The sequence below is a fragment of the Nonomuraea terrae genome (assembly GCF_044465245.1).
GTDB lineage: Bacteria > Actinomycetota > Actinomycetes > Streptosporangiales > Streptosporangiaceae > Nonomuraea > Nonomuraea terrae.
Genome location: NZ_JBITLL010000005.1, coordinates 557,152 through 654,583, shown reverse-complemented (window position 1 = coordinate 654,583; position 97,432 = coordinate 557,152). Strand labels below are relative to the sequence as shown.

The 97,432-nt window shown below is 72.5% G+C and carries 93 protein-coding genes, 1 pseudogene and 1 riboswitch (1 of these 95 cut by a window edge); of the genes and pseudogenes, 48 read left to right on the top strand and 46 right to left on the bottom strand.

Features of this window, described 5'->3' with window-relative positions; genetic code table 11:
* Window positions 1-132: 132 nt before the first annotated feature.
* The 5 genes from ACIBP6_RS26815 to ACIBP6_RS26795 form a co-directional block, all read right to left on the bottom strand.
* A complete protein-coding gene (locus ACIBP6_RS26815) occupies window positions 133-909 on the bottom strand; it encodes a sirohydrochlorin chelatase (RefSeq protein WP_132610926.1) in 777 nt (258 codons plus the stop codon).
* Window positions 891-1,619: a phosphoadenylyl-sulfate reductase gene (locus tag ACIBP6_RS26810; protein WP_132610924.1), complete on the bottom strand. Its 729-nt coding sequence runs from the start codon at window positions 1,617-1,619 to the stop codon at window positions 891-893. The genes ACIBP6_RS26815 and ACIBP6_RS26810 overlap by 19 nt, the downstream gene beginning before the upstream one ends.
* 166 nt (window positions 1,620-1,785) lie before the next feature.
* Window positions 1,786-3,474 (bottom strand): nitrite/sulfite reductase, encoded by a 1,689-nt coding sequence (locus ACIBP6_RS26805; RefSeq protein WP_397056400.1) that lies wholly within the window; start codon window positions 3,472-3,474, stop codon window positions 1,786-1,788.
* A gap of 110 nt (window positions 3,475-3,584) precedes the next feature.
* Entirely contained in the window at window positions 3,585-3,668 is an 84-nt protein-coding gene (locus ACIBP6_RS26800) for a putative leader peptide (protein WP_354532976.1), read from the bottom strand.
* A gap of 62 nt (window positions 3,669-3,730) precedes the next feature.
* A complete protein-coding gene (locus ACIBP6_RS26795) occupies window positions 3,731-3,856 on the bottom strand; it encodes a hypothetical protein (protein ID WP_397056398.1) in 126 nt (41 codons plus the stop codon).
* 89 nt (window positions 3,857-3,945) lie between these two features.
* Between ACIBP6_RS26795 and ACIBP6_RS26790 the strand changes: the two genes are divergently transcribed.
* From ACIBP6_RS26790 to ACIBP6_RS26775, 4 genes are all read left to right on the top strand, one after another.
* Window positions 3,946-4,341 carry a YccF domain-containing protein gene (locus ACIBP6_RS26790; RefSeq protein ID WP_397056396.1) on the top strand — a complete coding sequence of 132 codons (396 nt, stop codon included), beginning with the start codon at window positions 3,946-3,948 and terminating at the stop codon, window positions 4,339-4,341.
* Window positions 4,342-4,381: 40 nt separating this feature from the next.
* Window positions 4,382-5,314, top strand: a complete 933-nt coding sequence (locus tag ACIBP6_RS26785; RefSeq protein ID WP_397056395.1) for a YihY/virulence factor BrkB family protein — start codon at window positions 4,382-4,384, stop codon at window positions 5,312-5,314.
* Between the two features lie 34 nt (window positions 5,315-5,348).
* Window positions 5,349-6,731, top strand: a complete 1,383-nt coding sequence (locus ACIBP6_RS26780; protein ID WP_397056393.1) for a serine/threonine-protein kinase — start codon at window positions 5,349-5,351, stop codon at window positions 6,729-6,731.
* 38 nt (window positions 6,732-6,769) lie between these two features.
* A riboswitch (ZMP/ZTP riboswitch) is annotated at window positions 6,770-6,852 on the top strand.
* Between the two features lie 24 nt (window positions 6,853-6,876).
* Window positions 6,877-8,127 (top strand): serine hydroxymethyltransferase, encoded by a 1,251-nt coding sequence (locus tag ACIBP6_RS26775; RefSeq protein ID WP_397056392.1) that lies wholly within the window; start codon window positions 6,877-6,879, stop codon window positions 8,125-8,127.
* Window positions 8,128-8,337: 210 nt separating this feature from the next.
* Here ACIBP6_RS26775 and ACIBP6_RS26770 read toward each other — a convergent pair whose 3' ends face one another.
* The gene (locus ACIBP6_RS26770; protein WP_397056390.1) at window positions 8,338-9,069 is read right to left on the bottom strand and encodes an anti-sigma factor family protein; all 732 of its coding nucleotides are present in this window, start codon (window positions 9,067-9,069) and stop codon (window positions 8,338-8,340) included.
* Window positions 9,066-9,662 (bottom strand): sigma-70 family RNA polymerase sigma factor, encoded by a 597-nt coding sequence (locus tag ACIBP6_RS26765; RefSeq protein ID WP_449595144.1) that lies wholly within the window; start codon window positions 9,660-9,662, stop codon window positions 9,066-9,068. Before ACIBP6_RS26765 ends, ACIBP6_RS26770 begins: the two co-directional genes overlap by 4 nt.
* A gap of 250 nt (window positions 9,663-9,912) precedes the next feature.
* Here ACIBP6_RS26765 and rsgA point away from each other — a divergent pair, with 250 nt between their 5' ends.
* Entirely contained in the window at window positions 9,913-11,010 is a 1,098-nt protein-coding gene (rsgA, locus tag ACIBP6_RS26760; RefSeq protein WP_132610910.1) for a ribosome small subunit-dependent GTPase A, read from the top strand.
* A gap of 113 nt (window positions 11,011-11,123) precedes the next feature.
* Complete coding sequence (locus ACIBP6_RS26755) at window positions 11,124-11,750, top strand: phosphoribosyltransferase (RefSeq protein ID WP_397056387.1); 627 nt, start codon at window positions 11,124-11,126, stop codon at window positions 11,748-11,750.
* A 6-nt stretch (window positions 11,751-11,756) separates the two neighbouring features.
* Here the strand turns inward: ACIBP6_RS26755 and ACIBP6_RS26750 are convergent, their stop codons facing one another.
* Window positions 11,757-12,236 carry an ATP-binding protein gene (locus ACIBP6_RS26750; RefSeq protein WP_397056385.1) on the bottom strand — a complete coding sequence of 160 codons (480 nt, stop codon included), beginning with the start codon at window positions 12,234-12,236 and terminating at the stop codon, window positions 11,757-11,759.
* Between the two features lie 131 nt (window positions 12,237-12,367).
* Between ACIBP6_RS26750 and ACIBP6_RS26745 the strand changes: the two genes are divergently transcribed.
* Together ACIBP6_RS26745 and ACIBP6_RS26740 are read left to right on the top strand one after the other, a co-directional pair.
* Complete coding sequence (locus ACIBP6_RS26745; protein ID WP_397056383.1) at window positions 12,368-13,249, top strand: helix-turn-helix domain-containing protein; 882 nt, start codon at window positions 12,368-12,370, stop codon at window positions 13,247-13,249.
* Window positions 13,250-13,384: 135 nt separating this feature from the next.
* Window positions 13,385-13,618, top strand: a complete 234-nt coding sequence (locus ACIBP6_RS26740; protein ID WP_132610902.1) for a DUF397 domain-containing protein — start codon at window positions 13,385-13,387, stop codon at window positions 13,616-13,618.
* A gap of 87 nt (window positions 13,619-13,705) precedes the next feature.
* On the opposite strand, the gene ACIBP6_RS26735 is transcribed toward ACIBP6_RS26740, so the two are convergent.
* The 4 genes from ACIBP6_RS26735 to ACIBP6_RS26720 all read right to left on the bottom strand — a co-directional run bounded on the left by ACIBP6_RS26735 (window position 13,706) and on the right by ACIBP6_RS26720 (window position 16,687).
* Window positions 13,706-14,893 (bottom strand): esterase-like activity of phytase family protein, encoded by a 1,188-nt coding sequence (locus ACIBP6_RS26735; protein WP_397056381.1) that lies wholly within the window; start codon window positions 14,891-14,893, stop codon window positions 13,706-13,708.
* Between the two features lie 94 nt (window positions 14,894-14,987).
* Complete coding sequence (locus ACIBP6_RS26730) at window positions 14,988-15,452, bottom strand: hypothetical protein (RefSeq protein ID WP_397056379.1); 465 nt, start codon at window positions 15,450-15,452, stop codon at window positions 14,988-14,990.
* A gap of 45 nt (window positions 15,453-15,497) precedes the next feature.
* On the bottom strand, window positions 15,498-16,358 hold the full coding sequence (locus ACIBP6_RS26725) for a hypothetical protein (protein WP_397056377.1): 861 nt from the start codon (window positions 16,356-16,358) through the stop codon (window positions 15,498-15,500).
* Window positions 16,358-16,687, bottom strand: coding sequence for a hypothetical protein (locus tag ACIBP6_RS26720; protein WP_397056375.1), 330 nt, complete (start codon window positions 16,685-16,687; stop codon window positions 16,358-16,360). Before ACIBP6_RS26720 ends, ACIBP6_RS26725 begins: the two co-directional genes overlap by 1 nt.
* A 143-nt stretch (window positions 16,688-16,830) precedes the next feature.
* Here ACIBP6_RS26720 and ACIBP6_RS26715 point away from each other — a divergent pair, with 143 nt between their 5' ends.
* Both ACIBP6_RS26715 and ACIBP6_RS26710 read left to right on the top strand, forming a co-directional pair.
* Window positions 16,831-17,220 carry a YbaB/EbfC family nucleoid-associated protein gene (locus ACIBP6_RS26715; protein ID WP_397056373.1) on the top strand — a complete coding sequence of 130 codons (390 nt, stop codon included), beginning with the start codon at window positions 16,831-16,833 and terminating at the stop codon, window positions 17,218-17,220.
* 16 nt (window positions 17,221-17,236) lie between these two features.
* Entirely contained in the window at window positions 17,237-17,617 is a 381-nt protein-coding gene (locus tag ACIBP6_RS26710; RefSeq protein WP_397056371.1) for a YbaB/EbfC family nucleoid-associated protein, read from the top strand.
* A 416-nt stretch (window positions 17,618-18,033) separates the two neighbouring features.
* On the opposite strand, the gene ACIBP6_RS26705 is transcribed toward ACIBP6_RS26710, so the two are convergent.
* The 4 genes from ACIBP6_RS26705 to ACIBP6_RS26690 all read right to left on the bottom strand — a co-directional run bounded on the left by ACIBP6_RS26705 (window position 18,034) and on the right by ACIBP6_RS26690 (window position 21,420).
* Window positions 18,034-18,345 (bottom strand): WhiB family transcriptional regulator, encoded by a 312-nt coding sequence (locus ACIBP6_RS26705; protein ID WP_080036407.1) that lies wholly within the window; start codon window positions 18,343-18,345, stop codon window positions 18,034-18,036.
* A gap of 100 nt (window positions 18,346-18,445) precedes the next feature.
* On the bottom strand, window positions 18,446-19,306 hold the full coding sequence (locus ACIBP6_RS26700) for a sucrase ferredoxin (protein ID WP_397056369.1): 861 nt from the start codon (window positions 19,304-19,306) through the stop codon (window positions 18,446-18,448).
* A gap of 115 nt (window positions 19,307-19,421) precedes the next feature.
* Window positions 19,422-20,918, bottom strand: coding sequence for a glycerol-3-phosphate dehydrogenase/oxidase (locus ACIBP6_RS26695; protein WP_397056367.1), 1,497 nt, complete (start codon window positions 20,916-20,918; stop codon window positions 19,422-19,424).
* Window positions 20,911-21,420, bottom strand: a complete 510-nt coding sequence (locus tag ACIBP6_RS26690) for a TetR/AcrR family transcriptional regulator (protein WP_397056365.1) — start codon at window positions 21,418-21,420, stop codon at window positions 20,911-20,913. Before ACIBP6_RS26690 ends, ACIBP6_RS26695 begins: the two co-directional genes overlap by 8 nt.
* Window positions 21,421-21,451: 31 nt before the next feature.
* Here ACIBP6_RS26690 and ACIBP6_RS26685 point away from each other — a divergent pair, with 31 nt between their 5' ends.
* Complete coding sequence (locus tag ACIBP6_RS26685) at window positions 21,452-23,080, top strand: FAD-binding oxidoreductase (RefSeq protein ID WP_397057083.1); 1,629 nt, start codon at window positions 21,452-21,454, stop codon at window positions 23,078-23,080.
* Between the two features lie 119 nt (window positions 23,081-23,199).
* Here the strand turns inward: ACIBP6_RS26685 and ACIBP6_RS26680 are convergent, their stop codons facing one another.
* Window positions 23,200-23,613 (bottom strand): hypothetical protein, encoded by a 414-nt coding sequence (locus ACIBP6_RS26680; RefSeq protein WP_397056363.1) that lies wholly within the window; start codon window positions 23,611-23,613, stop codon window positions 23,200-23,202.
* A 174-nt stretch (window positions 23,614-23,787) separates the two neighbouring features.
* Here ACIBP6_RS26680 and ACIBP6_RS26675 point away from each other — a divergent pair, with 174 nt between their 5' ends.
* Entirely contained in the window at window positions 23,788-25,230 is a 1,443-nt protein-coding gene (locus ACIBP6_RS26675; RefSeq protein ID WP_397057082.1) for a metallophosphoesterase family protein, read from the top strand.
* 33 nt (window positions 25,231-25,263) lie between these two features.
* A complete protein-coding gene (locus tag ACIBP6_RS26670; protein WP_397056361.1) occupies window positions 25,264-26,832 on the top strand; it encodes a bifunctional 3'-5' exonuclease/DNA polymerase in 1,569 nt (522 codons plus the stop codon).
* Between the two features lie 16 nt (window positions 26,833-26,848).
* On the opposite strand, the gene ACIBP6_RS26665 is transcribed toward ACIBP6_RS26670, so the two are convergent.
* From ACIBP6_RS26665 to ACIBP6_RS26625, 9 genes are all read right to left on the bottom strand, one after another.
* Window positions 26,849-28,033, bottom strand: a complete 1,185-nt coding sequence (locus ACIBP6_RS26665) for an FAD-dependent monooxygenase (protein WP_397056359.1) — start codon at window positions 28,031-28,033, stop codon at window positions 26,849-26,851.
* A 99-nt stretch (window positions 28,034-28,132) separates the two neighbouring features.
* Complete coding sequence (locus tag ACIBP6_RS26660) at window positions 28,133-29,407, bottom strand: MFS transporter (RefSeq protein ID WP_397056357.1); 1,275 nt, start codon at window positions 29,405-29,407, stop codon at window positions 28,133-28,135.
* 87 nt (window positions 29,408-29,494) lie between these two features.
* Entirely contained in the window at window positions 29,495-30,310 is an 816-nt protein-coding gene (locus ACIBP6_RS26655) for an MOSC domain-containing protein (protein WP_397056355.1), read from the bottom strand.
* Window positions 30,307-31,500: a Cmx/CmrA family chloramphenicol efflux MFS transporter gene (locus ACIBP6_RS26650; protein WP_397056353.1), complete on the bottom strand. Its 1,194-nt coding sequence runs from the start codon at window positions 31,498-31,500 to the stop codon at window positions 30,307-30,309. The genes ACIBP6_RS26655 and ACIBP6_RS26650 overlap by 4 nt, the downstream gene beginning before the upstream one ends.
* A 56-nt stretch (window positions 31,501-31,556) precedes the next feature.
* Entirely contained in the window at window positions 31,557-32,129 is a 573-nt protein-coding gene (locus ACIBP6_RS26645; RefSeq protein ID WP_397056351.1) for a TetR/AcrR family transcriptional regulator, read from the bottom strand.
* A gap of 36 nt (window positions 32,130-32,165) precedes the next feature.
* The gene (locus ACIBP6_RS26640; RefSeq protein ID WP_397056350.1) at window positions 32,166-34,367 is read right to left on the bottom strand and encodes a serine/threonine-protein kinase; all 2,202 of its coding nucleotides are present in this window, start codon (window positions 34,365-34,367) and stop codon (window positions 32,166-32,168) included.
* Between the two features lie 157 nt (window positions 34,368-34,524).
* Complete coding sequence (locus tag ACIBP6_RS26635) at window positions 34,525-35,925, bottom strand: DUF1116 domain-containing protein (RefSeq protein WP_397056348.1); 1,401 nt, start codon at window positions 35,923-35,925, stop codon at window positions 34,525-34,527.
* On the bottom strand, window positions 35,922-37,271 hold the full coding sequence (locus ACIBP6_RS26630; RefSeq protein WP_397056346.1) for an FdrA family protein: 1,350 nt from the start codon (window positions 37,269-37,271) through the stop codon (window positions 35,922-35,924). Before ACIBP6_RS26630 ends, ACIBP6_RS26635 begins: the two co-directional genes overlap by 4 nt.
* Window positions 37,268-38,245, bottom strand: a complete 978-nt coding sequence (locus ACIBP6_RS26625; protein WP_397056344.1) for a DUF2877 domain-containing protein — start codon at window positions 38,243-38,245, stop codon at window positions 37,268-37,270. Before ACIBP6_RS26625 ends, ACIBP6_RS26630 begins: the two co-directional genes overlap by 4 nt.
* Window positions 38,246-38,375: 130 nt before the next feature.
* Here ACIBP6_RS26625 and ACIBP6_RS26620 point away from each other — a divergent pair, with 130 nt between their 5' ends.
* The 7 genes from ACIBP6_RS26620 to cutA all read left to right on the top strand — a co-directional run bounded on the left by ACIBP6_RS26620 (window position 38,376) and on the right by cutA (window position 46,912).
* Complete coding sequence (locus tag ACIBP6_RS26620; protein ID WP_397056342.1) at window positions 38,376-39,965, top strand: PucR family transcriptional regulator; 1,590 nt, start codon at window positions 38,376-38,378, stop codon at window positions 39,963-39,965.
* A 9-nt stretch (window positions 39,966-39,974) separates the two neighbouring features.
* Entirely contained in the window at window positions 39,975-40,178 is a 204-nt protein-coding gene (locus tag ACIBP6_RS26615) for an RNA-binding S4 domain-containing protein (RefSeq protein ID WP_111182793.1), read from the top strand.
* A gap of 101 nt (window positions 40,179-40,279) precedes the next feature.
* Complete coding sequence (locus ACIBP6_RS26610) at window positions 40,280-41,602, top strand: uracil-xanthine permease family protein (RefSeq protein WP_397056340.1); 1,323 nt, start codon at window positions 40,280-40,282, stop codon at window positions 41,600-41,602.
* A 140-nt stretch (window positions 41,603-41,742) separates the two neighbouring features.
* The gene (locus ACIBP6_RS26605; protein ID WP_397056338.1) at window positions 41,743-43,179 is read left to right on the top strand and encodes a uracil-xanthine permease family protein; all 1,437 of its coding nucleotides are present in this window, start codon (window positions 41,743-41,745) and stop codon (window positions 43,177-43,179) included.
* Window positions 43,176-44,039, top strand: a complete 864-nt coding sequence (locus ACIBP6_RS26600) for an FAD binding domain-containing protein (protein WP_397056336.1) — start codon at window positions 43,176-43,178, stop codon at window positions 44,037-44,039. The genes ACIBP6_RS26605 and ACIBP6_RS26600 overlap by 4 nt, the downstream gene beginning before the upstream one ends.
* The gene (locus ACIBP6_RS26595; protein ID WP_397056334.1) at window positions 44,029-44,508 is read left to right on the top strand and encodes a (2Fe-2S)-binding protein; all 480 of its coding nucleotides are present in this window, start codon (window positions 44,029-44,031) and stop codon (window positions 44,506-44,508) included. Before ACIBP6_RS26600 ends, ACIBP6_RS26595 begins: the two co-directional genes overlap by 11 nt.
* A gap of 43 nt (window positions 44,509-44,551) precedes the next feature.
* Window positions 44,552-46,912 (top strand): aerobic carbon-monoxide dehydrogenase large subunit, encoded by a 2,361-nt coding sequence (cutA, locus tag ACIBP6_RS26590; protein WP_397056332.1) that lies wholly within the window; start codon window positions 44,552-44,554, stop codon window positions 46,910-46,912.
* Between the two features lie 29 nt (window positions 46,913-46,941).
* Here the strand turns inward: cutA and ACIBP6_RS26585 are convergent, their stop codons facing one another.
* Window positions 46,942-47,544, bottom strand: a complete 603-nt coding sequence (locus tag ACIBP6_RS26585; protein WP_397056330.1) for a Dps family protein — start codon at window positions 47,542-47,544, stop codon at window positions 46,942-46,944.
* Between the two features lie 121 nt (window positions 47,545-47,665).
* Between ACIBP6_RS26585 and ACIBP6_RS26580 the strand changes: the two genes are divergently transcribed.
* Window positions 47,666-48,682, top strand: a complete 1,017-nt coding sequence (locus tag ACIBP6_RS26580) for a leucine-rich repeat domain-containing protein (RefSeq protein ID WP_397056328.1) — start codon at window positions 47,666-47,668, stop codon at window positions 48,680-48,682.
* Between the two features lie 121 nt (window positions 48,683-48,803).
* Window positions 48,804-49,229 (top strand): hypothetical protein, encoded by a 426-nt coding sequence (locus tag ACIBP6_RS26575; RefSeq protein WP_397056326.1) that lies wholly within the window; start codon window positions 48,804-48,806, stop codon window positions 49,227-49,229.
* 58 nt (window positions 49,230-49,287) lie between these two features.
* Here ACIBP6_RS26575 and ACIBP6_RS26570 read toward each other — a convergent pair whose 3' ends face one another.
* Complete coding sequence (locus tag ACIBP6_RS26570; RefSeq protein ID WP_397056324.1) at window positions 49,288-50,394, bottom strand: hypothetical protein; 1,107 nt, start codon at window positions 50,392-50,394, stop codon at window positions 49,288-49,290.
* Entirely contained in the window at window positions 50,387-50,995 is a 609-nt protein-coding gene (locus tag ACIBP6_RS26565; protein WP_397056322.1) for an RNA polymerase sigma factor, read from the bottom strand. The genes ACIBP6_RS26570 and ACIBP6_RS26565 overlap by 8 nt, the downstream gene beginning before the upstream one ends.
* A gap of 269 nt (window positions 50,996-51,264) precedes the next feature.
* On the opposite strand from ACIBP6_RS26565, the gene ACIBP6_RS26560 reads away from it, so the two are divergent.
* Window positions 51,265-51,627: a hypothetical protein gene (locus tag ACIBP6_RS26560; protein ID WP_397056320.1), complete on the top strand. Its 363-nt coding sequence runs from the start codon at window positions 51,265-51,267 to the stop codon at window positions 51,625-51,627.
* Between the two features lie 39 nt (window positions 51,628-51,666).
* On the opposite strand, the gene ACIBP6_RS26555 is transcribed toward ACIBP6_RS26560, so the two are convergent.
* Window positions 51,667-52,704 (bottom strand): LacI family DNA-binding transcriptional regulator, encoded by a 1,038-nt coding sequence (locus ACIBP6_RS26555; RefSeq protein WP_397056318.1) that lies wholly within the window; start codon window positions 52,702-52,704, stop codon window positions 51,667-51,669.
* A 102-nt stretch (window positions 52,705-52,806) separates the two neighbouring features.
* Here ACIBP6_RS26555 and ACIBP6_RS26550 point away from each other — a divergent pair, with 102 nt between their 5' ends.
* Genes ACIBP6_RS26550 through ACIBP6_RS26530 form a run of 5 tightly spaced genes read left to right on the top strand, consistent with a single transcriptional unit; the run spans window position 52,807 to window position 57,336 of the window.
* Window positions 52,807-54,036: an amino acid ABC transporter substrate-binding protein gene (locus tag ACIBP6_RS26550; RefSeq protein ID WP_397056316.1), complete on the top strand. Its 1,230-nt coding sequence runs from the start codon at window positions 52,807-52,809 to the stop codon at window positions 54,034-54,036.
* Entirely contained in the window at window positions 54,033-54,911 is an 879-nt protein-coding gene (locus ACIBP6_RS26545) for a branched-chain amino acid ABC transporter permease (RefSeq protein WP_223190327.1), read from the top strand. The genes ACIBP6_RS26550 and ACIBP6_RS26545 overlap by 4 nt, the downstream gene beginning before the upstream one ends.
* Window positions 54,895-55,884, top strand: a complete 990-nt coding sequence (locus ACIBP6_RS26540) for a branched-chain amino acid ABC transporter permease (RefSeq protein ID WP_397056314.1) — start codon at window positions 54,895-54,897, stop codon at window positions 55,882-55,884. The genes ACIBP6_RS26545 and ACIBP6_RS26540 overlap by 17 nt, the downstream gene beginning before the upstream one ends.
* Complete coding sequence (locus ACIBP6_RS26535; RefSeq protein WP_397056312.1) at window positions 55,881-56,612, top strand: ABC transporter ATP-binding protein; 732 nt, start codon at window positions 55,881-55,883, stop codon at window positions 56,610-56,612. Before ACIBP6_RS26540 ends, ACIBP6_RS26535 begins: the two co-directional genes overlap by 4 nt.
* The gene (locus ACIBP6_RS26530; protein WP_397056310.1) at window positions 56,605-57,336 is read left to right on the top strand and encodes an ABC transporter ATP-binding protein; all 732 of its coding nucleotides are present in this window, start codon (window positions 56,605-56,607) and stop codon (window positions 57,334-57,336) included. The genes ACIBP6_RS26535 and ACIBP6_RS26530 overlap by 8 nt, the downstream gene beginning before the upstream one ends.
* Here ACIBP6_RS26530 and cydB read toward each other — a convergent pair.
* From cydB to ACIBP6_RS26515, 3 genes are all read right to left on the bottom strand, one after another.
* Complete coding sequence (gene cydB, locus ACIBP6_RS26525) at window positions 57,321-58,199, bottom strand: cytochrome d ubiquinol oxidase subunit II (protein ID WP_397056308.1); 879 nt, start codon at window positions 58,197-58,199, stop codon at window positions 57,321-57,323. The two genes, ACIBP6_RS26530 and cydB, sit on opposite strands and share 16 nt — an antisense overlap.
* Window positions 58,200-58,209: 10 nt before the next feature.
* Entirely contained in the window at window positions 58,210-59,553 is a 1,344-nt protein-coding gene (locus tag ACIBP6_RS26520; RefSeq protein ID WP_397056306.1) for a cytochrome ubiquinol oxidase subunit I, read from the bottom strand.
* 410 nt (window positions 59,554-59,963) lie between these two features.
* The gene (locus ACIBP6_RS26515) at window positions 59,964-60,806 is read right to left on the bottom strand and encodes a polysaccharide deacetylase family protein (RefSeq protein ID WP_397056304.1); all 843 of its coding nucleotides are present in this window, start codon (window positions 60,804-60,806) and stop codon (window positions 59,964-59,966) included.
* 301 nt (window positions 60,807-61,107) lie between these two features.
* Here ACIBP6_RS26515 and ACIBP6_RS26510 point away from each other — a divergent pair, with 301 nt between their 5' ends.
* The 3 genes from ACIBP6_RS26510 to ACIBP6_RS26500 all read left to right on the top strand — a co-directional run bounded on the left by ACIBP6_RS26510 (window position 61,108) and on the right by ACIBP6_RS26500 (window position 63,551).
* Complete coding sequence (locus ACIBP6_RS26510; RefSeq protein WP_397056302.1) at window positions 61,108-61,797, top strand: carbon monoxide dehydrogenase subunit G; 690 nt, start codon at window positions 61,108-61,110, stop codon at window positions 61,795-61,797.
* A gap of 139 nt (window positions 61,798-61,936) precedes the next feature.
* Complete coding sequence (locus ACIBP6_RS26505) at window positions 61,937-62,833, top strand: hypothetical protein (protein WP_132615840.1); 897 nt, start codon at window positions 61,937-61,939, stop codon at window positions 62,831-62,833.
* 49 nt (window positions 62,834-62,882) lie between these two features.
* Window positions 62,883-63,551, top strand: coding sequence for a DsbA family protein (locus tag ACIBP6_RS26500; RefSeq protein ID WP_397056300.1), 669 nt, complete (start codon window positions 62,883-62,885; stop codon window positions 63,549-63,551).
* An 18-nt stretch (window positions 63,552-63,569) separates the two neighbouring features.
* Here ACIBP6_RS26500 and ACIBP6_RS26495 read toward each other — a convergent pair whose 3' ends face one another.
* The gene (locus ACIBP6_RS26495) at window positions 63,570-64,214 is read right to left on the bottom strand and encodes a thymidine kinase (RefSeq protein WP_397056298.1); all 645 of its coding nucleotides are present in this window, start codon (window positions 64,212-64,214) and stop codon (window positions 63,570-63,572) included.
* A gap of 123 nt (window positions 64,215-64,337) precedes the next feature.
* Between ACIBP6_RS26495 and ACIBP6_RS26490 the strand changes: the two genes are divergently transcribed.
* Genes ACIBP6_RS26490 through ACIBP6_RS26480 form a run of 3 tightly spaced genes read left to right on the top strand, consistent with a single transcriptional unit; the run spans window position 64,338 to window position 68,484 of the window.
* Window positions 64,338-64,676 carry a hypothetical protein gene (locus ACIBP6_RS26490; RefSeq protein ID WP_246075084.1) on the top strand — a complete coding sequence of 113 codons (339 nt, stop codon included), beginning with the start codon at window positions 64,338-64,340 and terminating at the stop codon, window positions 64,674-64,676.
* Between the two features lie 6 nt (window positions 64,677-64,682).
* Window positions 64,683-66,683 (top strand): hydantoinase/oxoprolinase family protein, encoded by a 2,001-nt coding sequence (locus ACIBP6_RS26485; protein WP_397056296.1) that lies wholly within the window; start codon window positions 64,683-64,685, stop codon window positions 66,681-66,683.
* Entirely contained in the window at window positions 66,676-68,484 is a 1,809-nt protein-coding gene (locus ACIBP6_RS26480) for a hydantoinase B/oxoprolinase family protein (protein ID WP_397056294.1), read from the top strand. Before ACIBP6_RS26485 ends, ACIBP6_RS26480 begins: the two co-directional genes overlap by 8 nt.
* A 7-nt stretch (window positions 68,485-68,491) precedes the next feature.
* Here ACIBP6_RS26480 and ACIBP6_RS26475 read toward each other — a convergent pair whose 3' ends face one another.
* A complete protein-coding gene (locus ACIBP6_RS26475) occupies window positions 68,492-69,355 on the bottom strand; it encodes an NAD(P)-dependent oxidoreductase (protein WP_397056293.1) in 864 nt (287 codons plus the stop codon).
* Window positions 69,356-69,541: 186 nt separating this feature from the next.
* On the opposite strand from ACIBP6_RS26475, the gene ACIBP6_RS26470 reads away from it, so the two are divergent.
* Entirely contained in the window at window positions 69,542-70,483 is a 942-nt protein-coding gene (locus ACIBP6_RS26470) for a metallophosphoesterase (RefSeq protein ID WP_397056292.1), read from the top strand.
* Window positions 70,484-70,524: 41 nt separating this feature from the next.
* Here the strand turns inward: ACIBP6_RS26470 and ACIBP6_RS26465 are convergent, their stop codons facing one another.
* A complete protein-coding gene (locus ACIBP6_RS26465) occupies window positions 70,525-72,471 on the bottom strand; it encodes a twin-arginine translocation signal domain-containing protein (RefSeq protein WP_397056291.1) in 1,947 nt (648 codons plus the stop codon).
* 119 nt (window positions 72,472-72,590) lie between these two features.
* Here ACIBP6_RS26465 and ACIBP6_RS26460 point away from each other — a divergent pair, with 119 nt between their 5' ends.
* From ACIBP6_RS26460 to ACIBP6_RS26440, 5 genes are all read left to right on the top strand, one after another.
* Window positions 72,591-74,552: a hypothetical protein gene (locus ACIBP6_RS26460; protein ID WP_397056289.1), complete on the top strand. Its 1,962-nt coding sequence runs from the start codon at window positions 72,591-72,593 to the stop codon at window positions 74,550-74,552.
* A gap of 441 nt (window positions 74,553-74,993) precedes the next feature.
* Window positions 74,994-75,947, top strand: a complete 954-nt coding sequence (locus ACIBP6_RS26455; protein ID WP_397056287.1) for a hydroxyacid dehydrogenase — start codon at window positions 74,994-74,996, stop codon at window positions 75,945-75,947.
* Between the two features lie 96 nt (window positions 75,948-76,043).
* The gene (locus tag ACIBP6_RS26450; protein ID WP_397056285.1) at window positions 76,044-78,005 is read left to right on the top strand and encodes a hypothetical protein; all 1,962 of its coding nucleotides are present in this window, start codon (window positions 76,044-76,046) and stop codon (window positions 78,003-78,005) included.
* Between the two features lie 65 nt (window positions 78,006-78,070).
* Window positions 78,071-80,071 (top strand): ligand-binding sensor domain-containing protein, encoded by a 2,001-nt coding sequence (locus ACIBP6_RS26445; RefSeq protein WP_397056283.1) that lies wholly within the window; start codon window positions 78,071-78,073, stop codon window positions 80,069-80,071.
* A 314-nt stretch (window positions 80,072-80,385) separates the two neighbouring features.
* A complete protein-coding gene (locus tag ACIBP6_RS26440; protein ID WP_397056281.1) occupies window positions 80,386-81,057 on the top strand; it encodes a histidine phosphatase family protein in 672 nt (223 codons plus the stop codon).
* Between the two features lie 2 nt (window positions 81,058-81,059).
* Here ACIBP6_RS26440 and ACIBP6_RS26435 read toward each other — a convergent pair whose 3' ends face one another.
* On the bottom strand, window positions 81,060-81,590 hold the full coding sequence (locus ACIBP6_RS26435) for a uridine kinase (RefSeq protein WP_397056279.1): 531 nt from the start codon (window positions 81,588-81,590) through the stop codon (window positions 81,060-81,062).
* 75 nt (window positions 81,591-81,665) lie between these two features.
* Between ACIBP6_RS26435 and ACIBP6_RS26430 the strand changes: the two genes are divergently transcribed.
* Both ACIBP6_RS26430 and ACIBP6_RS26425 read left to right on the top strand, forming a co-directional pair.
* Window positions 81,666-82,823 (top strand): CaiB/BaiF CoA transferase family protein, encoded by a 1,158-nt coding sequence (locus ACIBP6_RS26430; protein WP_397056277.1) that lies wholly within the window; start codon window positions 81,666-81,668, stop codon window positions 82,821-82,823.
* Window positions 82,824-82,938: 115 nt separating this feature from the next.
* A complete protein-coding gene (locus ACIBP6_RS26425; protein ID WP_132615041.1) occupies window positions 82,939-84,429 on the top strand; it encodes a carboxyl transferase domain-containing protein in 1,491 nt (496 codons plus the stop codon).
* On the opposite strand, the gene ACIBP6_RS26420 is transcribed toward ACIBP6_RS26425, so the two are convergent.
* The gene (locus tag ACIBP6_RS26420) at window positions 84,405-85,634 is read right to left on the bottom strand and encodes an MFS transporter (RefSeq protein ID WP_397056275.1); all 1,230 of its coding nucleotides are present in this window, start codon (window positions 85,632-85,634) and stop codon (window positions 84,405-84,407) included. The genes ACIBP6_RS26425 and ACIBP6_RS26420 overlap by 25 nt on opposite strands.
* Before the next feature lie 495 nt (window positions 85,635-86,129).
* Between ACIBP6_RS26420 and ACIBP6_RS26415 the strand changes: the two are divergent.
* The 5 genes and pseudogenes from ACIBP6_RS26415 to ACIBP6_RS26395 form a co-directional block, all read left to right on the top strand.
* Window positions 86,130-86,318, top strand: a pseudogene (locus ACIBP6_RS26415) (aldo/keto reductase); the annotation flags it as partial.
* Window positions 86,255-86,653 carry an aldo/keto reductase gene (locus ACIBP6_RS26410; RefSeq protein WP_397057081.1) on the top strand — a complete coding sequence of 133 codons (399 nt, stop codon included), beginning with the start codon at window positions 86,255-86,257 and terminating at the stop codon, window positions 86,651-86,653. The pseudogene ACIBP6_RS26415 and the gene ACIBP6_RS26410, both read left to right, overlap by 64 nt.
* 590 nt (window positions 86,654-87,243) lie before the next feature.
* Entirely contained in the window at window positions 87,244-87,675 is a 432-nt protein-coding gene (locus ACIBP6_RS26405; protein ID WP_397056273.1) for an FtsW/RodA/SpoVE family cell cycle protein, read from the top strand.
* 109 nt (window positions 87,676-87,784) lie between these two features.
* Window positions 87,785-88,282 carry an Hsp20/alpha crystallin family protein gene (locus ACIBP6_RS26400; protein WP_397056271.1) on the top strand — a complete coding sequence of 166 codons (498 nt, stop codon included), beginning with the start codon at window positions 87,785-87,787 and terminating at the stop codon, window positions 88,280-88,282.
* 2 nt (window positions 88,283-88,284) lie between these two features.
* Window positions 88,285-88,785, top strand: coding sequence for a general stress protein (locus ACIBP6_RS26395; RefSeq protein WP_397056269.1), 501 nt, complete (start codon window positions 88,285-88,287; stop codon window positions 88,783-88,785).
* A gap of 10 nt (window positions 88,786-88,795) precedes the next feature.
* Here ACIBP6_RS26395 and ACIBP6_RS26390 read toward each other — a convergent pair whose 3' ends face one another.
* The 5 genes from ACIBP6_RS26390 to ACIBP6_RS26370 are packed head-to-tail and all read right to left on the bottom strand — an operon-like array spanning window position 88,796 to window position 93,057.
* Window positions 88,796-89,191 (bottom strand): hypothetical protein, encoded by a 396-nt coding sequence (locus tag ACIBP6_RS26390; RefSeq protein WP_132615035.1) that lies wholly within the window; start codon window positions 89,189-89,191, stop codon window positions 88,796-88,798.
* Window positions 89,188-89,634: a hypothetical protein gene (locus ACIBP6_RS26385; RefSeq protein ID WP_397056267.1), complete on the bottom strand. Its 447-nt coding sequence runs from the start codon at window positions 89,632-89,634 to the stop codon at window positions 89,188-89,190. Before ACIBP6_RS26385 ends, ACIBP6_RS26390 begins: the two co-directional genes overlap by 4 nt.
* 30 nt (window positions 89,635-89,664) lie before the next feature.
* Complete coding sequence (locus tag ACIBP6_RS26380) at window positions 89,665-90,447, bottom strand: carbon-nitrogen hydrolase family protein (protein ID WP_397056265.1); 783 nt, start codon at window positions 90,445-90,447, stop codon at window positions 89,665-89,667.
* Entirely contained in the window at window positions 90,407-91,327 is a 921-nt protein-coding gene (locus ACIBP6_RS26375) for a DUF418 domain-containing protein (protein WP_397056264.1), read from the bottom strand. Before ACIBP6_RS26375 ends, ACIBP6_RS26380 begins: the two co-directional genes overlap by 41 nt.
* Window positions 91,324-93,057, bottom strand: coding sequence for an alpha/beta fold hydrolase (locus ACIBP6_RS26370; protein ID WP_397056262.1), 1,734 nt, complete (start codon window positions 93,055-93,057; stop codon window positions 91,324-91,326). Before ACIBP6_RS26370 ends, ACIBP6_RS26375 begins: the two co-directional genes overlap by 4 nt.
* Window positions 93,058-93,082: 25 nt before the next feature.
* On the opposite strand from ACIBP6_RS26370, the gene ACIBP6_RS26365 reads away from it, so the two are divergent.
* Window positions 93,083-94,249, top strand: a complete 1,167-nt coding sequence (locus ACIBP6_RS26365) for a pyridoxal phosphate-dependent aminotransferase (RefSeq protein ID WP_397056260.1) — start codon at window positions 93,083-93,085, stop codon at window positions 94,247-94,249.
* A gap of 145 nt (window positions 94,250-94,394) precedes the next feature.
* Here the strand turns inward: ACIBP6_RS26365 and ACIBP6_RS26360 are convergent, their stop codons facing one another.
* From ACIBP6_RS26360 to ACIBP6_RS26350, 3 genes are all read right to left on the bottom strand, one after another.
* The gene (locus ACIBP6_RS26360) at window positions 94,395-95,483 is read right to left on the bottom strand and encodes an aromatic acid exporter family protein (RefSeq protein WP_397056258.1); all 1,089 of its coding nucleotides are present in this window, start codon (window positions 95,481-95,483) and stop codon (window positions 94,395-94,397) included.
* A 53-nt stretch (window positions 95,484-95,536) separates the two neighbouring features.
* Window positions 95,537-96,568 (bottom strand): aromatic acid exporter family protein, encoded by a 1,032-nt coding sequence (locus ACIBP6_RS26355; protein WP_397056256.1) that lies wholly within the window; start codon window positions 96,566-96,568, stop codon window positions 95,537-95,539.
* A 209-nt stretch (window positions 96,569-96,777) separates the two neighbouring features.
* Window positions 96,778-97,432, bottom strand: partial view of an alpha/beta fold hydrolase gene (locus tag ACIBP6_RS26350; protein ID WP_397056255.1) — the 3' portion only. 11 nt of this gene lie beyond the right edge of the window; the window shows 655 of its 666 coding nt (coding positions 12-666); its start codon lies beyond the right edge, outside the window; the stop codon is at window positions 96,778-96,780.

Sequence of the window (97,432 nt, the reverse complement as noted above, 5' to 3'; positions counted from 1 at the left end):
CCGGACCACGGCTACTGACGGACCACGCGGACCACGGCTACTGACGGACCACGCGGACCACGGCTACTGACGGACCACGCGGACCACGGCTACTGAGGGACCACGCCGGCTGCCGGGCGGCGCCGCCGCTCCTCAGCCGGCCAGCGGCACCGGTTGCCGCCGGGCGGCCTCGTAGCGTTCCAGCACCACCCGCACCAGCTCGGGAGCCGGGCCGAGCACGTCGGACACCACCTCGGCGCCCGCCTCCAGCGCCTCGCGGCGCACCTTGTCGGCGAAGTAGCCCGGCGCCAGCAGGTACGGCGCCACGACGACGCGCGGCGCCCCGGCCCGCAGCAGCGCCGCCACGGCCTCGCCCGGAGCGGGCCCCGCGGCCGAGGCGTACGCGGGCGAGACCGTCCACCAGCCCGCCCGCCGCCACGACCGCGCCATCCCCGCGACGACCGCGTTGGCGCGCGCGTCGCTCGACCCCGCCGACACCAGCACCACCGCCGTGCCCGGGTCGCCCGCGGGGACGCCCGCCTCGGCCAGCCGCCGCTCCAGCGCGGACACCAGCAGCGGGTGCGGCCCCAGCGTGGCGCCGTAGCTGACGCGCAGCCGCGGCTCGCGCGCCCGAGCCTCGTTCAGCGCCGCCGGGAGGTCCACCCGGCTGTGGTACGCCTCGGTGAGCAACAACGGCAGCACCACGGCCTCCTCCAGGCCGTGCAGCGCCTGACCCAGCGAAGGCGCGCAGTGATCGAGATAGGCCACCCGCACGTCCAGCGGCACCTGGTCGAGCAGCGCGGCCACGGTGGCGGCGGCCCGCGGGTCGCGAGACCCGTGCGCCACCGCCACCAGTGGCACGCCGCCGGGGGCCGCCCCGCCTGCCAACGGGACGGGACCCCTGTCGGGGATCACAGGTGAATGCCGCATTCGACCTTCCCCAGGCCCGCCCAGCGCCCGCTGCGCGGATCCTCTCCCTCCGCGACCTGCCGCGTGCACGGCGCGCAGCCGATCGAGGGGTAGTTGTCGTAGTGCAACGGGTTGATCAGCACCCCGTTGTCGGCGATGTAGTTGTCGACGTCCTCCTGCGTCCAGGCGGCGATCGGGTTGACCTTCACCATCTGCCGCTTGGCGTCCCACTCCACGACCTTGGTGTCGGCCCGGCTCGGCGACTCGTCGCGGCGGATGCCGGAGATCCACGCGAGGTACGGCTCCAGCGCCCGGTTGAGCGGCTCGACCTTGCGCAGGTAGCAGCACAGGTCGGGGTTGCGGCCGAACAGCCGGGGGCCGAGGTCGCGATCCTGCTCCGCGACCGTGCGCGACGGCTTGATGTCGATCACGTTGACGTCGTACACCTGCCGCACGGCGTCGCGGGTGCCGATCGTCTCCACGAAGTGGTAGCCGGTGTCGATGAACAGGACGTCCACGCCGGGCTTGACCCGGCTCACCAGGTCGATGAGGAGCGCGTCGCTCATGGAGGAGGTCAGGCACAGCCGGTCGCCGAAGGTCGCCGCCGCCCAGCGGATGATCTCGCGAGCGGGGGCGCCCTCCAGGAACGTGGCGGCGGACTCGACGATCTCCCGCAGATCGAGCTCGCCGCCCTGCTCTCTCAGACCGGCCTCGATGTCGGCCAGCGTCATATCTTCACTCCGATTCCGAGAAACTTCAGCTTGAAGGCGCGAGCGCAGGCGCGGCAGTACCAGCCGCCGCCCGCCGCCGACCCGGCAGACGCGCTCAGTTCGCCCTCGTAGGGCTCCAGGTCCTCGTCGCCGCAGTAAGGGCAGTGGAAGGGAACCGCTCGTTCGGTCATTTCAGGTCCGCCTCGTCCGCTCGCTGCACCCAGTCGGCGAACGACTCGCCTTCCTTCTTCTGGCCGTCGTAGTTGGACACGACGCGCGCCACGTAGTCGGGCAGCGCCTTCGCGGTGGTCTTGAGCCCGCGCACCTTACGGCCGAACCCGGCGTTCGCGCCGAGCGAGCCGCCGAGGTGGATCTGGAAACCCTCGACCTGGTCGCCGTTCTCGTCGACGACGAGCTGGCCCTTGAGGCCGATGTCGGCCACCTGGATGCGCGCGCACGAGTTGGGGCAGCCGTTGACGTTGATGGTGAGCGGCTCGTCGAAGTCGGGCAGCCGCCGCTCCAGCTCGTCGATCAGGTCCGAGGCGGCGGCCTTCGTCTCGACGATGGCGAGCTTGCAGTATTCGATGCCGGTGCAGGCCATCGTCTGGCGGCGGAACGTGGACGGCTTGACCCGCAGGTCGGCGGCCTCCAGCTCGGCCACGATCGAGTCGACCCGCTCGGGCGCGACGTCGAGGATGACCATCTTCTGTTCGACCGTCGTACGCACCCGGCCCGACCCGTGGCGCTCGGCGATGTCGGCGATCGCGTGCAGCTTGTCACCGTCGAGCCGGCCCACCTTGGGGGCGAAGCCGACGTAGAAGTTGCCGTCCTTCTGCCGGTGGACGCCGACGTGGTCGCGCCGCCGGCCGCGCGGCAGCTCGGGCGCGGGCCCGTCGGGCAGCCGCTCCTTGAGGTACTCGGTCTCCAGCACCTCGCGGAACTTCTCTGGCCCCCAGTCGTTGACCAGGAACTTGATGCGGGCGCGGTGACGCAGCCGCCGGTAGCCGTAGTCGCGGAAGATCGCGACCACGCCCTCGTGCACGTCGGCCACCTGCTCCGGCCGGACGAACACGCCGAGGCGCTTGGCCAGCATCGGGTTGGTCGACAGCCCGCCGCCGACCCACACGTCGTAGCCGGCCTCGCCCTGCTCGTTGACCACGCCGACGAACGCCACGTCGTTGATCTCGTGCACCGTGCAGTGAGCCGGGCAGCCGCTGAGCGCCGACTTGAACTTGCGCGGCAGGTTGGAGTACGCCGGGTTGCCCACGACCCGGTCGTGGACCTCCTGGATCTGTTCGGTCGCGTCGAGCACCTCGTCGGCGTCGATCCCGGCGAGCGGACAGCCGAGGATCACGCGCGGGGTGTCACCGCACGCCTCGGTGGTGGACAGGCCCACCGCCTCCAGGCGCTCCCAGATGTCCGGCACCGACTCGATCTCGATCCAGTGCAACTGGATGTTCTGGCGGTCGGTCACGTCGGCGGTGCCGCGGCCGTAGTCGTTGGAGATGTCGGCGATCGCGCGCAGCTGGGCGAGGTCGAGCTGGCCGCCGTCGATGCGCACCCGCAGCATGAAGTAGCGGTCGTCGAGCTCCTCCGGCTCCAGGATCGCCGTCTTGCCGCCGTCGATCCCGGGCTTGCGCTGGGTGTACAGGCCGAACCAGCGCATGCGTCCGCGCAGGTCGGCGGGGTCGATCGAGTCGAAACCCTGCTTGGAGTAGATGTCAATGATGCGCTGGCGGACGTTGAGCCCGTCGTCGTTCTTCTTGTTCTCTTCGTTCTTGTTGAGCGGCTCGCGGTAACCGAGGGCCCACTGGCCTTCGCCGCGCGGGCGCTTGTGATGCCGGTTGGCAGGAGTGCGGCTGGCAGGGGTGATCATTGCGCGTCCTTCGGATCGTCGGCGCGCGCAACGTCCCGCCCGCCTCGTCATCGAGGGCAGGGCTGTGAAAAGAGGAGTGCGACGCGCTCAGCGGCAGACAGAAACTACGGTCAGCGGGCGTCGCAACAGATGGCAGAGCGGACACGCAGAAGGTCGACGTGGCGTCGACCGACGAGCATGGGGTCCGCTGGCATAGTTCGAGACTACTCTGGCTGTCCGAGATGTCCAAGACCGCGTCCAGAGTGTGGGACTTGTCTCATCCCTGGTGCGGCCAGCTCAGCTCCGACTCCTCCTGCTCCTGACCCGTCTTGTGCTGGCAGTCGCACCACGAGCCGCCGCGGCACTCCTCGTGGCGCTTGTCCTTGCAGCTCTCACAGATCACACTCCGCATTATCACTCCGGGTACAGGTCCGGGTGGAATCCGGGAGATACCCGAGGTGGCGCGGGCAAGATCGGTGACATGCTGGCGGCATGCGCACGATTCTGAACGTCATCTGGCTGGTCTTCGCCGGCGTCTGGCTGGCCATGGGCTACGCCCTGGCCGGGATCATCTGCTGCGTCCTGATCGTCACCATCCCGTTCGGCATCGCCTCGTTCAGGATCGCCGCGTACGCGCTGTGGCCGTTCGGCCGGACGGTGGAACGCGACCCGGACGCCGGCGTGTTCTCGCTCCTCGGCAACATCATCTGGTTCGTGGTCGCCGGCATCTGGCTGGCCATCGGGCACGTGGTGACCTCCATCCCGCTGTTCGTCTCGATCATCGGCATCCCGATGGGCATCGCGAACCTCAAGCTGATCCCCGTCTCCCTCCTCCCGCTGGGCGCCCGCATCGTGCCGGCCGACTCCAGGGTTGGACCAGGGACGTAAGCTGTCCCGAAGAGTCACTGCGAATTTCCGTTGGGTGCCCATGACGTCCACCGAAGCGCCATCCCGGCCCAAACGAGGCCTCGCCTCCCATGCCCGGGCCCGGTTGAGCTGGGTGCTCGACACCAAGTCGTGGGCCATCGTGCGCGCCGCTACCAACGCCGGCGTCGCCTACCGCGTGACCGGACTGGCGGGTGAGGCGGCGTTCTTCGCGCTGCTGTCGCTGCCGCCGTTCGTGCTGGGGCTCATCGGCGTGCTCGGCAAGCTCGGCACGTGGCTGGGGCCGGGCGTGGTCACGCAGGTCAAGACGTGGGTGATCGACCAGGCGGGCCTGCTGTTCACCGAGGACGCGATCGCCACGGTGGTCAATCCGCTCATCACCGACGTGCTCAGCGACGACGCCGGCAAGGTGTCGATCATCTCGCTGGGTTTCCTGCTGTCGCTGTGGTCGGGCTCGCGCGCCCTGTACGTCTACGTCGACCTCATCTCCGTCGCCTACGGGCTCGGCGAGGAACGCGGCATCATCCGCACCCGGCTGATGTCGTTCGGCCTCTACGTCGTGGGCCTCATCATCGGCATCATCGTCATGCCCATCCTGGTCATCGGCCCGACCCTGCTCAGGGACGCCCTGCCGGGGGAGTACGGCATCATGATCGACCTGCTCTACTGGCCGGTCGTGATCATCGGCTCGGTGCTGTTCCTCACCGTGCTCTACCACGTGAGCGTGCCGGTGCGCACCAAGTGGTACCGCGAGCTGCCGGGGGCCATCCTGGCGCTGTTCCTGTGGATCGTCTGCGCGGGCGTGCTGCGGGCCGTGCTGGCGGCCTGGTTCTCGCCCGTCTCCGTGTACGGCTCCCTGGCCACCCCCATCGCGCTGCTGCTCTGGCTCTACATCACCGCGCTGGCCGTGCTCATCGGCGCCATCCTGAACGCCGAGGTCGACCGGCTCTGGCCAGGCGAGAGCCGCACGAAATAGCCATGACGCGGGCGCGTCCGGAATAATCCCTGCGATGGACGTGCAGCGGGTCGGACCGTACACCCTCGTCAAAAAGCTGGGCGAAGGCGGCATGGGCTACGTCCACCTCGCCCACGACCCCGCCGGGCGGCCGGTGGCGCTCAAGACCATGCGCCCCGAGCTGGCCGCGCGCGAGGAGTTCAGGCGCAGGTTCGGCAAGGAGGCCGAGGCCGCGAGGAGGGTCGCGCGGTTCTGCACCGCACCCGTGCTCGACGCCGGTTTCGACAACGGCACCGCCTACATCGTCACCGAATACGTCGAGGGCCCCGACCTGTCGGCCGTCGTCGCGCAGACCCCGCTGGCCGGCTCCAATCTGGAGGCCCTGGCCGTCGGCGTGGCCACCGCGCTGGCCGCCATCCACCAGGCGGGCGTCGTCCACCGCGATCTCAAACCGTCGAACGTGCTGCTCAGCCCGGTCGGGCCGCGGGTCATCGACTTCGGCATCGCCCAGCTCGCCGAGACCGGCCAGGCGGTGATGACGGTCGCGCAGAGCATGGGCACGCCCGCGTACATGTCGCCGGAGCAGGCCAGGGGAGAGCAGGCGACCCCGGCGAGCGACATCTTCTCGTGGGGCTCGCTGGTCGCGTACGCGGGCATGGGCAGGCCGCCGTTCGGCACCGGCGGGGTCCACGAGGTCGTCTACCGGGTGATCAACCACGCGCCCATGCTCGACGGGCTGGACGAGCGCATCCGGCCGCTGGTGGAGCGGGCACTCGACAAGGACCCGCGGCGCCGGCCGACCGCCCAGCAGGTCATGGACCAGCTGCTGGGGCGCTCCCAGGTGCCGGTCGCGGCGGCGACGCAGGCCGTCTCGGAGAACTGGTCCCCGGTCATCACCGTTCCCCGGCGCGTCCCCGCGCCGGGACCCGCGCGGCGCAGTCCCTGGCTGCCGGTCGTCGTCGGCGTGCTGGCCGCCGTGCTCGGCGCCGGGGCCACGCTCGCCGCCGTACGCCCCTGGGAGGACCGGGGCGCCGAGCCGGGCACGGCCGCCACCACCAGCACGGTCGACGCCCTCGGCACCAGGTTCGAGGTGCGGATCGACTCCCTGGTGCGCCAGGGCGCCACCGCGCGCCTGCAGTGGACGGTCAAGAACGTCGGCACCGAGAACGCGCCCCTGTACAACAAGTTCGGCAACGGCGCCCTCGACAACACGGTCTCGCGGGTGAGCATCGTCCCGCCGGGCGTGGGCAACCCGCTCCACCCGGCCAGGAAGGGCGACGACTGCCAGTGCTCCAACGTGCCCACGGCGCCGTTCGACGGAGGCAACCAGCTGCAGTTCTGGGCCGTCTACGACGGGCTCCCCGAGGACGCCGAGCACGTCGACGTCAACCTCGGCCCGCTCGGCGTCATCAGGAACGTGGCCGTCTCGTCGGCCTGATCGCCGACCTGGGCTCCCGGCCTCATCCGCTATCGTCTACAGCGAGACGCGACTGGCGCATTGGGTGGGAACGACCACCGGGGAGCGGAGGGAGCGGAGGCCGTGCGCCTGGGTCTTCGCCATCGTCAATGGTGACAGGAGAGTCATGGGTTCTCTCGCGAGCGTCGACCCGCAGATCGCCGAGCTCATCAGGGCGGAAGAGCGTCGCCAGGCCGACACCGTCAAGCTGATCGCGTCCGAAAACTACGTGTCCAAGGCCGTGCTCGAGGCCACGGGCACCGTGCTGACCAACAAATACTCCGAGGGCTACGCCGGCAAGCGTTACTACGAGGGCCAGCAGGTCATCGACCAGATCGAGACCCTCGCCATCGAGCGGGCCAAGGCGGTGTTCGGCGTCAACCACGCCAACGTCCAGCCCTACTCCGGCTCGCCCGCCAACCTCGCCGTCTACATGGCGTTCCTGGAGCCCGGCGACACCGTGATGGGCATGGGCCTGCCGTTCGGCGGCCACCTCACCCACGGCTGGTCGGTCTCGGCCACCGGCAAGTGGTTCAACCCGGTCCGCTACGGCGTCCGCAAGGACACCGGCCGCATCGACCTCGACGAGGTCCGCGAGCTGGCGCTGGAGCACCGGCCGAAGCTGATCTTCTGCGGCGGCACCGCGATCCCGCGCACCATCGACTTCGAGGGCTTCGCCGCGATCGCCCGTGAGGTCGGCGCGGTGCTGGCCGCCGACATCGCCCACATCGCCGGCCTGGTCGCGGGCGGCGCCCACCCGTCCCCGGTGGGCCACGCCGACGTGATCTCCACGACCACCCACAAGACGCTGCGCGGCCCGCGCGGCGCGATGCTGATGGCCACCAGCGAGGAGCACGCCAAGGCGCTCAACAAGGCCGTCTTCCCCGGCCTGCAGGGCGGCCCGCACAACCACACCACCGCCGCCATCGCCGTCGCGCTGCACGAGGCCGCGCAGCCGTCGTTCCGCGCATACGCCCACCAGATCGTCGCCAACGCCAAGGCCCTGGCCGACGAGCTGGGCTCGCGCGGGTTCGACCTCGTCTCCGGCGGCACCGACAACCACCTGATCCTGCTCGACCTCACCCCGAAGGGCATCGGCGGCAAGCCGGCCGCCCAGGCGCTCGACCGCGCGGGGCTGGAGACCAACTACAACACGGTGCCGTTCGACACGCGCAAGCCGTTCGACCCGTCCGGCATCCGCATCGGCACGCCGTCGGTCACCTCGCGCGGCATGGGGGAGACCGAGATGCGGCAGATCGGCGCCTGGATCGACGAGGTCGTCACCGCCGTCGCCAAGGGCGACGCGGAGGCGGTCATCACCCGCGTCCACCACGAGGTCAGCGAGCTCACCGCGCAGTTCCCCGCTCCCGGCCTGTAAACAACCCGCGGGCCCGTCCGGGGATTTTCCTCCCGTCACGGCGGAGCCGGCTGGGCTCCACCCACCGCCCGTGGCCAGGGGCCTCCAGGGTGACGCCCGCTGACCCGCACACCCGGCCCGCCGTGACGGCGCCCCGCGGGCCATGACGGTGGTGGAGGGCGTCCCGCCGCACGGGCTCCCGGTGCGCGGCGGGACGCCGGTCCCGGGCGGTCACACGTCGACGGTCAGCAACCGCCTCCCTTCCGAGGTGACCACCTCGAAGCGGTCGACGTCCTCCAGCGGCGTGGCGCTGCCGCCGTGCATGTAGAGCGGATCCGGCGAACCCGGCACTCCGTACCCGGCTGGAGGTACGGACCACCCGGTCATCACCCGCCGCTCTCCCGACTTCGACACGGAGATCAGCTCGCACTCCAGCGGCCCGGTCACCCCGGACAGCTTCAGCGCCGCGTGCGTGCCCCACCCCTTCGACTCCACCACGAGCCCGCCGGTCACGCCGCCGGAGCCCTTGCCCGCGATGGGCCGCCCGTCGACGTAGAACTGCTCGGCCGGCCCCATGTGCTCGCCCATCTGCCCGCCGTGCCCGTGCGCGAGCGGCGGCTGAGCGCCCGCGCCGAGCTGCGTGCCGATCGTCAGCCCGCCGGCCACGAGCGTGACCGCCGCCGCCATCCCGATCATGAACGTGCCCCTGCGCGTGCGCCGGTCGGCGTCCTTCTTGTGCCGCAGCAGATCGAGCACGTCGCCTTCCGGCCCGCCCGGGCGGTCGAATGAGTCCTCGACGGGCCCGATCCCGTGCAGCACGCCGGCCACGCCGGCCAGCTCCGACAGCTCGCGGCGGCAGGCGGCGCAGCCGAGCAGATGGGCCTCGAAGGCCAGTCTGTCGTCGTCGTCCAGCAGGCCGAGCGCGTAGGCACCCACGTCCGTGTGCTCGACTCTCGAAGTCACGCCGTCACCCCCCTTTCCTCCAGTGCGATCCGCAACGCGCGTACGGCGTAGTAGACGCGCGACTTCACGGTGCCCACGGGGATGCCGAGCACCTGCGCGGCGTCGTTGACCGACCGGTCCCGCAGGATCGTCTCGTTGAGGATCTCGCGGTGCGCCGGCGACAGCGCCTTCAGCGCCTCCGACACCACCACCTGGTGCAGCAGCCCCTCCATCTCGTCGGGCACGGGAACGCTCGCCAGCGGCCCGTCGCCCGACTCCCTGGGCCGGGCGTCCTTGCGCCGCCGGTCGTCGATCACGATGCGCCGCGCCACCGTGGCGAGCCACGGCATCAGCGAGACCGCGTCGGTGTCGAGCCGCTCGGCGCTGCGCCAGGCCCGGATCATCGTCTCCTGCACCACGTCTTCCGCCCACTGCCGATCGCCCGCCGTCAACCGGATCACGAACGCCAGCAGCGGCCGGTGATACTCCCGGTAGAGCGCGGACACGACCACCTCGTCGTCGGGGCGCACGCGGCGGATCCGATGGCGCGGGCGCGGCGTGCCCGCCGGGGCGGCTCCCTCGGCCGAGGGCGGGGGATACGTACTGATCCGCATCGTGCCCCTTTCTCAGTCCGTCGGCAGGTGGTACGGCCGTCCGGGTGGGCGGGGTTCAACGGATCGCGCAAGACAAACCGATTGCGTCTGCGTCGGCGGGGTGCGTAGAGTCGCTCCCGGTAAGTGACACGAAACCGATCGAGGAGGTGAGGGCTATGCGGGTCCCCATGTGCTGCCTGCCGTCAGCCCACCTCCGGGCGTCCTTCTGAGCCGCCCGGCTCCATCCTTCTCGACCAAAGGTTTCACTCCGTTGTCTTACGATCTTTCTCTGCTCGGCTGGACCGATTCGCGTGCCGCCGAGCTGCCCGACGGCGCCGTTCCCGCGCGGGTGGCCCGCGTCGACCGCGGCGCCGCCGAGGTCATCGCCGCCGACGGCCAGCATCACGTCCGCTACGCCGCCCACGTCCGCCGTGCCGCGGCGGCCGATCCGGTCGCGCTGCCGTGCGTCGGCGACTGGGCGGCCCTGCGGTATCTGTCCGAGGGCCGCTACGAGCTCGACGCGGTGCTGCCGCGGACGTCCGCGTTCGTCCGGGGCGGCGTCAGCCGCGACTCGGTCGGGGGCCTGTCAGGCGACGGCCAGGGCCAGGTGCTCGCGGCCAACGTCGACGTCGTCTTCGTGGCCGAGCCGTCCATGCACGCCACCGACTTCGCCGACCTGGCCCGCATCGAGCGCCTGGTCGCGCTCGCCTGGGAGTCCGGCGGCACGCCGGTGGTGCTCGTCACCAAGTCCGACCTGTTCGAGCACGGCCTCGACGGGCTGCTCGACGACGTGCGCACGGCCGCGCCCGGCGTCGACGTGCACGCCGTCTCCTCGCTGCGCGGCGACGGGGTGGAGCTGGCCGCCTCCTACCTCGGCGGGTCGCGTACGGCCGTCATCCTCGGCCCGTCCGGCGCAGGCAAGTCCACCCTCGTCAACGCGCTGGCCGGCGCGGAAGTCATGGAGACCCAGCGGGTGCGCGCCGCCGACGGGCGCGGCCGGCACACCACCGTCCACCGTGAGCTGATCCCGCTCGCCCGGGGCGGGCTGGTCATCGACACGCCGGGCATCCGCCGGATCGGCCTCTACGACATGGCCGTCGGCGTCGACCGCGTCTTCTCCGACATCGAGTCGCTGGCCGGACACTGCCGCTTCGGCGACTGCGGTCACACCAGCGAGCCCGGATGCGCGGTGCTGGCCGCGCTGGAAAGCGGCGAGCTGCCCGAACGACGGCTGGAAAGCTGGCGCAAGCTGCAGCGGGAGGCCCTGTGGATGGCGTCCCGCACGGACGCCCGCCTGCGCAAGGAACAACAGAACAAGTGGAAGGTCATCCACAAGGAGATGCGCCGCACCGGCCGCAACCGCCCCTGACGCGGCGGGCGCGATCCCCCGACCGGCCGGGGCTTGCGGGCAGGCCCCGGCCGGCGGGTGCGTTCACGTGCGCGGAGAGGCGAGGAGGCGGCGCGTCGGGGTAGGCGGAGGGCATGGACCTCTTCGCAGACCGGGTCGAGGCGGGTGAGCTGCTCGCCGAGCGGTTGCTGGACGCGCACGATCCCGTGATCCTCGCGCTGCCCCGCGGCGGCGTCGAGGTGGCCGTGCCGATCGCGCGCCGGCTGGACACCGTCCTCGACGTGCTCGTGACCAGGAAGATCGGCTATCCGCCCGCGCCCGAGCTGGGCGTCGGGGCGATCGCCGAGGGCGGTGAGCCGGTGTTCGACATGGGGCTGCTGCACCGCCTGGGCCTCACCCCGGAGTCGGTGGCCGAGGTGGTGGAGCAGGAGCGGCGGGAGCTGGCCCGGCGGGTGCGGGTCTACCGCGGCGACCGCCCGCTGCCCGCACTCGACGGGCGGGAGGTGATCGTGGTGGACGACGGGCTGGCCACCGGCGGCACCGCGCGGGCCGCGCTCCGGGCCGTGGCCACGGCCAAGCCCGCCAAGGTGACGCTGGCCGTGCCGGTCGGGGCTCGTGAGACCGTGCGTTCGCTGCAGGAGGAGGCCGACGAGGTGGTGGTGCTGAGGACGCCCGTCGACTTCCGGGCGGTCGGCCAGTGGTACGTCCACTTCGACCAGCTCACCGACGCCGACGTCCTCCACCTGCTCGGCAAGGAATGACGGGCGTCAGGTGGCGGCGATGACGGCCCAGACCAGCTTGCAGGGGCCGCCAGGGGTGAGCCAGCCCCAGGCGGAGCAGAGGGCGTCCACCAGGCGTAAGCCGCGGCCGTACTCGGAGTAGACGTCGGGCGCGGTCGTCACCGGGATCGTCCTGCTGTGGTCGGAGACCACGCACACCAGCTCGTCGCCGTGCCGCAGCAGCAGCCGCAGTGCCCGGGCCCCGCCGCCGTGCCGCATCGCGTTGGTGACCAGCTCGGAGACCACCAGCTGCGTGTCGAAGGTCAGCCCCGCGGCGCCCCAGGCGCCGAGCGTCCGGTCGACGAAGTGCCGCGCGGTCGCCACGCAGGCCGGCTCGAGCGCCGTACGCGGATCGAACGGGAACACGGCGTCACGCTCGGCGGCCTGACCTTCCACCAGGACGGAGGCGAGCCATCCTGGTGGCCGGGAGCCGCAGGCGGCATGCGGCCGGGCGTCGAAAGTCGTCATTCTGGCCCCCGAGGCGCGTTCTGATGATCCAGTGCCCATCTTTACGGGGTGTGGTTATTGATGCAAGACTTTTCGTAGTTTACTAACGTGAATTGCATCTGCACGTGCAGGCCCCCATGAGGAGCGGTTGAGTGAGCGCAGAGAGCGCGGAAGGAAGGCTGCTCAGCTACGCGCCGGGAAGCCCGACGGTGCTGCGGATCCTGCTCGGCACCCAGCTGCGCAGGCTGCGCACGGAGAAGGGTATCTCCCGCGAGGACGCGGGGTACTCGATTCGCGCCTCCCACGCGAAGATCAGCCGGCTGGAGCTCGGCCAGGTCAGCTTCAAGCAGCGCGACGTGGCCGACCTGCTGACCCTGTACGGCGTCACCGACCCGGCCGAGCGCGAGCCGCTGCTCAACCTCGCCAAGCAGGCCAACGCCCCCGGCTGGTGGCATCGCTACGGCGACCTGCTGCCGTCCTGGTTCGAGGTCTACATCGGCCTGGAGGGCGCCGCGTCGGGCATCCGCACGTTCGAGAACCAGTTCGTGCCGGGCCTGCTGCAGACCCCCGCGTACGCCAGGGCGGTCATCGAGCTGGCGCACGGCAATGCCGGGCGCGACGAGATCGAGCGCCGGGTGGTGCTGCGCACGACCCGGCAGCAACGGCTGGAGGACGGGCTCACCCTGTGGGCGGTGATCGACGAGGCCGTGCTGCGCCGGACGCTGGGCGGCCCCGGGACGATGCGCGAGCAGGTCGCCCATCTGCTGGACGTCACGGCCGAGCGCAACATCACCGTGCAGATCATGACGTTCGAGCGCGGCGGCCACGCGGCGGCCGGCGGGCCGTTCAGCATCCTGCGCTTCCCCGAGCCCGAGCTGCCCGACGTCGTCTACATGGAGCAGCTGACCAGCGCCCTCTACCTGGACAAGCCCGCCGACTCCGACCACTACATGGAGGTCATGGACCGGCTGAGCATCCAGGCGGAGGAGCCCCGGGCGAGCCGGCGTTTCCTGGAGCGCATGCTCTCCCTGTGAGCGGCCGATACTCCCTGTGATCCACTCCATAGCGGATTTTTGGTTGTCCGCTATATGGAGCTCTTCATGCTGCCGTATTGTCAGCTCGCAAACGCGGATGCACGTGCATCCGTAAGATCGCGAGGAGCTGCCCCCATGCAAGAGTTCCGGAACGGGACGCCCGCCGGCCGCCTTCCCGTCGTCTGGCGCAAGAGCAAGAGGAGCAACCCCAACGGCAACTGCGTCGAGGTCGCGTGCCTGCCCAACGGGGAGATCGCCATGCGCAACTCACGCTTCCCCGAAGGCCCCGCGCTCGTCTACACGCAGGCGGAGATCACCGCGTTCATGCTCGGGGCCAAGGACGGGGAGTTCGACGACCTCATCGTCTGAGCCCTTTTCGGGCGGGGCGCGAGCGGGTTTCGGTCAGGGGCCACGCGGTGTCCGGCGACCTCGCCGAGGTCGCCGGATCCTGAGCGATCAGCGGTAGACGCGGGGGTCGGCCTGGAGGCCGCGCGTCAGCCGTACGGTGATGAACTCGTTGTCGTCCGGCCTGCCGGGCGTGCGTCCGCTGGAGAACGGGAAGTTGTTGTCGTCCAGCACGCCGAGCGTGCGGTCGTCGAGGATGACGACGTCCTCGATCGTCTGGAACGGGAAGCGGAACGTGCCCGGCGCGCCGCCGAGACCACGCGGGTCGGCGAGGTCGAGCAGGTCGGCGACCAGCGTCTTGTCGAGCGCGCCGTCGCGGTCCCTGTCGCGCAGGTCGGCCAGGTAGACGCGCTTGAACCGGGCCTCGTCGCCCTGCAGGTTGTCGCGCTCGATGACCAGGAAACGGTGCTCGTCGACCGCGATCGCGTCGCCGATGGCGTGGGAGGGGTCCTCCAGCCGGTACGTCCAGCGCCGCCCGGTGTAGGCGCCCTTGCGCAGGTCGAACTCGTTCATGCGCAGCGTGCCGGCCGGGTCGCCGGTCACCGTGCCCTCAAGCAGCGGGTAGAGACGGCGGCCGTCCACCGACCTGGCCATGCCCTCGAAGCCCTTGCTGCCGGCCAGGTTCGGCGTGCCGCCGTTCAGCGCCGGGTTCTCCGGGGCCATGACGCCGGGCAGCGCGATCGGGGCCTCCATCAGCCGGCCCTTGCGGTCGAAGTGCAGCAGGAAAGGGCCGAACTCGTCGCCGATCCAGTACGTGCCGTCCACCAGCCGCACGATCGACTCGACGTCGAAGTCCGCGCCGGTCAGCGTGCGGTCCTGCCGGGTGAGCGGGAACGGCACGAACCCGCGCGGGTCGGTCAGGTGGAACCCGCCGAGCACCTTGACCGACTTTCCGGCGAAGTCCGGCTTGATCCGGTGCACGCGCAGCAGGAAGTCGGCGCTGTTGCCCTGGTTGCCGTAGCCGTTGTCGGACAGGACGTCGAACGTGCCGTCGTGGCGGCGCGCGATGCCGCTGAAGCCCTGCACCGGCTGGCCGGGGAACGGCGGGGTGACGCCGTTGACGGGCTCCGTGCCGAGCAGCGATCCCGACGGCTCGCTGCCCGGGACGAAGGTCAGCGCGGGAAGGGAGGCGAACCCGGTCAGGGTGGCCCGCCCTAAGGGCGGGGAATCAGCGGTGGCGGGGGCGGCCAGGCCGAGGGCCATCGCGCCCGCGCACATGAGGATGGCGATGCGTCTCATGGCGCGCGACACTAGGGCGGCCGGGCCGACGGCGTCCCCACCGCGGGGAAACGGCCGATGACGGCTCGGTGTCGAACCCTGCCTCAGCCCGGCGTCAGGTGTCGTCGCCGGCCGGGCCGCACGACCACGACTGGTCGACCAGGGTGAGCAGGTGGCCGCCGTACTGGGCCGGGTCCCAGCCGTCCCGCATGAACAGCTGGGCGACGACGTCGGACGGCGCTCCCAGGACGTCCTCAGCGGCGGCCTCGCCGAGCAGGCGTGTCAGGGCCGCGACGTCGTTGACGCGGATCCGGTAGTGCGCCTCCACGTCGACGGTGGCGCCGTCGGCCGCGCCGACGGTCTCCTCCTCGTCCTCGCGATCCTCCTCCAGGTCGCTGAACGGGTTGCCCCAGCCGGTGCTGTCGGCGCACAGCTCGGCGTATCCGAGCGCGGCCGACCGCAGGCGGTTGAGGGCCTCGGCCACGCGCGGGTAGTCGTCGGGCGACTCCTCCAGGACGCGCGCGTGCTCCACGATGGCCGCACCCAGCTCAGCGGCCTTCGCCGACAGTTCGTTCGCCACAGTCGTCAGTCTTCCTCGCTCGTCATCGGGTTCCGCGGCCGCGGTCTAGTCTTTCTTCTTCTTCCACGGATAGTGCCTGGTGTGGCTGATCTCGCCGTGTTTGTTGATGTAGTCCACGTGCACGTGGTCATCGCTGGAGCACGGCCCGCGGAACCGGCTGCGCCCGCCGTCCTTGGCGTCCTTCTTGGCCGCCTCGACGGCTTCGTCCGGGGTGTCGAAGTGCCGGGTTCCCGAGTTCGTCTTGCCGGGGGAGTTCTTGCGGAAGAGGCCCATCTGGGCGATGGACATGCCGCGAGGGCCGCCGTCCGCGGCTCCGCCCGGCCCGCGTCCCATGGGGCCGCGTCCCGTGCCGAGGCGCGGCAGGTCGTCGAGGACGTTGCGGAACTTGCCGGTGGAGCCGGCGGCGAGCGCGGGCCGCAGCACGCGGCCGACGCCCTCGGCCCCTTCGCGCTGGACGCCGGTGACGAGGATGCGCCCGCGGATCAGCTCGCGCAGCGCCAGCGCCCCCGCGGTGGGGCCGCCGACGAGCATGGCTCGCGCGATCATGGCGGACGTCCAGACCGCGCCGCCGGCGACCGCGTACTTCACGGCGGTGGTGAGCCAGGCCGCGTTGTCGAGCAGCGCGGGGACGTACCGGACAGCGGAGGCGGCCTGGCCGAGCAGCTGGCCGACGCCGCCGGGATCGCCCCACAGGCCGGCCAGCTCAGTGGCCGCCACGCCGTGGTACGCCGCCCCGGTGGTGGCGCCGACCGCGGCCTGCGCGCCCGCGCCGGAGGCTCCCGCGCCCGCGAGCACGGTGGCCCAGGCGTCGCGGTCGGCCAGGATCTCGTCCACGCTGACGTTGGGCCAGGGGACGCCCATCAGCTCCAGGACGGCGTCGACCTCGGGCGGAACGGTGACGTCCATCAGAGCGGGAGCTCACGGTACAGCTTCGCCGACTGCTCCTGGGCGAGCGCCTCGGCCTCGGCGATGCGGCCGCGGGCGATGTCGAGGCCGTCACCGGTCTGCCCCATCACGCCGGAGATGCCCAGCAGGGCCTCGGCGGCGTACACGCCACACTGGCTGTACTCGGCGTGGAAGGCGGCGAACAGGCCGGTGTCGTCGCCCCACGACCCGCATCCGTAGCCGCGTTCCCTCAGTCGCTGCAGGGCGGCGGTGTAGTCCTCGCCGTGAATCCGCAGTGACGCCGCGTTCCGGGCGACCTGCCCATGAGCGATCTCCATCCCCGAACTCATGGCGTGTCACCTTAGCGGACCGATCAGCTGAGATTGGCAGATATATGGAGATCAGTGACCTATGTCGCTTATGTAACTCCGGCCCCGTCGTCTCGGTAAACTGGCTGACCTTGCCAGCAGCCAGCAGCGCGGAGTCCGGAACGATGCCGACACCTTCACCGCACGACGACGTCGAGCAGGCGGAGCTGTACCTCAGACGGGGACGGGACGTGATGCGCCGTCTCCAGGAGGCCGGCGCCCGCATCGGGGCGGTCGCCGGGACGGCCGAGAGCGCCGACGGCCTGGTACGCGCCACCGCCGACGGACGCGGCGGCATCACTGGGCTGCGCCTGAACCCGCGTGCCATGCGGCTCGGCGCGGGCGCGCTGAGCAGGCAGGTCACGGAAGTGCTCCAGGCGGCCCAGCGGGACGCCGAGACGCAGACCAAGCAGATCGTGGACGGCGCCCTGGCCGACACGGCCGACCTGCCGCCGCCACCGGGTGAGGACTTCATCCGCGAGCGGGTCGACCAGATCGCCCGCAATCTTCGCTGAACCGGAGGTGACGAGATTGTTCGGCCCTCGCAGGAACCCCGCCGACATCAGCCCGGAGGAGCTCGCCCGCGACGCCGAGCAGGCCGAGCGCATCCGCGCCTGGAGCGAGCATGCGCAGGCCGCGCTCGACGAGGTCACCGGCACGGGGGAGGCCGCAGGCGGCCAGGTCACGGCCACGGTGGCGGCCGACGGCAAGGTGCTTGAGGTCGTCATCGGCGAGCGCGCGATGCGGCTCGGCAGCCTGGAGCTGGCCGAGGAGATCCTGGCCGCGCTCCGGCTCGCCGGGCTGGACGCGGCGCGCAGGACAGAGGAGCTGATCCGCGAGAGCCTGCCGGGCTTCGACCCGGCCGAGGCGCTCGCCGCGTTCGAACGCCTCGCCGCCACGCCCTGGAGGTAGGGCGCGCCGGGTTCGCCCGGCGCTTCCGGAACGGGCAGGGTTCGCCCGGCGTTTCCGGAACGCGTCGGGTTCGACGGGTGCTTCTGGAACGCGTCGGGTTCGACGGGTGCTTCTGGAACGCGTCGGGTTCGACGGGTGCTTCTGGAACGCGTCGGGTTCGACGGGTGCTTCCGGAACGCGTCGGGTTCGACGGGTGCTTCTGGAACGTGTCGGGTTCGACGGGGCTCTGAAAGCGACAGGCAGGCGTGCGGAAACGACAACGGCCACCCCGTGAGGTGGGGTGGCCGTTTCGCTGAGAGCCTGATCAGGCAGTTGCGCCGACCGGGTTCGCCAGAGCCTGGACATGGCGGGCCAGGATCCGGTTCATCGGGACAACTGCGTGATCACGCGATGCATGGTGATAGCTGCCGGGTGTGTCAGGCGGCGGAGATGCCGGCGCTGGCCGCGCGGCGCATACGACGGCGACGCTCGCTGGCGCGCTCGTCCTCGTTGAGACCGCCCCACGTGCCGTACTTCTCGGGCCGGGACAGCGCGTAGTCAAGGCACTCGTTGCGGACGGGGCACTGGGCGCAGATCGCCTTGGCCTTCCGCTCACGTACGTCACGCTCGGGCTGCCGCTCCCCATCGGGGCCGAAGAAGAGCACGAGGTCCTCACCCCGGCACGCGGCATCATCCTGCCAACCCCAGCTGGGGCGCGGGCGGGCGAGCTGCCGACGTACCTGAGACATGAGAAAACCACCTTCGTGAGAGGTATTTCGGTGTTTGAGCCGCATTGGACGCTTTTGGCGTCACTGTTCCAACGCAAGGTCGGGCCGTGATGTTCCCTGGTCAGGTGAGAGCGGGCGTGGCGTACTGCACAGGCGCGAGCCTGTCCAGCGAAACCAGCCGGTAAGTCGTGATCGTCTCGGCGCAAGCCGTACCACACGGCGGTGTGAACGCCGATGGCTCAACCACAACTTGGAACCGGACGTCGCCGCAGCGCACGATGGCTTCGGTGACGTCGCCGTCCGACCTCGAGGATTCCACGGCCACTGCTCCGACGGAACGCTCTCCCGAATGGGCTCGGGCGAAGTGCTCCGCGGCTTGCGATGGCTCAGGGATGCCTGCGCGTCCCCGGTAACGGTCGAGGATGACCTCGCCCGACCGGTACGCGTTGGCCGCTGTCAGTGCAGCAGCCTGAGACATGCTGCCGTAGAAAATTCCGTGTGGCAAGCACACGAGGTTGGCGGCGTAGCGATCGCCGCCGACGTGTGACGTTTCCCACACTCTGTCCGGCAGGTTTTCGGCCAGGAACCGAGCGAGGGGTAGTCCAATGCGGGCGCAGCACGCATTGCGCTTGGCGTGCGTGCAGACCAGAAATACCGGCTCGTCTTCCAGTATGCAGGACTCCGGGACCACTCCCGACACCAGCGCGTCGAGGTCAAGATCGTCTGGACCTGCGACGACGCCACGCGCCAACCAGGGGTTCTCGCCCGCCGCGTAGGCCACTAGCACATGGAGACCCTGATCCCGCGGACGGGTGCGCCTTCCCGGGCGGCGGATCAGCTGCGGTCTGATGCCGCGGTCGAGCGCCCGCTGGACGAGCTCGGAGATCGGTCCGGGAAGCGCGAGGCTCTCCAGGTGCGACGGCCACGGCCCTGGGTACTCGATGAGCAGCCACAGCCTGGCCCCCACGGTGGCGCTGGCCATCGTGGGCACCGCGCCGGTGTGGCAGCCTGCCGGATGGTCGCAGCCCCTCGCCAACGCTCCTACCCCTTCCCCCGAATTTGAGCTTAGGTAAGACTAACCTAACGGGTGCGGGGGCTCAGAGGCGGGGTGTTCGGTCCAGTACGTCCCGTGTCGCGGCGAGCGCACGCTCTCTGTCCTGCTTGACCAGCCCGATCCTGGTCCGCCGGTCCAGCAGGTCGTCCGTGTCGAGGGCGCCCTCGTGCAGCACCGACCAGAGCAGGTCGCCCTCCGTCAGGCCGAGCCCGACCTCCTCGGGGTACGCCTTGACGAGCTCGTACGCGGCCCCGGCCTCGGAGCCGTACCGCTCGGTCAGGCGGCCCGGCACGCCCGGCGGCCGCGGGCCCGCGCCGGTGAGCGGGATCCTCCGCGTGCGGCACCGCCCGGCCCGGAGGTCCGCCAGCGCGACCGCCCGGTCCACCGCGTCCTCGGCCATGCGCCGATATGTCGTGAGCTTTCCTCCGACGACGGTGACGACACCGTCGCCGGGCAGGACGGCGTGCCGGCGGGACAGGTCGGCCGTCCGCCCGTCGGCCGCCAGAAGGGGCCTGAGGCCCGCGTACGCGCCCGCGACCGCCTCTGGGGTCACCCGAGTCTCAAGGACCCCGTTCAGCACCTCCAGGAGCGTTCTGACGTCCTCGTCGGGAACCTCCGGGACGTCGGGCGCCGGCCCGTCCACCGGCTCGTCCGTCAGCCCGATGTGGATGCGCCCGTCGCGTTGCGGGAGCACCAGGGCGAACCGGTTGACCTCTCCAGGAATCGGCACGTGCAGGCCCGCGATCAGGCCAGGCAACGTGCCGGGCGCGAGGACCAGGTGGGTGCCCCGGGACGGCCGCAGCCGTACCTGGGGGTCGAGGGCGTCCGCCCACACGCCGGCGGCGTTGATCACGACCCTGGCGCGGACGGTGAACTCCTCGCCGGTCAGCTCGTCGCGCACGTCCGCGCCCCGGCCCGTCAGCCGCAGGGCGCGGCAGCGGGTCAGCACGTACGCGCCGTGCGCGGCGGCGGTGCGCGCGATCGCCACCACCAGGCGGGCGTCGTCGAGCAGCCGGCCGTCCCACGACAGCAGCGCGCCGCGCAGCCCGTCCCGCTTGAGCACGGGCGCCAGCGTGTGCGCGCGGGCGGCGCTCAGCAGCGTCGGGCCCGGGAGCAGGCGGCGCGGCGTGCGGGCGGCCGCGCGCAGCCCGTCGCCGAGCCGGTAGCCGGCCATCACCAGCGCCGCCTGCCTCCGTGAGACGGCCGGGGTCAGCGGCAGCGCGTACGGGTGCGCCCCGGCCAGGTGCGGCGCCGTGCGGCGCAGCAGGATCCCGCGCTCGACCGCGCTCTCGTACGCGACGCCGACCTGTCCCTTGGCGAGGTAGCGCAGGCCGCCGTGGACCAGCTTCGAGCTCCACCGCGAGGTGCCGAAGGCGAGGTCGTGCGCGTCGACGGCGGCCACCCGCAGGCCTCGTGAGGCGGCGTCCAGGGCCGCGCCCGCGCCGGTCGCGCCCAGGCCGACCACCAGCACGTCGAGGCGTTCCTCGGCGACCCGGCGCAGCTCGCGGGTGCGTCGGGCGGCGTTCAGCGAGCTATCCAAGGTAGGCCTCCAGGAGGGCGGTGAGCTCGGCGTCGAGCTCGTCCATGGTGACGGGGTCCAGCATGGTGGGCGCCGACAGCAGGAACGACTGGGCGACCAGCAGCACCGCCCTGGCCTTGCGCGCGTCGCCGACGGCGCCCCCGAGCAGGTCGAGCATCGCCTCGTGGGCGGCCCCGCGGCGTTCCAGCAGGTACGGCAGCAGCAGCTCGGGATCGGCTTCCACGATCTTGCGCCACAACGGGTGGGCGCGCAGCTCGCGCACGCCCGTCACGACCGCGCGCACCGGGTCGGACATGTCCAGCCCGGCCACCACGCGTACCCATTCCCTGGTCATCGCGTCGGCGACCAGCGAGCGCACGTCGGGCCAGCGGCGGTAGAGCGTCATCCGCGACACCCCGGCGCGGCGGGCCACGTCGGTGAGCGTCGTCCTGCGCACGCCGTAGGCGAGCACGCAGTCGCGGGCCGCGTCCAGGACACCCTCATTGTGACGAATCGACGCCATATGTCACAGTGTAAGGGTGACTGGAGAACCCATGCTGTGGTCCGGCTGGGGCGACCCCGCCCAGGCCCGCGAGCTGCCCGAACCGGTGCGCGGGCTGCTGCGCGACCTGCTCGGCGTGCGCGCCCCGCAGACCCCCGCCGCCACCTTGGAGTCGGTACGGCTCCCGCCGGTCGCACTCGCCGAGCCGCTGCTGCAGGCGCTCACCGAGGTCGTCGGCGCGGAGCACGTGCTGACCGGGCACGAGGACCGCGTCCGCCGCACGCGCGGCAAGTCCACCCCCGACCTGCTGCGCATGCGCGCGGGGGACGGCTCGGACGCGCCCGACGCGGTGGTGCTGGCCGGCTCGCACGACGAGGTCGCCGAGCTGCTGCGGCTGTGCTCGCGGGAGCGGATCGCGGTGGTGCCGTTCGGCGGCGGCACCTCGGTCGTCGGCGGGCTCGCCGCCGCCGGGGACGGGTTCGCGGGCGTCGTCGCGCTCGACCTGCGCCGGCTCGACCGGCTGCGGTCGGTGGACGCCGGGTCGAGGGTGGCCGAGTTCGAGCCGGGCGTGCGCGCGCCCGACGCCGAGCGGCTGCTCGCCGCACACGGCCTCACCCTCGGGCACTTCCCGCAGTCCTTCGAGTACGCCACGCTCGGCGGCTTCGCGGCGGCCCGCTCCAGCGGGCAGGCCTCGGCCGGGTACGGGCGCTTCGACGACATGGTCGTCGGCCTCACCCTGGCCGCTCCGGCCGGCACCCTGGAGCTCGGCCGCGCCCCCAAGTCGGCGGCCGGGCCCGACCTGCGCCAGCTCGTCCTCGGCTCGGAGGGCGCGTTCGGGGTGATCACGTCGCTGCGGCTGCGCGTTCGGCGGGCGCCCGCCGAACGGCGGTACGAAGGGTGGCGGTTCGCGTCGTTCGCGGAGGGGACGGCGGCCATGCGGGCGCTCGCCCAGGACGGCCCGCTCCCCGCGGTGCTCAGACTCTCGGACGAGACCGAAACCCTGATCGGCCTGTCCAGGCCGGACACGATCGGCTCCACCGGCTCCACCGGCTCGAACGAGCCCGCCGGTTCTGCCGGCTCCGCGGGCTCCGGCGGGCCGGGCGTCTCCGGCGGGTGCCTGCTGATCGCCGGGTACGAGGGGGAGCGGGTGGGGGCCCGGCACGCCGCCGCCTCCACCGTGCTGGCACGGATGGGCGGGCAGCCGCTGGGCGCGGAGCCGGGGGAGTCGTGGAAGCACGGGCGCTTCTCGGCGCCGTACCTGCGGGACTCGCTGCTCGCCGCCGGAGCCACCGTCGAGACGCTGGAGACGGCCGGCTTCTGGTCGAACCTGCCCCGGCTCTACGACGCCGTCCGCCTGGCGCTGCTCGGCGCGCTCGGCTCGCCGCTCGTCATGTGCCACGTCTCGCACGTGTACGATACCGGCGCCTCGCTCTACTTCACCGTCGTCACCCCACAGGACGAAGACCCCGTCGCCCAATGGGCGCGGGCCAAGGCGGCGGTCAACACGGCGATCGTGGAGGCGGGCGGCACGATCACGCACCACCACGGCGTCGGCCGCGACCACCGCGACGCCTACGCCACCGAGATCGGCCCCCTGGGCACGGCCGTCCTGCGCGCCGTGAAGGCGGAGCTCGACCCCGCCGGCATCCTCAACCCCGGCGCCCTCATCCCCCGGGACTGACCACCCGCGGCCGTGGCGCCCGCGAGATCAGGCTCGCCGGTAGGCCGGGCGGGGCGAGCACGCCGGGCGTGTGGTGCGCGAGGTCGTGCCGGGGGACGCCGCCTGATGATGACGGCGGGTCAGTCGGACCGGGCGAGGGACTCCGCTTCGGCGAGCGTGGCGGCGGCTTCCGTGTGGCGGTTGAGGGCGTCGAGTGCTTCGGCCAGGCAGCCCAGGGCCGTCACCAGGGGGGCGCCGCCGATCGAGCGGGTGAGTGCCACGGCCTCCTGCGCCAGGGGGAGCGCCTCCGTGGCCCGGCCGCGGCCGAGCAGGAGCTTGGCGCTGGTGCGCAGGCAGCGGGCCAGCAGGGCCGTGTGCTCGGCGGGCGACGTCCTGACCAGCGCCCGGCTCCGCGCCACCGCCTCGCTCGCGCTCTTGACCGCCGACGAACCACCCCATCGCGGCCGGTTCATCGCGAACGCCAGCAATCCCTCGATGGCGTCCACGTCAGAGGTGCCCTTGCGCGTCGCGTCGTCCGAGCCTTTACGGATCATGGGAGCCTCCTTCGGCGGCCCAACCGCTTGCTTGGGGGCATGAGGCTACACCATGAAACACCTTCTGTGTTCTCGGCGGTACGGAGCGTTCAAGGTGCGTGAAAGGTAGATCACGGTAAAGATGTGGTCATGGTGGAAGTCGCGGCTGAACGGGGAAAGCAGCTTTCGTCCAGGGTGTCGGAGGAAGGGGCGGGATGGACCTGTGCCCAGGTCGGTACGTTCGCCCAGCTCAGACCGGACAAACAGGGCTTCTCGTGGCTCAATCTGCGCACGCTCTGGCGGTCGAGGAACGAGGTGCTCGCGGGCCTGTTCGGAGATCCTTCCGGTGAGGTGCGGGCACGATGGGTGGAGTCCCAGGAAGCCCGCGGGATAGATCCGGAATTTCGCATCAAGCCACCCGTCGAGGGAAATTTCAGTTTCCTCTTGCTGGGTGACACCGGCGAAGGAGACGCGTCCCAGTACGCCGTCGTCCCCGGAATGCTGAGAATGGGCGAACAAACGGCGTTCGCCATCATCGCGAGCGACGTCGTCTATCCGACGGGATCGGGCAACGAGTACGGCGACAAGTTCTTCCGTCCGTACAAGGACTATGACGCCCCGGTTTACGCCATCCCCGGCAACCACGACTGGTACGACGGGCTCGGCGGGTTCATGCGGGTCTTCTGCGACGCGCCGCCGCTGAAGCCCAAGCCCGACCGGGGGCTGCGCGGGCTGCTGTGGCGCAGGCCGGAGACGATCGACGAGGCCCGGCTGGCCGAGGCGCGCTCGATGCGCGGCAAGCCCACCCAGCAGGCGACGCAGCCGGGGCCGTACTGGGTGATCGAGAGTGACGACCTGCTGGTCGTGGGGGTCGACACCGGCATCAGGAACGTCATCGACCGGGACCAGACGGCCTGGCTGCGGCGGATCTCGCAGGACCCCAGGCCCAAGGTCCTGGTGACCGGGAAGCCCATCTACACCGCCAACGCCTACAAACCGTCCCCGCTGGAAGAAGGCGGCACGATCGACGACATCGTGCGCGACCCGGCGCACCGGTACGTCGCGGCCATCGGCGGCGACGTGCACAACTACCAGCGCTATCCGGTCAAGGTCGGCGACCGGGTCATCCAGTACATCGTGACCGGCGGCGGCGGGGCGTTCATGCACGCGACGCACACCATCCGCCGCGTGGACGTCGGCGGGGTGCACGAGGACGACTTCCGCTGCTACCCGCTGCGCGGCGACTCGCTGTCGTTCTACAGCCAGCTGTACGCGAAACGGCTGCGGATGAAGTGGCTCTACCTGACCCCCGCCGAGGCGGCCTGCATCATGTCCGAGCAGATCAGGAACGAGCCGGTGCGCACCCCGGAGGGCCCGGTCACGATCACCCGGCGGATGCGGTGGGCGGCACGGCTGCTGGGGGCCTGGCCGTGGCCGCTGCGGCTGCCGGTGGACCGGGTGTTCCACCGCTACCTGTCGGAGCTGTCCGACTGGGACACACCGCCGTTCTTCAAGCAGTTCCTGCACGCCACGGTCACCCCGCGGGAGCTGACCCTGCGGTGCTTCGCCGCCACCGGCTGCCTGGCGCAGGAGCTCGAACCGCCGCTGGAGGACGAGGTCCGCATCAGCCTCGCCTGAGTTTCTGTCGGTGGCGTTTGACACCCTGGACACGTGTACGTCGTGGTCGCGGGTGAGACGGTGCTGCCGGTCGGAGGCACGCCCCGGCGTCCCGCCGATCTCGCCGAGGCCGTGCGTGAGCTGGAGGCCACCGAGCGGCCGCGGTGGGTGTGGGCCGACACGCGGGAGACGTACACACCGTTGCTCGAGCGGGGGGTGCGGGTCGCGCGCTGCCACGACGTCGCGCTGACCGAGGGCCTGCTGCTCGCCTTCGAGGGCCGTCACGGCGAGTCCCGCTCGGTCAGGGCCGCGCATGCCCGGCTGCGCGGGCTGCCGGTGCCGGAGGAGCAGCCGAGCGCGCCCGGCACGCTGTTCGCGCCCGAGCCGCCGGCCGCGGAGGCGGTCGCCGAGGTGCTGGCCGACCAGCTCGGGCGCGTCGCGGCGCTGCCCGAGCCGGGCCGGTTCCGGCTGCTGGTGGCGGCCGAGTCGGCCGGCGCGCTGGTGGCGGCCGAGATGTCCCACGAGGGCATGCCGTGGCGCAAGGACGTGCACGACGCGCTGCTGACCGAGCTGCTCGGGCCGCGTCCGGTCCACGGCATGCGGCCGGCCAAGCTGCAGGCGCTGGCCGACGAGGTGGCGGCGGCCTTCGGCCACGCCGTCAACCCCGACTCCGTGCAGCAGCTGGTCAAGGCGTTCAAGGGTGCGGGGGTGGCGCTGAAGACGACCCGGTCGTGGGAGCTCAAGCGCGTCGACCACCCGGCGGTGACGCCGCTGCTCGCCTACAAGGAGCTGGCGCGGCTGTTCAGCGCCCATGGGTGGGTGTGGGCCGACCAGTGGGTGCGCGGCGGGCGGTTCCGTCCCGAATACGTGGTGGGCGGCGTGGTCTCCGGCCGGTGGGCCACCAACGGGGGCGGGGCGCTGCAGATCCCCAAGGTGATGCGGCGGGTGGTGATGGCCGACGACGGCTGGGCCCTGGTCGTCGCCGACGCGGCCCAGCTGGAGCCGCGGGTGCTGGCCGCGATGGCCGGCGACCAGGGCCTGGCCGGAGCGGCCGGCGAGATCGACCTGTACGCGGCGCTGGCGCAGTCGTTCGGGGGCGAGCGGGCCAACGCCAAGATCGCGATGCTGTCCGCCATGTACGGCGGCACCAGCGGCGACGCCTCCAAGCTGCTGGCCGTGATGCGGCAGCGCTTCCCGAAGGCGTACCAGTTCGTGGAGGACGCCGCCAAGGCGGGGGAGGAGGGGCGGCTCGTCCGGTCGTGGCTGGGACGCACGTGCCCGCCGCCGTCGCAACGCTGGCGCGACCTGGTGTCGGGGCCCGAGGGCGGTCGGGCGGCCCGCGACCGCGGGCGCTTCACCCGCAACTTCGTCGTGCAGGGCACGGCCGCCGAGTGGGCGCTGGCGCTGCTGGCGGTGCTGCGCGGGCTGCTGCCGGAGCCGGCCCGGCTGGTGTTCTTCCAGCACGACGAGGTGATGGTGCACTGCCCGCTGGAGCAGGCGGAAGAGGTGATCGCCGCCGTGTCGCAGGCAGCCGCCGAGGCCAGCCGCCTGCTCTTCGGCGCCACCCCCGTCCGCTTCCCGATGGAAGCCGTCGCCGTCGGCTCCTACTCCGACGCCAAATGACCGCTGCTTCAGCGGGTTACGCGTAGCGGGGAAGGTCGATCTTCTCGGCGGGGTGCGGGAACAGCGCGCTCGCCTGTCGCGCGGCCTTCCGCACGGCCGGGCTCGTGGCCAGTCTCGTCGCCGCCCGCAGGGAACGCACGCCGAGTCGTGATCGCGGATGGGCGATCCGGGGAAAGCCCGGTACGAGCTTCTGCGCGCTGTGCGCGTAGGGGCGCATCAGGGCCTCGTAACGAGCGAACGCGGCGCGGTGGCCGGCGGCGGCGAGCAGCTCGCCGGCCAGGACGTAGGCGCCGGTGAGGGCGAGGGTGGTGCCCATGCCGCTGAGAGGGGACGCGCAGTAGGCGGCGTCGCCGACCACCGCGACGCGTCCCTTGCTCCACGACGGGAGCCGGATCTGGCCGACCGCTTCGAAGTAGAAGGGCGAGGCGTCGATCGCGTCGAGGACGCGTGGCGTCTCCCATCCGGCGTCCTGGAAGACGCGGCGCAGCAGACGCTCCTGCTCCGCGGCAGGCAGGTTCGCCGGTCCGGGAGTGTCGCTCAGGAAGGACAGGGTCGCGCGGATCGTGCCGTGGTTGTCGGGCCGCAGCGTGACCGCGCGGCCCCCGCCGGGGTGGTACCAGCGCCACCGGTCGGTGTCCGCGGCGATGCGCGGGACGGTGGTGTAGACGAGGCACAGGCCGAGATACCGCGGTACGGCGTCCGGGAACATCAGGCGGCGGGTGCGGGAGGTCATGCCTTCGGCGACGACCACGAGGTCGAAGCTCTCCCGGGCCCCGCTGCTGAAGTCGACGTCCACATGGCTGGAACGTTCCACGAGCCCGGCGATCTCGTCCCCGAACACGTAACGCGCGCTGTGCGCCGTCCGCCGGTACAGCAGCCGCGCCAGGTCGCCGCGCAGGATCTCCACCTCGGCGGTCATCCCGCCCGAGTCGTCCTGTCCCTTGGGCAGGTAGGCCACGCACCTGCCGTCGTCGTCCACGATCTCGGTGCCCGTTTCGCCTGTGCCCGCGGCCTTCACCTCCTCCTCCAGGCCCATGCGGCGGATGACGTGCCGGCCGGCGCCGCGGATGTCGATGTTCTGGCCGGTGTCGCGCAGGCCGTCGAAGCGCTCGACGACCGTGACCTCCCAGCCGCCCCGAGCCAGCCAGTAGGCCAGCGCCGGACCCGCGACACTCGCCCCCGTGACGAGAACCCCCGGCATGATCGCTCACTTCCGCCCCGTGCGTGACGACATGTCATCGACGCCTGCCCAGGAACGCCGTGGCCTACCGCGGGGAGGGGCCGGGCTGAGCGAGGGGACTCATCCCGCGGGAGTGGGGCGGGGGCGGGTGAGGGCCAGCCAGAGGCCGGCGGCGCCGACCATGACGCCGACGACTAGACCGAGCGTGGGGTAGCCGAGGCCGCCCACGATGGCGCCGGCGACCACCGTTCCCGTGGCGCCGCAGACGTTCATCAGGAGGTCGGACAGGCCCTGGACGGCGGGGCGGCGGTCGAGCGCGACCGACTCCGTGACCAGCGCCGAGCCGGCGACCAGGCCGCACGACCAGCCCAGCCCGAGCAGCACCAGCGCCGCCGTCACCTGCCACACCCGGTGCCCCGCCGTGCCGGCCAGGGCGGCGGAGGCGAGCAGCAGCACCGTGCCGAGCAGCAGCACGGGCACCTTGCCCGCCTTGTCGGCCAGCCAGCCGACGACCGGCGACAGCACGTACATGCCGGCGATGTGCAGGCTGATCACGAGGCCGATGACGTCGAGGTTCGAGCCGTCGTGGTGGAGCTTGACCGGGGTCATCGACATGACCGACACCATCGCCGTGTGGCTGACCGCGATCATGACGAGCGCGCGGCGGGCCGTCGGGGTGGTGCGCAGGACCTGCCAGGCGGTACGGATCGTCCGGTTGCGCCCGGGCCCGGCGGGCTGGGAGCCGTTCTGGGATCGGGCGAGCGTGAGCGGGTCGGGCCGCAGCAGGAACAGCACCACGGCCAGCGCCAGGGCGAAGGCCAGCGCCGCGAACGCGAACGGCCCCGCCGTCTGGACCATGCCCAGCCGCATGCCGATCTGGTCGGCGGGCTTGGCCAGGTTCGGGCCGGCCACCGAGCCGATCGTCGTGGCCCACACGACCAGCGACAGGTGCCGGGCCGACCGGTCGCGGGGCGACAGGTCGGTGGCGGCGTAGCGGGCGGCCAGGCTGCCCGCGCTGCCGCCGCCCACCAGCACGAGCCCGGCCAGCAGCAGCGGCCAGGAGCCCAGGGTGATCGCGAGCACCGAGATGGCGCAGCCGGTCAGCGCCGCCCCGTACGCCAGTGACAGCCCGGCGCGCCGCCCGCCGCTGCCGGACGCCTTGGCGGTCGGCAGGGCCAGTAACGCCGCGCCCAGCACGGTCGCCGTGCCCGCGAAGCCGCTGATCACCGTGGAGCCCGACAGCCGGTCCACCACGACGGAGCTGAGGGCGAGCCCGACGGCCACGCCCACGCCTCCCACGATCTGCGCCGCGGACAGCACCGCCAGCGTGCGCCGCTGGACGGCACGGATCCGGTCAGGGGACGAGACCGCGGTCTTCTCGGGGGCACTGGTCACGGGTGAAGTTTCCCATAGCCCCCAACATCACCCCAAAGGGGATTGTGGGCCTTTTTTAATGCAGAAATCCTGTCTTTTCGCGACATTTCAGAGAACTACGACCGGATCCCCCTGCGTGATCCGCCCGGGCCCGTCCGGGATCAGATTGATCCCGAACCATACCTTCCCATCCCATTTCCGGTGACGGGAGAGCGTGCGGATGGGCTCCTTGCCCTTGGTGTACGTCGCCGTGTCGACCGTGGTCAGCACGCACCGGTCGCACCCCTTGGTCACCCGGAAGACCACCTCGCCGATGCGCACGCGCTTCCACTCGTCCTCGGCGAACGGCTCCGCCGCCCCCTCGACCACCACGTTCGGCCGGAACCGGCGCATCGGCAACGGCTCGGGCGGCTCCTCGCCGCGTTCGAGGGCCGTCTCGGCGATCCAGTCGCGCAGCCGGTCGAGGGAGGCGGTCGAGGTGAGCAGCAGCGGATAGGCGTCGGCGAGGCTCACCCGGTCGTCCGGCCGTCCGTACGCCGGGTCGACCGGGCGGCGCGTCGGGTCGTCCAGCCACTGCAGCCTGACCGGCCGGCCGGCCAGCGCCGACAGCCACGCGGCGGCCTCGTCGCCGCAGTCGGTGAGCCGCACCGGGTCGCCCCAGACGTCCACCGTCGAGTGGGCCGTGCCGGGCACCACTCGCAGGGGCTCGGCGTGCGGGCCGGTGAGCGTGAGCATCTCCCCGTCGAGCACCGGGACGCAGGCCAGCAGGCGCGGCTCCTCCCGCGCGGTGAGGATCTCGCCGCCCGCGTCGGTGATGAGGTGGCGCCGGTCACCTGCCAGCCCCCACGGCTGGACCTCGGCCTCCGGCACGTCGTGCCCGGCCGCCGACTTGACGGGATAGAGGGAGATGCTCGCCAGCTTCATAGCGTCGAAGGTATCTCACGGATTTCCGGAACGGCCGGACTCGTCCTGCTGTGCAGGAGCGCCGCCAGCGACACCGCCGCCAGGGCGGTGACACCGAGCGCGGCGCCGATCCAGGCCACCGACGGGTAGCCGAGGCCCGCGTCGATGGCCAGGCCGCCCAGCCAGGGGCCGGCGGTGATGCCGACGTTGAAGGACGAGACGTTCACCGCGGCGGCCAGCGTGGGGGCGTCGTGGGCGAGGGAGAGGGGGCGGGCGTTCAGCGCGGGGTTGGTGCCGAAACCGAAGGCGCCGAGCAGGAACACCAGCGGTACGGCGAGCACGGCGAGGTGCGCCGAGGCCCCCAGCGCGGCCGAGGTCAGCACGAGCCCGGCCACCCCGGCGACCATGACGGCGAACGGCCGGGCGTCGGCGATCCGGCCGCCGAAGGTGATGCCGATCAGCGCCCCCACCCCGTACAGCGCGAGGACGGCCGGCACCCAGGCGGCGTCCAGGCCGGTCACCTCGGCCAGCAGCGGGCTCAGGTAGCTGAAGGAGGCCAGCAGCGCGCTCGTGGTCAGCGCGGTGGTGCCGTACGCGAGCCAGAGCGGCGGCCGGGCCATGGCGCGCAGCTGGGCCGGCACGCTCGGCGCGGCCGCGGCCCCCGGCCGGCCGCCGGGGACGGTGGCCAGCACGCCCACGCCGGCCAGCACCGAAAGCCCGGCGACCAGCCAGAACGCCGCTCGCCAGCCGAGGTGCTGGCCGATGACGGTGCCCCCGGACAGGCCGATCACCGAGGCGACGGTCAGCCCGCCGGCCAGCACGCTCATCGCCTTGGCCCGGGAGTTCGCCGGCACCAGCCCGACCGCGGTGCCGGCCGCCACCGCCCAGAAGCCGGCGTAGACGAACGCGCCCGCGACGCGGGTGGCGAACAACACGGCGTAGCTGGAGGTGAGCGCGCCCGCGACGTGCGTCAGCGCGAACAGTCCCAGGAACACCGTCAGCACCGTACGACGCGGCATCCGCAGCGTGGCGACGGCCAGCACCGGCGCCCCCACCAGCATGCCGATCGCGAACGCCGAGATCAGCAGCCCCGCGTCCGGCACCGACACCCCGAGATCGGCGGCCATCTCGGGCAGCAGCCCGGCCGGCATGAGCTCGGAGGTGCCCTGGGCGAAGATCGCAAGACCCAGGATGTAGACCGCCAACGGCATGGCGGACCCCTTTCACAGTTTTGGATAGATCAGTACAAAATCAGGGCACGAAAAAATCAGAAGACGCCCAGCGTGATGTTCGCGATCGACTCGAGGGCGGACCGGTCGGCGCCGCCGCGCGCGCTCACGCGCAGGCCGCCGACGGCGGCGCTGACGAAGCGCGCCAGCGCGAGCGGGTCCTTGTCGGGGCCGAGCTCGCCCCGGGCGCGGGCGCGCTCCAGAGCCGCCCGCATGATCTCGACCCGCCGCTCGCCGTCGCGCCGCACCAGCTCGGCGATCTCGCTGTCGCGCGGGCCCAGCTCGACCGCCGTGTTGACGACCAGGCAGCCGGGCGGGTCGGCGGGGTCGGAGTCGACCGCCCACCACAACACCGTGCGCACCTTCTCGCGGATCGGCAGGTCGCCCTCCATCACCTCGGCGAGGCGGGCGTTGCGCTGCTCGGTGTAGCGGCGCAACGACTTGAGGAACAGCTCGCGCTTGCCGACGAAGGTGTTGTAGATGCTGCTGCGCCCGAGCCCGGTGGCCGCGCACAGGTCCTGCGTCGAGGTGGCCTCGTAGCCCGCGTTCCAGAACGCGCGCATGGCCGCCTCGAGCGCATGGTCCTCTTCGAACGTCCGCGGTCGCGCCATACCGTCACGCTACCGTTTTGGAACGATCGGTGCAATTCAGTCGATCCGCTGGAAGGTGTCGAGGAACACCTTGCGCGTCTCCGCCTGGTCGTCCCACTTCAGCTCCGGCAGGTCGAACGTGATCGTGAACGCGGCGTCGTCCATGGTGGCGTACCTGACGAGCGCGTGCATGGGGACGCCGCTGGCGGTGGTGTAGGTGTACTCCCAGTCGGCGGCCTTGTTGCCCCGGTAGTCGACGCCCTGGAGCTGCACCTGGATGTAGCCCTCCAGACCGCCCTCGGCCTCCTTCTTGGTCAGCGCCGTCACGCCGCCGTCGGACTGCGGCGTGGCCTTCTCGACCATGATCCGCATGCCGGAGTCCTTCGGCCCGTCGAACGTCGTCACGTCGCCGGACTCCGCCGGCGTCCAGTCGTCCGGCAGCGCCGCGGCGAACCCTGGCCCGGTGTGCTCCTTGTAGCCCTCGGGCACCGCGGACGGCTCCGTCTGAGCCGTGGCGGTCTCGGAGGTCGTGCCGGAGGTGAGGTTCGCGCCCGGGGCGGCTTCCTCCGAGCCGCCGACCAGGACGAAGATCACGACGCCGGCGGTGACGGCCAACGCGGCCAGCGCGCTGACGATCATGATGGGCTTGGGCCGCCCCTCGCGAGCCCAGAAGCCGTCGTCCTCGTCCGCCCGGCGCCGGCTCCTGCCCGTGCGCGGCGCGGCGTCCGGTAGCGAGGTCAGCCGGCTGCCGGCCGTCGCCTGCGAGTCGCGCGGGTTGCGCGAGTCGCGGGACAGGTCGCGGGACTGCTCGCGCAGGGCGTCGGGCGTGGCCAGCGGCCACGGGGTCGCGCCCGAGGTACGGCTGTCGGAGGTCAGCGGGAGGATGGGCTGGGGCCGCGGGCCGGAGCCGTCGAGGTCGTCGTCTAGGTCGCGCGCGGTCGGCGCGCCCAGTGGCGGCTGCGGGCCCGACGAGCTGACCAGCGAGTCGTACACCCGGGGCGGCTGCCCCGAGCGGTGCCCGCCGGACGTGCTCCCCGGCGGCTCGGACGGCAACCGATAGCCGCCGGACGTGCTTCCCGGCCGGTCGGACGGCATCGGGTAGCCGCCGGACGTGCTTCCCGGCCGGTCGGACGGCATCGGATAACCGCCCGACGTGCTTTCAGACCGGTCGGACGGCATCGGGAAGCCGCCCGACGCGTTCCCCGGCCGCTGTGCCGGCATCGTGTACGAGCCCGAGTCGTACGGCACCCGCACCGGTCCCGACGGCGTCTCCACGATCCGCGAGGGCATCGGCCCCGACGGGGTCTCCAGCGGCGGCAGCAGCCCGGCGGGCGTCGGGTCGGAGCGGCTGGGCAGCGTCTCGGGCGTGCGCGGCCGGGCCGAGCCGTGCGCGCGCAGCACGTCCTCCAGCATCTTGACGGTCTGCTCGGACGTCAGCCGCTCGGCCGGGTTCTTGCGCAGCAGCCCTTCGATGACCGGAAGTAACGCGCCGGCCCGCTGCGGCCTGATCGGATCCTGGGTGACCACCGCGCCGAGCACCGCCACCGGGTCCGGCCCCTCGTACGGCGGCCGCCCCTCGACGGCGGCGTACAGCGTGGCCCCGAACGACCACAGGTCGGCCGCCTGCGTGATCTGCTGCCCGGACAGCCGCTCCGGCGGGATGTACGCGGGCGACCCCATGAGCAGGCCGGTCTGCGTGATGTTCACGTCGCCCTCTATGGCCGCGATGCCGAAGTCGGTCAGCACCACCCGGTCGGCCGTCAGCAGCACGTTGCCGGGCTTGACGTCGCGGTGCAGGATGCCGGCCGCGTGCGCGTGCCGCAGCGCGTCGATCACCCGGATGCCGATCTCGGCGGCCTGCACCACCGGCAGCGGCCCGCTCTGGCGCACGGCCTGCTCCAGCGACCAGGCGCGGACCAGCTCCATCACGATCCACGGGCGGCCGTCCTCCTCGACCACGTCGTGGACGGTCACGATGCCCGGGTGCTGCAGCCGCGCGGCCGAGCGCGCCTCGCGCAGCATCCGCCGGTGCGCCACCTGCATGCCCGCGTGGTCGAGCCCGTACGGGAGCATCAGCTCCTTCACCGCCACGTCACGGTCGAGCAGCACGTCGTGCGCCTGCCAGACCATCCCCATGCCGCCCCGGCCGACGGGCGACATCAGCCGGTAACGCCTGCCTACCAGGCGTCCCTGGCCCTGCGGCGCGCCCCCGCCGCCGCCCTCGGGGCCGGTCCCGCTGAGCAAGCGGTCGGCTGCCATGTATCCGCCCCCATCTACCTCATCCGTCACGTGCGTCTACGCGCTACTTGCAGATTATGAGGTTCGTTACGATATCGGCGGTGAATCGGTAAGGGAAGCTGGAGTCCGCTTTCTACCGGCTTGACCTGGTGTTATCAGCCTATTCAGAATTGATCGCTTACTGATCACTTACTGATTGCGCCAATGTGAGCAATGCGCTCGTGAACGCCTCGACCGGCGGCTTGACCAGGCCCGCTCCGACCTGGCCCGTCCCAGCCACGCGTCCCGCGATGCCGGTGTTGACCACGGGAAGCAGGCCCGTCCTGGCGACCAGAGCGACGTCGATCCCGACCGGCGTGCCGCGAAATCCCAGGCCCGGAATCTGGTAGGCGGGGTGCTCGGCGAGCGTGATCTCGTACATGGATCGGGTGGCCCGCGCCGCGTCGGCCACCTCGCCGCCGACGAACCGCACGATCGCCGGCGCCGCCGCCATCGCGAAGCCGCCGAGACCCGACGTCTCGGTGATCGTGGAGTCGCCGATGTCGGGGTTGGCGTCGGCGGGACCGTACGAGCCGAGGTAGAGCCCGTCGGGCACGCCCGCGGGGCCGGTGAACCAGCGACCGCCGAGACCCGACACCTGCACGCCGAAGTCGGTGCCGTTGCGCGCCATGGCGACGACCAGTGACGAGCCGGGCTCGTCGCGGGCGGCGTCCGCGCTGACCTTGGCCGCGGCCATGCCGGCGTTGAGGAAGAAGTGGTCGTTGCCGTCGATGAAGCGCAGCACCGAGGCCGCGTGCTCGGAGGCGGTCTCCACCAGCGCGGGCGCCAGCACCCGCAGCAGCAGCGAGGTGGCCGCGCGGTTGCGGTTGTGCAGCTCGTCGCCCATCTGCAGGGCCTGCGCCATCAGCGCCCGCAGGTCGATCGGGCCCGTGCGCTCCAGCGCCGCCGCCAGGGCCGGGCCGAGCACCTCGTCCATCCAGCGCAGCCGCTCCAGTACCTGCGGCCCGTACGCGCCGTACCGCAGGACCTTGCCCAGGCCCTCGTTCAAGGAGCAGTACGCGGTGCCGCCGTGCTCGGCGTCGTTCACCTCGAACAGCCACATCGACGGGCTCACCACACCCGCCATCGGGCCGACCGCGGCGTGCTCGTGACAGGGAGCCAGCTCGACCGCGCCCGCGGCCAGCCGGTCGCCGGCCTCGCGCTCGTCGCCTGCCAGGCCCTCCAGCAGCATCGCGCCGACCAGCGCGCCGCGCATCGGCCCGGAGGCGCGCTCCCAGGTGATGGGCGGGCCCGCGTGCAGGAACGTCCCCGCCGGCAGCACCTCCGAGGCCCGGCGGACGCCCGCCAGGTGCGGGCGGGCCGACAGGAGCCGGCCCACCGCCCGTTCGTTGGCCGCCTGGCGGCGCGGGTCGGCGAGCACCGTGGCCAGGGCCTCGGCGGTGCCGGGCAGCGGCGGCCGCCAGTCGACCGGCGTCGTGCGGACGGCCTGCGCGCGCAGCGCCTCGTCCAGCAGGCCCGCCCCCACGGTGATCACGTGCGGCGGCGCGTCGAGCAGAGCGGTCCGGGGGCGTGGCGTCACAGCAGGCTCCTGGCGTGGCGGGCGGCCTGGGCGTTGGAGGTGAAGACCGCCGCGCCCGCCTCGCGGAAGGCGGCGGCCTGGCGGTGCAGGTCCTGCGGGTCGCCGTCGGTGCCGATCAGGGCGACGACGACGGTCGCCGGCGTGCGGGCGACGGCGTGGGCCAGCGAGGCGGCCGGGTCGGGGTCGGCGCCGTGGCCGAGGACGACGTCCATGAGCACCACGTCGGTCTCCGCGGCCCCGGCCAGCGCCTCCACGCGCAACGTCGGGTCGATCATCGGGTGCGCGCGTCCGCGGGTGTAGGCGTCGTCGCCGTAGTCCACGATGTCGCGGGAGCCGGTGATCAGGGCGGCCTCGGTGGCGAGCGTGCCGCCGGAGTACACGCCCGTGATCCGCTCGGCGGACGGGCGCGCGCGGTGCCAGGCGGGCCAGGACGGCCACTCAGGGACCGACCTGCCCAGCAGCCGCAGCGCCTGCTCGGCCGCCTCGGTCAGGTCGGGCCCGCCCTCGCGCAGCATCGCCGGCACGACCGGCGTGCGCAGCGGCAGCTCGCGCACCGCCCGCGCCACCTCGGGGGCGGGCGGCTTGGAGACGAGCACGATCAGCTCCGTGGCGGGGTCGTCGTCCAGCATGCGCAGCGCCCGCATCGTGGACAGGCCGCCGACCTCGGCCGACAGGTCACGCCCGCCCACGCCGAGCACATGGCTGACGCCGACGCCCGCCCGGTCGAGCAGGCACGTCACCTGCTGGGCGCCGGTGCCGGAGGCGGCGACCACGCCGGCGGGGCCGGGGGTGAGCACGTTCGCGAAGCCCAGGCCGGCTCCCGCGATGACGGCGGTGCCGCAGTCGGGGCCCATGACGAGCACGTCCCTGGTCTCGGCCAGCTCCTTCAGCTGCCGTTCCCGTTCCACGGGGACGCCGTCGCTGAAGATCATCACCGGCAGTCCGGCCTCGACGGCGTCGTACGCCTCCAGGAACGCGTACTCGCCGGGGGTCGAGACGAGCACGAGGCCGGCGTCGACCGCGGCGACGGCCGAGCGGGTGGTGAGCGGAGGCTGCTCCTGCGCTTCGGCCTGCGGCCGGTGGACGGTGGCGAGCCGGCGTTCGGCCTCCTCGACGGCGGCGCCGGGGTCGTGCGCGCGCACCGCGACGAGCAGGTCGCCGGGCCCGGCCTCCGGGACGGTGAAGCCCAGCTCGCGCAGGATGGTGACGTTGAGCTCGGTGGCCATCGCGACCATGGCCGCCTCCACGCCGGGCAGGTCGGACAGGGCGCGGCTGAGCCGCATGAGCGCGACCGAGTCGTGGTACGCCCCCCGCCGCACCACCACGGCCGCCGGGGTGTCGCTCATGGCGTCCCTCCCGATGCCGTCGCCGGGGCACCGCTCATGCTGGTCCTCTCAGGCGATTCCCGGCCGACCGTCGCGTTCGGCTCGCGTGATTCCCGGCCGATCGTCGCGTTCGGCCCGGGCGGCTGCGTGCCGCTCAGGGCGAGGATCGCCGTGACGCCGATGGCGATGCCCTGGGCCAGGTCCGAGCCGGAGGTGTGGCCGAGCCGGTGCAGGCGGCGCAGCGCCGGCCGCAGGGCCTGCCGGCCGGCGAGGCCGCGCAGCACCGCGGTCACCTCCGGGCTGGCCGCGCCGTGCGCCGCGCAGTGCAGCAGCGTGGCCGAGATCGGCGTCGTACGGGTGCGCGCGTCGTACGTGACGGTCGCCGCGAGCCACCCCGCCAGCCGCACCGCTCGCTCCGCGCCCGTCGCCGTGCCCAGGTGCCGCAGGGTCACGAGCAGCCCGGCCAGCACGTCGTCGCCGCTCGGCGTCAGCCCGGGCCCGAGGCCGACGAGCTGCTCGGCCGCCGTCACCGCGCCCAGCAGCCAGCCGTCCGCGCAACTGCTCGCGAGCATCCCGACCGTGCCGTTCCCGGCCAGCCCCGGGTTCGGCGGGCCGTCCAGCAGGGCGGCGGCGCCGGCGAGAGCGGCCGCGTCGAGCGGCCCCAGCGGCGGCGCGGGGTCCCACCAGCGGCGTACGCCGAGGGTCAGCGGCCCCAGCTCGATCACCCGGTCGCCCACCGAGGCGTCGTCGCCCACTGTGACGGGCGGCAGGTGCGCGCCCAGCAGCACGGAGTTGGGCAGCCGGACGGCCTCGCCCGTGATGACGGCGATCACCGAGGGCTCCAGGTCGGTCCTGACCTCCAGGTACACCCCTTGCGGGAAGACCGCGAGCACGCGGGCCGGACGGCGCTGCGCCTCCAGGACGGGTCGTACCGCCACGCTGGCCGCGCCCGTGACGCGGACGCGGGCACGCCGCGCATGAGTACCGACGGTCAACGGACCTCCCCAACCGACCTTGGACCTGACCGTAGAACGGTCCGCGAACCCTCCGTACGGAGAAATTTGCCAACAGTCAGCGGGAAGGTTGGCTCTTCCTGACAGACGGCTTCGGCGTCACAATCAGCCCATGGAGCCCCCCATCCGCCTCTCCAGCACCGGCACGATCATCCACGGCGTGTCCGTCGGAGAGGTGCTCGGCGTGTCGTCGCTCGCGCACGCCCGGCTGATCGCGGGGGAGGGCGGGCTGGGCCGCATCGTGCAGCGGCTCAACGTGATGGAGGTGCCCGACATCCTCGCCTGGGTCAAGCCGCACGAGCTGCTGCTCACCACCGGCTACCCGCTGCGCAACACGCCCCAGTCGCTCGGCCGGCTGGTCGCCGACCTCGACGAGCGCGGGCTCGCCGCCCTGGCGATCAAACTCGGCCGGTACGTGGACGAGCTGCCCGCCGAGATGGTGGCGCAGGCCGACCGGCTCGGGTTCCCGCTCATCCTGCTGCCCAACGACGTCGGCTTCGACGACATCCTCAACCAGGTGCTGACCGACATACTCAACCGCCAGGCCGCCGTGCTGGCCAGGGCCGAGGAGGCGCACCGGGCGCTGGTGCACGTGGTGCTGGCCGGGGGCGGGCTGGACGAGGTCGCCGCCGAGGTGGCGCAGCTGCTCGACGTGTCGGTGGCGGCCGTGGACGGCTCGGGCCGCGTGCTGGCGAGCGCCGGGCCGGCCGAGCACGTCGCCGTCCTGCGCGAGTCGCTCTCCCGCGAGGGCCCGCCGCCGAGGCGGGGGCGGGTGTTCGCGTCGGTGCCCGTGCTGGCCGGAGGACACCACCACGGCCGGATCGTGGCCTACAGCCCGTCGGGGGCGATCGGCGACGGCGACGTCGGCATCCTGGAGCGCGCCGCCACCGTCGCCGCGCTCGTCGTCACCCGCCAGGAGGCGGTCAACGCCGTCGAGAGCAAGTACCGCGCCGACTTCCTGCGCGACGCGCTCACCGGCCGGGCCGGCACGGCCGAGCGGGTCACCGCGCGGGCGGGCGCGTTCGGGTGGGACCTGGCACGGCCGGTGACCGTGCTGGTGGCCGAGCTCGACCCCGTCGGCGACGAGCGCAGCGCCCAGGACCGGCTGGTGGCGTGCTGGACGGCCGCGATCAGGCGGCACGACCCGCGCGGCGCGGTGGCCGGGTTCTCGCACGAGGTGGTGGCCGTGGTGGACGCGGGCGTCGACGGCGCCCGCCTGGCGAAGGACGCGGCCGCCGCCTTCGCCGACGTGCCGCCCGCCACGTTCTCCACCGGCGCCTCGCGGCCCTGCCCGGGGGCGGAGACGCTGCCGGAGGCGTACGCGCAGGCGCTCAAGGCGGCCAGGGTCGGCCGCCAGCTGCACGGCGCCGGCGCGGTGGCCCACTTCGACCAGCTCGGCGTCTACCGGCTGCTGTCGCTGGTCAGCGACACCGACGAGCTGCACGCGTTCGTCCGCGAGACGCTCGGGCCGCTGGCCGGCGACGACGACGCCGACCACGCCGACCTGCGCCGCACGCTGCAGGTGCTGCTGGAGACCAACCTCAACGTGGCCGAGACGGCCCGCCGCCTGCACTTCCACTACAACACCCTGCGCTACCGCATCGGCAAGCTGGAGCGCATGCTCGGCTCCTTCACCGAGGACCACCACCTGAGGCTCAACCTGACCCTGGCCCTGCACGTGCTGCGCATGCGGGGCATCTAGGGTGGGCGTGTGGACTTCGAACTCAGCTCCGACTACATCCCGCTGTGCGACCTGCTGAAATACTGCGGCGTCACCGAGACCGGCGGCATGGCCAAGCAACTCGTCGCCGCGGGCATGGTGCTGGTCGACGGCGAGGTCGAGCTGCGCAAGACGGCGAAGATCAGGGCCGGCCAGGTCGTCAGCGGAGAGGGTTTCTCCATCAGCGTCCGATGATCCCCCCGCGCACGGAGCATCCCGCGCGAGGCTCTATTGTGCTCTGCGACATGTGAAGGGGCACGACCTCGCTGGTCAGGCGGGGAGGCAGAGGTGTGGGCGTGGCGTTGGGATGGAAGCTGCACGGCGACGGGAAGCACCTGACGCCCGGTGAGGTGGTCAAGCCGGACGAGCGGCTGAGCTGGCCCCGCATGGTCGGCATCGGCGCCCAGCACGTCATCGCGATGTTCGGCGCGACGTTCGTCTTCCCGCTCGTCATGGGGCTCGACGCCAACCTCGCCGTGATGATGTCCGGCGTCGCGACGATCCTCTTCCTGCTCATCGTGAAGGGCAAGGTGCCCAGCTACGTGGGCTCCAGCGCCTCGTTCGTGGGGGCCGTGGCCGCGATCAGGGCGGCCGGGGGCGGCGACGCGACCGTCACCGGGGCGCTGCTCGCCGTCGGCGTCGTGCTGGCGCTGTGCGGGTACGCCATCCACCGGCTCGGCGTCGGCATCCTGCACAAGGTCTTCCCGCCCGTGGTCACCGGCGGCGTGGTGATGCTCATCGGGTTCGGCATGGCGTACGTCGCGGCCGACGTCTACTGGCCGAAGGACCCGTGGGTGGCGCTGCTGACGATGGCGGCCACGTTCGTGTTCATCGGGCTGTTCCGCGGCTTCCTCGGCCGCATCGGCGTGCTGCTCGGGCTCGTCTCCGGCTTCCTGCTGTCGTGGGTGTGGGACCTGGTCGGCGGCCCGATCACGGCGCCCGACGACAGCGGCCGGATCACCGAGCACTTCCGCGTCGACCTGCAGACCGTGGCGCAGGCCGACTGGATCGGCCTGCCGTCCTTCCACGGCCCCGTCTTCGAGGCCTCGGCCATCGTGCTCGTGCTGCCCGTGGTGATCGCGCTCATCGCCGAGAACGTCGGCCACGTCAAGGCCGTCGGCGAGATGACCGGCAACGACGTCGACGCCTACATGGGCCGGGCGGTGATGGCCGACGGCGTCGGCACCGTCGTCGCCACCTCCGTCGGCGGCCCGGCCACCACCACGTACGCCGAGAACATCGGCGTCATGGCGGCCACCAAGGTCTACTCCACGGCCGCGTACTACATCGCGGCGGTGATCGCGATCCTGTTCGGGCTCTGCCCCAAGTTCGGCGCGCTCGTCGCGGCCACCCCCGACGGCGTGCTCGGCGGCGTGACGACCATCCTGTACGGCATGATCGGCCTGCTCGGCGCCCGCATCTGGATCGAGAACCGGGTGGACATGGCGCAACCGGTCAACCTGGTGCCCATCGGCGCCGGCATCATCTGCGCCGTCGGGCCGGTCGCGTTCCCCATCACCGGCACGTTCTCGCTCAGCGGCATCGCGCTCGGCACGATCGTCCTGCTGGCCGGATACCACCTGCTGCGCGCCGCCCGCAGGGAGACGCCCGCGCCGTAGCCGCCCTCACACGGGGCCGATCCTCGTGTGCGCGAGGTTCTCTTTGACCGGCGGGTCAGATTTGGCAGATCATGCCCGTGTGGGCGCGTGCCGCCGGGCCTAATGTGCCCGCAACGGAACGTGCCGCCGAGAGGGCTCTCATGGTTGCAGGATGGACCAAGCACGGTGACGGCAAGCACCTGGCTCCCGATGAGGTGGTCAGGCCCGACGAGCGGCTGAGCTGGCCCCGCATGGTGGGCTTCGGCGCGCAGCACGTGATCGCGATGTTCGGCGCGACGTTCGTCTTCCCCCTGGTGATGGGGCTCGACCCGAACGTCGCCGTGATGATGTCCGGCGTCGCGACGATCCTGTTCCTGCTCATCGTGAAGGGGAAGGTGCCCAGCTACCTGGGCACCAGCGCCTCTTTCGTCGGCGGCGTGTTCGCCATCAGGGCGGCGGCGGGCGGCGACACCGCGGGCGCGGACGCCATCGTGACGGGCGCGATCCTGGTCGCCGGGTTCGTGCTGGCGCTGGCCGGCCTCGCCATCCACTTCCTCGGCGTGCAGATCATCCACCGCATCTTCCCGCCCGTCGTCACGGGCGCGGTCGTGATGCTCATCGGGTTCGGGCTGGCGTACGTGGTGGCGGACGTCTACTGGGGGCAGGACCAGTGGGTCGCGCTCGTCACGATGCTCGTCACGTTCGTGGTGATCGTGCTGTTCAAGGGGTTCGTCGGGCGGATCGGCGTGCTCGTCGGGCTGGTCGCCGGGTTCGTCCTGTCGTGGGTGCTGGACCGGACGGCCGGGCCGATCACCTCCGTGCTGCCCGGGGCCAACCTGCGCGACGCGGCCGGCAACCCCTGCCCGGCCGAGGGAACGTACTGCGTGGCGACGCCGTTCCCGCACGAGCGGGTGAGCTTCGACTCCGTGGCCTCCGCGCCCTGGTTCGGGTTGCCGGACTTCCACGCGCCCGACTTCCGCACCTCCGCCGTGCTGCTGGTGCTGCCCGCGGTGATCGCGCTCATCGCCGAGAACATCGGCCACGTCAAGGCCGTGGGGGAGATGACCGGCGCCGACGTGGACCCGTACGTCGGCCGCGCCGTCATCGCCGACGGCGCCGCCACCATGGTCACCAGCGCGGTCGGCGGCTCGCCCACCACCACGTACGCCGAGAACATCGGCGTCATGGCGGCCACCAAGGTCTACTCCACGGCCGCGTACTACATCGCGGCGGTGATCGCGATCCTGTTCGGGCTCTGCCCCAAGTTCGGCGCGCTGGTCGCGGCCACGCCCGGCGGCGTGCTCGGCGGCGTCACCGTGATCCTGTACGGCATGATCGGCTTGCTCGGCGCCAAGATCTGGATCGAGAACAGAGTGAACTTCGCCGATCCGGTGAACATGGTTCCTATCGGAGCGGGCATCATCCTCGCCATCGGACCTGTGACGCACTTCGTCGGCGGCGACTTCCCGCTGGAGGGCATCGCGCTCGGCACCGTCGTGGTGCTGGGCGGATACCACCTGCTGCGCGCCATCGCCGGGCGCACCCCCGAACCGGCCCGGAGCAGTGCCGAGACCAGTGCCGGGAGCAGTGCCGGGTGAAGCCGCCGCCGTTCGACTACCACGCGCCCCGCGACCTCGGCGAGGCGCTGCGGACGCTCGCGGAGGTGCGCGGGAAGGTGCTGGCCGGCGGGCAGAGCCTCATCCCCATGCTCAACATGCGCCTGGCCGCGCCCGACCACCTCGTGGACATCAACCGGGTGGCCGGGCTGGACAGGTTGGAGCGCTCCGGCGACGGCGTCCTCGTCGGCGCGACCGTCCGGCACGCGGACGCCGAGCGCGCCGAGGTCCATCCGCTGCTCACCCGGGCGCTCAAGCTGGTAGCCCACCCGGTGATCCGCAACCGCGGCACCGTCGTGGGCAGCCTCGTGCACGCCGACCCGGCCGCCGAGCTGCCCGCCGTGCTCGCCGTCCTGGACGGCCGCGTACGGCTGGCCCGCTGGGACGGCGGCGTCCGCGTCCGCGAGGTGCGCGCCCGCGACTTCTTCACCGGCCCCATGGAGTCGGCGGCCGAGCCGGGCGAGCTGGCCGTCTCGGCGTTCTTCCCCGCGCTGCCGCCGGGCGGCGGCGGCGCCTTCCACGAGGTCGCGCGCCGGCACGGCGACTACGCGCTGGCCGGGGTCTGCGCCGTGGTCACCGTGGACGGCGGGCTGGTGGCCACCGCGCGGGCCGCCTGCGTCGGCGTCGGGCCCGTGCCCGTCGTGGTGGACGTGGGCGAGGCGTGCGCGGGCCGCCCGCCCGAGGACGCCGACTGGGCCGGCGCGGCGGCGCTCGTCCGCGACGCGGCCGAGCCCGAGGACGACATCCATGCCTCCGCCGCCTACCGCCGTCACCTGGTGGGCGTGCTGGCCGAGCGGGCGCTGCGCGACGCGGCGCGGGAAGGGGCGGCTCGTGGAGCATGAGATCACCCTGATCGTGAACGGCGCCGCCCGGCGCGTCCGCGTGCCCGCGCGGCGGCTGCTGTCCGACTGCCTGCGGCACGACCTCGGCCTCACCGGCACCCACGTGGGCTGCGAGCACGGCGTCTGCGGCTGCTGCACGGTGCTGCTGGAGGGGCGGCCCGTGCGCTCGTGCCTGACGTTCGCGGTCACCGTGGACGGCGCCGAGATCACCACCGTGGAGGGCCTCGCGCCGGGGGACGGCCGGCTGTCGCCGGTGCAGCGCGCCTTCGCCGAGTGCCACGGGCTGCAGTGCGGCTTCTGCACGCCGGGCTTCCTGTGCACGGTGACCGCCCTGCTGGCGGAGAATCCGGCGCCGACGGAGGAGGAGGTGCTGGAGGGCATCTCGGGCAACCTGTGCCGCTGCACCGGCTACCAGAACATCGTCAAGGCCGTCCACCGCGCCGCCGAACTGCTGGCGGAGGAAGAATGAGGACAAGGCGGCCGTCCGGGGAGTCCGTGCGGTGGGAGGCGGCATGACGACGCGGTTGTTCGGGGAGCCGGTGCAGCGGCGGGAGGATCTGCGGTTGCTCACCGGACAGGGGCGCTACCTCGACGACCTCGGCCGCGACGCGCTGGCGGCGGCGTTCGTGCGCTCGCCGCACGCCCACGCCCGCATCCGCGACATCGACGTCGCGCCCGCCCTCGACGTCGAGGGCCTCGTCGCGATCTACACCTGGGAGGACCTGCCCGAGCGGGTCGGCAGGCCGCTGCCCCTGCTCATCCCGCACCCCGCCCTCACCCACGGCCGCACCGCCCATCCGCTCGCCCGCGACGTCGTCCGGCACGTCGGCGAGCCGGTCGTCATGGTCGTCGCCGCCGACCGGTACGCCGCCGAGGACGCCTGCGCGCTCATCGAGGTCGAGTACGAGTCGCTCAAACCGGTCGTCGGCCTGGAGGAGGCCGTCCAGGGCGCCAACCTCGTGCACCACGACGTGCCCGGCAACATCGGCGCCCACCTCGTCCAGGAGGTGCCCGCGGCCGACGGGCGCGGCGCCAGGGAGGCCATCGAGACCGCTCCCCACACGCTCGCCTTCCGGCTCGACATCGAGCGCAGCGCCAGCATGCCGCTGGAGGGCCGCGGCGTGTACGCCCGCTGGGACGGCCGTGACCTGCGCGTCTACTCCAGCACCCAGACCTCCACCAGCGTTCGCATGGCCGTGGCCGCCGCGCTCGACCTGCCGCTGCCGCAGGTCGAGGTGATCGCCCCCGACGTGGGCGGCGGCTTCGGCGTCAAGATCGTGCACCCGTGGCCGGAGGAGATCCTCGTGCCCTGGGCCGCCATGAGGCTCGGCCGCGAGGTCAAGTGGGCCGAGGACCGCAGGGAGCACTTCATCTCCTCCGCCCACGAGCGCGGCCAGGTGCAGTACGTGCGCGCCGGGTTCGACGACGACGGGCGGCTGCTGGGGCTGGAGGTGACGATCCTGCACGACCACGGCGCCTACACGCCGTACGGGATCATCGTGCCGATCGTCACCTCGACGCAGCTGCTGGGGCCGTACAAGGTGGGGGCCTACCGGGTCGAGTTCAGCTCCGTCTACACCAACACCGTGCAGGTCACGCCCTACCGCGGGGCCGGACGGCCGCAGGGCGTGTTCTGCATGGAGCGCACCATGGACAAGATCGCCCGCCACCTCGGGAAAGACCGCACCGAGGTGCGCGCGGCCAACTTCATCGGGCCGGAGGAGTTCCCGTACGACCAGGGGATGACGTTCCAGGACGGGCGGCCGCTGATCTACGACAGCGGCGACTACCCGGAGATGCTCCGCATGGTCAAGGAGCTCATCGGCTGGGACTCCTTCGAGCGGGCGCCCGGCCGCGGCATCGGGATCGGCTGCTACGTCGAGGGCACCGGGGTGGGCCCGTACGAGGGCGGCCACGTGCAGATCACCTCCGACGGGCGGGTGCACGTCTCCACCGGGCTCACCTCGCAGGGGCAGGGTCACGAGACCGTGTTCGCCCAGATCGCCGCGACCGAGCTCGGCGTGCCCATCGAGCGCGTCAGCGTCGTCACCGGCGACACCCGCAGGTTCGGCTACGCGGTGGGCACGTTCGCCTCACGGGCGGCCGTCGTCAGCGGCAACGCCATCGCGCTGGCCTGCCGGAAGGTCCGCGAGAAGGCGCTGCGCATCGCGGCCGACGCGCTGGAGGCCGACCCCGCCGACCTGGAGATCGCCGACGGGGTGGTGCACGTGGCCGGGACGCCGCGGGCGTCGATCCCGCTGTCCACGGTGGCGGTGCTGGCCAACCCGCTGCGCTACGCCTTCGACGAGGAGGCGGCCCGCGCCACGCAGTTCTCCGGCACGGCCGCGCCCGACCGCCCGCCCGTCGCCGAGGGCGAGGAGCCGGGGCTGGAGGGGCGCGACTACTACTCGCCGGTCCGCTCCACGTTCGCCGCCGGCATGCACGCCGCCGTCGTCGAGACCGACCCCGACACCGCCGAGATCAGGATCGTCCGGTACGCCGTCGTGCACGACTGCGGCAAGCTGATCAACCCCATGATCGTCGAAGGCCAGATCCACGGCGGGGTCGCGCAGGGCGTCGGCGGCGCACTCTACGAGCGCATGGTCTACGACCAGCACGGCCAGCTCGTCAACGCCTCGTTCATGGACTTCCTCATGCCGTACGCCACCGAGGTGCCCCGCGTCGAGACCGCCCACCTGGAGACGCCGTCGCCGCTCAACCCCCTCGGCATCAAGGGGGCGGGGGAGGCCGGCGTCATCCCCGTCTCGGCGGTCATCGCCTCGGCCGTCGAGGACGCCGAGGGCATCCCGATCGACCGGATGCCGATCTCGCCGTCCGACCTCTTCCACCTGCGGGCCGGACGGCGGCGCTGACCCCCGATCATGAGCCGGTCATGAGCCGGTCAGGAGTCGTGCGGCTCGACCAGCGGGGTGTCGACCAGATGCTCGATCAGGAACCAGCTCTGCAGCTCGTTGGTCCGGATGACGCTGGAGACCAGCAGGTCGTTGGTGCCGTCGTCACCCATCTCCGCCGTTCGGGCGGCCGCGTCGTGGGCGGCGATGAGGATGGTCTCGTGCGACTCGATCAGCCGCGAGAGCATCGCCGGCACCTCCTCGACGCCGTTCGGCGGACGCGGGATCACGGTGACCTCGGCCACGTGCCGGGGGTCGCCGATCGCGACGCCGCCGAGGGTCGCGACGCGCTCGGCCAGCATGTCGATCAGCTCCAGCTGCTCGCCGGCGTGCTTGTCGAGCAGCAGGTGGAGCTGGTAGAACGTCGGGCCGCGCATCATCCAGTGGTGCTTCTTGTAGTGGTTGTAGAGAATCTGGGTGTCGGCCAGGATCTGGTTGAGCCGCTGGCAGGAGTACTCCCGGGCGTCCCGTGAGAGACCGAGCGGGAACATCCGCACGGTGCCGAACTCCTGGATCTCCACGCCGTTCAGGTGCAGCCACGGCTGGCTGCCGGTCTTGGACCGGGGTGCCTTGGTGGAACGTTTGAATGCCACGCCCGTCTCCTTGGGACAGGTGAAACAGAAACATTCTGAAACCTCCCCGGTGGCACGCCAATTAGCGCCCTAAATCTGGACAAAAGGGCGTCAATCCCTCGCGTGTGCGATGATCGTCGCCATGCGCGCCCCCGGTGGCGGCCTGACCGCCTTCCCCGACGTCCCCGCCGGCACCCGGCTCATCGACCTGGCCTGGAACGACCTCGCCGAGGTGCCCGCCCGGGTGGCCGGGCTCACCGCGCTGGAGGAGCTGCGGCTCGACGGCAACCGCCTGCGGTCGCTGCCCGACCTGTCCGGGCTGACCGCGCTGCGCGCGCTCCACCTCGACGGCAACGCGCTGACGTCGTTCCCGAGCTGCCCGCCGCAGCTGGAGACGCTCTTCCTGTACGGCAACCGCGTCGCCGCCCTGCCCGACCGGCTCCCCGCGACGCTGCGGCACCTCGCGGCGGGCGCGAACGGCCTGACCGGGGTGCCCGCCTCGTTGTGGCGGCTGACCGGCCTCGAATCGCTCAACCTCGCCGAGAACGCCCTCACCGAGATCCCCGCCGCCGTCGGCGGGCTCACCCGGCTGCGCATGCTCGACCTCGGCCACAACCGGCTCACCGGGATCCCGCCGGAGCTCGGCGACCTGCCGCTCACCGACTACCTCTACCTGAGCGACAACGCGTTCACGCGGGTGCCCGACGCAATCGGGCGGCTGGACCGGCTCGCGTACCTCAACCTCACCCACAACCGCCTCGAGCGCCTGCCCGCCGCGCTCGGCGCCATGAGCGGGCTGGTGGAGCTGCGGCTCTACGACAACCGGCTGGAAGAGCTGCCCGAGACGATCGGCGGCCTGGCCCGGCTGCGCGAGCTGCACCTGCAGCGCAACCGGCTCACCCGGCTCCCCGACTCGATCGCCGGGCTGGGCGAGCTGCGCGTGCTCGACCTGCGCGGCAACCTGCTGCGCGCGCTGCCGGACGCGCTGCCGCCCCGGCTCACCCACCTCGACCTGCGCCAGAACCGGCTGCGCGAGCTGCCCGAGAGCCTGGCCGACCTGCCTGAGCTGGAGAAGCTCGACCTGCGGTGGAACAAGCTCGACGGCGATCCGGAGGTGCTCGGCCGGCTTCGCGCGCGCGGGTGCGTCGTCCTGCGCTGACCTCGCCGCGGACGCGAACCGTGGTGGTCGTCCGACCATCGACCCGCCCCTCGGCCACACCCGTTGGTAGTGAGGGACATGACGGATGAACCGGGCGCGATGGGGCTGCGTATCTTCGCGTATGACGACATTTCCGCGTGTGGTGGCGTTCACGCTGCTGGCCGGGCTCGTCGCCGGCTGTTCCTCCGGGGCAGGCTGGGGCGACTACGTCGCGGCGGGAGACAGCCGGCCGGTCGGCGCCGCTCCCATGACCGTCGAGCAGATCTCGGCCAAGGTCGGATGCGCGCCGAAGATGCAGGTCGACGCCGACGACATCCGTACGGCCTACTGCAAGACCGGCGCCGGGCAGTTCTTCGTCAACACGTTCAAGACCGAGGCGCTCAAGGACCAGTGGATGGACCAGGCGCCGGAGTACAACCCGCACCTGGTGGGGCCGCGCTGGACGGTGCTCGGGCCGCTCAAGGTGCTGGAGGCCCTGAAGGGGCCGCTCAACGGCGACCTGCACCTGACCGACCACCGCGTCTCGCAGACCCCGGCCCCGGGCTGACCGACCGCCATTCCACCGCCCACCGGCCGAGGCCGGGCGGCACCGTGCGGAAGGACGATCAGTCGTGGTGTGGTTCCGCGCTGGTCCAGCCCGCCGTGTAGACGTCGGTCTCCTCCAGGAGGGTGCCCGGCCCCAGCCCGCGGAAAGACCCCTCCTTGAGGATCATCCTTGAGCCGACGAGCCGGTAGGTCCCCGGCTCGAGGATGATCGTGTACTCGAAGGCGGCGCCGCCGTCCCGCATCGCGTCGTCCACGGCGACCGCGATCCCGCCACGGCCGTCGGAGGTCGTCACGCCCTTCTGGGTCCGTACAACGGGCAGGTCGGCGAGCAGACGGAACGTCGCGGCCCTCACCTCGGCGGAGGCCGCCTCGACCAGCAGGAAGGAGAAAACCCGCCGCGACTTCTCCGCCGCGCTCCACCCCTCGGCGCCCGGAGGGAAGAGCAGTTCTCGGAACCGGCTGGGATCCGCGGCCGTCGGCTCCTCGTCCTGCCGTTCGGCGGCCTTCGCCGCGTCCACCTCGCACCCTTCGGGGTCCCGCTGCTGGGCACAGATCCGGCTGACCATCCGCTCGGTGTCCTCCGGGGTGGTCCTCTGCTCCTTCCAGCCGGTGTCGGCGGGGCCGCCCGTGGCCACGTACCGGCCGTCGCGGTAGGTGAAGGACGTCGGCGAGCCCGCCCGTTCCCACGCCTGCCTGTCCTGCTGCGTCAGCGGGCGCGCGGGGAGCGCTCGCTGGAAGACCACGTGGGTGCCTTCCTTCGAGCGGGGGCTCCAGGCGTCCGTCTCGTGCGGGACGAGGATCGTGTACGGCTCGGCCCCCTCGACCAGGCCCGTGCGCGCCTCCACGGCGTGGCTCCGCCAGAAGCGTCCCTCCGGTTCCGCCTCCGTCCGCTCGGCCGCGGCGAGGAGGATCGTCCTGGCCGAGAGCTCCCCGCCGGGAGCCGGTGCAGCGGGCGGGCGGCCGACGCCGGTGGCCGTCAGGGTGACCGCGGCCGCCGCGGCGACGGCTCCGAGCGTCACGGCCCAGCCGCGCCACCGGGGACGGGCACGGACGGGGCCCGCGCCGTCGTCTGCCTCCAGCGCGAGCATCGCGCGGATGCCGTGCTGCAGCCGCGCGTCGGGCGTGATCTCGCCGTAGGCCTCACGCACCATCTTCAGGTCATCCACGGCCAGGGGTCCTTTCTGGGCTGCCGGGCTCCGCGTCGTGCATGGGGTTGGTGTCGCCGAGGGCCTCGCGCACCTTCTTCCTGGCGCGGTTCAGCCGGGATCCCACCGTCCCGTACGGGATGCCGAGTGCGGCGGCGACCTCCTCGTGGCTCAACTCCGCCAGCGCCACGAGCAGCAGCACGTCACGGTCGCCGTCGTTGAGCGAGGTGATCGCTTCGGCGATGGCCGGCTGCAGCCCCTGGGCCGTGACGCTGGTGACGACCCGGTTCTCCGGTCCCTCGACGGCGAGGTCGGGCGACTGACGGCCCATCGCCCGAAGGGCGCGCATCTCGGCACGGCGCTGCATGCTGATCAGGTTGGTCGCGATGCGGTACAGCCAGGTCCTGACGCCGCCGCGGGCGGCGTCGTAGCGCGACCTGTTACGGAACGCGGTGAGGAAGGTGTCGGCGACGACGTCCTCGGCGGCGCTCAGCCCCAAGCGGCTCGCCACGTAGCGGTGGATCTCGGCGAAGTGCGCGTCGAATATCGCGGCGAAGCGTTCGGGTTCGGCGGAGGAGAGCCGCAGCTCGGTGGATTCGTCCCTGCAGTGGGGGGCCGTCACGCAGGGGGCCTGGTCATCGGTCGCCTCTCGACGAGGTGGGCTATGTCAGTGTGTATAGTCCGATCTCCCGCGTCGCTTTCACGGCCTCCGGCGGGAAGCCCGCCCTCGAAGAGGCGGCCAGGTTCTCCAGATCGCGTAGAGCGGTCCGGGAAGTCGGCGATCTCGGCCGGCCCTGGCCGGTCAGCTGCGGGGCGGCTGGGGCAGCGCGGTCGTTCATGCTGGATTTCCGCGCGGTGAACCGCGGGCGGTGGCGGTGCGTACCTTCGCGCATGACGACATTTCCGCGCCTGGCCGCGTTCGTGCTGCTGGCCGGGCTGGCCGCCGGATGCGCGTCCGGGGCTTCCCCGGACGGGGCCGCGCCCACCGTCGAGCAACTGTCCGCCAGGGTCGGCTGCGCGCCGCGGATGCAGGTCGACGCCGGCGAGTTCCGTACGGCCTCCTGCAAGACCCCGGACGGCGAGTTCTCCGTCACGACCTTCACCAGCCGGGCCCGCCGGGACGCCTGGCTGGCCGCCGTCCCCGACGACAGCCCGCACCTGGCCGGTGACCTGTGGACCGTCATGTCCAGGCCCGAGGTGCTGCGGCTGCTGGAGGAGCGGCTCGGCGGCGACCTGCGCGCGGCCGGCCGCTGACCGTCGAACTCGTTTTCGGCGCTTTCGAACGGCGGCTCGTCAGCGCGGCGGGGCCGTCGAGGCCCTGACCACCAGCTCGTGCCGGGTGCGCCGGCGGCGCGGGCGTGCGGCCGGCGGCCGGAGCACCAGCTCCAGGGCCTGCCGGCCCATGGCCACCATGGGCAGCCGGATCGTGGTGAGCGCCGGGTAGACGTCACGCGCCACCGGCACGTCGTCGAACCCGGCCACCGAGATCTCCTCCGGCACCCGCCGCCCGGCGTTGAGCAGCCACGACAACGCCCCCACCGCCATCGGGTCGTTCAGCGCCACCACCGCCGTCAGCCCGGGATGGGCCCGCAGCAGCCGCGCGGCCGCCGCCGCGCCGCCCTCGCGGGTGAAGTCGCCGGGCGCCACCGGCACCGCCCGCCAGTCGAGCCCGGCCTCGCCGTACGCCGCGCGCAGCCCCGCCAGGCGGTCCTCGACCGTGGTGAGGTTGGCCGGCCCGCCGAGCACGCCCAGGCGGCGGTGGCCGAGCCCGAGCAGGTGACGCATGAGGGTGGCCGCGCCCGCGGCGTTGTCGGGCAGCACGGCGTCGACCGGCAGATGGTGACGGCCGATCACCGCGACCCGGCCGCCCGCCGCGGTGAACGAGCGCACCTCGGCCGCGATGTCCCCCTCCGTGCCCGCCTCGACGTAGCCGGAGCCGGCCAGCACGATCGAGGTCACCCGGTGCGCGCGCAGCGCCCGGATGCGGGCCAGCTCGGCGCGCGGGTCGCGTTCGGTCTGGCTGATCAGCGCCAGGTAGCCGCGGCTGTCGGTCTCGCGCAGCACACCGCGCGCGATCTCCCCGAAGTAGGGGTCGCCGACGTCGTGGACGACCAGCCCGACCATCGACGCCTGCCCGCCGGCCAGCGCCCGCGCGTGGCTGTTGGGGACGTAGCCCACCCGGGTGGCGACGGCCTGGACATGCGCCGCGACCTCGGCGCTCACGCCGGTGCTGCCGGTCAGCGCCCGCGAGGCCGTGGCCAGCGAGACCCCGGCGGCCTTGGCCACGTCGATCAGGCGCGGCGGGGACGGCGGGGAAGGTCGCTCTGCCATGCGGTGCGCACCCCCTTGTCCGGGGCTGAATCCCGTGTAATCGTAACCGAAAGCGCTTCCGAAAGCGCTTTCGCTCCGCCTCTTTCGACGGGGGTCCCCTCGATGGCACGAGTTCACCAGGTCCTGGCGATCATCTCCCTCTGCGCTCTGGGGCTGACCGCCTGCGCGAAGACCGACGAACCCGGCGCGGCGCAGTCGCCGGGACAGCAGCAGGGGGCGGTGCGCGTCGGCATCTCGCTCCCGCTCACGGGCGACTTCTCCGAGCCCGGCAAGGGCATCCAGGAGGGCTACCAGGTCTGGGCCGACCGGGTGAACGCCAAGGGCGGCCTGCTCGGCAGAAAGGTCGAGCTGCTCTTCCGCGACGACGCCTCCGACCCCAACCGGGTCAGCTCCGACTACGAGTCGCTCATCACGCAGGACAAGGTGGACCTGGTCTTCGGGCCGTTCTCCTCGCGGCTGGTGATCCCCGCGGCGAAGGTCGCCGAGTCGTACGACATGGTGTTCGTGGAGCCCGCCGGGGCCGCCGCGGAGGTCTTCGAGCAGGGGTTCACCCGGCTCTTCTACGCCGCGCCCGCCATCGCCGACGACCACTACAACTACCTGGCCGACTACCTCGTCAAGCTGCCCGCCGACCAGCGGCCGAAGACGGCGGCGTACGCGAGCCTGGACGACCCGTTCGCCCAGGGCACCGCGTACGGGCTGCGCGACAGGCTGGCCGCGGCCGGCATCGAGACCGTCGTGGACGAGGTGTACCCGCCCGAGACCACCGACTTCGCCCCCATCGCCGCCAAGATCGCCGCCGCGAACCCCGACCTGGTCGTGGGCGGCACCCAGTTCGAGGACGCCGTCGGCCTGGTGCGCGCGCTGCAGGAGCTGAAGGTGCAGCCCAAGCTCGCGGCCTTCTCGACCGGGCCGACGCTGCCGGAGTTTCCCGAGGCGGTGACGGGCGCGGCCGAGCACATCGTCTCGCCGGTCGGCTGGTCGGCCACCGCCGACCTCCCCGGCAACCAGGAGATGGTGGCGCGCTACAAGGAGATGTTCGGCGGCGAGCCCAACGAGGACGCGGCCAACGGCTACACCGTCGGCCAGATCATCGAGGCCGCCGTGGCCGCGGTCAAGTGCGCCGACCCGAGCAAGGCGTGCCAGGACAAGCTGACCCAGCACATCAGGCAGGCCACCTTCCAGACCGTCGTCGGGCCGCTGTCGTTCGACGACCAGGGCAGGCCGGAGCAGGCGCACATGATCCAGCAGTACGTCAACGGCAAGATCGAGATCGTCCTGCCCGAGCAGGCCAAGACCGCCGACCTCGTCTACCCGAAGCAGGCCTGGTGAACCTGATCCTGCAGGGGCTGGCCCTGGGCGTGCTGACCGGCGGGCTGTACGCCCTGCTCGCCTCGGGCCTGTCGCTGTACTTCGGCGTGATGCGGGTGGTCATGGTGGCCCACCCGGCGTTCCTGTTCCTGGCGGCGTACCTGACCTACACCGTGCACACGGCGTTCGGCGTGGACCCGTTCCTGGCGTTGCCGGTGACCGTGCCGGTGTTCTTCGCGCTGGGCGTGGCCGTGCAGCGGCTGCTCGTGGCCCGGCTCGCCCCCGACAACCTGGCCATGATGTCGGTGCTGCTCACCTTCGGCATCGCGCTGACCATCGAGGGGCTGCTCGGCACGTTCTACACCGGCTCCTACCGGTCGATCAGCATGGAGTACGCCACCCGGTCGCTCACCGTCGGCGGCGTGAGCCTGCCGTACGACCGGATCATCGCCTTCGCGGTGGCCGCGCTCACCCTGGGCGTGCTGTTCGCGGTGCTGGTCAAGAGCCGGTTCGGGCGGGCGTTGCGGGCCACGATCCAGCACCCGGAGGCGGCCCGGCTGGTCGGCATCCCGACCGGGCGCGTCGCCGGGTACGGCTTCGGCGTGGGCCTGGCCACCGCCGCCGTGGGCGGCACCGTGCTGGCGCTGATCACGCCGTTCTTCCCGGCCTCGCACTGGGTGTGGATCGGCAAGCTCATGGCGATCATCGTGGTCGGCGGGCTCGGCAGCGTGGTCGGCGCGGCGCTGGCGGCCGTGCTGCTCGGCGTGGTCGAGGGCCTCGTGCTGGTGACCGTCGACGCCACCTGGGCGACGATGATGTTCTACGTCTTCCTCTTCCTGACCCTGCTCGCGCGCCCCCAGGGGTTCTTCGGAGGCCGCCTTGCGCATCGCTTCTAGAGGGATCCCGCTGCTGCTCGCCGCGCTGGCGATCGCCTACCCGTGGCTGGTGCCCAACTACTACCTCGTGTACGCCGGCGCGCTGACCGTCATGTACGCCGCCATGGCCACCTCCTGGAACCTGCTCGGCGGCTTCACCGGCTATGTCTCGCTCGGCCACTCGGCGTTCTTCGGCCTGGGCGCGTACGGCACCGGGCTGCTCGTCACCCGCCTCGACGTGCCGTGGGTCGTGGCCCTCGTGGTCTCCGCCGTGCTGGTGACGGCGTTCGCGGCCGGGGTCGGCGTGGCGGCGGTCCGGGTGCGCGGCGCGTCGTTCGTGATCGTGTCGATCGCGCTGGTGTCGATGATGAACCTCGTCGTGCAGGGCTGGCGCTCGCTGACCGGCGGCTCCACCGGGCTCCAGGTGCCCTCGCCGTTCCCCGATCTGCACCGGGGCCAGACGCACATGGTGTTCTTCTACCTGTTCCTCGCCCTGCTCGCGCTCGCCCTGCTGGTGTGGTGGTACGTCTCCCGTTCCCGCTTCGGCGCGGGCCTGCGCGCCATCCGCGAGGACGAGGACAAGGCCGAGTCGCTGGGCGTGCCCACCGGGGCGTACAAGGTGACGGCGTTCTCCCTGTCGGCGTTGTTCGTGGCGCTGGCCGGCGGGCTGTACGCGCTCTGGTTCGGCAGCCTCGACCCGATCTTCGTCTTCTCCATCCTCATCGGCTCGTCCATGGTGCTCATGAGCCTGCTCGGCGGCGTGCGGCACCTGTTCGGGCCGCTGCTCGGCGCGCTCATCGTGGCCCCCGCGGGCGAGTACTTCCTCATCGCGCTCGGCGAGACGCAGATCCACCTCACCGCCACAGGGCTCGTGCTCGTGCTCGTCGTGTTGTTCATGCCGGACGGCATCCTCGCCCGGCTCACCCGCCGCCGTGCGGGGCCGTCGATCCACGACCAGAGCGCCGACCAGCGCCTGCAGGAGGTGACCCCGTGACGTCGCTGCGCACGGAGGGGCTGACGAAGGCGTTCGGCGGCGTGCGCGCCGTCGACGGCGTCACCGTCGAGCTGCGGGACGGCCTGATCAACGGTCTCATCGGGCCGAACGGCTCCGGCAAGACCACGTTCTTCAACATCGTCACCGGCATGATCCGAGCGGACACCGGGCGGGTCCTCTACCGCGACCGCGACATCACCCGGCACGCGCCGCACCGCGTCGCGCACGCCGGCATCGGCCGCACCTTCCAGCTCTGCCGGGTCTTCCCGCGGCTGACCGTGCTGGAGAACATGCTCGTCGCCGTCCGCCGCACCCGGCTGCGCGAGCTGCTGGCCGGCCTGCGCGACAAGGGCGAGGTCGAGCGGGCCCGCCACTGGCTGCGCCGCATGGGCATCGAGCACCTGGAGGACGCCGAGGCCCGAGACCTGTCGTACGGGCAGCAGAAGCTGCTGGAGCTGGCCGCCGTGCTCATGGCCGAGCCGGACCTGATCCTGCTCGACGAGCCGGCCGGCGGCGTCAACCCGGCGCTGATCGACCGGATCGCCGGCCTCGTCCGCGACCTCAACGCGGAGGGCCGCACGTTCCTCGTGGTGGAGCACAACATGGACCTCGTCATGGGCATGTGCGACCACGTGATCGTCTTCGACCGCGGGGCGCCCATCGCGGAGGGCCCGCCGTCCGTCGTGCGGGAGGATCCGCGGGTGCTGGAGGCGTATCTCGGTGTCTGAGCCCGTACTCGTCCTGGAAGACGTCGTCGCCGGGTACGGCAGGGCCGCGCCCGTGTTGCGCGGACTGTCGGTCACCGTGCGCGCCGGCGAGGTCGTCTGCCTGGTCGGCCCGAACGGCGCCGGCAAGTCCACCGTCCTCAAGGTCGCCAGCGGCCTGCTCGCGCCCCGCTCCGGCCGGGTGCTGCTGGCCGGGCGCGACGTGACCGGCCTTTCGCCGCAGAAGCTGCTCGGCCTCGGCCTCTCCCACGTGCTGCAGGGCCACAGCGTCTTCCGCGAGATGACGGTCGCCGAGAACGTCCGGCTCGGCGGCTACACCGTCCGCGACCAGGCCAGGCTCGACGCGCGGATCGCGGCCGTCAAGGAGTTGTTCCCCGTCGTCGCCGAGCGCTGGGGGAGCATGGCCGGGCTGCTGTCGGGCGGGCAGCAGAAGCAGGTCGAGTTCGCCCGCGCGCTCATGCTGGAGCCGGCGGTGGTGCTGCTCGACGAGCCCTCGATGGGGCTCGACCCGCGCAACACCCAGGTCGTCTTCGACCAGATCGACCTGATGCGCCGGGCCGGGGTCGCGGTGCTGCTGGTGGAGCAGAACGCGCGCAGGGCCCTGGAGACGGCCGACGTCGGCTGCGTGCTCGACCTCGGCCGCGTGCACATCTCCGGCCCCGCCCGCGAGCTGGCGGCCGATCCCCGTCTCGGCCGCCTCTACCTCGGCGGTCAGCCGGCCACCTGAACCCGCTTCCTGAACACCCAGTACGTCCACCCCTGGTAGACCAGCACGAACGGCAGCGTGATCAGCCCGATCCAGCTCAGCATCGTCAGCGTGTACTCCCCGGAGGCGGCCTCGGCCAGCGTCAGCCCCGGCAGCGGGCGCACCCGCAGCTCCATGAAGACCGCCACCGTGGCCAGCACGATCGCGCCCGCGGTGGCCGCGAACGCCCAGCCCTCCCGCCGCCGCCAGGTCAGCGCCGTCGCCGCCGCCAGCGCCGCCATGGCGGCCAGCGCCGGGAACGTGCCGAGGCCCGACAGGGCGGCCACCGCGATCGGGATGCTCACCCCGGCCGCCGCCAGGGCGGCGACGCGGGCGCGGCGGCGCACCGGGCCGGTGGTCTTCAGCGTCAGGAAGACGGCGCCGTGCAGCGCGCACACCGCGAGCGTGAACGCGCCGCCCAGCAGGGCCGCGGGCGCGCCGCCGAAGAGCAGGCCGGCGAAGACCGCGCCCCACAGGAACGCGGGCAGCGCGCTGCCCACCACGATGCCGAGGTCGCACCAGAGCGGACTGGCGACCTTGCCGCGCCACTCCAGCCCGACGCCGCGCATGATCAGCCCGGCCAGGATCAGCGTCACCGGCAGGTAGAACCCGCTGAACATGCCCGCGTACCAGGCCGGGAACGCGGCGAACATGGCGCCGACCGCGGTGATCAACCACACCTCGTTGCCGTCCCACACCGGGCCGATGGTCTGCAGGCTCGCGCGCTGCTCGGCCGGCGTCCTGCTCACGACGGGCGCCAGCATGCCGACGCCGAAGTCGAAGCCCTCCAGCACGAAGTAGCCGGTCCAGAGGAAGGCGATGATGACGAACCACAACTCGATCATGGGGTGCTCCTCAGTACATCAGCGACGGCTCGCGCCGCTCGGCCGCCGGTGCGGGCCGGCGTTCCTCGACGCCGCCGCGTACGTGCCTGGCCAGCAGCACGACCTCGGCGACGGCGAGCGCGCCGTACAGCAGCGTGAAGAGCGTCAGCGACGTCGCCACCTCGCCCAGCGAGACGCCCGGCGAGACGCTGGCGGCCGTCAGCAGCTCCCCGGTGACCGTCCACGGCTGGCGGCCGATCTCGCTGAGCAGCCAGCCGGCGATGACCGCCACCAGCGGCAGCGGCAGCGCCAGCAGCAGCGCCCGCGACAACCACGCCGGGAACGGCCGTCTGCGGCGGGTCAGCCACAGGCCGAGCACCGACAGGCCCACCGTGGCCAGCCCGAACACGATCATCACCCGGAACGACCAGAAGACGACGGTGGGGTCGGGGCGGTAGTCGCCGGGGCCGAACTGCCGCTCGAAGCGGGCCTGCAGGTCCTCGGTGCCCTGGACGGTGGCGCCGGGGTCGTGGGCGGACAGCAGGCTCAGCAGCTTGGGGATCTCGATCCCCGGGACCACGGTGAAGGCCGCGCCCTGGGTGTCGTGCTCCAGGCCCTCGGCTGCGGCCAGCTTCATGGGCTGCTGTTCGTGCAGCAGCCGGGCCGAGCTGTCGCCGGTGCCCGCGACGACCGCCCCCGCGATGGCCGTCATCACCAGCGCCGCCCGCGCCGCGCTGCGCCACATCTCGGCGCGCGTGCGCAGCAGCCAGTAGCCGCACACCGCCAGCACGAAACCGCCCGCCACCACGAACGCGGACCCCACCACGTGAGGCACCTGGGCCAGCGCCGTGGAGTTGGTCAGCACCGCCCACAGGTCGGTCATCCTGGCCTTGCCGTCCACGACCTCGTAGCCCACCGGGTGCTTCATCCAGGCGTTGGCCGCGAGGATGAAGTAGGCCGACAGGTTGGAGCCGATGGCCGCCGCCCAGATGGTCGCCAGGTGGACCTTCTTCGGCAGCCGGTCCCATCCGAAGATCCACAGGCCGAGGAACGTCGACTCCATGAAGAACGCCAGCAGCGCCTCCATGGCGAGCGGGGCGCCGAAGACGTCGCCGACGAAGGTGGAGTACTCACTCCAGTTCATCCCGAACTGGAACTCCTGCACGATGCCGGTGACCACGCCCATGGCGAAGTTGATCAGGAAGAGCTTCCCGAAGAACTTCGTGAGCTTGAGGTAGTGCTCCTTGCCCGTCCGGTGCCAGGCCGTCTGCAGGCCGGCCACGAAGACGCCGAGCCCGATGGTCAAGGGCACGAACAGAAAGTGGTAGACGGTGGTCACCCCGAACTGCCACCGCGCTAGGTCAAGTGCGTCCATTGCCTCGCCGATTCCCTGGAGCTCTACACGCCGTAGTACTTCTACTCATAGTAGTACTACGTCGTGTAGAGCAACGCTATGCGACCTTGGTCACAGGTGCGGTGGCGAGGATGCCGTGCGGGCCCCGCCCGGCGCGTCCACCGCCGGGCTGATGCCCCTACTCCGCGGGGCGGATGCGTCTGGCGGGGTCGGCTGCGTTCGGCGTGTGGGCGGCGGTGTCGTGGTCGGGTGTGGTGGCCCAGCCGGCGAGGAGGCGGAGCTTGTCCACGGAGTCACTTGCGGGCGCGGCGGCGTAGGCGACCGGGGTGCGGCCGTCGGTGGTCAGCTCCAGGGATGCGTAGGTGAGGTGGAGGACACCGGCGACGGGTGGTGAATGGGTTCGAAGCCCTCCTGTGACGCCGTTCTCGGCGTCAACCGCCGTCCGCTCGTTTTCCTGCCTCGAGGTACGCCCGCAGGTCGCCGAGCGCGAAGCCACGGCGCTTGATCTTCTTCACCAGGATGCGGAAGTCGCCGGCCAGGTCGGGGCGGAAGTGCAGGAGCAGGATGTCGCCTGGGCGCAGCTTCTTGTCGGGCACCTGGTAGGCGATCTTGCCGCCGGGCTGGACGGAGGCCGTCCAGAGCAGCACGGTTTCCAGGCCGCAGCTCTTGGCGGCCCTCAGGGTGTCGGTGTTGTAGCTGCCGAACGGCGGCCGGAACAGCGTGGGCCGCCTGCCCAGCTCCTTCCCGATCAGCCGGGAGCCGCCGCAGATCTCCCGGCGCTGCGCGGCGTAACCGAGGGTGCGCAGGTCGGGGTGGGTGAGGGTGTGGTTCTCCACGGGCGCGCCCGCGTCGCGGAGCTGCCGGAAATATCCCCACTCGCCCGCTCCGACGTACCGGGCCGTGCCGCCGGCCTGGTCGGGGGTGCCGCGGGCCTCGACGGCGTCGCGCATGGCGAAGGCGGTGATGGGGATGCGCTCGTCGCGTACCTGCTGGACGAACCCCGGGTCCTGCTCCCAGCCGTCGTCGATGGTCAGGAAGACGACCTTGCGCTTGGTGGGGATCGAGCTGACCACCGGCGGCAGGCCGCCGCTCCCGGCGATCCTCCCCACCTCGCCCGCCTGCGGCTTCACCCCGGGCGGCCCCTGGGGCGTTCGCACGGGCTCCGGTGACCGCCGCCCCTGGGGCTGGGTGGAGCCGACGGCCGGGGGAGCACCCGCGTCCCCACCGCTCCCGCCGGGCGCGCACGCCACGGCGGCCGCCAGCACGCCGACCATGACGACCGCCCTGATCGCCCTCCGCCCGCGGCCTCGCTGCCCCTTCGCCGCTCGTGGGGTGGGAAGGCGCGGGTCCGACGCGGTGGCCTCACCGAGGGTGGACGCGCACGGCGTCGGCGTGGGGGGAACGTGCGGGCGCCTGGTGGGACTGTGGACGGGTGGGGTGGCGCCTGGTGCGGAGGTGTTTGTGGGTAGGCGCCCGATCATGGGGCACCATGATGCCAGTTGTGATCCACGACGTCGGACGGCTCCGGGACGGATTGCCCTTCTGGAGGCGGTCTCACGTGCCTACAGTGGCCTCATGGATCTGGCGGGCAGTGCCGTGATCGGCGCTTCGAGGGACCTGGTGTGGGCGGCGCTGCGTGACCCGGCGGTGCTGGTGCACACCATTCCGGGCTGCGAGCGGCTGGAGGAGACGGGGCCGGACACGTACCGGATGACGATCAACGCGGGGGTGGGCTCGCTCAGGGGCGTCTACCAGGGAGAGGTGGCGCTGGCCGACCCGCTGGAGCCGGAGAGCTTCACGCTCAAGGCGCGCGGCCAGGGCGCGCCCGGCACCGTGGACGCCACCGTACGCGTGCGGCTGAGCGGGGCCGACGGCGGCACCCGGGTCGACTACGACGCCGAGGCCGTGGTCGGCGGCATGATCGGCGGCGTCGGGCAGCGCATGCTGACCTCGGTCGCCAAGCGCACGGCGGGGGAGTTCTTCGCCGCGGTCGAGGAGCACCTGCGCGCCCCGGCCGAAGCGGCCCTGCCCTCCGGCCTGGGGTTGCCCGCCGAGACCGCCGTCCCGGCCGAGCCGGCCGGTCTCGCGGGCGAGGCGGCGGACCGCGCGGGCGAGGTGCGCGGGGCGGTCTACGAACGTCCTGCCCCCCGGCACACCGAGACGCGCCCGTGGGTGATGCTGGCGTCGTTCGGCATGGGGGCGGGTGTGGCCCTCACCGGGGTCGCGATCGGCTGGCTGTTCGGCCGGACCTCCCGCCGGCACTGACGGGTGTCCCAGCGGGCCGCTCACTGGCCGGTCCCGGTGCGTGGCCCGGCGGGCCGTCCGAGCGGGGCATCCCGGTGCAGGTCAGCATGGGGACGTCCGGCCTCTCGCGGAAGAGGATCTCCGGGCGTAGCGTGGCGGTATGCGGCAGGCACACGCTGAAGACGCACGAACCGAAGCCAGGCGAGTCGTTCGCGACCTGCTGGGCGAGGAGCAGCCGACGGCAGGGGCGCTGGTCGCCGACGTACGCCCCGTGCTGGGCGCCGAGCGCACCGCACGCGCGCTCGAGCTCGCCCTCGGCGCCCAGCTCACCAGGCGCTCCGCCGAGCTGGCCGCCATCGCCGCGCTCCTCGTCGGCACCCGCGAGCTGGGCGAGGAGTGGTGGACGCGGTCCCGGGGCGGCAAGCTGCCCCCGCCCGACGAGGTGCTGAGCACCGCCGTCGCGATCGAGCCGTGGACCGACCTGACCGCGCTCGAGATGCTCGCCGCCTGGATCTCCGACGACGCCGCCGACCGCATGTGGGGCCGGGCGGTCGCCGAGGTCGACCTGAACTCCTGGCAGGCGGAAGACCGCTTCGGCCTGCCGCCGGGCGTGCGGCCCGGGCAGCGGCTCGTCGTCCACTTCGACGCGGGCGGACGCCTCGACGCGGTCGTCACCCGGCGCCCCGGCGACGAGCTGGGCTCCAACCTCGACTTCCAGTCGCTGCGCTACTCCCGGCCCGCCGAGGCGCAGTGGAGCTGGGGCGTGGCGGCCGGGCTCGGCCCGCACCGGCTGCCGGGCGAGAGCCCCGACCCGTACACGCGCGAGGTCCCGTCCGAGGCGGCCGGCATCCTGCGCGGCTGGGCGCTGCGCCACGGCGCGACCCGGGAGCAGCTCGGGGAGCGGTGGGACACGGTCGGCGACGTGGTGGCCGCCATCGAGCGGGTCGACTGGATGTGGCGCAGCGGCGAGTGGTTCGGCTGGTGGCGAGGGGCGTCCGCGCTGGTGGACGACTCGGCGTACCTGCCGTACCGGCTGGAGGAGCTCGCCTCCGGCTGACCTCGCCCGCGCCGGAATCAGGGCGATCGGCGCGGGGTTGTGGTCGTACATGAAGGTGGAGATCTTTTCTGATGTCGTGTGCCCGTGGTGCTACATCGGGCACACGCGGTTCGCCAGGGCCGCCGAGCGGTTCCGGGCCAAGGGCGGGACGATCGAGGTGACGATGCGGCCGTTCCAGCTCGACCCGAGCACCCCCGAGGAGGCCGAGCCGATCATGCCGGCGATGGAGCGCAAGTTCGGCGCGAACGCCCGGCAGATGATCGACCGGGTCGTCGGCGTGGCCCAGGCCGACGGGCTGGAGATGGACTACGCCAGCGCCCTCAGCGCCAACACCCTGGAGGCGCACCGCCTCATCGAGGTCGCCACCCGGCAGGGCCTCGGCAAGGAGATGGCCGAGCGGCTGTTCCGCGCCTACTTCGCCGAGGGCCGCAACGTCGCCGACCGAGGGGCGCTGGCCGAACTGGCCGCCGAGGTGGGCGTCCAGGACACCGGGGAGGGCGCGGAGGCCGTGGCCGAGCAGATCGGCCGGGCCCGCGCCCTCGGGATCACCGGGGTGCCGCTGTTCCTGTTCGAGGGCAAGTACGCCGTGTCGGGCGCGCAGCCGGAGGACGCCTTCGCCGCGGCCATCGACGAGGTGGCCGAGCGCACCGGCCAGACGCCGATCGTCCAGCTCGCGGCCCCCGCCGACGGCTGCGACGACGGCTCCTGCGCCGTCTGAGGCGGCGGGGGAGCGGGCTCAGCTCGCGGCCGGCGTGCCTTCGCCGAGCTCGCCGGAGCGGTGGTGACGGCGGCAGAGCACCTGGTAGCGCACGGGCGCCTCGCCGGTGTCGCCGATCACGACCTGCTCACCGGTACGCACCAGCACGCCCCCCACCACCCGGGCGTTGAGCTGCCCAGGACGCCCGCACCAGCACAGCACCTCGACCTGCAGCCGGCACACCTCGTCGGCCAGCTCGAACAGCCGCTGCGCCGCCGGGAACATCACCGAACGGAAGTCGGAGGCCAGGCCGAAGGCGTAGACGTCCACACCGTGCTCGTCCACCAGGTCGGCGAGCTGCTCGATCTGCTCGATGCTGTAGAAGCACGCCTCGTCGCAGATCAGGTAGTCCACCCGCCCGTACGAAGTCACCAGCCGGACGAGGTCGAGGGAGTCCTCCACCTCGATGGCGTCGCGCCCGAGCCCGATGCGGCTGGTGACCTTCGGCCCGCCGGAGCGGTCGTGTTTGGTCAGCACCAGTCCGCGCCTGCCTTGTCGCGCGTGGTTGTAGTTCATCTGAAGCGCCAGGGTGGACTTCCCGCAGTCCATGGGGCCGAAGTAGAACTTCAGTACGGCATCCCTGGCGCCAGAGGGTACGGCAGACAAGGCAGACAGTTCGGTCACGGGCCGTCAGCTTAGTGGCTTGGCTTGTTACCTGGCCTCGTGGGACATTTCTCCCCTGAGTTACAGGAGGGACATTCTGTGGTCACCGACAAACCCCCGGCGCCCCCGCCGACGCTCGAGGCGATGATGAGACCGGACGAGCTGACGGCCGCCCAAGCCGACGCGACGCGGTGGCGATACGGTTTCCTCGTCGTCGTGGCGGGCATCGTCGCGGTCCTGGTCGCGTTCGGCGCGGCCGTGTTCGCCAGCGGTGAGTTCGCCGCGTTGTTCGCCGGTGTGGCCGGAGTCGTCGGCACCATCATCGGGGCCTACTTCGGCGTGCAGGCGGGACAGAGCGGGAAGGCGAGGGTGGAGGCGGAGCTGGCCAGGTCGCAGGAGATGGTGGTGCGGCTGGCGGCGTACGTCGGCACCGACAACGCGCCCCGGGTCATCGACGAAGTGCTCGGCCGGCGCCGGAGCTGAGGAGCCATGCGTAGCGTCCGTATCGGAGTGGACACCGGAGGCACGTTCACCGACGTCGTGGCGGTGGACGAGGAGACCGGTGAGATCCTCACCACGAAGACCCCCTCGACCCCCGCGGACCCGGCCGACGGGTTCCTCGCGGGCATCGACAAGCTGGGCCGGCTCGACGTCGGCTCCATCGTGCACGGCACCACGGTGGCCACCAACCGGCTGCTGGAGGACCGGATCGGCGACCTCGGGTTCATCACGACCGAAGGTTTCGAGTCCATCCTGGAGATCGCCAGGCAGAGCGTGCCCGACGGCTACGGCAACTCCTATTTCTGGGTCAAGCCGCCCAGGATCGTCCCGGTGCACCTGGTGAAGACCGTCGGCGGGCGGCTCGACCACCGGGGCAACGAGGTGCGCCCGTTCAACGAGGAGCAGGCGGTCGAGGTCGCCCGCTGGTTCCGCGCCAAGGGCATCACCGCGATCGGCGTCTGCTTCCTGCACTCCTACGCCAACCCCGCCCACGAGCACCGCATGCGCGAGGTGCTCTGGCGCGAGCACCCCGAGGCGGTCATCTCGCTGTCGAGCGACGTGCTGCGCGAATACCGCGAGTACGAGCGCTCGGTCACCACCCTCGTCGACGCCGCCGTCAAGCCGGTCATGCGCGGCTACCTCGCGAGCCTGTCCCACAGGCTCGGCAGGCCGTTCTCGGTGATGAAGTCCAACGGCGGCATCCTGTCGGCCCGCGAGGTCGTCAACCAGCCGATCACCACGGTCCTGTCCGGCCCGGCGGCCGGGGCGCTCGGCGCGGCGCTCATCGCCTCCACGGCCGGCCACAAGTCCGTGATCACCCTCGACGGCGGCGGCACCTCCACCGACGTGGCCGTGGTGGCCGACGGCGAGCCCTCCGTCACCACCGAGGGCAGCGTCGGCCGCTACCCGTGCAAGATCCCGATGATCGACATCGTCACCGTCGGCGCGGGCGGCGGCTCGGTCGCGTGGATCTCGCCGGAGGGCACGCTCAAGGTCGGCCCCAGATCCGCCGGCGCCGACCCGGGCCCCCTCTGCTACGGCAGGGGCGGCACCGAGGTGACGGTCACCGACGCCCACGTCTTCCTCGGCCGTATCCCGCCGCACCTGCTCGGCGGTGAGATCCCGCTGGACGCCGACGCCGCGCGCACCGGCATCCAGGGCCTCGCCGACAAGCTCGGCCTGACTCCCGAGCGCACGGCGACCGGCATCCTGGAGATCAGCGCGTTCAACCAGAGCAACGCGATCCGGCAGCTCACCGTCCAGCGCGGGCTCGACGTGCGCGACTTCCCGCTGGTGACGTTCGGCGGGTCCGGGCCGCTGCTGGCGTGCCGGCTGATCGACATCCTCGGCCTGCCGTCCGTGCTCGTGCCGCGCGACCCGGGCAACGTCTCGGCGTTCGGGCTGCTCACGGTGGACGTCAAGAACGACTACGTCCGTACGTACGTCACCCGCGACCTGTCGCCGGGTACGGCCGCCGAGATCTTCCACGACCTGGAGCATCAGGCGGGCGAGACGCTCCAGCGCGAGGGCTTCGACGACCCCGTCTACCAGCGCAGCGCCGACCTGCGCTACTACGGCCAGGCGTACGAGGTGCGGGTGCCCGCCCCGGCCGGTGAGATCGACGAGGAGTGGCGGGCCGAGGTGGTGGCCCGCTTCCACGACGCCCACGAGAAGCTCTACGGCTACGCCTACCGCGACGATCCCCGCCACGCCGTCGAGTGGGTCAACCTGCGCGTGTCCGGCATCGGGCCCATCAACCGCCCCGCCATCCGCCGCCTGGACAAGCCGGGCGCGGGCGCCACGTCGGTCCGGCCCGTCCACTTCGACGAGACCCGCGACACCCCGATCCACCAGCGCGCCGCGCTCGGCCCGGGGGCCACGGTCAGGGGCCCTGCGGTGATCGAGGAGTACGGCTCCACGATCCCGATCCACCCCGGCTTCATCGCGAAGGTCGACGAATACGGAAATGTGGAGATAGCTCGTGACTGATCCCATCCTGGTGGAGATCGTGGAGGGGACGCTGGCCTCCGTCGAGATGGAGGTCGAGACGGCCATCGCGCGTACGGCCCGCTCACCGATGATCCGCGACGCGCACGACTTCCGCGCGGGCATCCACGACGTACGGCTGCGCAAGCTCACCGGCCGCTCCTACAGCGCGCTCGTCCAGCCGGTCGTGCGCGACTTCCCGATCGAGACGATGAAGCCCGGCGACGTCTACTTCCACAACGACGTCTACCTGTCGGAGGGCGGCATCGGCCACCTGCCCGACCTGTGCGTCACCGTGCCGGTCTTCCACGACGGCGAGGTGGTGGCGTTCGTGCAGGCGTTCGGCCACCACGACGACATCGGCGGGTCGGTGCCCGGGTCCATGCCGTCGCACGCGCGGTCGGTGTTCGAGGAGGGCCTGATGGTCCCGCCGATCAAGCTGTGGGACCAGGGCGTGCCCAACGAGACCGCGCTGCGCATCATGACGCGCAACTCCCGCATGCCCGACTCCCTCGCCGGCGACCTCGACGCGGAGTGCTCGGCCTGCCTGATGGGCGCGCGCCGCCTGGCCGAGCTGTTCGAGCGCTACGGCCGCCAGGACGTCGAGGAGTGCTTCGACGCGATCATCGACAAGACGACCGAGACGTTCCGCAGGGAGCTGCTGGCCAAGATCCCCGAGGGCACGTACGTGTGGGAGGACTACGCCGAGCACGACGGCGTGGACGAGCCCCGCCTGCACGCGCAGCGCATCACCCTGACGGTCGACCATGCGGAGCACGCCCCGCTGACGATCGACTTCACCGGCACCTCGCCGCAGGCCAAGGGGCCGATCAACCACGCGGGCGACTACGCCGACGGCGTGTTCCTGAAGAAGTGGCTGGCGCCGGTGCTGCGCAACCTGGCCGACACCCCCGAGCGCATGGCCGAGCTCGACGTCAACGAGGGTGTGGTGCCGCTGATCAAGATGGTCTTCCCGGAGAAGGGCACCCTGCTCACCCCCGTCTTCCCGGCGCCGACCAACGCCCGCACGTTCGTCATCCTGCGCCTGCTCGGCGTGCTCGCGGGCGTGCTGGCCAAGGCGACCGGCGGGCGCATGCCGGCCGACCAGGAGACCATCCGCTACACCGGCGTGTACGGCACCGACGCCGAAGGGCAGCCGTACCTGATGCGGGAGGTCCTCGGCGGCGGCTCCGGCGGGCGCTGGTACGCCGACGGCGAGGACACCATCCACGTCGTGCCCGACTCGCGCAACATCCCCGTGGAGTTCGCCGAGGCGCGCTGGCCGTTCCGGGTCGAGCGGCTGGGCCTGGCCTGCGACTCCGGCGGGCCCGGCATGTTCAGGGGCGGGCTCGGCTACGACAAGCACATCAGGATGCTGCGCGACGCCTCCTACATGTCGATCGCCGACCGGTCGATCCTGTCGTGCTGGGGGGTCAACGGGGGCCTGGCCGGGCGGCCGTTCCGCGTCGAGATCGCGGGCAAGGAGATGGACGGACTGGTGGACGACTACCAGGTGCAGGCCGGCGAGCTGATCCGCATCCGCACGACGGGCGGCGGCGGCTGGGGCTCCCCGTACGACCGCGACCCCCGCGCGGTGGCGGCCGACGTGCGCGACGGCAAGGTGTCGATCGCCGGGGCGCTCGGCGACTACGGCGTGGTGCTCGACGGCGACCGCATCGACGAGCAGGCCACCGCCGAGCTGCGCGCCCGCCTGCGCCCGCGCGCCGACCGCTTCTTCGACCGCGGCCCCGGCTACGCCAGGCTGTCCGGCGGGCGCGCGCACGCGGAGGTGGACGAGCTCTAGCCGAGCTCTATTCGAAGCTCGCGTGGTAGGTGGCGCACATGTCCTCGTCGCCGTGCCCCTGGGCCTCGGCGCGGCGGAAGCGCTCGCCGGCCGCCGCCACCACGTCGAGCTTCACCCCGGCCCGCTCGCCCGCCTCGACGATGAGCCGGGTGTCCTTCTCGGCGTTGCGCACGGTGAAGCTGGGCGTGAAGTCGCCCTCCAGGATGGCCTTCGACTTCGTCTGGAGGTAGGCGTTGTCCAGCGGCCCGCCGGAGAGCACCTCCCGCACCAGGGCGGGGTCGAGGCCGAGGCCGCGGGCCAGGGCCAGCGACTCGGCCACCACGGCGGTCAGCGAGATGGCGTAGCTGACCGTCGCCATCTTCAGCTTCGTGCCGGCCGCGCTCGCACCGTTCTCGTCCAGCCAGAGCGTCCGCTGACCGAGGGCGTCGAAGACCGGGGTGAGCGTCTGCCTGGCGGCCTGCGGCCCGGAGGCGAGGATGATCAGCGTCCCCTGCTCGGCGGGCTGCTTGGTGCCCTGGACCGGGGCGTCGACGTACGTCAGGCCGTGCCCGGCGGCCAGCGCCGCGAGGCGCCCGGCCGCCTCGATGCCGACCGTGCTCATCTGCGCCCACACCTGCCCGGCCCGCAGGCCGGAGGAGGCGGCCGTCATCGCGGCGTGCACCGCGTCGCCGTCGAGCAGCATCGTGATCACCACATCGGCGCCCCGGACGGCGTCCGCCGGAGAGCCCGCCACGGTGGCGCCGTCGGCCGCCAAGGGCCGGGCCCTGTCCTGCGTACGGTTCCAGACGGTGACCTGCATGCCGGATTTGAGCAGGTTGCGGGCCATGGCGGCGCCCATGATCCCGGTTCCCAGCATTGCGACTGTTGTCATGGATTCACCCTACGATCGCCCTCCTGCCGCACCGCGCGGGGACACGGCGGTGGCGTGCGACCTGGCGGGCTGTCCTCGGACGACGTGGCGAACCATGATCATGGCCCCGTTACGCGAAGTTCACCGCCCGTCCAGCTGGGGCCTGGACGATCTCCGGCGAGACCCTCGACGGATTGGACTCGCCTGATGAACGCACTGTCCAAGGTGCTCTGCGCCGCGCTCACCGTGTCGCTGGCGGGCGCAGCCCCCGCGGCCGCCGGCGCCGAGCACCGGCACGACGGGCCGGCCGGGCACAGCAGCGCGGCGTTCTCGTTCGGCCTGATCGCGGACCCGCAGTACTGGAGCGGCCCACCTCAGGGCACCCGGTACTACGCCGACTCCCTCCGGAAGCTCGCCGAGAGCGCCGCCACGATCAACGACGCGAACGTCGGCTTCACCGTCCAGCTCGGCGACATGGTGGACCGCGACCCCAGGAGCTTCGAGGAGATCCTGCCGGTCTTCGAGCGGATCCGCGGCCCCCGTCACAGCGTGCTCGGCAACCACGACTTCCCCGGCCTGTCCAGCGAGGAGGCCGCCGAGCGGCTCGGCATGAGCAACGAGTACTACGACTTCACCTACCAGGACTGGCGCTTCGTCGTGCTCGACAACAACGACGTCTCGCTCTACGCCAACCCGCCCGGCTCCCCGGACCACGTCAAGGCCCAGCGGCTCATCGACGAGCTGCGGGCGAAGGGCGCGATCAACGCCCAGACGTACAACGGCGCGCTCGGGGACGAGCAGATGGCCTGGCTGAAGGCCACGCTCGCGGACGCCGAGGCGAAGGGGCAGCAGGTCATCGTCCTGGGGCACATGCCGCTCGCAGGCGGTGAGACGGAGGACGCCCTGGACGCCCCCGAGGTCCGGCAGGTGCTGGAGTCCCACCCCAACGTGGTGGCCTACCTCAACGGGCACTACCACCCGGGCGCGTACGAGGTCGTGGGCGGCATCCACTACGTGACCCTCAAGGGCATGGTCGAGCAGCCGTACCCGGCCAACTCGTACGCGGTGGTGACCGTGCAGGAGAACCGGATCCGCATCAACGGGTACGGCCTCCAGCAGGACCTCGTGCTCGTCCCCCGCTCGCACTGACCGGCGCGGCCGGGGCCCGGTCCAGGCCCCGGCCGTCACCGCTACCTGCCGTCGATGGCGACGCGGACGAGCTCGCGGCCGCGCAGCGCGTAGAGCGCCCGGCGCGACGGGTCCAGGGCCATCTTCGGCTCGGCGCCGAACCAGTCGCCGGCCAGCCCCTCCACGATCGGCCGCACGGTCCACCTGACCAGGTCGATCTTGTAGATCGCGGCCCCGTCGGTGCAGTACGCCATCCGCCCGGTGACGAACAGCTCGCCGCCCTTCGCCCCGACCGCCAGCGTCCGGGTGACCTTCCTGCGCAGCAGGTCGAACTCGAACACCTCGCCCGCGAGGGTCATGCCGTACAGGGTGACGGTGCCGAACGCCAGCGAGGAGATCCGGGTGGCGCCGGGCACCGGCTCCACCTCCCACAGCAGCTTCCTCCTGACCAGGTCGAACGCCGCCAGCCGGGCCGTGGTGGTGACCGGCGGCAGGCCGAGGCCCTCCTGGGTCATGGTGCCGAGGTAGGCGACGCCGCCCCGGGCGACGACCGAGTAGACCGTCTGGCGCTCCACGATCGGCCGGTACGTCTCGTAGGAGCCGGTGCGGGGCGAGTAGAGGGACAGGGCGCCGTTCATGTGGCCGGGCTCCGGCTGGCTGGGCATGACGATCAGGCCCGTCGCCTTGTCGTGGGCGAGGTCGCGGGGCCGGTCCTGCTGGTTGCCGGTGCGGGCGAGGAGCCGGGCCTCGGGCTCGCCGGGGCGGTGCGCGTACAGGGCGGCCTGGGTGTAGACGCCGAGGTAGTTGACGCCGTCCACGGTGAGCATGGTCTTCGGCTCGCCGGCGATGCCCAGCCTGGTGGTCTGCCCGGTGGCGATGTCGTGGATGTCGGCGCCGTTCTTGCCGCCGACGTAGACCCGGCGGCCGTCGGAGTGCACGGACATCGGCGCTTCCGGGGCCGACTTCAGCCCGCGCTGGACGAGGTCGACGTAGTCGAGCGAGCCGGTCGCCGGGTCGTAGACGAAGACCGCGCTGTCCTGGATGCCGTAGACACGGCCCTCGTGGGCGAGCAGGCGGTGGGTGAGCGCCTCGAAGTACGGGACGCCGAGCACCTCCAGCTCCCGGCTCTCCAGGTGGTAGCGGTAGAACGTGCCCGACGGACGGCCGGCGAAGTAGACGTAACCGTCGTGGATGAGCACCGCGACCGTGTACTTCTCGCCGGGGGTGGTGGCCTTGACCACCGTGTACGTCTCCGGCGCCGCCTTGTCCAGCACGACCAGCTCGGCCAGCGAGTTCATGCCGCCGGCGATGTGGGTGTCGGAGATGTTCATGCTGGACACCCAGTCGCGGTCGGCCAGCTCCTCCGGCAGGAGCTCGCGCTTCTCGCCGGTCACGCGGTCGATCGCGATCAGGTGGGCGTTGGCGCCGATCCCGGCGTAGACGTAGCGCTCGTCGGCCTGGATGCTGCGGACGTACTGCTCGCCCGGGGCGGGCTCGCCCAGGTCGCGGCCGGCGCCGGTGGCGGGGTCGTACTCCACGACGCGGCCCGGCTGCGAGGTGCCCAGGTAGACCTTGCCGTCGGGGGCGGCGCACATCGTCCAGATGTACTCGTCGGTGTATTCGGCGACCTTGGTGACCTGGCCGGAGACGGTGTCGAGGCGGTACAGGTCCGAGCGCGCGTGCGTGGCGACGTAGACGTCGGTGCCGACCTTGCACATGGCCCAGACGCCGACGCCGGTGGGGATGTCGTAGTGGGCGATGACCTTGTCCTGGCCGAGGTCGTACGCGGCGACCACGTTGGGGGACAGGCCGCGCGAGCCGACGTAGAGCACGTCGCCGACGAACTCGCCGTTGCCGAGCGGGCTGGCGACGCTGGCCGGCCCCATGCCGGTGATCGTGCCCTCGGGGCCGGGCGGTGCGGTGGCGCGGGCGTGGGCGGGCTGGGCGGTGAGGGTCGCGGCCGCCGTGGTGACGGCGGCGGCCTGGAGGAAACGGCGGCGGGGGATCATGCGCGGGCTCCCTGGTGACGTTTTCGCCGCACGGTATAACGGGCCCGTCCGTAATGTCCAGAGTCGTTGACTTGGGCGTCTTTCCGAAGTTACGGTCGGGGCCAAAATGGAGGTGGTCCGTGATCCGATCCGTCATGATCGCTCTGGTGGCGCTCTTGCCCGCACTCTTCGCAGGACCCGTCGCCCACGCCGCGGCGACCTGCGACGCCCCGGCCGTGGAGCGGTTCGGCCCCGCGTCGGTCACCGGCGCCATCGTCGGCGCCGCCGTGCACGACGGGCACGCGTACGTCGTCACCCGCGGGCTCAAGCCGCCCGTCCTGGCCGAGATCGACCTCGCCACCCGGAAGGTCGTCAGGAGCGTCACGCTGCCCGACGGCCCGGCCGCCGGCGAGCCCGAGGGCGGCTGGGCCACGGCCGTGTCCGGCGGCAAGATCTACGCCGGCACCTACCCGGTGCCCGACCTCTACAGCTTCGACCCGGCCACCGGGCAGGTCGAGCACGTGCGCTCGTTCGGCCGCAACGGCGGGTACATCTGGAGCCTCGCCGCCGCCCCCGACGGCACCCTCTACGCCGGCACCTACCCCGACGGGCGCGTCTGGGAGTACGTGCCCGCCACCGGCGCCGTACGCGACTTCGGCGTCCTCACCCCGGGCGAGCGGTACGTACGGGCGGTCGCCGCCGACGCCGACTTCGTCTACGCGGGCCTGCTCGACAAGGCCAAGCTCGTCCGGATCAGCCGGGCGGACGGCACGGTGCGGGAACTGGCGACCGGGCCCACCGGGTTCGGGTTCGTCGCCGAGCACGCCGGCCGGGTGCTCGCCACCTCCGGGAACACGCTGATCGACATCGGCAAGGACGGCACCGGCGAGCGCCGCGTCGCCCTGACCGAGGGCACCCTCGACGTGCTGACGACCGCCGCCGACGGCACCGTCTACGCCACCTCCCGCCCCGACGGCGCCGTCCACCGCCTGCGCCCCGGCGACGCCGCGTTCACGAAGATCGCCGAACCGCCGTCCCAGGGAGACGAGACCAGGCGCGTGCAGCTCCTCGACGAGCACACCCTGCTCGGCTTCGCGGGCAGCGGCGGCATGTGGTGGCTCGACCTGCGTACCGGCACGTCCGAGCTGGTCGACCTGATCGACGCGGGCCTGCCCAGCGGGGCCGAGCGCCCGCAGAGCATGCTCCTCGTGCCCAACCGGGCCGTGTACGTCGGCGGCCACTTCTCCATGGAGGTCCGCGACCTGCGGACGGGGGAGAAGCGCAGGTTCCGGATGCCCGGCGAGCCCAAGGACCTCGTACGGCGCGGCGAGAAGATCTACGCCGCCATCTACCCCAGCGGCCAGATCGTCTCCGTCGACCTGCGCACCGACGAGGTGCGCGGCGTCGGCTACCTCGGCCACGGCCAGCAGCGTCCGTGGGACATCGAGTACGACGCCGTCACCGACCAGCTCGTGGTGGCCAGCGCCCCGCTCGGGGCGAACCTGGAGGGCGCCCTGTCCGTGGTCGACCCCGACACCGGCGAGATCGACGTCTACAAGGGCGTCATCCCGAACCAGAGCCTCATGAGCCTCTCGGTCGACCCGGAGGGCGGCGTCGTCTACCTCGGCGGCGACGTGCTCGGCGGCGGCGGCACCCCGCCCGTCGCGACGTCCGCGTCCGTCGCGGCCTTCGACCTGACCAGGCGGGAGGTGCTCTGGCAGGTGGACCCGATCCCCGGCCACCGCACCTTCCAGGACGTCAAGGCGCACGACGGGCTGCTGTACGGCGTCTACAAGCGCGACTCGGGCACCTGGATCGCGATGGACCTCGCCACCCGGGAGGTGGTGCGGCGGGGCAAGCTCTCCGGCTACGGCGAGCTGACCGCCCACCGGGGCAGGGTCTTCACGTCCGTCTTCTTCGGCGGCGGCAACGCGTACGAGCTGGGTGCCGAGGCGAAACTCCTGGCCACCGGTCTCGGCGACGAGTGGTACACCAACCCGCAACTCCACTTCGAACCCGGCTCCTGGAAGGCCTGGGCCCTCGCCGGCCGCGACCTCGCGCGCCTCACCCTCGACCCCCGCTGCCCCGCCATCACCCCCTGACTCCGCCGACCGCCGGTCGGCGCCGGTTCCGCTGTGCAGGCCCGTCGATCTGGCGATCGGCGGGCCTGCACAGCGGCCGGGCGCGCGGTAGCGGCCCGGCCCTGGATGTGAGGGAAGGCGGGGACCGGGCCCACGCGGACGAGGTTGTGGGGACGCACTCCCGGACGGCGTGCTGAAGGACCCGGTCGGCATCGTCCGCAGCGCCCTCGACGGGGTCGAGGCCGGGAAGATCCGCCGACGGCTGCGGGGCGAAGGCTCCCCGCGCCGGCGACCCGCACCTCTTCGTCCTGGGGCAGTCTGCCGCCGGGTGACGCGCCGCCGCCCCGCAGGAAGCCGCCGCCTCGGATCTGGGATGCTCGGCCCTGTGTCCCGGCGTCCGGGTGCGCGGACCCGCGTCCGGACCGCCGGTCTCCCCGCCCGCCCCCGTTCGAAAGGACTCCCATGATCGCTCTCTCCCTCACGCCTGAGTTGCGGGAGATGTTCCTGCCGTCGCCGATCTGGGATGACCTGGTGAGGCGCGGGCCGATCGTCCCGCTGGAGGAGGCGGAGGTGCTCGTCACCGGGTGGGAGACGCCGCGGCTCGACGCCGAGGCGCTGGCCCGGGCGCCGAGGCTGCGGCTGGTCGCGCACACCGGCGCCGCCGTGGGCTTCCTGGTCAGCGACGCCCTGTGGGATCGCGGCATCCGGGTCACCCAGACGGGGGCGGCGATGGCGCCCGCCGTCGCGGAGGTGGCGCTCACGTTCACCCTGAGCCTGCTCCACCAGGTGCACCGCTTCGACCACGCCCTGCGCTCGGGCGCGAGCTGGGAGAAGGCCAGGGCCGCCGCGCGGCCGGCGCGCGAGCTGCGCGGCAGCGTGGTCGGCGTGGTCGGCGCCTCGCGCACCGGCCGGGCGTACCTCGAACTGGTCCGCCCGCTCGGCGCGAAGCTCCTGCTCGCGGACCCGCTCGTCGACGCCGCGCAGGCGGCGGCGCTGGGAGCCGCGCTGGTGCCGCTGGACGAGCTGCTGTCCCGCAGCGACGTCGTCGCCCTGCACGCCCCCGCCATCCCCGCCACCCGCCACCTGCTCGGACGCGGGGAGCTGGCGCTGCTGCGCGACGGCGCGGCGCTGGTGAACACGGCCAGATCGTGGCTGGTCGACTCCGGCGCCCTGCTGGACGAGCTACGCGCGGGCCGGATCGACGCGGCGCTCGACGTCTTCGACGAGGAGCCGCTGCCGCCCGACAGCCCGCTGCGTGCCCTCCCGAACGTGCTGCTCACCCCGCACCAGGCGGCGGCCACCGTGGAGGGGCACGAGCGGCAGGGCAGGTCCACGGTGGACGAGATCGCCAGGTTCCTGTCCGGCGAGCCCCTCCAGCACGAGATCACCAGGGAACGGCTCCGCTGGACGGCCTGACATTTCCTGATATCGGGCGGCTCCGTAACCTGTCTCTCTTGACGCGGCAATCGTCGCGATCTAGGTTTCGGTCTTAGCCGAAATTAGGGGAATGTCGTGAAACGTGCGTTATTGGCGCTGCTCCTGGTCCTGACGGTGTGCGCGCTGCCGGGCACTTCGTACGCGGACACGGAAGAGGAGAATCTCGGCCAGCCCATCGCCAACAGGATCCTCTCCCAGGAGCAGTCCCAGGGAGTGGACGCGGACGGACGCCCGCAGGCGTACTGGGTGACCGCCGGGAACTCCTACATGAACGCCATGTTCCAGGCCACCGACATCCGCTCGGGTGAGGTCGTCTTCAAGCAGCGCGTGCCCGACGGCGGGACGGACAGCTGGGCGAACACGTTCTCCGCCGCCGACGGCACCGTCTACTTCGCGATGACCAGCGGCCAGATGTACCGCTGGAAGCCCGGCGACGCCGCGATCACCTCGCTCGGGACGCCGTTCCCCGGCGAGGGCGTCTGGCGGCTGGCCGCCGCCCCCGACGGCGTCGTCTACGGCGGCACCTACCCCGGCGGGCTGCTGTTCTCGTACGACCCGGGAACGGGCGAGTTCACCGACCACGGGCAGATCGTCCCGGGGGAGACGTACGGCCGCGCCCTCGCCGTCGACGACACCTCCGTCTACTTCGGCACGCAACCGCGCGCCAGGCTGGCCAGGTTCGACCGCGCGACCGGACAGGTGGAGCAGATCCCGCTGCCCGCGGAGTACGGGACGAGCGAGGTCGTCTACGACATGACCCGCGCCCGCGACCTCCTCCTGCTGCGCGTGCAGCCCTCCAACGACCTGCTGTTCTACGACACCGCCGGGAAGACGTTCGTCAACGTCGTCAAGGGCATCAGCGCGCGGGCCGTCTCCACGCCCGACCCCACCGGCAAGTACGTCTATTTCCGGATCGCCGCCGACGGCATCGTCCAGTACGACCTGGACACCCACACCTACGCCCCGGTGGGCTGGGGCCCGAACGCGTTCCCCGGCAGCTGGGCCTGGATCGAGCTGAACGACCCGGACTTCCCCGGCAGGTCGCTGTCCATGACGTACTACTACGGCCGGATCTACATCTGGAACCCGCAGACCGAGAAGACCCGCTACCTGGGCGAGTCCGGGCTCGAGGGCTCGGCCAACCCCATCCAGGCGATCGGCGCCGGCCCCGGCGGCGAGGTGTACGCCGGCGGGTTCCTCTCACCGCCCGGCATCAGCCGCTTCGACCCGGCGACGGGCGCGTACACGCTGCTCTCCTCGGGCGGCCAGGTCGAGGGATTCGGCCGGTACGGCGACCACGTCGTCTACGGGCGCTACCCCAACGGTGAGCTGCTCGACTACGACCCCGCCGAGCCGTGGGCGTACGGCACCAACCCGGCGCCCGTGACGATCGGCGAGGAGCAGGACAGGCCGCAGGCGTTCGTCCAGGTCGGCGACCGGGTCGCGGTGGGCAGCGTGCCCAAGTCCGGCCGGCTCGGCGGCGCGCTCACGCTCTGGGACCCGCGGAGCCGCGCCCTGGACGTGCACCGCGACGTCGTCCCCGGCCAGAGCGTGGTCTCCCTGGCCACCCGCGACGGGCTCGTCTACGGCGGCACCTCCATCCACGGCGGCTACGGCATCGATCCGGCCGCCACGAGCGCCCGGCTGTTCGTCTTCGACCCCGTCCGGGGCGAGGTCCTCTCCTCGGTCGTGCCGGTCGAGGGCGCCCATTCGGTCAACGCCCTGACCGTGGACGCCAAGGGCCGGATCTGGGGCCTGGCCGACGGACACCTGTTCACCTACCTCCCCGAGGCGAAGCGGGTGACCAGGGCGGCCGCCCTCTTCCCGCGCCAGTCCTCGCGGTACGGCGCCGACCGGGCCCTCGTCTTCCGGGGGAACGACCTGTACGCCGCCATGGCGGGCTCGCTGTGGCGCATCGACGTCCGTACCTGGAAGGCGACGGCCCTGGCCGGGGACGGCGTCTCCCAGCTGGTCACCGGCGGCGACGGGCACCTCTACTTCTTCCGGGGCACGGAGCTGTTCCGCCGGCGGCTCTGATTTTCGGCCCCAGCCGAAACCGAAGAACCATTGACGGAACCCTCGATGGTTCCTAGGTTTCGGTCATGACCCTAATAAGAAGAGCGTTAGCCGCCGGCCTGGCGGCGCTGCTGCTGGCCGGGCCGGCCGCCCCCGCGCACGCCGACGACCGGGTGACCGACCTGGGCGTCCCGCTGCAGGACGTCCTGCTCATCGGCGGCACCGTCGCCCCCGGACCGGCCGGCGACCCGGTGATCTGGTCCGTCTCCTCCGGATCGCCGGCGCACCTCAACGCCGTCGATCCCGTCACCGGCGCCGCGGCGGCCCGGTACGACCTGCCCGGCGCCGACGGCTCGTGGGCGGTGACCGCGACCCCCGACGGCAGCGTCTACACGGGCACGTACGGCGCCGGCCACCTCTACCGCTGGACCGGCGACGGCGGCGTCACCGACCTCGGCCGCCCGATCGCCTCCGAGAGCTTCATCTGGTCGGTGGCCGCCGGCGAGGGCGCGACCGTCTACGGCGGCACCTACCCGGGCGGGCGCCTGTTCGCCTACGACCCGGCCACCGGCGTGCGTGACTACGGCCGGATCTCGCCCGACCACGTCTACGTGCGCAGCATCGCCTACGCCGGCGGCAAGATCTACGCCGGCACCGAGAACCCCGCCGCCGTCTTCGAGGTGGACGCCGCGACCGGCGCGATCGAGCGGCTGCCCGCGCCGCCCGGCATCGACCTGACCGACGCGTGGGCGTACGACGTGGACGTCGTCCAGGGCCACCTGTACGTCAGGTTCGGCAGCGCCTTCCCCGGCCCCCTGCACGTGTGGGACATCGCGGCGGGCGCGTGGGTGGACGTCGTCGAGGCCGCCCACGGACTCGACGTGTCACCGCCGGACGACCAGGGCGGGGTCTACCTCATCAAGGGCGGCGAGCTCGTCCGCTACGACCCGCGCACCCGGGAGACCACCTCCACCGGGATGCCGTTCACCGGCCGGGTGGCCAACGCGCGCGGCATCGGCTGGGCCGAGCTGAACCTGCCCGACTACCCCGGCAAGAGCCTGGTCGGCCTGCTCTGGCGCGGCATGATGTTCCGCTACAACCCGCAGACCGGGGCGCGGGAGTTCCTGCAGTCCGGCGTCCAGGGCGAGCCGATCGACATCACCGCCATCGCCGAGGGCCCGGACGGCCGCGTCTACACCGGAGGCTTCCTCAACGGCGGCTTCGCCGCGCTCGACCCGCGGACCGGCGAGCGCGAGGAGTTCCACACCTTCAGCCAGACCGAGGGCCTGGCGGCGCACGACGGGAAGCTCTACGTCGGCGCCTACCCCGACGCCCGCGTCTACGCCTACGACCCCGAGCTGCCCTGGCACAGCCCCGAGTACTCGCCCAACCCCGACCCCGGCGCGGCGGAGAACCCGGAGCGGCTCTTCGACCTCCACGCCGACAAGCAGATCAGGCCGCGCGCCCTGGCCTCCGCCGGCCGCTACCTCGCCGCCGGGACCATGCCGGACCTCGGCCACCTCGGCGGCGTGCTGGCCCTGTGGGACCCGGAGACGGGCGAGCTCAAGCACTCCGAGCGCAACGTCGTCCAGGACCAGAGCATCGTCTCCCTCGCCTACCGCGACGGCGTCCTGTACGGGGGCACCTCCATCCACAGCGGCCAGACCGCCACCCCGCCCACGCAGCCGGAGGCCAAGCTCTTCGCCTGGTCCGTCAAGCACGACCGGCTCCTGTGGGAGCTGGTCCCGGCACCGGGCAAGCCGGCCATCCCGGCGCTGACGTTCGACGACCGCGGGCGCCTGTGGGGCATCGCGGGCGGCACGGTCTTCGCCGTGAACGTCCAGGCGCGGAAGGTGGCCACCAGCGTCACGCTGTCGGCCGGCGCCTCCACCAGCGGCGAGCTGGCCTACAACCCCGCGGACCGGCTCCTGTACGGCGCGCACGCCGGCCAGGAGCTGTTCACCCTCGACCCCAGGACGGAGAAGCAGACGGTGGTGCGCCAAGGGCCGGTGAGCCAGCTGGCGGTGCACGGGTCCGGCGACGTCTACTTCGCCGAGGGCGCGAACCTGTTCAGATACCGGCCCTGACAGACCGGCCGGGCGGCCGGTCCGTCAGGCAAGGCGACCGGGACAGGATGTCAACGGCGAACGGGGGGTCCACGGAAGCGCAGTGTGAGGCGCACCCGGGGCTCCGCCGGGTCCCACGGGTCCGGTCCAACAGGTGCGGGCGGCCCCGTCGCACCCACCGGCGCCGCACCCCGGCCGGGGTGCGGCGCGGAGCTGCCCGTGCCGCTGCCCGATCGCCGCGACCTGGCGCGCGAGCGGACGCCGTCGGGCCTGGCGCCGAGGCCCCGACGATCTCGGCAGGGGACACGCCCGCGGCCGCGTGTGAGGATGGGGGCATGGGTCCCACCCTGATCATGGCGGTACGCCACGGCGAGAGCGAGGCCAACCTCGCCCACCGCGAGGCCGGCCAGGCGCCGCTGGTCTACGAGCGCGGCGACGACCAGGTGACCCTGACGGAGCTGGGCCGCGCGCAGGCCGCCGCGCTCGGCCGGCTGCTCGCCGCGCTGCCCCCGGACGAGCGGCCCGAGCTGGTGTGGTGCTCGCCCTACCTGCGCGCGCTCCACACCTGGAAGCTCGCCCAGCAGGAGTGGGGCACCGCGCCGCTCCCCGTCACCGTGGACGAACGGCTGCGCGACCAGGAGCCAGGGCGGTTCGCCGGCCTCAACCCGGCGGCCGTCGAGCAGCGCTTCCCCGAGGAGGCGGCCCGGCGGCGGGCCGAGGGCGCCTACGCCTACCGTCCGCCGCGCGGCGAGTCGCTCGCCGACGTCGTGGTCAGGCTCCGCGGATTCCTCGCCGACCTGCGCGAGCGGGCCGGCGGGCGGCGGGTGCTGATCGTCGCCCACGACTCGGTGGTGCTGGCGCTGCGCCACGTCATCGCCGGAGCGCCGGACGCGGAGCTGGCCGCCGTGCTCGACTTCGCGCCGGTGCTGAACGCCTCGGTGTCCGTCTGGCGCACCGACGGCGGCCGGTTCGAGCTCGTACGCTTCAACGACGTCGCCCACCTCTGACGTCAGGTCGTGACCACCAGGTCGGCCCGCTCCCGCGTACGATCCGCGGCGAACCAGGCGCGCTCGGCCGCGAACCACTCCCGCCAGCGCGGCTCCAGCTCCGCCCCGTCCCGCTCCAGGACACGGCCCAGCCGGACGGGCTCGGGGGCCTCCACCCAGACGGTGTACGCCAGCAGGCCGGCCACCGACGTGCGCGCCGTGCCGACGCCCTCGATCACCAGAGCCGGCGCCACGGGCACCGTCACGTGCCCGCCGTACGCGCCGCGCACCCAGTCGTACCTGCGGAAACCCCCTGGAAGCCCCCGTTCGAGAGGGCGCAGCACCTGGGTCTCCAGCAGGTGGAACCAGCCGCCTGGACCTTCCTCCCACGGCACGGGGAAGTCGTCGCTGTGGATCACCTGGCAGCCCAGCGCCGCCCCCAGCCGCCCGGCGAACGTCGTCTTGCCCGACCCCGCCGGGCCGTCGACGGCCACCAGGCGGACCGGGCCGCACGAAGGAGGCAGAGCCCTGATGCGGCAGGCCAGGTCGTTCACCGGACCCAGGGTAGAGGAACGGAAACGGGCAACTGAGAGAATGTTCTTTCACCAGACACGAGGAGGAGGCTGATCTTGCTCGGACCCCTCGATGGCATTGTCGTACTCGATCTCTCCAGGGCCCTGGCGGGCCCGCACGCCGCGCAACTGCTGGGCGATCTGGGCGCCCGGGTGATCAAGGTGGAGCACCCCGACGGGGGTGACGAATCGCGCGGCTGGGGGCCGCCGTTCGTCGGCCCGGACCACGACATCTCCACCTATTTCCTGGCGGCCAACCGTAACAAGCAGTCCATCGCCGTCGACTTGAAGTCGCCCGACGGCAAGCGGCTCGTCGAACGCCTCGCCCGCCAGAGCGACGTCCTGGTCGAGAACTTCCGCACCGGTGTGCTCGACCGCCTCGGCTTCTCCGTCGCACGCCTGCACGAGCTCAACCCCCGCCTCGTCATCCTGTCGATCACCGGTTTCGGCCACGACGGGCCCGAGGGCGGCCGTCCCGGCTACGACCAGATCGCCCAGGGCGAGGGCGGCCTCATGTCGCTGACCGGCCCCTCACCTGAAGAGCCCACCCGCGTTGGCGCCTCCATCGCCGACCTGCTGGCCGGCATCCACGGCGCGTACGGCGTCGCCGCCGCCCTCTACGAGCGCGAGCGCACCGGCAGGGGACGCGTCGTGCGCACCTCGCTGCTGGCCGCGATCACCGGCGTGCACGCCTACCACGGCACCGCCTGGACGGTCGGCGGCCAGGTGCCCAAGGCCAACGGCAACCACCACACATCCATCACCCCCTACGGCTCCTTCCGCTGCGCCGACGGCATGCTGCAGATCGCCGCCGCCAACGAGGGCCAGTGGCGCAAGGTCGCCGAGCTGCTCGGCATCGACCCCGAGACGCCGCGGTACGCCACCAACCGCGACCGGACGGCCCACCGCGACGAGCTCATCGCCGACATGGAGAAGGCGCTGGCCGCCCACGACCGCGGTCACTGGCTGGCCCGGCTGGCCGAGGCGGGTGTGCCCGCGGGCGCGATCAGGTCGATCGACGAGGTCTACTCCTGGGATCAGACCCGTTCCCAGGGGCTCGTCGTCACCGTGGAGCATCCCGTGCTCGGCCCGATCGAGCTGCCGGGGCCGCCGCTGCGCTTCGACGGGCTCGACGGCGTCCGGCACACCGCGCCGCCCGTGCTGGATCAGGACGGCGAGGCCGTGCTCGCCTGGCTGGAGGAACGCGAACGGTGATCCCGGACGACGATGCCCGGCGTGGGAGAGCGTACGATGATCGGCAATTCGCGGCGCCGCCCCGAGCACTCGTGCGTCACCATTGCCTCGTTGGCTGACCTGTAGGGAGCGATAAGTGAGCCGTCCGGACGCGCGCACACTGATCGACACGGTCCTCGACCGGGGGTCGTGGAAGTCGTGGGACGCGCCGCCCGCGGACCCGGCGCCGCCCGGCTCCTCCTACGCGGAAGAGTTGGCCGCGGCCCGGGTCAAGTGCGGCTACGACGAGGCCGTGATCACGGGGGAGGGGCTGCTCGGCGGGCGCAGGGTGGCCATCGTGGCGTCGGAGTTCTCCTTCATGGCGGGCTCGATCGGCGTCGCGGCGGCCGAGCGGATCGTGGCGGCGATCGAGCGGGCCACCCGCGAACGGCTGCCGCTGCTGGCCGCCCCCGCCTCCGGCGGCACGCGCATGCAGGAGGGCGCGCTCGCGTTCGTCCAGATGGTCAAGATCAGCGCGGCGATCCAGGAGCACCGCGGCGCCGGGCTGCCGTACCTCGTCTATCTGCGCCATCCCACGACGGGTGGGGTGTTCGCGTCGTGGGGGTCGCTCGGGCACGTCACGGCGGCCGAGCCCGGGGCGCTGATCGGGTTCCTCGGGCCCCGGGTGTTCGAGTCGCTGCACGGCTACGCGTTCCCCGAGGGCGTGCAGGTCGCCGAGAACCTGCACCACAAGGGGCTGCTCGACGCCGTCGTGCCGGCGGAGGAGCTTCGCCACATCGCGATCAGGGCGCTGGCCGTGCTCGGCGCGGGCGGCACCGCCGTCGAGGCGGGGGAGCCGCCCGAGGAGGACCTGCGTCCCGTGGAGGCGTGGGAGGCGATCACCCGCTCCCGCCGCGACGACCGGCCGGGCGTACGCTCGCTGCTCAAGCTGGCCGCCTCCGACGTCACGCCGCTCAGCGGCTCCGGGGCGGGCGAGAACGAACCGGGGCTGCTGCTCGCGCTGGCCAGGTTCGGCGCCGCGCCGGCCGTGGTGCTCGGGCAGGACCGGCGGCTGCAGCGCGTCGCCTCCCCGCTCGGGCCGGCCGGGCTGCGGGTGGCCAGGCGCGGCCTGCGGCTCGCCGCCGACCTGGGGCTGCCGCTGGTCACCGTGGTCGACACCGGAGGGGCCGACCTGTCGAAGACGGCCGAGGAGGGCGGGCTGGCCGCCGAGATCGCCCGCTGCCTGGCCGAGCTCGTCACGCTCGACGCGCCCACCGTCTGCCTGCTGCTCGGCGAGGGCGCGGGCGGGGCGGCGCTGGCGCTGCTGCCCGCCGACCGGGTGTTGTGCGCGCAACACGCGTGGCTGGCGCCGCTGCCGCCCGAGGGGGCCTCGGCGATCCTCTACCGCTCGGTCGACTTCGCCCCCGAGATCGCGCAGGCGCAACGCATCCGCGCCACCGACCTGCGCCGCGACGGCATCGTCGACCGGGTCATCCCGGAGCTGCCGGACGCCGCGTACGAGCCGCGGCAGTTCTGCGAACGCGTCGGCCGCGCCCTGGAACACGAGATCGCCCTCCTGCTGGCCGTGGACCCCGCCACCCGCCTGGCCGCCCGCAAGACCCGCTACCGCACCCTCGGCACCCCCTGACCATCCCCACCTCGTACGACCCTCGCGGTCCTGGTATGGGTCCTGGGCGTGTGTGCGTGCACCGTCATGAGGTGACGGGCCAGGGCGAGCGCGGCGAGCAGCGCCACCAGCGCGCACACCCCCGGCCATCCGGCCTGACCGTAGGCGCCTGTTCCGAGCCAGGACCCGGCGGCGCCGCCGACGTACGCACAGGCCATGTAGGCGGTGGTGAGCCTGCTGCGGGCCTCGGGCCGCAGGCCGTAGACGCGGACCTGGTTGGCCACCATCCCGGACTGCATGGCGATGTCGAGCAGCAGAGATCCGAGCGCGAGCCCCGCCAGGCCCAGCGTCCCGCCGAGACCGCCGGCCGCGAGCACGGGCGACGACGCGATGACCGCGATCAGGCAGACGAGGTTGACCTTGTCCGGCCCGCGCCGGTCCACCTGGCGTCCGGCGATCGGCGTGCATACCATGGTCGCCGCGTTGACCAGGGCCAGCACGCCGACGGCGGACGCTTCCAGGCCGTAGGCCGGACCGGTGAGCAGGAGCGTGACGCTGGTCCAGACGGCCGAGAAGCCGGCGAAGACCGTGGCCTGGTAGAGACAGGAGCGGCGCAGCTCCGGCTCGGTCCGCAGCAGGCGGAGCGAGCCGGCCAGCAGCGCCGGATACCGCTGCGCCGACGGAGGGGTGGTCGTCGGCAGCGTACGGAGCAGGACGAGCGCGATGATCAGGACGAGCGCCGCCGCCACCAGGTACGGCGCGCGCCAGCCGAGCCACTGGGCGAGAGCCCCGCCGAACGTGCGCGACAGGAGCATGCCGCCCAGCCCACCGCTCAGCAGCACGCCGCTGACCATCCCGCGGCGGTCCTCACTCACCAGCCCGGCCGCCATCGGGCCGATGATCGGCCCGATCACGGTCGTGACGCCGACGAACACGCCGGCGGCGAGCAGCGTTCCCAGCGTGGGCGCACTGCCCGCGGCGAGAAGCCCCAGGCCGGTGAGGACCAGCAGGCTGACGATCAACCGGCGGTGCGGGATCCGGTCGCCGAGCGGCACCAGCAGGACGATCCCGGCCGCGTAGCCGAACTGCGTCGCGGTCACCACCTGTGCCGCCATCGCGGGGGTGACGCCCAGGTCGGCGGCCACCGAGGGGGTGACGACCTGCGGGAAGTAGACGTTGCCGACCGCCACCCCACCGGCCAGGGCCAGCAGCAGGATCAGAGCCATGGCCGGTCCGCCGGTCCACGGGGCCGGGTGAGGAGGAACGGCCCGCGCGGGCCTTCGCGCGACCGCCGGGTCACGGCGGCGCCGATACCGCTCGCCGTCCCGGTCACGACCGCGATGTGCTGTCCGGAAGGTGCAGGTGTCATGCCCGCAAGCCCAGCGTCCCGGGGTCGCGCCGCCAATCGATGTAGCTGTCAGCTCAATGATCAACTGTGCCGCCTCGCCCTCGACCGTGTGCTCGATCCCGGGCTTGGCGTCGCCGCGCCGGCGCAGGCGCTGGTCGCCGGCATCCGGTTCGCGAACTCTCCGCTGGCCGAGACGGTCTTCACCGCCCAGGGTTCGACCCTCTGCCGCGGCGAAGCCAGGACGCGGCCGACCCTTCGGCCGCCACGCACATGAAGGGATTCATTAAGTCTGGCGCTGAATTGATGGGCCGCTCCTGCCCCAGGCGGTGATCGTGAACGTCAACGCGCACGGCTGTCAGGAAAGGACGGCGGAATGGACTCCAAGCGGCTCGGGCACAGCGCGGTAGAGGTCACGGAACTCGGCTTCGGCGGCGGTCCGCTGGGCGGGCTGTTCGCGCCGCTCACCGACGACGCGGCCGCCGAGGCGCTGGCCGCGGCGTGGGAGGGCGGGATCCGCTACTTCGACACCTCGCCGCATTACGGGATCGGACACTCCGAACGCCGGATCGGCGAGTTCTTGCGCCAGGTGCCGCGCGAGCAGTACGTCCTGTCCACCGAAGGAGGCCGGCTGCTGCTCCCGCAGGACCCGGCCGGCCGGATGGACGAGTTCTTCCAGGCGCCCGCGACCCACCGGCGGGTTGGGACTTCTCCCGCGACGGCATCCGGCGCAGCGTCGAGGACTCCCTCACCCGCCTGGGCGTCGACCGCATCGACCTGCTGTTTCTGCACGACGCCGAAGAACACGTCGAGGCCGCACTCCGTGACGGTTACCCCGCACTGGCCGGCGGCTTCCATCTTCGACTCCGGTGTTCTGGTCACACCACGCCCCGGACCTGATGCGCGATTCGAGTACCGGCCCGCCTCCGAGGAGGTGCTCAGGCGCGCGCACCGCATCGCCGACGTCTGCGAGGCCCACGGCGTGACACTGCCCGAAGCCGCGACGGCCTTCCCCTGCGGCACCCGGCGGTCGCCGGCATCGTGGTCGGCATGCGCTCGGCCGAGGAGGCACGACGCAACCTGGCCGCGTTCACCAGGCAGGTGCCGGAACGGCTGTGGACCGACCTGGTGGCGGGCCGGGCTGATCGACGAGCGGGCATCGCAGCCGGCCTCGTGAATCCACGGCCCTTCCCCCTCGACGGGGACGGGCCGGCCATGACCTCACGCCTGCCGTTCACCGTCTCCCTTCCGGTGCGGGCCGGGGCCGCCTGGCGGGCGGTCCCGGCCTCACCCGCCTCGCCCCGCCCGGAGACGTCGGCACGCGGCCGTCGCCGCAGGGGAAGCTGTGCGGACGGTCGCGCGCGTACGGGCGGCGAGCCACCCGGCCACGGCACGCGGCGCCCGGCCCGTCGGAAGGCGCGCTCCGAATCCGCACGCGGGCCCACCGCGGTGCGGATCCCGGTTCCGCGGGCGGACGCCGGCGCCGCGCCATGCCGGGCGTACGCGCCGGGTGCGGGTGTCGGACGCGGTCACGGTGCCGTACGGCGGCGAGCCGCGACCGCGGCGTCAGGCGGTGGCGTCACGCGCATCGCCGCCGCCGGTCCTACCCGTACGCGCGGCTGGCCGCGGCCGGGATCGCCTGCTGGCTGGGGGTGCAGACGTTCGTCAACGTCGGCAAGGTCATCGGCCTCATGCCGATCGTCGGCGTCCCTTTGCCCTTCGTCTCCTACGGCGGCTCCTCCATCGTCTCCTGCCAGGCGGCGGTCGGCATCCTCATCAGCCTCACCGCCGCACCGGCCTCTGAACCGCGGCTTCCGGGCGGGAGACAACCGAGGCTGAGTACGACGCCCAGTGGCCTGGCGCTGCGCGGTGTACATACCTGTAACCCGCTCTCCGGTCGTAACGGTGGGCTTTGGGGGTAGGGCCAGAGGTGAAGACATGTGCAGGAGTTGACAGAAACCTCTAAATCGATTTATAACTTTCATAGAGTCGGACATATAGATATTCGTCCGGCTGTACGAGGTGGTGATGATGACGCTGTTCTCGTCGATCGACTCGGTCATGCGTGGCATGGAGCGCCGGTTCGATCGGCTGGCCGGCCGGATCCTCGACAGCGCCACGGTGACGATGCCGATGGACGCCATCCGCCGCCCCGGCGAGATCCTGCTGCGACTCGACGTCCCCGGCGTCGACCCCGGCTCGATCGAGGTCGCGGTCGACCGCGGCGTCCTGTCCGTGAGCGCCCGCCGCGAGGAGTCGTACGGCAAGGACGACGGCGTGTTCGTCCGCGAGCGCGCCAGCGGCACCTTCACCAGGCGGATCCACCTGTCTGAGCACCTCGACGCCGACCGCGTCGAGGCCGCCCACGACAACGGCGTGCTGACGGTACGCGTGCCCGTACGTGAGCGGGCCCGGCCGCGCAAGATGGAGATCACCGGGGGTGCGGCCAGGGCGATCTCGAAGCGATCAGGCGATCCTGACGCGGGTGGAGCGGCGATCGCCGCCCGGCCCGCCGGGAAGGAATGGTGACCATGATGTTCAAGACGGCCCCGACGGTCATCCTGCCGGCCGCCGACGATCGTCCGGTGGTGAGCTCCTACCAGACGGCGGAGCAGGCGCAGAAGGCCGTCGGCTTCCTGGCCGACAACGGCTTCCCGGTCGAACGGGCCGGCATCGTCGGCCACGACCTGCGCCTGGTCGAGACCGTGCTCGGCCGCGCGACCGCGCTGCGCGCCGCCGGGGCCGGAGCGGCCACCGGCACGTGGTTCGGACTGATGGCGGGGCTGATCCTGCCGTTGTTCACCGGGCCGCAGGGATCGGCGCTCGCGTTCATGGCGGGCGGCCTGCTCTACGGCGCGGTGTTCGGCGCGATCTTCGGGCTGACCAGCTACTGGACCACCCAGCGGGGCCGCGGCTTCGTCTCGCGCCAGGCCGTCGTGGCCGACCGCTACGACATCGTGGCCGACACCGCGGTCGCCGACGACGCCCGCAACCTGCTGGTGAAGCACAACTGGCGTTCGCAGGGCGGGTGAGCCGCCCGCCCTACGGCACGGGGATGCGCTCGACGCGGATGGAGAAGACCTCCTCGCGCGGCACCACGACCTCGTACGCCCCGTGGTCGACCATCCAGTAGCCGAGCGCCTCCGCCTTCATCCCGCTGTGCCCGGTGTAGGCGATGTGCAGGCCGTCGTCGTCCTCGTCGAGCACGATGCACGGCTCGCCGCCGAACGCGCCGACCGTGCGCACCAGCACCAGCCATTCGACCTGCGACCTCGGCACGACCCGCCGCCAGTAACCGGAGCCCTGCTCGAAGCCCTCCAGCTCGACCTCGCTGAACAGCACGACCCGGTCGCTGTCGGGGCCGAGCGCGGCGGGCAGCGTGTGGTCGCCGAAGCGGGCCACGAAGCCGGAGGCGACCGGAGTGATCTCGTCGCTCATGAGCAGGGCCGCCAGGTCAGCCCGTCGTACTCGGCGAAGCGGCGCTCGCCGTCGCCGGTGACGTGAATGATCTCCGCCCCGGCCGGGATCGGCATCGGAACGGTGTGGAACTGCGGCACGACGTGCTCCGACGACGTCGTGAACCCGTTGCCGGCGAACGGCGGCGCGTCACTCCAGTCGCCGCCCATGTGCGGCCCGTACGGCACCGCGTAGGTGTCGACGTCGCGGGCGTGCCAGCGCATGACGTAGAGCTCGGGCACCTCGGGGAACAGCTCCGATCCGTCGAAGGACAGGTCCAGCCCGTAGTAGAGGGCCTCTGGGGTGGTCAGCCTGACGCAGTCCTGCACCCGGTAGACGTATCCCGAGATGACCGTGCGCTTGCCCGACAGGTATGGCACGAGCAGACGCGGCGGGACCACCTTCTGCATCTGCGTTCCGCTCACACCTCTACTTTACGATCGCTTGACCGTTGTTCATCCCGCGAGCATCCGGTGTTCGAGTGACGGGAGGGTCGCGCGGGCCGTGCGGGTGAACTCGTGGTCGACCTCCACGACCTGCACGCCGGGCCCCGTGCCCAGGTCGGCGCGCACCACTCCCAGCGGATCGACCAGCATGCTGCGGCCCACCCCGTAGCCGTCGGACGACTCGCCCGGGTTGGGCGCCTGGCCGACGGCCGCCGTCCACATGGTGTTCTCCAGCGCCCGCGCGCGCACCAGGGTCACCCAGTGGTCCTCCTTGAGCGGCCCGGAGCCCCAGGCGGCGATCACCGCGAACATCTCCGCCCCCCGGTCCACCAGCGCCCTGGCCAGCTCGGGGAAGCGCACGTCGTAGCAGGTGATCAGACCGACCCGCACCCCGGCGACCTCCGCCACGACCGGCTCCGCGCCGGGCGCGACCAGATCGGACTCCTTCGCGCCGAACGAGTCGAACAGGTGGATCTTCCGGTACGCCGCCGTGACCGCCCCCTGCGCGTCGATGACCACGGCCGTGTTGTGCACCCGGTCGTCGCCCGGCTCGAACACCCCGGCGATCACCGAGACGCCGTGCTCGCGCGCGGCCTCCGCCAGCCCGGACACGAACGGCCCGTCCAGCGGCTCGGCCAGGCTCGTGATGCGCCGGCCGTAACGGGTGAGCGTGGCCTCGGGGAAGACGGCCAGGTGGGCGCCCTCGGCGCGGGCGAGCGCCTGTCTGGCCCTCTTGAGGTTGACCGACGGGTCAGTGGACACCGGGATCTGACAGAGGGCGATTCTGGTCACGGCCCGACTCTAGCCGGTTGGGCACCACTCGAAACCAGGTCAGGCAACGCCAGATCCACTCGAGGGGGCCGTACCGGTAACGGGTGAGCCACCACCGGCTGAGCAGCACCTGCGCGAGCAGGGTGACCACCGTCAGCCCGATCACGGACCAGCGGGTCGGGTCGGTGTTGAGCAGCGGCACGGCCAGCACGATCACCACGGTGCCCGAGACGTAGTTGGTCAGCGCCATCTTCCCCAGGGGCTCCAGCACCGCCGACAACCACGGCCGCAGCAGCGCCAGCAGCCCCAGCGAGTACGCCGCCGCGCCCGCCACCGCGGCCACGCTGTAGAGCGCCCAGTCGCCGGTCTGCGTCCAGGCCAGGCTGAGCAGCGCCATGGCCAGCGCCGCGACCGCGAACCCCGGCAGCAGCAGCTCCCTGGACGGCCGCAGCTGCCACAGCCCCATGCCGACCAGGAACAGCCCCGGGATCAGCAGCACCCCGCCGCCCACCATCAGCGCCCACGCGACGCCCACCAGCCCCAGCAGCAGCACCGGCAGGCCGCCGGGCAGGAACGTGGCAGGCAGCAGCACCACCGCGCCGTAGAAGGCGTAGTCGGTCAGCACCTCGCCCTCGTACCAGGAGTGCTGGATCTTCCCGATGCAGAAGAGCCAGAACAGCCGGCTCAGCAACGCCCAGCGGCTGTTGCCGCGCAGGAACAGCATGAAGCTGATGCCGAACAGCATCGAGAAGATCGGATAGAACCGGCTCTGGAAGAGCGCCTCGATGATCCAGTCCATGCCGGCCGGCGGCTGCTTGTCGGTGTGCTGCCAGGTGTTGACCAGCATGATGCCGCCCACCGCGAAGCCGCGGAGGGCGTCGAGCTCACGGATGCGCGTCACAGGAACCAGGTGAACCACCATACGAGGAAAGCGCCGCTGATGGCACATGTCATGATCTGCGGCCACGCGCGGCGTTGGAGCAACGTCGCCGCGGTCAACACGGCCGATACCCCCGCGAGCCACGTGTACGCCCCCACGACGGCAGGAACGCCGACCGCCGCCGCTGTCGCGCTCTCCGCGGCCAGCCCGGCGGCCGACTGAACGGCCAGCCCGGTGAACGCCACCCCCGCCAGCCCGGCGTACGCCGTCGTCGCCCGCCCCTTCAGCGCCCCGGCCGCCAGCTGCGCCAGCGACGCGAGCGCGAAGACGGCGAGCGGCGCGGCCAGCCACGGCGCCCGCGAGATCCGGTACGGCGCCGCGGTCACGTGCAGCTCGCCCAGCGGCCGGGCCTCCGGGCAGGGGGTGACCGGGTGCCCGGCCGGGTCGCGCACGAACGCGGCGATCTCCCGCCGGGCGCAGGCGCTCGCCTCGAAGACGGCGTGGGCGAGGCCGGGGAACTCCTGGAACCGCCCCCGGGGCAGCGCCTCGGCTGCCTGCCGCGCGGTGGCGGGCGGGCTGATGGGGTCGTACCGGCCGCCGAGGACGTACACGGGAGCCTCGGGAGCGACTCGCACGGGCGCGGACGCGGGGAGCCGCCACGCGTCACACACCGCTTTTTCGGTTCTTTCCGTGAAAAGTCGGGAGATGTCGCCTGGGGCTCCGTCCTGGCACCGCACCGCGTGATACAGCCCCAGCTCCCGCGCCATCAGCCCTTCGCCCACGGCGTCGGCCAGCGGACCCAGCGGCTCCTCGCGGCCCTCGGCCAGGGCGTCCAGCACCGCCGGCACGGCCGCCGCCTCGCCGCCGCGCAGGGCCTGCGCCAGCACCGCGGCCACGTCGTCACCGCTCATCCGCGCCGTGAACGCCCGGCCGAGCAGCGGATCGGTCGCCGGAACTGCGGCGGGCGACCGGTTCAGCCGCGCCGTCACGGCCTCGAAACGTTCCCGCACTCCCATCCGCGCCAGCGCATCGGCCAGTGCCCGCCCGGCGTCGCCGGTCCCGGCCGGCATGAAGGAGTCCAGCACCACCGACCGCACACCCTCCGGGTCCGCCGCGGCCGCCTGCGCCATCACCCTGGTGGCGTAGCCGACCCCGAACAGGTTCCACGACGCGTACCCGAGCTTCCCGCGCAACGCGACCACGTCGGCCGCGATCTCCCCGGTGGTGTACCCGCGTAGGTCGACACCCGGCTCCGCGAGCCGCGCCCGGCACCGCCGGGCGGCGTCCGCGACGTCGGCGGGCGAGCGCCGCAGCCGGCCGAGCAGCGCGTGCGCGATCTCCGGACAGCCCAGCGAAGGACGGGAGTGGCGGCCGCCGCGCTGCTCGACCGCGATCACGTCGCGATCGGGGAACATCCGGCTCAGCACGCCCATCAGCGGCATCGACGCCGCACCCGGCCCGCCCGCCATGAACACCACCGGATCGGGCCTGCGGCCGGCGACTGGGGCCTCGCGCACGGCGTAACCGACCCTGATCGTCCGCCCGGGCGCGTCGCGCCGCTCCGGCACCTCCAGGAACCCGCACGTCGTACGCGACGGCACCGCGACCGGGCAGGCGCTCGGCCTCGTACCATCCGGCGTGGTGACGGGCGGCGTGGTGACGGGCGGCGCTGTGAGGGGCGGCGCTGTGAGGGGCGGCGCTGTGACGGGCGGTACGGACAGGGCGACGGCGAGCACGGCCCGGAGGATCACGGCACGAGACTAATAGGCTGGGGGCGTGACCGAACCACTTGTGAGCAGGATGCGCTTCTTCGGCACGACGATCTTCGCGGAGATGAGCGCGCTGGCCGTGCAGACCGGGTCGATCAACCTCGGCCAGGGCTTCCCCGACACCGACGGTCCCGCCGCCATGCTCGACCGTGCGATGCAGGCCATCGCGGCGGGCGGCAACCAGTACCCGCCCGGGCCCGGCGTGCTGGAGCTGCGGCAGGCCGTCTCGGAGCACCGGGCCGCCCGCTACGGCCTGTCCTACGACCCGGTGGGGGAGGTCCTGATCACGGTGGGCGCCACGGAGGCCGTCGCGGCGACCGTGCTCGCGCTGTGCGAACCCGGCGACGAGGTCATCGCGTTCGAGCCCTTCTACGACTCCTACGCCGCCTCCGTCGCCCTCGCCCAGGCCCGGCTGGTGCCCGTGACGCTCCGCCCGTCGCAGGGCCGCTTCACGTTCGACCCCGGCGAGCTGCGCGCCGCGATCACGCCGCGCACCCGCGCCATCCTGGTCAACTCCCCGCACAACCCGACCGGCACGGTGTTCACCCGCGCCGAGCTGACCACCATCGCCGAGCTGTGCCAGGACCACGACCTGATCGCCGTCACCGACGAGGTGTACGAGCACCTGACGTTCGACGGGGTCGAGCACATCCCGCTCGCCACGCTGCCCGGCATGCGCGAGCGCACCGTGATGATCTCCTCGGCGGGCAAGACGTTCTCGGTCACCGGCTGGAAGACCGGCTGGGTGTGCGCCCCTCCCGCCCTGGTCACGGCGGTGCAGACGGTCAAGCAGTTCCTGACGTACACGGCGAGCGCGCCCTGGCAGCTCGCGGTCGCGTACGGGCTGCGGCACGAGCTGGAGTGGGTCGCGGCCCTCGCGGCGTCCCTGCAGGACAAACGCGACCGGCTGATGGAGGGCCTGACGGCCGCGGGGTTCGAGGTGCTGCGGCCGTCGGGGACGTACTTCGTGCAGACCGACATCCGGCCGCTCGGCTTCTCCGACGGCCTGGACCTCACCCGCCGCCTGCCCGACCTGGCCGGCGTCGTCGCCATCCCGACCCAGGTCTTCTACGAACGCCCCGAGCGCGGCCGCCACTACGTGCGCTTCGCGTTCTGCAAGAAGGAGGAGGTCATCGACGAGGCCGTCACCCGCCTCAAGCGCCTGTCCTCCTGAACGGAGAGCAGCGGCCTCGCCGTGGCCGCGGGGAAGATGACCGAGGTCGAGGAGATCGCCGGCGTGCGGCGGACGCTCGTCCCCTCCTGACCGCGCGGTTCCGGCGGTCAGTCCCGGCGGTCAGTCCCGGCGGTCAGTCCCGCGGTCAGTCCCGGTGGGCGGGTTCGTCCAGCGGGGTCAGCGCCGCCGTGGCCTCCACGTGGTCCATGCCCGTCGCCTGCAGCAGGTCCACCACCACGGAGCGCAGCTGTGCGATGATCACGTGCGCCGAGAAGCCCAGCTCCCGGGGCCGTTCCCGGGCTGCCACCGCGAGCAGCGCCTGCCTGGCCAGGGTCGGCTCGCGCCCGGCCCCCAGCTCCAGTTGCAGCAGCAGCGCCGCCTCCGACACCTCGCGCATCGCCTCCGCCAGCGCGGCAGGAGGCGGGCTCGCCTCGCCCAGCGACGACAGCGTCCGCCTGGCCAGCACCCGCGCGTTGCGCAGCGCCAGGTCCACGGGCACGGCCGCGGTCTCGTAGCGGGCCAGGCGGGCCCGCCGGTGCCAGTGCAGCGGCGAGATCATGGTGATCTCCTTGCTGGTCTGCAGCGCCGCCCCGAACTCCTCGACCGCCGCCTGCGTCGTGCGCGCCTCCTCCAGCGCCTCGGCCGCCAGGTCCGCGTCCCGCCCTTCGATGGCCTGTGCCGCCTGCTCCAGCACTGTGGACAGCGCGTCGAGCACCGCCGACAGATGCTTGGCCGCGATCGCGAACGGGCTCGCGGGCAGCAGCGCCACCGCCGCGATCGCGATGACGCCGCCGGTGAGCGCGTCCGCCATCCGGTCCAGGCCGCCCGCCCCCTCGCTGGGCACCAGGGTCGCCACCAGCACGGCCGACGAGCCCGCCTGCGCCACGAACAGCGCCCCGCTGTTGAGCAGCACCGCCACCGTCATGGCGAGCCCCACCACCAGGGCGAGCTGCCAGGCGCCCGAGCCGATCCACGACACCAGCAGGTCGCCCACGCCCACGCCCACACTGACCCCGACGACCAGCTCGACCACCCGCCGCAGCCGCTGCCCCAGGCCCACGCCGACGCAGATCAGCACGGAGATCGGGGCGAAGAACGGCCGCGGGTGGCCGAGCAGTTCGATCGCGACCACCCACGCGATGGCCGCGCCGGCCGCGCACTGCGCGATCGAGGGCGCGATGAGGCCGAACGTGCCCATCCGCTCCTTGACGAGATCGTTGAGCCGGGTTCGCACCACTCCACGATGGCGGATCTTTATGACATTGGGGTCACGTTTGCCCCTTTTCGTCAGGGCTGTGCGGGTGGGTCCAGCGGGGGCAGGGCGGACAGCGCGTTCTCCCGCTCCACGCCCGTGGCCTGGAGCAGGTCCACGATGATCGAACGGAGCTGCGCGTTCATCACGTCGGCGGAGAACCCCCACCGTCCGGCCCCCAGCCGGGACGCCGCCGCCCGCACCGCCGTGCCGGTCCTCTTCGGCTCCCGGCCCTCGGCCAGCTCGTCGCGCAGCAGCAGCGTCGCCTCGGCCAGCTCGCGCAACGTCCCGGTGAACCAGGGCGGCAGCCGGTCGCCGTCGTCGAGCGCCACCATGGCCCGCCTGGCCAGCACCCTGGCGTTGCGCAGGGCGTGGTCGAGCGGGTCGGCCGCCGTCTCGTACTCCGCCGGACGGGAGCGGTAGCGGCGATGCATCGGTGAGAGCCTGGCGATCTCCAGGCTGGTTTCCAGCGCCTGGCGGAACACGTCCACGTGCGCCTGCGTGCCCCGCGCGGCCTCCAGCGCCGCCGCGGCCATGGCAGGGTCGGAGCGCTCGATCGCCTCGGCGGTCGAGCGCAGCACGTCCGCCAGTGAGCCGAAGAGCGCCGCCGCGTGCCGCGTGACCAGCCGGGACGGGCTCGCCGGCAGCAGCGCCACCGCGGCCAGCCCCATGAGACCGCCGATCAGGGCGTCCACCATCCGGTCGAGGCCGCCGGTGCCGCTCGGCGGCAGCAGGGTGGCGACCAGCACCGCCGACGACCCCGACTGCAGCACGATCAGGGTGCCGCGGTCGACGAACACCGCGACCGCCATGGCCAGCGCCACGACCAGCATGATCTGCCAGGCGCCCGTGCCGATCCACGACACCAGCAGGTCGCCCACGCCGATGCCCAGGCTGACTCCGACGACCAGCTCGGCCGCCCGCCGCAGCCGCTGCCCGAGGCCCACGCCGATGCAGATCACCACCGCGATGGGGGCGAAGAACGGCCGGCTGTGCCCGACGACCTCCGTGGCCACGAGCCAGGCGAGCCCGGCGGCGACGGCGCACTGGCCGATCGAGGGCGCCATCAACCTCAGCCTGCTCAGCCGCTGGTGTACCTGCATGTCACGCGGCCACTACCCCCGCCACCCCCCGCCACGCCCCGGCGTCCAGGAAGCGGGGAAACGATTCGCCACCCCCCGCGCGCGGCGCGTTCAGGATCCCAGGATCGTGTCCGCCGCGTCCCGTGCCCGGCGCGTTGAGGCTCCCAGGATCGCGTCTGCTCCGTCCCGCGCGTTCAGACCCCCAGGAACGCGTCCACCGTGCGGAGGAACTCCTTACGGGCGCCGACGTGGATCAGGTGGCCCGCCTCGATGGTGACCAGCTTCGCGGCCGGGATCCGCGCGGCCGTCTCTCCCGCGTCGAACGGGCTGGCCGCCCCGCCCGACAACACCAGCGTCGGCGCCGTGATGGCCGACAGCGCCTCCCGCCAAGCGGGATCGGGGTGCAGGAACTGCCGCTCGGTCTCGTGCACCATCCGCCAGTCGAACCCCGTGGACCCGTCCTCCACCACAGGTGGGCGGTCGCGCAGGGGCAGCGTCGGCACGTCCTCCAGCACGAGCCGCTCGACGCGCTCCGGATGGCCGCCCGCCACCAGGCAGGACAGCACGCCGCCCAGCGAGTGCCCGACGACCGTGGCACGCGCGGCGCCCACGTGGTCGAGCAGCGCGACGAGGTCCGCGGCCATCTCCGGCAGCGCGTACGTCCCCGGCCGGTCGCTGCGCCCGTGCCCCCGCAGGTCGGGCACGATCACGTGGTGGCGCGCCGCGAAGTGCTGGGTGATGCCGTTCCAGTCGTTGTGGTCGGCGGTACGGCCGTGGACCAGCAGCAGCGGGGGAGCGGCCGGGTCGCCCTCCTCCCGATAGACCAGCTTGATGCCGTCGAGCTGCGCT

Coding starts and splice junctions, on each gene's coding strand:
- ACIBP6_RS26645 (WP_397056351.1), bottom strand. CDS start 32,129: ATGGCGCGACCGCGGACGTTCGAAGAGGACCATGCGCTCGAGGCGGCC.
- ACIBP6_RS26640 (WP_397056350.1), bottom strand. CDS start 34,367: ATGGCAGCCGACCGCTTGCTCAGCGGGACCGGCCCCGAGGGCGGCGGC.
- ACIBP6_RS26790 (WP_397056396.1), top strand. CDS start 3,946: ATGCGCACGATTCTGAACGTCATCTGGCTGGTCTTCGCCGGCGTCTGG.
- ACIBP6_RS26445 (WP_397056283.1), top strand. CDS start 78,071: ATGACCCTAATAAGAAGAGCGTTAGCCGCCGGCCTGGCGGCGCTGCTG.
- ACIBP6_RS26655 (WP_397056355.1), bottom strand. CDS start 30,310: ATGAAGCTGGCGAGCATCTCCCTCTATCCCGTCAAGTCGGCGGCCGGG.
- ACIBP6_RS26720 (WP_397056375.1), bottom strand. CDS start 16,687: ATGAGTTCGGGGATGGAGATCGCTCATGGGCAGGTCGCCCGGAACGCG.
- ACIBP6_RS26765 (WP_449595144.1), bottom strand. CDS start 9,662: ATGCGGATCAGTACGTATCCCCCGCCCTCGGCCGAGGGAGCCGCCCCG.
- ACIBP6_RS26465 (WP_397056291.1), bottom strand. CDS start 72,471: ATGATCCCCCGCCGCCGTTTCCTCCAGGCCGCCGCCGTCACCACGGCG.
- ACIBP6_RS26500 (WP_397056300.1), top strand. CDS start 62,883: ATGAAGGTGGAGATCTTTTCTGATGTCGTGTGCCCGTGGTGCTACATC.
- ACIBP6_RS26405 (WP_397056273.1), top strand. CDS start 87,244: ATGCCGGGCGTACGCGCCGGGTGCGGGTGTCGGACGCGGTCACGGTGC.
- ACIBP6_RS26515 (WP_397056304.1), bottom strand. CDS start 60,806: ATGGTCGGCGTGCTGGCGGCCGCCGTGGCGTGCGCGCCCGGCGGGAGC.
- ACIBP6_RS26455 (WP_397056287.1), top strand. CDS start 74,994: ATGATCGCTCTCTCCCTCACGCCTGAGTTGCGGGAGATGTTCCTGCCG.
- ACIBP6_RS26420 (WP_397056275.1), bottom strand. CDS start 85,634: ATGGCTCTGATCCTGCTGCTGGCCCTGGCCGGTGGGGTGGCGGTCGGC.
- ACIBP6_RS26700 (WP_397056369.1), bottom strand. CDS start 19,306: ATGGCCAGCGCCACCGTGGGGGCCAGGCTGTGGCTGCTCATCGAGTAC.
- cydB (WP_397056308.1), bottom strand. CDS start 58,199: ATGATCGAGTTGTGGTTCGTCATCATCGCCTTCCTCTGGACCGGCTAC.
- ACIBP6_RS26650 (WP_397056353.1), bottom strand. CDS start 31,500: ATGCCGTTGGCGGTCTACATCCTGGGTCTTGCGATCTTCGCCCAGGGC.
- ACIBP6_RS26580 (WP_397056328.1), top strand. CDS start 47,666: ATGCGCGCCCCCGGTGGCGGCCTGACCGCCTTCCCCGACGTCCCCGCC.
- ACIBP6_RS26560 (WP_397056320.1), top strand. CDS start 51,265: ATGACGACATTTCCGCGCCTGGCCGCGTTCGTGCTGCTGGCCGGGCTG.
- ACIBP6_RS26510 (WP_397056302.1), top strand. CDS start 61,108: ATGGATCTGGCGGGCAGTGCCGTGATCGGCGCTTCGAGGGACCTGGTG.
- ACIBP6_RS26440 (WP_397056281.1), top strand. CDS start 80,386: ATGGGTCCCACCCTGATCATGGCGGTACGCCACGGCGAGAGCGAGGCC.
- ACIBP6_RS26355 (WP_397056256.1), bottom strand. CDS start 96,568: ATGGCGCCCTCGATCGGCCAGTGCGCCGTCGCCGCCGGGCTCGCCTGG.
- ACIBP6_RS26690 (WP_397056365.1), bottom strand. CDS start 21,420: ATGGCGTCGATTCGTCACAATGAGGGTGTCCTGGACGCGGCCCGCGAC.
- ACIBP6_RS26755 (WP_397056387.1), top strand. CDS start 11,124: ATGGACCTCTTCGCAGACCGGGTCGAGGCGGGTGAGCTGCTCGCCGAG.
- ACIBP6_RS26395 (WP_397056269.1), top strand. CDS start 88,285: ATGATGTTCAAGACGGCCCCGACGGTCATCCTGCCGGCCGCCGACGAT.
- ACIBP6_RS26750 (WP_397056385.1), bottom strand. CDS start 12,236: ATGACGACTTTCGACGCCCGGCCGCATGCCGCCTGCGGCTCCCGGCCA.
- ACIBP6_RS26400 (WP_397056271.1), top strand. CDS start 87,785: ATGACGCTGTTCTCGTCGATCGACTCGGTCATGCGTGGCATGGAGCGC.
- ACIBP6_RS26490 (WP_246075084.1), top strand. CDS start 64,338: ATGATGAGACCGGACGAGCTGACGGCCGCCCAAGCCGACGCGACGCGG.
- ACIBP6_RS26705 (WP_080036407.1), bottom strand. CDS start 18,345: ATGTCTCAGGTACGTCGGCAGCTCGCCCGCCCGCGCCCCAGCTGGGGT.
- ACIBP6_RS26505 (WP_132615840.1), top strand. CDS start 61,937: ATGCGGCAGGCACACGCTGAAGACGCACGAACCGAAGCCAGGCGAGTC.
- ACIBP6_RS26630 (WP_397056346.1), bottom strand. CDS start 37,271: ATGAGCGACACCCCGGCGGCCGTGGTGGTGCGGCGGGGGGCGTACCAC.
- ACIBP6_RS26475 (WP_397056293.1), bottom strand. CDS start 69,355: ATGACAACAGTCGCAATGCTGGGAACCGGGATCATGGGCGCCGCCATG.
- ACIBP6_RS26785 (WP_397056395.1), top strand. CDS start 4,382: ATGACGTCCACCGAAGCGCCATCCCGGCCCAAACGAGGCCTCGCCTCC.
- ACIBP6_RS26805 (WP_397056400.1), bottom strand. CDS start 3,474: ATGATCACCCCTGCCAGCCGCACTCCTGCCAACCGGCATCACAAGCGC.
- ACIBP6_RS26620 (WP_397056342.1), top strand. CDS start 38,376: ATGGAGCCCCCCATCCGCCTCTCCAGCACCGGCACGATCATCCACGGC.
- ACIBP6_RS26725 (WP_397056377.1), bottom strand. CDS start 16,358: ATGGACGTCACCGTTCCGCCCGAGGTCGACGCCGTCCTGGAGCTGATG.
- ACIBP6_RS26550 (WP_397056316.1), top strand. CDS start 52,807: ATGGCACGAGTTCACCAGGTCCTGGCGATCATCTCCCTCTGCGCTCTG.
- ACIBP6_RS26575 (WP_397056326.1), top strand. CDS start 48,804: ATGACGACATTTCCGCGTGTGGTGGCGTTCACGCTGCTGGCCGGGCTC.
- ACIBP6_RS26555 (WP_397056318.1), bottom strand. CDS start 52,704: ATGGCAGAGCGACCTTCCCCGCCGTCCCCGCCGCGCCTGATCGACGTG.
- ACIBP6_RS26780 (WP_397056393.1), top strand. CDS start 5,349: ATGGACGTGCAGCGGGTCGGACCGTACACCCTCGTCAAAAAGCTGGGC.
- cutA (WP_397056332.1), top strand. CDS start 44,552: ATGACGACGCGGTTGTTCGGGGAGCCGGTGCAGCGGCGGGAGGATCTG.
- ACIBP6_RS26735 (WP_397056381.1), bottom strand. CDS start 14,893: ATGAGACGCATCGCCATCCTCATGTGCGCGGGCGCGATGGCCCTCGGC.
- ACIBP6_RS26685 (WP_397057083.1), top strand. CDS start 21,452: ATGCTGTGGTCCGGCTGGGGCGACCCCGCCCAGGCCCGCGAGCTGCCC.
- ACIBP6_RS26390 (WP_132615035.1), bottom strand. CDS start 89,191: ATGAGCGACGAGATCACTCCGGTCGCCTCCGGCTTCGTGGCCCGCTTC.
- ACIBP6_RS26470 (WP_397056292.1), top strand. CDS start 69,542: ATGAACGCACTGTCCAAGGTGCTCTGCGCCGCGCTCACCGTGTCGCTG.
- ACIBP6_RS26815 (WP_132610926.1), bottom strand. CDS start 909: ATGCGGCATTCACCTGTGATCCCCGACAGGGGTCCCGTCCCGTTGGCA.
- ACIBP6_RS26680 (WP_397056363.1), bottom strand. CDS start 23,613: ATGATCCGTAAAGGCTCGGACGACGCGACGCGCAAGGGCACCTCTGAC.
- ACIBP6_RS26715 (WP_397056373.1), top strand. CDS start 16,831: ATGCCGACACCTTCACCGCACGACGACGTCGAGCAGGCGGAGCTGTAC.
- ACIBP6_RS26605 (WP_397056338.1), top strand. CDS start 41,743: ATGGTTGCAGGATGGACCAAGCACGGTGACGGCAAGCACCTGGCTCCC.
- ACIBP6_RS26520 (WP_397056306.1), bottom strand. CDS start 59,553: ATGGACGCACTTGACCTAGCGCGGTGGCAGTTCGGGGTGACCACCGTC.
- ACIBP6_RS26800 (WP_354532976.1), bottom strand. CDS start 3,668: ATGCCAGCGGACCCCATGCTCGTCGGTCGACGCCACGTCGACCTTCTG.
- ACIBP6_RS26775 (WP_397056392.1), top strand. CDS start 6,877: ATGGGTTCTCTCGCGAGCGTCGACCCGCAGATCGCCGAGCTCATCAGG.
- ACIBP6_RS26665 (WP_397056359.1), bottom strand. CDS start 28,033: ATGCCGGGGGTTCTCGTCACGGGGGCGAGTGTCGCGGGTCCGGCGCTG.
- ACIBP6_RS26485 (WP_397056296.1), top strand. CDS start 64,683: ATGCGTAGCGTCCGTATCGGAGTGGACACCGGAGGCACGTTCACCGAC.
- ACIBP6_RS26740 (WP_132610902.1), top strand. CDS start 13,385: ATGCAAGAGTTCCGGAACGGGACGCCCGCCGGCCGCCTTCCCGTCGTC.
- ACIBP6_RS26810 (WP_132610924.1), bottom strand. CDS start 1,619: ATGACGCTGGCCGACATCGAGGCCGGTCTGAGAGAGCAGGGCGGCGAG.